Raw genomic sequence first — 101,242 nt, forward strand, 5'->3', positions numbered from 1 at the left:
AGGGCGGTCAGGGGGATGGACAATAAATAATCCGGGTGGGGCATATGCGCCGCCTGTTCGCGCGCGAAAACCCTGTCATCCCTTCGGGCTGACGGGCAGTAAGGCCAGCGCCTGCGGCGCTGCCCCCTCCCGCCCTGATGTTAGCCCGGGCCGATGCAGATGAAAGCCATTGTGAGGGCAAAGTGTCACGGATACGGTCCTGCGTGGCGTGGCGTGGCGTGGCGTGGCGTGGCGTGGCGTGGCGTGGCGTGGCGTGGCGTGGCGTTGTCGCCAGCTCTGAAACCCGATCAGCAAATCCTCTGAAAACACCTCAATCCCTCTTCTGGCCCCCTTCGGCTCCCGGCCAGCGCTGCTGTCCGGTCGTCGAGCCCCACTCCGCCAGGGCGGCCGCTGCGCACCCGCCGGGCTCCGCCGAACCCCTGCGGGTTTCGGGCTGACGCTAGGGTCTGATGGCGAAGGTCAAAGGCTGCGGCTTCTCCGGCCGTGCCGTCCGGAACGCCTTCACCGCGCCGGCTGATGCCGTCGCTTTAATGGCGCCACGCCGTTCCGACGTGTCGGGTGTGTGCATCCTGTTCCCCCGGTGAAGCCATCCCCCGTGCGTCCTCACGCGGAGGGCTGCTTGTAGCACCGTCGGGTCGTCATCCAAGGGGTGAAATGCACTCCGCCAAAACTTTTTGCGTGCCGCAAAAACTTTAGTCTCCGCCCCTTTCCTTCCTCCCTTCGCCGTTGCTCCTTTGCCCTTTGCCGCGAGAGAACTCACCAGGGAGATGGACACCATCACCACAGGAGAAAACCAGGATGCACACACGAAACGTCAACGTCAAAACCGCCGCTCAAGAATCTTCCAGGAAGATGGGGGAAGAACAAAACCCTGTTTCTGTCGCACGGGAGTGGGTGGCTCAGGCCACTGCGCTGAAAGCGGGTGTCACCGTCACCTTGTCCGATGTGTCCCGATACGGCGACGTGCAGGTGGAGATCCGCACCAACGGAACGCTTAACTGGCGCGCCTGGTCGTTTGAACCGGATTTTCTTTTTGAACTGAAGCGCAACCTGCAATACGTGCAGATGTAACCGGAGGCCGGACGTCCGGCCTTAACCCAGAGAAGGAGGAACCATGCAGAACCTTAACACCCGTCCGGCGACCCGTAAGGTCGGGCAGAGCACCGAAATCGTGAAGCTGCTGCGCATTCAGGCCAGCGACACCCACGTGGTCGAGTTTGACAACGTGGACACCCGATTTAATGACTGCAACAACTGGCAGGTGATGGCAGGAGGCAAACGTGTCCTGTTCAGCAACCGCATGTATGAGCGTTTTTCAGATGTGAAATCGGGGATCGTGGCAACGATCAACGTGTGTGAAAACAGCGGCAGCGTAACGGATAAAGCGATGCTGGAAGGGGCAAAAGTCATGATGCAGGTTCTTGATGGCTATCCGTCCTTTGCAGCACTGGCAGCACACCCCAAACGCATTACTGATTAACCGAGTGCCGTGACCGGAGGGCAATCCGGCCACGGCTAACCACAACTATCACTGAGAGGTAAAAATCATGGTCGCCACCAATACTACGGCAAAAAAACCAGCTAAGACCACCCGTCAGACAAAATCTGCGGAAAAAATCGCGCAGTCTACCGAGCAGAAGCTCGTCCAGCTGCTCGCTGATACGCCCGTGCAAATCTTCCCGTACTCACGCCTGTCACGCACTGACTTAAACACGCGCATCATTCCGCATACCGATCAGGAAGTGGAAGAGATGGCAGACAGCATTCAGGCAATGGGCATCCTGCAAAACCTGATCGGTGCAGAACTGCCGGACGGTACGATCGGCATTGTCGGCGGGGAAGGTCGCCGCAGAGGCACAGGAATTCTGGTGATGCGCGGTGTGCTCGATGCAGACACGCCGTTTGTTCCGGTGAAAGTCCTGCCCGTGGAGATGGCTGTGGCGGCCTCGATGATCGAGAACGGTCGACGTAAAAACATGCATCCCGCCGAGCAGATTATCGGTTTTCGTACCCTTCAGCAGGAAGGTAAAACGGCTTCTCAGATCGGCGCACTGATGGGCTATCACCCGCGCCACGTTCAGCGCTGCCTGAAACTGGCGAATCTTGCCCCCGCCCTGCTGGATGCGCTGGCGCGGGATGAAATCACCCTTGAGCATTGTGAAGTGATGACCCTTGCCGACACTCATGAACGGCAGCTACAGGTCTGGGAAGAAGCGAAGGCACAGTGGAACGGCAGTATGCCAATGCCCCATACACTTCGCAAAATGGTGACTGACGACAAGATGGCCATCAGCCACCCGATGTTTGAGTATGTGGGCGAGGACGCCTATACCGCCGCTGGCGGTACGCTGACCGCCGATCTGTTCAGCGACAGGGACAGTACCTTTGCTGATGCGGCGCTGGTGAGATCCCTGCTGGCTGGCAAGCTTACCGTGCTCGCCGCCCGCGTTAAGCAGGAGCAGGGCTGGGGCTGGGCTGAGTTCCGCATGACGGAACTGCGCGCCAGCGGTGAGGACGGTGAACTGTACCGTTTTACCATGCCGAAAGCTGTCCTGACGGAAGAAGAACAGAAGCGTGTCAGTGAGCTGGAAGAACAAATGGAAGCTACTGAAACCCATGATGACGAATACGAGCTTCAGCAGCAGATCGATGACATTTACTGCGAGGCGGAGTATCGCGAAGCCACGCCGGAATTTCGCGCCGCGCACGGTATCTGGGTGTCATGGGATGGTGACAATTTTCAGGTTCAGCCTGGTATCCGCAGGCTGACCGACGAAGACCGGGCAGAAGAAGAACAGGCGCGTCAGGAACGTGAAAACAACGTGATCAGACACACCACGCCTGAAATACCCGCTGACGCCTATCCGGCAACGCTGGTTAAGGCCATGTCTGCGGAGCGTACTCTTGCCGTTCAGGCGGAACTGGCGGGTCGCCCCGATGTATCGGTGGCGCTCCTGACGTGGACGCTGTGTCTTGCGCTCTTTGACCGCACCTACGGCAAGCGCAATGAACCGCTGAAAGCCTCCGTGTCCTCGAATCAGTATCACCTTGCATCACTGGCTCCATCCGGTGAAGAAGGGAAGGCGCTGACGGCGCTCAATGCACAGAAAAAAGCGCTTCAGGCAACGTTGCCCGAAAACTGGCATCTCGATTTCACCTGGCTGCTGTCATGGTCAGCAGAGCAGGTGAACACCCTGCTGGGATTCTGTGCCGCGCACGGTATCAACGGTATTCAGGAACGTATGTATAACCATACGCAGAAAAGCGAACTGGACGGGCTGGAAGCGGCGCTGGACTTTGACCTGCGCAAATGGTGGCAGCCGGATGCTGAGAGCTACTTCGGTAAGCTCACGATTTCCCAGATTGGCAAAGCCTATGAAGAAGCCGGACTCAGCGCCCGTGCGGGTGAAGTTGTGAAGCTCAAGCGCCGCGATGCGGCGAAGGCCGCCGAGCAGGATCTGAATGCTCAGGGCTGGCTGCCTGACTGGATGGTGCGCACAGCGCCAGCCGCTGAGGCTGAAGAAGCCACCGAAACCGACGCTGATACCACTGACCACGCTGCTTAATACCGGAGGCCGCCGCCTTCGGGCGGCGGGAAAAGACATGACCATGCAATATGACCTGAACCGAATCAACACCCTGACCGCCACAGACCTGGAGATTATCCGTCAGCAGGGCGAGGACGCGCGCCGCGCCCTCAGCGATGCCGTGACCGGTCTCCTGTCGACACCAGAAGGATGGCGCGTCTGCGCCGAGTTCCGCACCGAGTTCGGCGGCTTCTTCCCCGTCCAGTGCCGCTTCAGCGCGGACGGCAGTGATGACTGGCATCTGTGCGTGTGCAGCCCCGGCGAAGTCTCGCCGTACTGGCTTCTGGTGCTGCTCTCCTCCGGCGGTGAAGTGGTGCGTACCCTTTACCAGAGCGACACGCTCCAGCCTGACCGGATAAATCAGCTGATCGCGCAGCTGGCAGGTATGCGCCGCTTTAACTGCACTGCCCGCACCGTGGTGAAGCTGATGAATGTGGAGGTGACAGCATGATCCCGTCCTCACACGCGCTCGTTTCCCTGAAGCCCGCCCGTCAGGCAGCAATACAGGCTATCAGCCATGTTGAGTCTGCCCGCGAACGCGGCGCACGACTGCCCGCCATGCCGTATGTGCGTACCTTTCTGCGCCTTCTTACGGGCAGCGGTCGCATCAACGCCACAGTGGCCAATAAAATACCTGGCCTGCACTGGGTACCAAACAACCGCCATTCGAACCTGAAACAGGTCGAGGAGGCACTCAACACCATGATCGCCACCGGAGGGGAAGCCTGCCCGCTGCCGCTCACGATTGACGTTCAGGCCGAGCTATTCCCTGAAGTCATGCACACCCGCACGGGTCGACGGCTACACAGATCCAGCATTAAGACCACGCGTCAACTTCGCCGCCAGTCCCGTGAGTACGAACAGCGCTGGAAACTGCGCCTGAACCTGCTGGAACAGGCAAAAGTCGATCTGAATTTTCAGTCACCGGAAACCGTCTGCACCTGGTATACCCGGTGGAGCGACGAGTTTGACGCGGCAGAGCTGGCCACACCGTTCTGGAACTGGCAGACGCGGTTCGCGTCGTTGAAGGAACTTGACTGGCTTCGCATGAGCGGCGACCCGCTGTACTCAGTCATGTACCAAATCCCGTTTATTGTCCGGGAAACACCTGAGCACATCCGGGTCGCTGAACGCTGGCAGATACCGAACAAGCTGCGTTATCAGCAGGGGGCAGAATGAGAAATAACCCCTGTAAAACGGAGCTGAAGATCGCCCGCAGCCAGCGAAATAAGCTTCGTACCATGTCCGCAAAGCTGAAAGAAATGTGTTGCGAGTGGGACGGACTGAGTGGCTGGCTGGAAACCGAAAGCGAGCAGCTGGCTGAGAGTATAGACAAGCACCTTGAGGCGCTCGAAGACCAGATCCGTGAATGGTCAGTAGGTACGGATAACCGGGAGGGATATTGAACATCATCAGTCGCAGGTTCGACAAAAAAGAACCCGGAACCGTGTTCCGCCATGCTGAAAGCGGGAAGATCCTGTACCGTCTTGATGCCCGGCTGGAGCGGGATGACTGGGAGATAGTGCAGGCGATAATCAGCCTTGTCTATAACGCCGGCGTGGCCGCCGGAAGCAAACAGCGAGCCGCTGAAATTCGTGAGGCTCTGGGATATTCAGGAACTGGATGACGCGGGAAAATGATGAGGATTTATACAGTTTTCAGACTGTTATTCCTGGGCAGATGATCGACAACGGGATATAATGGCGATGGCGCTTGAGGCTTTTTGCCTCATGACGTGAAGGTGGTTTGTTGCCGTGTTGTGTGGCAGAAAGCAGAAAGCCCCGTAGTTAATTTTCATTAACCCACGAGGCCCACTGAATGTCTAGTCAACACCAGTATGGCCTCTTACCGTGCAATTTGCAAGGAGGAGTAAACCATGAAACTGCCGCGAAACGCCCTTATCTGGTGCGTATTAATCGTGTGTATAACGCTCTTAATATTCACATGCCTGACCCGGAACCGCTTATGCGAACTCCGGCTAAAGGACGGGGACAGGGAGGTCGCGGCAAGCCTGGCTTACGAATCCAACGGTAAGTAGCAACCTGGAGGCGGGGGAAACCCCGCCTTTTCAGGAGCTGAGTTGGCCTGATATGCCTGAAGCGCCTTTATGAAGGGGTTGCCGGTTCGCCGGTAGCCCCTTTTTCCTTCCCGACGCGACCGCACGCCTGAACCTCCGGGAAGGGCTGTTCCCCTTCGGGGAACGGGGGAAGGGGGACGCGCCTCCGGCGCAGCCCCTCTGCTCCCTCTGCCTGATCCTCCCTCCTGCCTGATTTTGTTGAATTCGTAACTCCGTGAGCTACCTGCTCATACCTGGCTTCAGCCTGGTGTGCCCGATTTTCTTTATCCCTGGCGTCATATCCTGCGTCCTGCCGGTTAACTTTCTCAGCTGCAACTGCATGACCATACCCCGAAAACAGGGCAGGGCGATGGCCCCCTTCGGCTCCCGGCCAGCGCTGCTGTCCGGTCGTCGAGCCCCACTCCGCCAGGGCGGCCGCTGCGCACCCGCCGGGCTCCGCCGAACCCCTTCGGGTTTCGGGCCATACGGCTAGGGTCTGATGGCGAAGGTCAAGGGCTGCGGCTTCTCCGGCCGTGCCGTCCGGAACGCCTTCACCGCGCCGGCTGATGCCGTCGCTTTAATGGCGCCACGCCGTTCCGACGTGTCGGGTGTATGCATCCTGTTCCCCCGGTGAAGCCATCCCCCGTGCGTCCTCACGCGGAGGGCTGCTTGTAGCACCGTCGGGTCGTCATCCAAGGGGTGAAATGCACTCCGCCAAAACTTTTTGCGTGCCGCAAAAACTTTAGTCTCCGCCCCTTTCCTTCCGCCCTTCGCCGTTGCTCCTTTGCCCTTTGCCGCGAGAGAACTCACCAGGGAGATGGCCAGCCATCACCACAGGAGAAAACCAGGATGCACACACGAAACGTCAACGTCAAAACCGCCGCTCAAGAATCTTCCAGGAAGATGGGGGGGAAAACCGTGTCGTACACGATCCTCGTCGCTGAGACGAAAAAAAACTCTGAGGAGGAATCGGACGTTCTGGAGTTCAGCAGCCTTGCTGAGCTGAAGAAATTGCGCAGAAGCTGCCCCGAAACGATGCGCTGCACCTATTTCTACGCCCTCAGCAGCGGCGTCGATAAACAGTTCCGCCATATCCATGTGGCTGAAGCTGACCACTTCAAACAGTTTGTGCGCCTGATCGAGCGCGCAGGTATCGACATTTAACCCTTTTCCGGCCGTGCGGCAGCCGTCGCACGGAAGAGAATCAGACAGGAGCCACGAAGATGAAAGTTAACACCCCGACCGCTGCACCAATGGCCTTTTTCGTTCCGTCTCTTAACGGCATTTATGACAGTGCAACACAGCTGGACGGGCAGTGGGTTACTAAACGTAAAGCGAAAACGCTGGAATCCCTGCGCCGTCTCTATCCGGATGCGGAGCTGATCCCCACGACTCAGATACAGGAAAAGCTGAATGACGGCTATCGCCGTCCCTGGTCAGAAATCAACGAAGCCCGTTATATCGAACAACTGGAGACACTGGCGCTGATGGACTGGTGCAGGGGGTTCGGTGGGGAGTCGTTCAAATCGATGGAGTTTACGGGCGGGGATGTGACAGCAATTTTTGTCCGGTACGGAGCGCGCTTCTTTGAGTGCCACGACCTGCACACCCGCATTCACCGGGAGTTGATTGGCGACGTGATCACCCGTTTCTGTCTCGATGCGCCGCTGAATTCAGCGCATTAAAAAAGCAGGGTTGCCCCTGCTTTCTCAACGCCGGGTAGCCGCAGCAACGGTGAACCGGCAATCACAACCAAAGTAAGGAGATTGATCGTGAAATTTGACCCGCAAACTGTCGCACAGGCTGAGGCATTTGTAAATGCCCTCCGCGCCGGAAAACGTGCTCACATGCCCGCGCTGCGCTTTGACCAGTGGCAGCAATTTATGACCACCGTTTACGCTGGTCTGGGACTGGCATAACAGGAGGCGGCCGCCTGTGGGCGGCCGGTAAGGAGAAACCATGTCACAACTGAGTTTTGAATCCCTGTTCCTGGCAGACCAGACCGATCCGCAGCCGCGGGTTTCCGCTCCTGTCCGGGTATTGTCGCCAGCTGAGGCGCGTAAGCAGTTCGCCAGTGTATTCCGCCAGACTGCGAAATATATGCGCCGTTCCGAAGTGTTCCGCGACTTTATCGCCCTGGCCGCCAGCGGGCTGGATATGGCCCGTATTCGCTCGCCGGAGAACATCGAAAACAGCCGACGAATCTGCGGGCGGTATCAGCCGGAGGATTTAGACGCCATGAGACAGCTGTTCTGCCTGTTGGTGGAGGGGCTGGCGGGTGAAATGCATGATTTTCTGGGCGCACTGTATATGGAGCATGAACTGGGCGCGGACGAAATGGGGCAGTATTTCTCTCCGTCCTCCATCTCCCGCCTTATGGCCGGACTACTCATGCCCGGCGCTCAGGAGACGATAAAGCGTGAGGGTTGGATGACGCTCGATGAGCCTGCCTGTGGTAGCGCCGGTATGGTCATTGCCTTTGCATACTGGATGACTGAAGCGGGATATAACCCGTCAGAACAGCTGTATGCCACCTGCACAGATATCGATCCGATGGTAGCTGATATGGCCTTTATCCAGCTGTCACTGCTGGGTATCCCTGCGAAAGTCGTGACCGGTAATACGCTGACCCTGAAAGCAAATCGCGTGCGTTATACCCCCGTTTATTACTTCAATGACTGGCAGGGACGTCTGGAGTTCCGCAGCCGTTTCGAAGCTATGAAAAACTTTCTGGCCACCGTGGCCGCCTGACTGACAGAGCGGCAGGGCAGACCTGCCGCAGGGAGAGATAAAATGACAAGCAACACACTAAACGCTGTTCCGGCGACCGTGCTGGAGACGCTGGCAGAACGCCTGAAAGACCAGCCTGAACCGCTAAAAATCCGCAGCAACGACGATCACGCTGCACTGGCTGCAGGTGTGCTCTGGCAGTTTGCCCGAAAAACCGGGCTGAACAGGGAAAGCGAGAGCGTGCAAACTGTCATCACTGATTTTTTGGCCAATCTTCTGCACCTGTGCGAACAGTGCGATCCGGACGGGGCGGGTATCGACGGATTTAATGCCCTGCTGAATATGGCCATGATGCATTATGAGCAGGAAAACGGAGGTGACAGCGAAGAACCAGTTTGATCGGGAGTCTGTGCCCTGGTGCATGCCATCAGGGCAACCGCACAAACCCTCTTTCCCCTTCGGGGAAACGGGGAGGGCGAAAGCGCCTCCGGCGCTCCTGCTTTTCCCCGTTGCAGTGCTTCTCTCCTCATCGGCGATCATAACCGGCGTCCTGCTGGTTAACTTTCTCAGCTGCAGCTCCGTGGCCATAACTCAAAAAACGGGCAGGGCGATGGCCCCCTTCGGCTCCCGGCCAGCGCTGCTGTCCGGTCGTCGAGCCCCACTCCGCCAGGGCGGCCGCTGCGCACCCGCCGGGCTCCGCCGAACCCCTTCGGGTTTCGGGCCATACGGCTAGGGTCTGATGGCGAAGGTCAAGGGCTGCGGCTTCTCCGGCCGTGCCGTCCGGAACGCCTTCACCGCGCCGGCTGATGCCGTCGCTTTAATGGCGCCACGCCGTTCCGACGTGTCGGGTGTGTGCATCCTGTTCCCCCGGTGAAGCCATCCCCCGTGCGTCCTCACGCGGAGGGCTGCTTGTAGCACCGTCGGGTCGTCATCCAAGGGGTGAAATGCACTCCGCCAAAACTTTTTGCGTGCCGCAAAAACTTTAGTCTCCGCCCCTTTCCTTCCGCCCTTCGCTGTTGCTCCTTTGCCCTTTGCCGCGAGAGAACTCACCAGGGAGATGGCCAGCCATCACCACAGGAGAAAACCAGGATGCACACACGAAACGTCAACGTCAAAACCGCCGCTCAAGAATCTTCCAGGAAGATAGGGGGAAAAACACAAACTGAGTCCAGTGGCTTCGTTGTGGAAACTATCGGGCAGAGTGAAACAGCCTCAGTGCTTACGTTTGAGCAATTCTGGGACCTGTATTCATGGGTCGTCAGCGAATCACGAGCTGATGTGAAGCCTGTAAATTTTGTCGCACCGGCTGACAGTGTCGAACTGATTTATATCGATCCGGAAGTCCCGGATTACTTCTCAGTATGGTTACTGGATGGTTACCCGGTTGCCGCAGCTGCAATGCTGGAAAATTTCTCACGCGTATTACCTTCTTACGTGAATCTCTTCGCTGGAGACAAATCATGATGCAAACGACGGTGACACATAAAACAACGCTCCTGCGCACTGATGGCTTTGTACGCAATATTCACTCACGTAATCCGTTCGACGTAATTCGTGCTGATGTGGTTCTGGCTCGTATGGAAAAGCGGGCTGGTAAAACATGCGGCGCGTACTACGAAATCTATGATGTCACTTTGCTGGGAATGGCGCTGGACTACCTGGCTAAATTACCTCTTAAAGACCGCCCGGTATTCATGGGCACAGCGTCGATGCGCGGCTTATTTCTGACGTGGGCTGAGGAAGAACGTGCGAAGGAGGCATACGACGATTTAATGACCGAAATGGCCATTGAGGCGGGTGAGATTTAGCCCCTGATACAGTATTCGGTCCAGCCCTGGTGGCATTCATCAGGGCAACCGCACAAACCCTCTTTCCCCTTCGGGGAAACGGGGAGGGCGAAAGCGCCTCCGGCGCTCCTGCCTTTCCCCGTTGCAGTGCTTCTCTCCTCATCGGCGATCATAACCGGCGTCCTGCTGGTTAACTTTCTCAGCTGAAGCTGCGTGGCCATACCCCGAAAACAGGGCAGGGCGATGGCCCCCTTCGGCTCCCGGCCAGCGCTGCTGTCCGGTCGTCGAGCCCCACTCCGCCAGGGCGGCCGCTGCGCACCCGCCGGGCTCCGCCGAACCCCTTCGGGTTTCGGGCCATACGGCTAGGGTCTGATGGCGAAGGTCAAGGGCTGCGGCTTCTCCGGCCGTGCCGTCCGGAACGCCTTCACCGCGCCGGCTGATGCCGTCGCTTTAATGGCGCCACGCCGTTCCGACGTGTCGGGTGTATGCATCCTGTTCCCCCGGTGAAGCCATCCCCCGTGCGTCCTCACGCGGAGGGCTGCTTGTAGCACCGTCGGGTCGTCATCCAAGGGGTGAAATGCACTCCGCCAAAACTTTTTGCGTGCCGCAAAAACTTTAGTCTCCGCCCCTTTCCTTCCGCCCTTCGCCGTTGCTCCTTTGCCCTTTGCCGCGAGAGAACTCACCAGGGAGATGGCCAGCCATCACCACAGGAGAAAACCAGGATGCACACACGAAACGTCAACGTCAAAACCGCCGCTCAAGAATCTACCGGAAGATGTGATTCAAACCTCACCACGTCCCAGTTCACGGATCTGTTTTGCTGGGTCCTGGCAGCATCGGAAGGGGAGCCACAACCGGCAATTTTTACGCCGCCAGAGAATGCCACTGAGCTGACGTTAATTAATGACGAATGCCCGGATTATATCTCTGTCTGGGTTGTAGATGGTCGCCCGGTGGCAGCTGCAATGCCGCTGGATAATTTTCACCGCGTTATTCCTTCATCACTTACTAAATAATCAGGAGTAAATAAAAATGGTCAGTTTCGCAAGCCGCTATCGTATGCCTACCTCGATCCGTAAAGACCGTCCGCTGACGAATGAGGAATTACAGCTCATCGTTCCGAGCGCGTTTTCATCGGATAAACACGATTCACGTTCTGAACGTTATACATATATCCCGACCATAAATATTCTTGATCGTTTACGTGATGAAGGTTTTCAGCCGTATTATGCAACTCAGTCACGTACACGTGACCAGGATAAACGCGACTTTACAAAGCATATGCTTCGGCTGCGTCGTCATGACCAGATTAACGGAAAAGAAGTACCGGAAATTATTCTGCTGAATAGCCATGATGGTTCAAGCAGCTATAAAATGATCCCCGGTATGTTCCGTCAGGTTTGCAGTAATGGTCTGGTTGCATGGAAGGATTTTGGTGAAATCCGCGTACCCCACAAAGGGGATATTGTCGGACAGGTTATTGAAGGCGCTTACACGGTGCTGAAAACATTTGACGCGGTTGATGAAAATATTGACCTCATGAAAAGCATTCAGCTCACTTTGCCTGAGCAGCGCCTTTTTGGTGCGACCGCCCTGGAACTTAAGTACGATGGAAAACCAGCGCCGATTACGCCGGAGCAAATTATTAACCCCCGCCGGGTACTCGACAGAGGCCAGGATTTATGGACCACGTTTAACGTGGTGCAGGAAAATGTTATCCGTGGGGGGATTCGTGGCAAAACGCAAAAAGGGAAGTTGACCAGAACGCGGGAAGTCACCGGAATTGATGGTGACATCAAATTAAATCAGGTTCTATGGAAAATGGCTGAGGAGTTTGCAAAACTGAAGGCCTGAAAATTAAGCCGCTCAACAGAGCGGCTTTTTACTGTCCGCTATGTAACGAGGCCGTATCCGCAATTTTAATCTCATGCTCCTTCCCCGCAGCTGGCGCCAGACGTTCAGAAAGTAACTTTTTTCTTGCCAGCAATACACGATATATATTTTTGATATCCTGAGCATAGGCCTTGCGCTTCGCAATGAGCTTTTTGCTCGGCCCCGTATTATACATCCCTACGCTGTCCCAGTTTTTTCCGTATGACCTGAAGTTGTGCGCCAGTACCCATGCCCCCGTATAAACGCAGATGCATGGATCATTCAACAGGCGCTCACGGGTAATATTGAAGTTTTTAAGTTTACCGTAATGGGAACTGTTCACCTGCATCCCGCAGACATCTTCTGTTCCATTCCTGTTTGATCCATTTATCGCACCCGGCTTAAGTCTGCTCTCTTTAATTGAAATTGACATAAGCAGCAGCGGATCAATTTGATAATCTTTCCCGGCCTGATCAAAGCACATCTGGGGAGCTGCGCCAGCAGACATGGAAAGAGTCAGCAATGCCGCAGGCAGTAACGATATTTTCATAGTTTGGCCTTTTAACGAAATACACGGGCTCTGGAGAGTCGCCTTAAAAAATACCCCGGCGGATCGTCGTAATCAAGTTAATTCACTACAAACGCGCGTGAGCGCTCTCCTGAAGGGATTTAACACCTGTCCGAAATAAACATGTCAGAGCAGTAGACGGTATTAACATGCCGCTCTTTACTAACCCTTTAAAACATCACACCCCACGCAAGACTTCGTCTTGCAGATTTTTTCTTTAAATTCAATGGCATGATGTGTGTTTTATTTCGTAAATTTTGAGTGTCTGCGATTAAGGTGTGTGGACTAACACACATTGCAGTGCTTAATCAGGCACTGCAATGTGTGCTAATACAGCACTCTGAAGTGTGGGGATTGTGTGTATTCAATTAATAGAGTAAGTTAAAAGCAGATAGTGCCTGAACCACACACATCATAGTGCCTAATGCACACACACCGTAGTGCCTGATTAGCACACATATTTAGGGATGAGTCATATATAAAATCAGTTGGTTACCAGAACCCTGCACCACGGATAGCTGTTAAAGTTCGCCATTGCAGTGCCGCATCAGGCACTGCATTAGAACATCGAGAAACTATTATGCCAAGAAAGAACATTTACTTTAAAGACAAAATTGACCGCGAAATACATGATATTCTTGAAATAGAGCTACAGAAAGGGGCCACCTCTTCTGAGATGAACTACTCTTCGATAGTCAACGAATTAGTACGCCTTGGGCTAATGGTTTACAAATCGAAAGAAGAAGGAAACTCATTTGACCTGGATGGTTTTAGGCGCGACCTTATAAAGAAAGTCTCCGGGTCACGAGAAGGTATTATGATTCTGACTGCCCTTGTCTCTGACATCTTCGTTACACTCAAAGGTCCCGACTCTGGCGTGAAACTGGAAGAGCTCATAAACACCAACATCAGTGCAATTAACGATGCGGAAGATAAAGCCGAAAAAGACCACTTCCTGGCAGGGTAAAATAACTTCTTTGGCCGGAACACTCCGGCCAGAATCGATCACTGAGACGGCTTTTCATCCCAGGGAAGGTCACTTTTCTCCACCTCCCTTATTTTTTCCTTCAGGAACACCTCGAACTCCATGCAAAGAACTTTAAGTGCCTGCGCATCCTCGTTCTGGTCAAGTAACCTTTCCGTGAAATAACCCAGCGTATTCATCAGGCGGGTGAGCATTTCGTCATTAAGACTACGGTTATGCACCTTCGCCATTGCCCTGATTTCATCCGCAAGGTTCTCAGGAATACGCATGCTATATCCGGTTGTTTTGCCCGGAAGCAAAATTCTTTCACCCTCACGCCACATCCACAATTGCTCTTGCTTGAGCGGGACATTAACTTCCTTCACAGCATCAACGGATTCACCATCAAGTAATTTTCCAAGCCATTCCTCAAATCTCACCGCCAGCGCAATGAGCCTCTCTCCCTCCGCTGTTTTAATCACAGGCTTACCCGGCTGATAATTCAGCGACAACAAAAGCCTGGCAATAATTTCCTCATTCACACTCCTGTTGCCAGCTCTGGCACATATTCTCAGCTCCATAAGCAGATTATCCGGAGCGCGCAATCGCCACTCCACAGCTTCACCCGGCTGGAACTTACGTGGACGGCCGCGACCATCCCACATTTTCTCTTTAACTTTCATAGCTATAGATCCCGGAGGCCATTTCCTTACTTTCTGGTCAACAAAGCCTACTCACTTACATATTCGGATAAATCTGAATGATTCCAAAAAGCGTGACATGCGTCACAGTTTTTTTTTTTAGGGTCATGGGACAATTGCGCCCGCGTAAACAAGCACTTACGCGACTCACTTTTGTTTACTTCGGAGAAAACAAACATGTTAACCAAAGGCAGTGCCCTTAACGTCGGTAAGGGATGGGCGGTAGCGTCTTTATTCCGCAAAGCACGCGAAAATCGCAAGACTAAATTTTACTTAAAGTCAGCAGGCGCTTTTTTAATTGCACTTATGGTCACTCACCCGGCATTCGCTGGCGGCACCGACCTTCTTTCCTCACAGAACACCACGGTTAATTCCACCTTCGGTTCTGGCTCTTCATTGATTAAATGGTTTTACATTGCCGAAATCATCATGGGCCTGTTTATTTACATCAAGGCCCGCTCACCGCTGGTATTCGTCGGTATCGTAATGGCAATCATCTTTACCCGTGTAGCCTTCGGCATCGCGAGTTAAACGATGAGCGGGGAGGAGGATAAATACAACTTCCCGGAAACAATGAACCAGCAGGACCGCTATTTAGGTTTGCCAATTGATGAGTTAATTGTTACCGCACCCCTTATTGTTCTGGGGGTGCTTAACAACCTGTCAGTTGAACTTGGCGTTATAGCGGGAATCCTCTGGTTCATCGTCAGATATCTGAAAAAAGGGCAGGGGTCATACTGGTTACTTAATTTCTGTTACTGGCACCTGCCATCACTTTTATTCAAAGTAACCTTTCGCCAGATACCTGATTCTAGTTTCCGGCACTGGAGGGCATAGTTTTCATGAAACTGAATATTAAAGGAGAGCGCGATAAACAACTCCGCTATGCGTTTATTGGTCTTTCAGCTTTAACTTTACTTATGGGGGCCGGTAACGTACTGACAGGTTCGCTTGCATGGTATTTTGCCACCACCCAGAAAACCATTACCACACCATTAACATTTAATCGCCCCTTCACATCAGATTCAAAAGGTGTCGATGCCCCAGGCCTGACACAATTCGCCGCCTCCTTTATTTACTGGCGACTGAACGTCACCCCGGAAAACATCGACAACAACCAGAAAATGATTCTTGGATTCGTCCCTTCCGACGAACGGGACGAACTCAAGAAAGCTCTGGACATTGAAGCTGAACGCATCAGGAAAGCGGGCATTTCCACCCAGTTCGACACGAAAGAAATTCGCGTCATGGATGATGACTCCGTGCAGTACAGCGGGGTTCTGAAGTCCTCCACCACTAACGGCGCAATCATCACGCCAATGAAAGACCAGGAAAAAACCTACCGCCTGAAACTGAGCTATGAGAACGGTGTGATTAACCTCCACAGCTTCGAAGAACTCCAGCCGGTATCCACCACCAACTGACAGGACTGCCCATGAAATTTCGTATTTCACCGGCAGCTGCTGCTGTGTTTCTGGCAGCGGGATTATTTACCAGCGGCCTCCGGGCCGCTTCCGCACCCGCAGCCATTCCGTTTGAGAACGACGCCGCCTTTAACGTCACTCTCAGCAACACCAACCCGAGCAAGGTTGTTGTCGACGGAGAACTCATTACCAGCATCAGCGGACCAACCGGTGCCTATGACCAGAGCCAGACCGACGACGGAGCACTTATTCTGTCTCCACTTGTCAGCCAGAACTTCACGCTGTTTATTCAGACCGACCGCGGCTCATCCCTGAGCCTTAACATCAGGCCGCAGCCGGGTAACGGCAAAACACTGCGCTTCACCCCAATGTCACCACCACTTCGCAAGAACGACGATGCGAAGGCATGGGAAGAAGGGCAGACCTACGAAAAAACACTGGTCGCACTGTCCCGCGCCGTAGTCAACGGTCAGGTGCCGGACGACTACCAGGAGTATCCGGTCAGCCGCATGCCTGCATACACACCCGCCAGTGATGTACGCCTGACACCGGAACGCCAGTTTGTTGGTAACCACCTGCGCGTTGTGCGCTTCCGGATGAGCAACCCGGGCAGCATCACCCGCAGCCTGCGCGAGCGCGATTTCTGGCGCAAGGGCGTCCGGGCCGTGATGCTGTCGCAGAACCAGCTTTATGCCGGTGGCGAAGGCTACGCCTGGATTGTGTTTTCAGATGACGGAGACACCCGCCCATGAGTCTGAATAAAAACCTGAAAACCCGGCGCAAACAGCTGGCCATTCTTGCCGCCGTTATCGTGGGAGGCGCCGCCGCCACGAGCGGCGTTATCTGGTACGGGCAACATCAGCAGGAACAGAAACACCCCGCGCCGGTCGCCACCCCAAACATGACCGGCGTGGTCACGGCAGCGTTTAACCAGCAGGTTAATGATGCCGCACTGGCACAGCAGCAGGCCAAGACCTCCGCACTTGAGGACAAGCTCGCCACGCTCACCCAGCAGTTTGCACAGAACAAGCTCACCACCGAGCAACAACTGGCCAAAAAGGACGAAGAAATTCAGCGCCTGAATGACCAGCTAACGAAAGCCCCCGGCAGCAACACGACCACTGGCCAGCAGACACCACCTGCCGGTCAGAACGGAACACCACTCCCCGGTCCTGTTGCTGCCGGTCAGGCCCGACCACCCGAATACACCGTGACCCCCACAGGCACACCGGCCGCCACTGGTGTGAATATGGGGCAGGGGACAGCGTTCTACCCGGGCGGCTCAGGCCAGAGGATGACAGGTGGCCTGTCGACAACAAAGTTCAAATACGACAGCCTGATGAAAAAGCCGACCAAACTACCCTGGATTCCGTCAGGCTCCTTCTCTGACGCCATCATGATTGAAGGGGCCGACGCCAACGCCAGCGTTACCGGTCAGCAGAACACCCAGCCCGTCACCATCCGCCTGTTGGGCAACATCCAGATGCCGAACAACAAAGAATACAGCGCCGACGGCTGCTTTGTGGTGGGGGAAATCTGGGGTGACATCTCCAGCGAGCGCGGGATTGTCCGGACGAAATCACTCAGCTGCGTACTGAAAAACGGCAAGCACGTCGATATGGAGTTCGATGGCCATGTCAGCTATCAGGGGAAAGGCGGCGTTCGTGGCAAGCCAGTCATGCGGAACGGCATGATTGTCGGCTACGCCGGTGCAGCTGGCCTCCTGTCAGGTTTTGGTGAAGGCATCAAATCTGCGGCAACACCATCTGTCGGCCTCGGTGCCACTGCGGATGTCGGTGCCGGCGACGTGTTTAAGCAGGGTATAGGCGGCGGAGCCAGTAAGGCGGCCGACACGCTGAGCCAGTACTGGATTAAGCGCGCCGAGCAGTATCACCCCGTGATTGATATCGGTGCTGGCAACCTGGTAACTGTCGTGTTCCAGAAGGGCTTCCGCCTTGAAACCCTGGAAGACGCTGAGGACGCTAAGGCGAAAGAGGAACTGCAGAAAGCCGGCAACGCTGCGCAGAACGCCGTGACTCCTCAACCGGCGAGCCAGACCACTGCATCCAGCACCACCTCAGTCGGCAACATCAACCCTGATGATGTTCTCCGCCAGGCCAGCCAGCTGCGTCTGGGTGACACCATCAACTAAGGAGGGCAAATGAATGATATAGGTTCCATGAGGCGCGAAAGCGAACTAAAGCGTATCGAAGAGGACCTTAACCGCTGGATGGCTGGAAAAAAAACAAAGCCCCACTGGATATTCTGGGTCGGGACATTAACCGCTACAGGGATGTTGATTTTCAGCTTCTGGTCAGGCAATCAAAGGCTTACTGTGGTTTCTTTTGCAATAGGAATGGCATTGATTCTGGCCGGGTTGCTACAGACTGGTGAAACATGGGAAGAGAAAATACAGAAGAAAATTCGGTCATATGAGCCGCTTGATATTGATGCCATGCGCACCCTGGCCCTCTCTGTTTTTCATAAGGATGAGCTGACGCAGAAAGAACTCAGAAAGTGGCTGGACGCGGAGTGCAGCGCCTTTTCTGATGCCGCTCTTCGTGGGGGAAGCCGGAATGCGTGACGAAGAGCGTAATAACAACCTGCTCAGGAGCATGCGGATGCATATTGCTGACTGGGAGGCTGGTCGGCCCACTCCGGCAGCAAGCAGGTACATGTTCTTGGGGGTTGCCATCTTTCTCGGTGTTGGGGGGCCGGTTCTTTCGTACTACCTCTCACTGTGGGCGCTGGTTTTCCTGGTTTTCTGGCTATTTCTGACTCAATGGATATGCAGGCGAATTGTCCCCCGCTACAACCAAAGCTGGGCGGGGGTGTTCGACAGGATGCTTTCTGAGTATGAACCCTTAAATCTTCCCGCCTGGGAACATCTTAAGCACCAGGCCGAAACGGAGGGGCTGACGGTCAGCATTGTCAGCAACTGGTATCAGGAAGAAGTGAGGACCGTCTGGCCAGAAAAGAAACCTGACCTGAAGTTCCTCCATAAAGTCACTGACGGTAACGAGAAAATCGGAGAGGAATGAAGCGTACGAGAGCCATTGCACTACTGGTAATAACAGCCGGAGCGACCGGTGTTTCTGTTTACAACCATACTGGAGGGCTCACAGTGTTACTCACCCTGATGACCATAGGCGCACTTGCTCATGTCATCAACGTCTTCCTGTAATTCATTTCACTGGAGTGTTTATGTCTGCCAACATGGCGCGCTATCCATTACTCAAAATCCTGCACAACTATCGCTATATCCTGATTCCAGCACTGGTATTCACTATCGAACTGACAGTGTGGGCAGTGCTCAATCTTAAAGGCGTGGGTGATATGGGCTGGGTCTCCTGGCGAGTGTGTCTGCTCTTAAGCTTGTTCCTCGTATGCTTTAGCGACTCAGCCTTTAACAAACTCGATGGTGGGTTTCTTATGTATGGTTCAGTCGTTCCGTGGGGCGGAATGCTGATAGTGGCGAGTATTTATGGCTTTATCCAGATGAACCTGAACTTTCTGACGCTGGATTTATTTTATGCCGGCGTGTTTGGCAGCCTTGCTGTGCAGTTGGTTTTCACTGTGATTCAGTGCAACTGCAAATAATTGAAATTGAGTATTACCCCTCCCTGAATACCCCTTAAATTAAAACCGGAGTTACCCCATGAAAAAACTACTGGGTGCTGCACTGCTGTGCAGCGCACTGACCGGCTGCGCCGGTCTCAATTCTGATTTCGACTGCAACAAGACCGCGACCGACCAGTGCCTGACCACCGGTGAGGCCAATAAGCTGGCCGCTCAGGGTAAAAGTCTGGATGACCTGACGGCAGAGAAAACCGCAAAAAAGCCTGCGGGTGAAACCCTGCCGGCACTGCGCAATTCGGCACCGGTCGTGAATCCGTTCCGTCCTGTCTCCGTCGCAGCAACCGGAACCACCGCCGCCAGGCCTCTGACCACTGCGCCCGCGAAAACATCCGGCTCACTGGTCACGCCGCTGGCCACGCCGAGTCATGCGACCCCCGTGCCGGTTAACACGGCGGGCCGCGTTCCGGTTCAGCGTATTCCTGACGCCACGCAGCGCCTGTGGATTGCCCCCTGGGTGGACACGGACGACAACTTTCATCAGCCGGCTGTGGTTGAGTTCGTGAAAAACAAATCCCACTGGGATGAGAGCTACCGCGTTATCGGGGAGGGCGGGGAATGAGCAGCCATTACGTTACCGGCAAGAACGGCATCGATCATCTGGCGAAATCGTTAGTCCATTCACGGAAAGGAACGACGCAAATCACCGCCACACAGTCAGTCGATACCGACGATGAAACGCTGGCCGTTCTGAGCGTGAGCTGTGACTGGCAGATTAAAACAGCCGGTGATGCACCGCTATCCGGGCAAATGAACGAAGAGAAGCTGCGTCGCCTGGAGTTAATCCGGGCCGCTGCGGAGGGTCGAAAATGAGTTTTGTCGACAACCTGATGGATATGCTGAAAAACGGGAAAGAGGAAGACGGTGCCGCCACGGCCCGCGAGAATCTTTCCCAGACGTGGGGCTACCCGTCCCTGGTTGCGGCACTGCCGTACCGGTATTACGACGACATCAATGAGATTTTCGTCAACGCCGGCTCTGCAGGCTTCATCATGGAAGCCGCCCCGCTGCCTGGCGCGAACGAACAGGTGATGGCCGCGCTCGATGACATGCTGCGCAAAAAACTGCCCCGCCAGACTCCCGTCACCGTCATCATGCTCGCCAGCAAGTGTGTCGGGGAACGTATCGATCGCGGTGTGAGTAACGACATGTGGAAAGGAGGGATGGCCGATCACCTCAATAAAATCACCCGCGCGTTCTGGCAGCGCTCTGCGCTGCACGGTCTGGCCAACGAACGCGATTACCCGCTTTACCTGCGTAACTACCGTATCTTTCTTGTCTATGGTCAGCCGCTGAAGCGCGCTTCCCAGACACAACGGGTGATTGATGACCTGATTCAGATCCGCAACACCATCCGCGTCTCCCTGGGCGCTGCGCGCATCGACAGCGTGAACGTCGATGTGAACGGCTTCCTGTCTGCGGTACGCGAGCAGATGAACTACCGCCAGGAACAGGTGCTGACGTCCTCAGGCGACTACAACGAGGATGAAAAGCTGAACCGCCAGGTGGTTGATCAGGGTATAGGGCTTGATGTCTATCCGTCGCATCTCCGGATGACGTTGCCCGAGACCATCGACGCGCGCGGGACACGGTTGCCGGCATCGGCATGCCGCATCATCAACATGCAGCTTGCTAAAACGCCTAAACGCTTCGCCCTGTGGCAGGGGGCTGACAATCTGCAGAACCTGCGCTTTCCTGACCTCGGAATACCCTGTCCCTTTATGCTGACCTGGACGACGGAGCTGGAGGAGCAGACGAAAAGCCAGAGTGAGGCATTTCGTAAAGATACCGATTTGTCCAAAAAGGCCAACTCAGCCTACGCCGCACTTTTTCCCAGCACCAAAAGGGCCGCAGAAGAATGGCGACGTACCCGTGAGCAACTGAACAATAACGAAATTGCACTCTGCAACACGTACTTTAACCTGACCCTGTTCGCGCCGGACAACACTACTGATGCACAGGCCTGTGAGCTGGCCGCCGTGAACGTGTTCCGCAAGAACGAGCTGGAGATGGTAACGATACAGTACCAGCAGATGCGTAACTGGCTGGCCGGCTTCCCGTTCGTCATGCAGGAAGGGATGTGGGAAGACCTGAAAACAACAGGCGCGACGCTGCGCGCCAAGTCATGGAACGCGGTGAGCCTGATGCCGGTCGTGGCCGAACGCCAGTTGTCGAATGTAGGTATGCCGCTGCCGACCTACCGCAACCAGGTCGCGTTCTACGACATGTTTGGCGAGGAGAATGGCAGTACCAACTTCAACATCGCGGTTACCGGGACGTCCGGGGCAGGTAAATCGTTTCTGATACAGGGGGTGCTGCGCGATGTACTGAATGCCGGCGGTTACGGCTGGGTTATTGACATGGGGGACAGCTACAAAAACTACTGTCATCAGGCCGGTGGGGTTTATCTCGATGGCTCTAAACTGCGCTTTAACCCGTTCGCCAACGTCAAAGACATCAAGCACTCTGCTGAAGGGATTGTGCGTCTGCTGACGGTACTTGCCAGCCCGACGCAGCCGCTTGATGGCGTCTGCGAGGCGATCCTACAGAAAGCGGTAATGGATGCGTGGGAGAAAAAGGCAAACAAAGCCCGTATCGACGACGTCCATAATTACCTGACTAACGAGGATGTGAATCAGGCGTTTGCAGACAAGCCGACCATCATCTCGCGCCTTGCTGAGCTGGCCATGCTGCTCGATACCTACTGCACCTGGGGGCCGGACGGAGAATACTTTAACGCCGACACCCCTACGCTCGATGGTGAAACCCGCTTCGCGGTACTGGAGCTGCTGAGTCTGGAAGACAAGCCGAAGCTGCTCTCCTCGATCCTGTTCTCGCTCATTCTGGCGATTCAGGAAAAGATGTACCACAGCCCGCGCGACCTCAAAAAAGTCTGCATCATCGACGAGGCCTGGCGTCTGCTGGGTGGCTCCAACCCGCACGCGGCACGGTTTATCGAAACCGGCTACCGAACCGTGCGTCGTCACCGTGGCGCGTTTATCACTATCACCCAGGGCATCAAGGACTTCAGCGCCAGTAAGGAAGCGGAAGCCGCCTGGAACAACAGCTCCACCAAAATCACCCTGCTGCAGGATGCTAAGGCGTTTAAACAGTACCTTGCCGATAACCCGGATCAGTTCTCGGACATGGAAAAAGAAGTTATCCGTGGCTTCCAGCCAGCCCTGCAGACCGGCTACAGCTCCCTGCTGATAAACGCCGGGGAATACAGCTCCTTCCACCGTCTGTTCGTCGACCCCGTCACACGCGCCATGTTCAGCTCGCGTGGTGAGGACTTTGCCTTCATGCAGAAATTGCAGAGAGAAGCCGGGGCCACTGCGGAAGAAGCGGCATATCTGCTGGCGGAGAAGAAATTCGGCAATGAACTTCGTGAACTTGAAGAATGGGTGAAAGCAGCATGAGTGAACAACAGGACAAGCCGTATGACGTCGATACCGTCAACGATGGTGCAACTATCGCCAGCAAAACATCCCGCTGGGTTAAAGCCAGCATGCTGGGGCTGGCAGGATTGCTGGCCATGACAGGTGTGGCATATGTGACGGCGAAAGCCGTCACACCGGAGGTGGTGGTCTTCGATATGAAGGGGACAGTCGACCTGTTCATGCAGCAGTCCGCGCAACTGCAGCTCGATGAAGACAAGGCCAGGGTGCTGACAACGCGTTTCAATTCAGCGCTGTCAGAGAGTCTCGGTGAATGGCAGGCCTCACATAACGCCATCATTCTGGTTAAACCGGCGGTGATGAGCGACCAGCGGGATATCACGAATGAGATCCGTGCCGACATTGCGCGCCGCACTCAGGGGGGCCAGTGAAAAGACGACTAAAGCTGATGGGTATGATGCTGCTGATGCTCTCCGCCGGCAGCGGGGCGAAAGATCTCGGAACCTGGGGCAACGTCTTCGAGCCTGCAGAGCAGGACATGCTGGCGTTTATCCAGAATCGCCTGAAGGGAATGGAGCAGACTGGCGAACTTGACCGTCTGCGCAAAGAGGCAACGGAAAGAGTAAAGGAGCATGCAGTACGTCCGACACCGGTGGAAGGGCTCACGAAAGCGAAGGAATACCGCAGCTTTGCCTGGGACCCGACATTTACCGTGAAGGAGACCATCACTGACATGCAGGGCAACGTGATCGCCCGAAAGGGCGATACGGTCAATCCTCTGGATAAGGTGCCCTTCAACCAGGTGCTCTTTTTTATCGACGGCGATGATAAGGAGCAGGTGAACTGGACCCGACAGCAGCTCGCCGATCAGACCAGCGTAAAGGTCATCCTGGTGAACGGCAACATCAAAGAAACCAGTGATGCGCTTAATGAACGTATCTACTTCGACCAGTCTGGCGTACTGACCCGTAAATTCGGTTTTGAACACATCCCCGTGCGGATATCGCGCGATGGCCGCGTGATGAAAGTGGAAGAAATTCCGGTATCAGGAGCGAAAAAATGAGTGCAACAACGTTAGGTGACCTGTTTCCCGAAATGCGTCAGGCGGTCACATCCCATCGCCGTTACGCCAGAAAACCGCGTAAACCCGCTGAGATAACTCCTCGCATGGGAACAGCAGAACGGCTGAAGACGCTGTACCCCGAAATTGACTCCTGGCATCCGGTACTGGTGACCAAAGCCTGGCTCCACTGGTGTGAGCAGAACCAGCAGGACAGCCGGGAGCCGTCGAAACGTGATGAACGTTTCCCGGACTACATCATTCACCTCTTACTGGAGAACATGCGGGCCGAGGACTGCGCGAAACGTAAAAAGGGCCAGACGCTGTCACTTTCCGAGCGTCTCGACAGGTTGTTTGCAGGTGAAGGGCAGGAGAACGCCGAATGTCACTGATACACAATACCGCTGCGCCGTCTGTGTCTCAGCACATGACAGGACTCAATGCTGATACCAAAGGCAGTGAAGAGGAAGTGGATCGCCTCTGTCAGCTGTACCCTGAAATCGCTTCATGGCAACCGGCGCTGATCGCCGGTGCCTGGCATCAGTGGTGCGTGGAGAACCAGATTCAGCCGATGGCGCCGGAAAAACGTGATGAAGCGTTTCCCCTGTACCTCGTCAGGCTTATCCGCAACAGAATGGAGGAGATGAACGCATGGCGTTAATCAGCTGCTTCACCGACCCTCAGGGGCTGCAGGGGATGCTCACCTGTTTGCGCGATACCGAGGGCATGACCGGTATTCTGGTAGTGGTTGCGCTACTCGCTGGCTGGATTGTGGTTCAGTACGTGGCATGTGCCCGGCGTGAGCGCCGGGCGCGGGAGAGCAGGCCGAGAATACCCGTCCCCCTCGCACAATTTGGCGGTGCCCGACATGCCGATGCGGTTCACGCCTTTGCTAACCGGGAATACTACCAGGTATTGCTCGCAGAGCTGGAAAAAGGCCTGACTGAGGCGGGCTATGCACTGACACGAGATGAATCACTGCGCGTGACGATTCCAGAGGCTGATCGGCAACAAATCAGCCGCCGGATTTTCCGGGCGCGCCAGAACTATACGTCGCCGAGAGTATCTGAGCAGGCGATGCAGGACAACGAAGATGCGGCAGTGAACGATGGATACGCCGGCTCGTGGCTCAGCATACTCATACGTGGCAGTGAGCGCATTGGCTGGTACATCACCAGACCGGAAAACAGCCAATGATCAACCGTGCTGCCATTCAGGATGTTCGGTGCTCACTGCGTTGCGCTCCGCCTCAGCCTGAATGCCATCCCGGTTTCCGATTAACCCCCGACCAGGTAACGCCATGAAAAAAGACCCTGATACTGAAAAGGGCCGGAATGTCACCATCTCGTCAGTACGTCACGATGAGGGTTCGGCCCGACAGCTGGATGAAATCCTCAACGATAACCCGTTGTACAAACCCTCTCACGTGCTGCGCGGAGCCATTCTTGCCCTGTACGAAATGAGCCAGGAACAACGCCTGGCCATCATTATGAAAGCGGCTGATAAAGCCAAAAACCACTGACCATTTCTTAAGCCCTCCCGCCGTCCGGTGGCTGCGGCACTCCCGGAGATACCCCATGACTCACCCTGAATCTGTCAGGCCGGTGACGGTTACCCGTGACCGCAATGGCTTCTGGACGCACCCTCATTATTTTGCACCGGCCAGTGATGAGGTCACACAGACTGAATTTGGCGACTGGATGCGCCAGCACAATCTGACCTGTGCCACCCGCTGGATGGAAAACGACGCGCCTCCCCAGGTGATCGCCGACTGGGAAAAGGGGAAACAAAACATCAGTGACTGGCTCCCTTCCGCGCCAGAGGGCGAGGGCTGGTTCATTGGCTCCATTCATGACACTGAGGACGGCCCGGTCTGTGTATGGCTGCGGGAGGTGAAATGAAGCACTTTTCATGGCTGGCCGGTGTGTTACTGGTTCTTATTTCCTGTATGCCATCCCAGGCAACGGCCGCAGCCAGTAACGCCGGTGACGGCCGCTGGGTTAACCCGATAAGCGATGTCTGCTGGAAGTGCCTGTTTCCGATGACGCTCGGCAATATTCAGCTGGCCGCTGGCCCCCAAAAGGATACCAACAACCCGGCTTCGCCGATCCAGATTTGCCCATATGGTGTGTTTTACCGCATCGGTCTGGCCATCGGGTTCTGGGAGCCAATGGCGATGGTGGATGTAACCCGTGAGCCGGGCGTCATGGTCAACATGGGGGGCTTTAAAATCGATCTCGGGCGAACGGGAACGGGAACCGCAGGGCAGAGTGACCGTCCCGCTGCCGGTACCTTCTACCATGTCCACTGGTACAAATACCCGCTGATTTTCTGGCTGAACATCATCACCAGTCTGGGGTGTCTGCAAACCGGCGACATGGATATCGCCTATCTCTCCGAAGTCGATCCTCTCTGGAATGACAGTACGCTCTCGATGCTGATAAACCCCGAGGCAGCGCTATTCGGCAACCTGATAGCTCAGGGGGCCTGCGCTGCTGACGCAGCTGCTTCATCAGCGGGTCTTCCTCTGTCTCCGCTGTTCTGGTGCGCGGGAAGTCAGGGGTCTATCTACCCGCTAACCGGCTATACCAGCGGTGAGTTTTCTCCGCTCGAGGCCTCTCTTCTGGTTGGAGAGCGAATGGCATTCAAGATGCATCGTGAGGGGCTGGTCTGGAACTCTGTGGGCGCGGACGTCGCAGTATGTAACCAGTATCCATCCCCGATCATCCCGAAAGAGCGATGGCGATACCAGATGGTGAACATGTACCCCGAACCGGGTAACTGTCATCCTTTCGGGGCCAGCACGCAGCTCTGGGGCACAACGCATAACTCTCCATCCTCCAAAAAGAACTTCGGCTATCTCTTCTGGCGCAAACGTAACTGCGTATTCCTTTAAGGACATGACAATGAAAAACGCTTATCTCCGGGCGCTGACGATCAGCGTCATGGTTGCTTTCGCGCCGCTGGCCCTGGCGAGCGCTCAGACCGATATTTCCGTCTCCGACCATAACTGGATCAAAGGTCAGCAGGACGCGCTGGCAGCGATGAAGGAAGACCTGCAGGGCCATCCGGCGGCCGCGCCCGTATTGCCGCAGCGGCAACAGGATCTGATAAACCGCCTGCAGGGCGATATCGCAGCCCAGAACAACACGATGGGGGAAAAAGACACGTTCCCGGCTATTTACTTTGTGAGCCTCGGTATTCCGCGTGAAGGTCTGCTACCCATGCTGAAGGATGCCCGCCGTTTCAACATTCCGCCAACGCTGCGCGGCCTGGTCAATAACGACATGCGACAGACCGCGGCGGCCATGTTTGAGCTGAGTAAGGAGGACAAGGACGCCGGCGTGCAAATCGATCCAACGTTGTTTACTCAGTACAACATCACCACGGTACCCGCCCTGGTGGTGACCTGTCCTGGCCACCATGACGTAATTCGGGGAAGTCTGCCCCTGCAGCAGGCTCTCGAAAAAGTGGCAGAAAGTGGTGATTGTGCGGCAACGGCACGCCATCTTCTGGAGGCCGCGAAATGAAAAAAATACTTTCAACGGTGCTGATGCTTTTTCCGCTCCTGGCTGGCGCAGCTGATCCTGCCTTTGAAGCGGGAGCGAGCTTTGGCAAAGGCAATGCTTCCGCCGGGACGGGAGCCCTGAAAAAACCGGATACCGTCACAGGAGCAATACCAGGCTATACCGCTAACCCACCGGAGAAAGGGTATTACGGCGGTGTGGATGGCGGAGACGGCGGGCTGGCCAACAAAGGGCAGGCCGCGCTGCAGGGTAATGACGCAGCACAGTCGGTTATCAACTCCGGAAAAACGAACCCGACTCCCGCCATCGACCCACAGGCCCCTTTCATCACTATCGGTAAAAATGCCGAAGCCGGCGCAGACGGTGTGCTTAACGGAACCGCGAACCAGTGTAAGGAGGTGACAGTATCGAAAACCACCTTTGAAAATTACACCTGCGACAAGGATGTGGCCTCAGTGGAAGCCTGCTCACGAACTGCAACACCTGGCGGACATACATCCACCACGACAGTGCAGAAAACGTTCACACTGACGGCGGCCAATGGCGATGTTGTTTTCACGAACAACGGTACTTCCTTCAGTTTTAGTTTTAAAGCGCCGGCATCAGGACCGGTGATCAGCGCGCATTTTTACTGGGCGGATCGCGATGTCAATGCCGGGAACATTTCCTGGTGGGGCGTCAGTCAGAAAATGGTTGGTAAGGCGTTTGACTGGGAAATGCCAGGCGCTCCGGGGACACCGTTGTCGCAGGGTGGCTCCTTACCTGCCGGCTCGTATACCAGTACCGGGTGTACCAGCGGGAACAAAGATCGCTGTGAGAAGCATATCCGGGAGCAGATAGCTGACTTTCAGTCCGGCGCGTCAGGTTTCACACTTGTGCTCGTTATGAATGCGGTTGAGACAACCTTTACCCCCGAAGTGAACTGGTCTTCATCCTGCGGCCTGGATATGTCTAAGGCGCAGAAAACTACGTCAACCTGCACCTCTCCGGGCGGAAATAAAACCATTGTTAACAATGGCCAGAGCTATGAAGTTTATAGCGACTGCTGGGAGTACACCGATAACTATGTCGTACCGTCAGACTCCACGGGAACCTGCGGAACGCTGATGGCGAACCCGTCCTGTACAGCGGCAGGTACGACCTGCACCGAATCGACCGACGGGCAGTGTACCCATATGAGCTACACCTACCAGTGTCAGACCACGCATCAGTCGGGTGGCCTGGTCTGCGGCGGCGACTACATCTGTAAGTCAGGCGAGTGTGATGACACGAATGGTGCCGGGAGCAGCGGGTTCGATACGGCGGTGGCAAAACTGGCAGGTCTTGCCTCGGCAGCGGAAGACGCAAAAGACGCAAGCAGCTCCATTGAGGTAAAAGCCTTCACGGGTAAAGCCATGCGGTGCCGTAAGGCCTTTGCAGGTTTCTCAAACTGCTGCAAAGACTCAGGCTGGGGACAGAGCGCCGGACTGGCCGCATGTGATGATGAAGAGAAGGCTATAGGGAAGGCGAAGGCTAAGAAAATCACTGTCAGCGTCGGCGAGCGGTGCGATCGCAAGGTGCTGGGTGCCTGCATCCAGAAAAGTCAGGTCTACTGCGTCTTTGACGGCAAGCTTGCCCGCATCATTCAGGAGCAGGGGCGTCGCGACCAGCTGGGCGTTAAGTTTGGCAGCGGCGACAGTCCGGACTGCCGGGGGATCACGGTCCCGGAGCTGCAAAGTATCGACTTCGACAAAATCAACTTCTCTGACTTCTACGAGGATTTGATGAAGAACCAGAAAATCCCCGATACCAGCGCGCAGGTCCAGCAGATTAAGGAACGCATTGCCGCGCAGGTGAACCAGCAGGGAGGTGGTAAATGAAGCGTGTCCTCTGTGGCCTGCTCATGGCGCTGGCGAGCCATGCGGTGATGGCCGAGGAGATTGTGACGCCGGCAGAGCCGTTCACCGGCTGGTCCTGGTACAACGAACCGAAAAAGCCCCCTGAGCAGCCCCGGAAACCGCAGCAGCCAGCACCGCAGGCCATTCCGGATCTCAGTAAGATGTCCCCAATGGAGCAGGCCCGGGTACTTAAAGGGTACACACAGGAGGCGCTTAACCGCGCCATCCTGTTCCCCTCACGGGAAAATACGGCGACGTTCCTGCGCTGGCAGAAGTTCTGGACAGACCGGGCATCGATGTTCAGCCAGTCCTTTGCGGCGGCGCAACTGAGCCATCCTGATCTCGACTACAACCTGGAGTATCCGCACTACAACAGCATGGCGCCGTTTATGCAGACCCGCGACCAGCAGACGCGGCAGAGCGCCGTGGAGCAGCTGGCGCAGCAGTATGGTCTGTTCTACTTCTACCGGGGCAGTGACCCGATTGATGTGCAGATGGCGGGTGTAGTGGCGGACTTTGCGAAAACCAACGGTATTTCGCTTATTCCGGTATCGGTTGATGGTCAGGTGGCTGCTTCCCTGCCGCAGAGCCGCCCGGATACGGGGCAGTCCCGGTCAATGAACATTACGCACTTTCCGGCGCTCTTCCTGGTTGACCCGCGCAGCAAGAATTACCGCGCCCTGTCCTATGGCTTCATGACCCAGGATGACCTGTCAAAACGATTCCTGAACGTGGCTACCGGCTTTAAACCCAATTCCTGAGAGCCTTTTATGACAAAAACACTGTTTACCCTCATCCGCGATGCAGGGCGGGCTGCCCTGTATTCCTTTGTCCTCGGTCCGGCACTGATGCTGTATGTGTTTGTGATGCTTGCAGCATCAGACGGCTCACTTTCCCGGCAATTCCTGACGACTTTTCATCAACTGACTGAGGGTGCGCCTGCCGGCAAAGTGATGGGGTGCGTTAATGAACATGAGATGGCAGGACGCTTCTCGCCACCTGAACCCGGAGAGTCATTAAAGCCTGTGCCTTCTGCCTTAGCGAAAGCTCCGCCTGAAGTGTTATGTCAGCGCGGACCCGTTGACAGCGATTCATGGGTGCGTTCGGTCGATGCAACGTTGCACTACGTCTGGATGATGGCCGCTATGTTGGGCTTTGGATTGTGGTTTGTTTTATATGGCCTGTCCCGGGCCGCTCAGCGTCGAATTTCACCAGACACACATTCGGTTCTGGTACAGCAGAACAAGGAGACACAGGAATGAAACCAACTCTTCTCGCAGGACTGATTTTCTGGGGCACGATGGCGCGCGTACTGAGCGAGCTGATGACCTGGTCCGTGGAGCATACGCAGCAGGGGCTGCTGTGGCTGTGTAATGGTATGTGGGCCGGTGCGGCTGGCATGGTGATTTATGCCGGTTATCGCTGGTTCCGTTACGAAAGGGGACAGACGCATAAGGAAGCCGATCATGAACATTAAAACCGGACTCACAGCGCTCCTGTTATCCCTGCCCCTGCTGGCGAACGCCGGTGCGCGTGAGGAGTTAATGGCGCTTGAAGCGTCAAAAACGAACTCATCTGCAGACGCTACAGCCATCACCGCCTCCACCATTCCGGTACCTGCGCCGGCCAGCCTGATGGCGCTGCCGGACGGACGTCGGGCTAACATGAAAGATTATGCCGTGGTGCTCTTTATGCAGGCACACTGCCAGTACAGCGCGAAGTTTGACCCGCTGCTGAAGGGCTGGGCCGATGAGCATGCAATTAAGGTCTATCCGTACACCCTGGACGGCGGCGGCGATATCTCCTTTCCGACGCCGATGATCCCGCGCAAGAGCGATCTTAAATCGCCCATTGCAGACGAGATTGTGACCTTCTTCGGAAACGGGCTGCCGATTGCGACACCGACGGCCTTTATGGTCAACGTCAACACCCTGAAAGCCTACCCGCTGACCCAGGGTGTGATGGACATCCCCGCTCTTGAGAGCCGTATGGCCAGTCTGATTCAGGCTGACATGGACAACGTCGACCCGAAAACGCTGCCGCCCATGCCGGCAAGCGCGCAGGTTACCCCTCAGTAATACAAACGGACTACAAAATGACGACAAACACGTATGCGTTATCGCGTACCGAGCGCGTGTGGCTGTTATTCAGCGTGACGCTGCTTGTGTCCGCAGCTTTCTATGGGGTGCTGGCCCACCGGGTGGTCAGCGTCATGGATCGCCCTGAACTGACAACCTGCCTGCAGGACTTTCCGGTGCTCCTGCTTATCTCGCTGAGCATCGGTTTTTTATTCACCGTCACCGGGCTGTACGTCTGCCGGCAGACCCTGGCCAGGAAACCCCGGGAGGAGATTGCATGATTAAGGCTTTGATAACAGCCGGTGCCGTGTTCGTTGGAGGACTGACTGCGTTGACGGCTCAGGCGGACGTCAACGGCGACCTGAACGGCTTCTTCAATAATCTTGGCTACAGCGGCAACGTCACTCAGGCGCAGGCCTGGCAGGGGCAGGCGGCCGGGTACTTCTCCGGCGGCTCTGTCTACCTCCGGAACCCCGTCAAAAATGTCCAGTTGGTCTCGATGCAACTGCCATCCCTGAACGCCGGTTGCGGCGGTATCGACGCCTATCTCGGGGCGTTCAGTATGATCAGCGGCGAGGAAATTCAGCGATTCGTGAAACAAATCATGAGTAACGCCGCCGGCTATGCATTCGACCTGGCACTGCAGACGATGGTACCGGAGCTGAAGCAGGCTAAAGACTTCCTTCAGAAGCTGGCCAGTGATGTTAACTCCATGAACATGAGTTCGTGCCAGGCCGCTCAGGGCATTATCGGCGGGCTGTGGCCAGTGACGCAGGTTTCCCAGCAGAAAATCTGCCAGGACATTGCCGGCGAAACCAACATGTTCTCCGACTGGGCGGCTTCCCGGCAGGGCTGCACTGTCGGAGGACAGGGCGACAAAGTCACGGCTAAGGCAGGCGACGCTGAGAAAGATCAGGTGCTGAAAAACAAAAACCTTATCTGGGATACTCTCAGTAAGAATGGTCTTCTCGGCAACGACCGCGCGCTGAAGGAGCTGGTCATGAGTACCGTCGGCTCCATTATTTTCAACAAGAATGGCGATGTGACAATTCTGACGCCGCTGGTTGATAATCGCGACCTGATTAAAGTCCTGATGCGCGGGGGTACGGCGAAGGTCTACGGATGTGACGAATCCACACTGTGTCTGGGACCTGTTGTCACCAATCTGACTATTTCCGAGTCCAACGCTCTGGTCACACTGGTCAAAAACCTGATGCTCTCAATGCAGAACAAGCTGGTTGACGATACTGCGCTGACCGATCAGGAAAAAGGCTTTGTGAACACCACCTCTGTGCCGGTGCTGAAGTACCTGACTAACGCTCAGAGTATGGGGATGAGCGCCACCTACCTGCTGCAGGTTTCTGACTTCATTGCCCAGGACCTGATGATCCAGTACCTCCAGGAGCTGGTAAAACAGGCAAGCCTGTCGCTGGCTGGCAAGAACTTCCCTGAAGAGGCTGCCGCCAAACTACGTGACAACATCATTCATGCGCAGGGACTTCTCGCTGACATGAAGCTGCAGTCAGCTGCTGATCAGAACGCGCTGGACGGTATCGACCGCAACATGCAGTACCTGCAGCAGCAGGTGTCCACCATTGTTTCAGGCTCCTTCCAAAGCAACTATCACTGGGGTGATCGCTGATGCTTGAGATATACACCATTTATGGCGGGGGAATGTGGAAAACGGCGCTGGACGCCGTTGTCACCCTTGTCGGTCAGAATACCTTCCACACCTTAATGCGTATTGCCGGTACCTTCGGGGTGCTGGCCGTATTGCTCACTTTCATCAAACAACGTAACCCGATGGTCTTCGTCCAGTGGCTGGCGGTCTTCATGATCCTGACCTCCATCCTTCTGGTACCGAAACGATCAGTGCAGGTCATTGACCTGTCCGATCCCGGTGCGGTCTGGGTAACCGATAACGTACCGGTTGGCCTGGCGGCTATCGCGTCGCTGACGACCAGTATCGGGTACAAGATGGCGTCAGTTTACGACATGCTGATGGCCAGACCCGACTCGGTGACCTACAGCAAAACCGGGATGCTGTTTGGCTCGCAGATTGTGGCGGAAACCAGTGACTTCACCACGCAAAACCCGGAGCTGGCTCAGATGCTGCCTGATTACGTGGAAAACTGTGTGATCGGCGACATTCTTCTGAATGGTAAATACACCATCAATCAGTTGCTCAATTCTACTGACCCGCTGACGCTGATAACCAGTAACCCAAGCCCGCTGCGGGGCATCTTTAAGATGACCTCCACCTCACGCCAGTTCCTGACCTGTCAGCAGGCCGCAACGGAGATCCAGAAGCTGACCAATACCGACGTCAACCCGGGCAGTGCGACGTTCACCTGGCTGACGAGAAAGGTATTCGGCAACAAACTGAATGGCGCGGCGCTTCTGGCCAATGCTATGGGAGAAAGTTACGGGTACTTCTATGCCGGTGGTATGACTGCTGCGCAGATCATGAAGAATAACATCACGAACAGTGCAGTACGGCAGGGGATCAAGGGTTTTGCCGCTCGCTCTTCCGACACGGCTAACCTGCTTAATCTGGCCACCGAGAACGCTGCCACCAAACAGCGTCTCGCCTGGGCCGCAGGCAACGAGCTGGCGACCCGAACGCTGCCGTTTGCACAGTCTCTGCTGATGCTTATCCTGGTATGCCTGTTCCCGCTGATGATTGCGCTGGCCGCATCAAATCACACTTTGTTTGGTCTGAACACACTGAAAATATACGTTTCCGGGTTTATCTACTTCCAGATGTGGCCGGTTATGTTCGCCATTCTTAACTATGCCGCCAACTACTGGCTGCAGAGTCAGTCCGGGGGCACGCCCCTGGTTCTGGCCAACAAGGATGTGGTGGCACTGCAGCATTCGGACGTGGCGAATCTGGCAGGTTATCTGTCCCTTTCCATTCCGGTGCTGTCGTTTTATCTGACCAAAGGTGCTGCGGCGATGGGCTCTCAGGTGGCGGGGAGTGTACTCAGCTCGGGCGCCTTCACGTCAGCAGGTGTGGCAGCGACCACAGCAGACGGAAACTGGTCGTTTAACAATATGTCGATGGACAATGTCAGCCAGAACAAGATGGATACCAACCTGATGCAGCGTCAGGGTCAGCAGACGTGGCAGGCAGATAACGGCTCCACGCAGACGCAGACGGCCGGTGGCCATACGGTTATCGACGGCTCGGGGGCAATGTCGAATCTGCCGGTGAACATGAAGCTCAGCCAGCTGGCCAGCAGTGGTTTCCAGGAGTCAGCCCGCCAGTCGCAGGTCCAGGCGCAGACGGCGCTCGATGGCTACAACCACAGCGTCACCAGTGGCTGGTCGCAGCTCTCACAGCTGTCTCACCAGACCGGTACCAGCGACAGCCTGACCAGCGGCAGTGAAAACAGCCAGGCCACTAACGCAACGCGCGGCGCGAGCATGATGATGTCGGCCGCTGAAAGCTATGCGAAAGCGAACAACATCTCCACACAGGAAGCCTATAACCAACTGATGTCAAAATCTGTTGAAGGCAGTGTTAATGCTGGAGCAAGTGGTAAATTTAACACCGGCGATCAGGCATTTGGTAAAGTAGGTAAATGGGCTACCGGGGTGAGTTTTGAAGCGCATGCTGGCGCAGAAGTTAAAGGTTCAAGTGGAAGTTCTCATGGAACCCAGGAAACACACTCCAACAACCAGGATATGCGACATGACCAGAACAGCCAGGCGGTTAATGACTTCCGTCAGGGTATGGATATGGTTAAAAGTAGCCGCGTTACCGATGGTGCGAACCATACGGAGAATGCAGCAAGCAGCAATGTTCAGCAGTTTGCCGCAACACTCAATGATGCTGAAAGCCAGTACCATCAGTACACCACCAGTTCAACGCAGAGTAACGAGTTCAGCCGTATGGCCACACTGGCCCAGAACCAGAGTGCCAGCCTTGACACGAACTATACGCAGGAGTTTGTGGACTGGGCTGCCAATAAATACGGTGACAAGGCACAATCCATGCTGACAAGCGCCCCTTCAGCGCGCGAGGCGGCAATGGAGTTCGTGAATGAACGTCTCAAGCCTGAAATTATGGGGGATTATCAGCAGGGTCGTTCAGATCTGGCCAACGGCAATGAACATGCAGCCTTCAGTGGTGAGCACGTGGTTCAGCCAGCCAACAGCATTCAGCAAGGATCAGGCCCGGCAGGTAATGATGGAGGTGTACGTTACAGCCCTGTCGAGAGTGGCTCTTATAATTCGAACGGCACGGGGAACCACCATACAGACGGAGCGTCTCAGGTGACGGAATATGCGGGCACTTACGGTGGACAGGTTTCATCTGGGGGGGGAAGCGTGTCTGTGAGAACAGGGGGTTCTGCTTCGGGTAGCCATGAGTCATCATTGTTAGCGCAAAATCAAACGGACAGTGAGAACTTAGCCGGTCAACGGGAAATCAGCCATAACGAAGTACATTCTGGCTACGGCAGACAGGAACAAAGCTCTCAAATCCAGTCAGGTACTCACAGAAGCGAACAGGATAGCCTCTCCATTAAATCCAGTGATCATGATACCGGAAGACATTCGGCTGAAAGGCAACGCTCTGACTCCAGCGCTGGGATGCAGCAGGAATTACGCCAATCCGGGACCTTACGGGAACAAGGGGGAGCAACAGGCCACAGGAACGAAATGAGCCATAGCCCTGCAACCATGAATGTTGAGGAGCAGCGGGTTCAGGGTAATGCTATGCAGGCGTCTTTCAAAGAAAACCAGGCAAAACTGCATGAACAGTCAGGTCAGGGTTTTGGTCCGCAAAATGATATCCAGCGACGTGTAGCGGAACAAAGATCTGAAAACGAGCATAAAATCAACGAATCTTCTGAGGAAATAGAGAAAAAAGAATCCACTGTTCAGGCATCCAGTGATATTCTTAAGGGACAACATGACAATTTCAAAGCTCAATTTAGCGAAGGCAAACAGGCAGAAGATTTAAGGCAAAAAACATTACCTATCCTACACAACGATGAAATTGAGATGCACAAGAAAAATCTTGAAGATTTGAGAAAAAGAGCGGGGTGAACATGCTAACTTTCAACGATGTAAATCGTGATTTTAAAGCAATCTTAGATGGAGTGTCGGATACAAACCGACCTGTACCATCAATAGCTAAAGCTCTGAGGGTTTCGTTAACTCTACCTCTAATAGGTATTATTCTTTCGACAATTACCTTCGGAGCCGTATGTGCGATCTCGAATCATCGCGATTTTAGTATTGGTCTATTAATTGGCTATATCCTCTCTGGTGAAGCCATACCTGTTTATATGGCTATGGTCGTAGGAGCCTTTCAAGGTATTATATTGTTGCCATACGTGAGTCTCTTCCACTCTATCCCTCAAAATTTAAGGGAAAACACGCCTCTAATAGCTCATATGAAGAGAGCTATATTTAAAGGAATAGGGTTGTATGTAAGCGTATTATTCATTACGTGCTTCATGTCCTTCTACAATGCGATGTATTTATTTGCCACACCAGTTGTAATGGTCATCGCAATTTTTGTCACATCGTTCACTGTCAACCTTCAGGTAAGTAAATTTGGCGTTGGTGCATTAATCAATAAGCTGAAGAAAAACCTTAAGTAGCTAGCTTTTTAGCCATCATAAAGACCCGCATTGTTGCTACAAGTATGCGGGTTTTTCATATCTAAACCTAAATTTCTTTTCAAATCAGCCGATAACGTCTCTGTTAGCTATATCTCGCTAACGGGGACGTTTTTCTATGCACAGGAAGAATTCATGAAATTAAAACAATTAGCCGTTGTAGGTCTGATCGCTTCTACTCTTGCACTGTCAGGTTGTGGTGCCATGTCCACTGCGGTGAAGAAGCGTAATCTCGATGTCAAAACTCAGATGAGTGAAACCATCTGGCTGGAGCCATCATCAGAGAAAACGGTTTATCTTCAGATCCGCAATACATCTGACAAGGACATGTCTGGTCTGCAGGCACAAATTACAAATGAACTGGCCGCCAAAGGCTACCGCGTCACCAGTTCTCCGGACGCCGCCTACTACTGGATTCAGGCGAACGTACTGAAAGCCGAAAAAATGGATCTGCGTGATGCGCAGGGCTTCCTCAAGACCGGGTACGAAGGTGCGGCAATGGGAGCGGCACTGGGCGCGGGTATTACGGCGTATAACTCGTCTTCAGCTGGCGCAACGCTGGGTGTAGGGCTGGCCAGTGGCCTGATTGGTATGGCTGCAGATGCAATGGTTGAAGACGTCAACTACACGATGGTGACCGATCTGCAAATCTCCGAGCGCAGCAAAGCGACCGTCACGACTGACAATATCGCTGCACTGAAGCAGGGGACCTCAGGCGTCAAGCTACAGACCAGCTCAGAACAGGGCAACCGCGCTAAATACCAGACCCGTGTGGTATCCAATGCCAACAAGGTAAACCTCAAGTTCGAAGAGGCGAAACCTGTCCTGGAAGCTCAGCTGGCCAAATCCATCGCCGGCATCATGTAATACCCTGCGGCTGTGGCGACCGTCACAGCCTGTTCCCCCTCAGACTGATATTCACCGTGTTCTTTCCGGAGCCGGGTGCGTCAGTGCTTTCTGTCAGTTACCAGTAATTACGCTTCCTCGCATGGCTGCGCCAGGCGCAGCCCTGTCTGCGGCGAGCGTTGCGTCCTTAATTTCAAAGGAGCTCGTCCATCATGATGCATCAGATAAATGAACGTGCAGATTACTCAGCTGAATTCTGGTCGCTTATCCATCTGGAAAGCGAGCTGATGGCAGCAAGGGCCTGGATGAATGTATTTGGTTCACTTCCTGAGGGGCAGGGTATGACCATTGTTGCTTTCTGGGCTGGCTATGAATTTACCCTTTATGATCTGGAGCCCCGGGAGTGGCATTCACCGGTTTATAGGGATGTGGCCTCGTCAGTCCGTTCTGTGGCTGCATACATTAATAAACAGGACTGGGAGGACGGATGTCAGCAGGCCAGGTATGAACTGAGTCAGATGGAATAACCTGACGATTGCCCCCCCACGCGGTACCACATTTTTTCATCACCCTTTTCAACGTTTCTTCTCTGATAACGAACATCACCACGCAGGTGATGCGATAACGGCTGGACAATACTCTATGAGCTTCGCAGGAAAAAACCTCACCCAGGGCGGGCAGATGACCGCCTACCGCTGGCGCATGTTCATTCAGGTGAACAACTGGATAGGATTCTGGATCTTCATCCTGTTCGCCGTACTGACTACCGCCATCTTTCTCTGGCGAATCCCTCAGGAAGCCCTGGATAACGGTTCCCTGTGGTGGTTCGCCAGTATCAACAGCAGCTTTATCGACCTGATGCCGGCATCGGGAACGCCAAAAATCTACGACGTTCACTACTGGTATGCGCCTACCGCGACGGCAATGGTGCTGAAGATGACCCTGCCGCAGATTTATACCGACCCGTACATGCAGGCGATGGGCGACCAGTGCCTGCGTGAGCTGCAGTGGGCAGCCGGTGCCAGCGGGCTGTTCAGTATGGTGGTGTTTATCGCCGTGACCTGGTTTATCGCGAATATCGGCAGAAAGGAAAGTGAAGACGAATACATTTCCGGGATGCAGCTGACTGACAAGCCTGCCGAAGTGAATAAGCTGCTGCGTAAAAACGGTGAGTTCTCTGACCTGCGCGTGGGTGATCTGCATATGGTCAGGATGGCGGAGGTACTCAATTTCCTGATGCATGGCACTATCGGGGTGGGGAAGTCGACGCTGATACGCTGGTTACTCGACTACATTCGCAAACGTGGTGACCGGGCCATCATTTACGACTCCGGCTGTACCTTCACCGAAACCCACTATAACCCGTCTACCGATATCATTCTTAACGCACACGACGAGCGATGTGCCAACTGGCAGATGTGGGGTGAGTGCGTTGACGCGGTCGATTACGACAACCTGGCCGCCAGCCTCATTCCGGTGGAAGGGGAATCCGATCCGTTCTGGGTATCCAGCTCGCGAACCATTTATGCCGATCTCGCAATTCGTATGTCGACGGACCCGGAACGGAGCATTGAGAAGTTTCTCAAAACCCTGTTGTCCCTCAGCATGAAAAATCTGCGTGACTATCTGGCCAACACACCCTCAGCCAACCTGGTTGAGGAGAAAATCGAGAAAACGGCCATTTCCATTCGCTCGGTGGTAACCAACTATGCCAAAGCCCTTCGCTATCTGCAGGGGCTGGATGACGGCACCAGGCCGCCGTTCACCATCCGGGAGTGGATGACGCAGGAGCGCTATGACAGCAGCTGGCTGTTTATTTCAACCCAGGCCCGTCACCGCAAGAGTGTACGCCCGCTGATCTCGCTGTGGGTGTCGCTGGCCACACTGATGCTGCAGAGCATGGGGGAGAACAGCGACCGCCGCGTATGGTTCATTATCGATGAAGCACCCAGCCTGCAGCGCATACCCGAGCTGGCCGAGACACTTGCCGAGGCGCGTAAATTTGGTGGCTGTTTCGTGCTGGGCATGCAGAACATGGCGCAGCTGGTTCACGTCTACGGCCGCGAGCTGGCCAAAAGCATCTTTGACCTGATGAACACCCGTATGTACGGACGTTCGCCGAGCGCCGAGATGGCCAAAGTGGTGGAAGAGGAGCTGGGCAACCAGCGTAAGCGCAAAATCCGTGAGCAGAACAGCTACGGTCTGGACCAGGTGCGTGACGGTGTGTCCCTCGGTAAGGACGAGGTCAATAACCCGATTGTCGACTACGAGCAGATCATGCGTCTGCCAAACCTCAACTTTTATGTTCGCCTCCCGGGTGAGTATCCGGTTGTCCGTCTGAAGCTGAAATATCGCGCGCTGAAGAAACGGCAGGCAGGCCTCATTGAGCGCAATATCCGCGATGCGCTCAGTCCGGAGCTTGAGAGGGTTATTCAGGAGAACGAGCGCGCAGCGGCAGCTGCCGGTCTGACGTTCCCGACCGGTGAAGAAGTGCTGGAGAAGGGAAGCGAAATGTCAGCCGCAGCTGACGGTACGGCTCATGTTGCTTCTGCCGGTACGCCGGCATCATCGCCCGTCGAAAAAAAGACAGCAACACCAGAGACAGCGCCGAAGCCTCCTCAGGGCACAGTGCCTGAACGGAAACAGGTTGCTGTCATGGAGCCTGTTATCTCCGGTTCTGCGACAGTCGTACCGGAAGAGGGGGGCGGAAAACACAACACGGTGACACCTCCTGTCATTGCAGAGAAAAAAGATAACGTTGTTTCTCTCCGTTCTGTTGGCGCAATGAAAAAACCGACTGAAGCACCGGGCAAATTACCGGTCTCCCCCGGAGTGACCGGTCACCCGGGTACCGCTGACTCTGTACAAACAATGCCCGATGCCCTCAAGGCCCTGCGAAACCGACATCATGTACCGGAACCACCTGTCGCCTCACCTCTGAGCATGCTGCACAGGGCACGCCAGCGGCCGGCCTCTTCGGAAAGCGATCCGCAGACAGAGGAAAACGGCGGTGAGTCCATGAACCTCGACATGAAAGTGACGGCACTGCCTGACGGCGGCCTGAGTGTGACGACGGCAGGGAAGTCAGTGACACCGAAAACCCCGGATGAAGCCCACGGTACTCACCGGCAGCTGGCGCAGGAAGAAGAGAACATTTTACTTCACCGTCACGCGGACGACCCGGGTTACGACGAAAACGACCATTACTATTACGACAGAGAGCCTGAATTATGATGTCAGTCGCCCCAGTAGCGTCAGCCGGCGAGGCTGCAGGCTACTACAGCAATTCCGATAACTACTATTTTCTGGGCAGCCTTCAGAGCCTCTGGATGGGGGAAGGTGCAAAAGCGCTGGGCCTTGAGGGCAATGTCCGTGGCGATGATCTCACGGCCGTCCTCGAGGGCCGCCTGCCGGACGGCTCACGGCTTGGCAAGGAGGTTAACGGACAGCACGTCCACCGTCCCGGCCATGACCTGACCTTTTCCGCCCCCAAAAGCGTGTCCATTCTGGCGCTCATCGGCAACGATAAAGAAATGGTGGAAGCACATAACCACGCGGTCCGTGTGGCGGCCGGCTATGTGGAGAAGCTCATCTCGGCCCGCGACACGAAAGACGGCGTCACGTCCATCGTACATACCGGCAAGATGGTGGCAGCTGCTTACACGCATGACACGTCACGTAATCTTGACCCGCAGCTGCACACCCATCTCCTGATTGCCAACATGACGGAGTATGCGGGCAAATGGAAAGCCCTGGCCACGGACTATATCCATAACGCGGGCTTTATCGAAACCGTCATGAAGCATCAGGTCACGCTCGGGAAAATTTATCGCAGCGCGCTGCGTGAGCGGGTTGAAGCGCTCGGCCATGAAGTGGAAGAAGTAGGCAAGCATGGCATGTGGGAGATTAAGGGCGTTCCGGAAGACGTCAGGGACGAATATTCCTCCCGGGGCAGGGAAATTCAGGGTGCCGTGGGGGCTGAAGCCACGCTGCGCAGCCGGGATGTGGCCGCCAAAGACACCCGCAGGGCGAAAGTCGACCCTTCGAGGATGCGCCTGATGGAACGCTGGCTGGGCCAGATGAAGGAGAAGGGATTTGACCTGAAGGCGTATCAGGAGAGCGTGGTGCCGCGTGATGCAGGTCTTCGTGAGACCGCGCCTCAGCCGGAGCGAGATCACCAGGCTAAGCCGGTTCCTGCCGGGCCTGAGCTGGCTTCTCTGCAGACGTCGTCCACGGCAGAAAAGAGCGTCGATACACCTGCTCAACCCGCAGAACGGGAGAGCCAGTCCCGTCAGGCTGTAACACAGCCGGCTGACACACTGCGTCAGACGGTACAGACCGGCCCCGAAAAGACGCCGGCGACCAGGAGCGTTCCTGCAGCGCAGCTGGACACTGAAATACCCCGCCCGGAACTGACTGAGGCTGTCCGGCTGGCCATCTCGCAGCTCAGCGACAGTAAAACGCGCTTCACCTTTGGCGAGCTGATGATGACCACCGCTGAGCTGAGCGAGCAGCTGCCGGAGATTCAGGAAATTCGTGTGGCCATCGATGCGGCGCTGAAGGACGGCATGATTGTACCGCTGGACAGTGAGAAAGGGGTCTTCACCTCCCGTATTCACCTGCTGGATGAACTCTCGATCCAGGCGCTGAGTCAGGAACATCTCAAATCCACAAAAGTCGTCAGTTTCACCCGCCCGGCGCAGTACGCGCCGGCGGCGCTGGAAGTGGTGGAGAAAGACGCCCTGGTTCTGATGAATGCCCCGTCAGGCGTGGCGGGTATCCGTGACCTGACCGCGCAGCTGGCCGGTATTGCCGGCGCGAACGGTCGTGACGTGCAGGTGCTGGCCAGCTCTGCCGAGCGCGCCATTTCGCTGGCGAAATCCGACGATTTGCGGGAACGGATCATCAGCCGGCAGCATGTTCTGAGCGGTGATTTCCACCTGAAACCCCAGAGCACGCTGATTATCGAAGGGGCAGAGCGTCTGGGGCTAAAGGAGACGCTGGTTCTGCTGGGCGAAGCGCGCGCGCAGGACGCACAACTGGTCTTTCTCGACAGTGCCGGGCGTCAGGCGAACGGTAATGCCATGTCCGTACTGGAGTCCGCGGGGGTTGCCCGCTCCCGCCGCACTGAGCCGGCACCCGGGCTGGAGGCCGAAGTGGTCAGTATTCCGAACAAACGCGACCGTTACGAGGCGCTGGCCAACCGATTTGCAGAGCTGAGCGGAGGAACTGAAAACGTCACCGCCGTTGTGGTCGGCAGGCGTGAACAGGCACAGCTGACGGGCCTGGTACGTGAGGCGCTGCAGAACGCAGGACAGCTGGGGCGCGACGGCGTGGAGATAGAGGCCCGGCAGCCGGTCTGGCTCGACAGCAAAACGCGCCGCATGCCCGGTTCATACCGTCCCGGGATGGTACTTGAAGATCGCACGGACGCAAAAGCGCGTAAGTCGTATGTGATTGACCGGGTGCATGAGGACACGCGAGTCCTCTCGCTCATCGACGGGGACGGCGTGCTGACCCGGATGAAAATCGGCGATATCAGCGCTGACTGGCGTCTCTTCAGCCGCGAAACCCTCAGCGTGGCCACCGGCGAAAAACTGCTGGCCGTGGCGGGGGATCGTGAGCACAGCCTGAAGGCAAAAGACCGTCTTGAGGTGACCGGGATAAGTGAAAAGGGGATTGAGGTGAAACGGGGGGAAGAGACCCTGACGCTGCCAAAAGACCAGCCGCTTTACCTGTCGCATGCCTACGTGACCGCGCCGGGCGGCCGGGATAACGACACCGGTGTGGTGCTGGCCGCACTGAACAGCCGCGACATATCGACCCAGACCATGAATTCGCTGGCACAGAGTGGCCACCGGGCGGAAGTGTTCACAGCCGAAGTACAGGACCGGGCTGAAGCCCGGCTGCAGCGCATGAAGACCAGTGCCTCTCCCGTGCAGCTGGTCAGAAACCTGAGCGGTCACCAGGACATCAGTCAGGCGGTGGATTCACTGCATGACAGCGTCCGGACGGACGCCGGGCTGGCCGTCTGGCGTGCCATCAATGACCAGCGCACTGTGGTATTCAGCGAACTTAAGCTGGCGACGGAGGCGCAGAAATATCATCCCGACCTTGAAGCTATCGGGAATGAAATTGGCGCGATGATTAAAAATGGCGAGCTGTTGTCCGTATCCGCAGGGGGAGAGCCGGTACTGGTTTCCCGGTCCACCTGGGAGATGGAGAAAGCCATTCTGCGTGTGGTGGAGGAAGGGAAAGGCACACAGCAGCCGTTGCTGGAACAGGTACCGGAAGCCGTGCTGAACGGACTCACCGATGGCCAGAAAAAGGCGACCACCCTGGTGCTGGGAACCACGGATCAGTTTATCGGGATTCAGGGCTATGCCGGCGTGGGGAAAACCACGCAGCTGAAGGCGGTGATATCTGCACTGGAGACCATACCGGCGGACGTTCGTCCGGTGATGACGGGGCTTGCCCCGACGCACCAGGCGGTGAAAGAGATGAGCGACGTCGGTGTCCGGGCGCAGACCATCAAATCTTTTATCGTTGAACATGACCAGGCGACGGCCGCAGGCGGTAAGCCCGACTATAAAGGACAGGTGTTTCTTATCGATGAGTCCTCAATGGCAGGCAACCAGGATACGGCGGCACTGTTCCAGGCCATTGCCAGTGGCGGCGGTCGCGCGGTCTCGATGGGGGATATCGACCAGTTTGAATCGGTCGACGTGGGCGCACCGTTTAAGCTGATGCAGGAGCGCAGCCCGATGGATGTGGCCATCATGAAGCAAATCGTCCGCCAGAAAGACCTGCAGCTGCGCGGTGCCGTTCACGACATCATTGATAACCGGATCGATGCGGCCCTGCAGCGCATTGAAACCCAGCCGGCTGACCGTGTGGCGCGTAGCGCTTCAGCCTCGCTCCCGGGGAGTGCCATTCAGGAAACGGAGACGCCTGTTAACGACATCGTGGCTGACTGGACGGACCGGACGCCGGAGGCGCGGTCCCGTACCCTCATTATCACCCAGCTGAACGCCGACCGTCGTGCGGTAAATGCCGGCATTCATGCTGTGCTGGCTGCCTGGGGAGAACTGGGGGAGAAGGCCATTACGGTGCCGGTGCTCGATAAAATCACCCACACCCGTCATGAGTTCAATAAAACCGATGCCTGGGAAGCCGGGATGGTGGTTAAACGCGGCGATCGTTACCAGGACGTGCTGGCCGTTGACCGCAACGGCAGTACGGTCACGGTACGCGATGAGGAGGGGAAGATTGGACTGTATTCCCCGAAGGAACTCATCACCGGCGACGTGCAGCTGTTTCGCCGCAGCGAGAGGGAAGTCCGTGCCGGCGATCTGCTGAAGTTCACGGCGACAGACAAGGAGCAGGGACAGATGGCCAGCCAGCGCTATACGGTGGAGTCGGTCAGCGAAACGGGCAATATTCGTCTTAAGGGGGAAAACGGCCGCATTACCATCAATCCTCAGGCGGTCAGGGCGCAGCAGCATATCGACTACGGCTGGGCCGTCACCGGGTACGGTGCTCAGGGGGCCAGTAGCGACTATGTCATTGCGCTTGAGGGCACGGAAGGCGGGCGTAAGGCACTTGCCTCCCGTCGCGCCTTCTACATCTCGGCCTCGCGCGTGAAAGAGCACGTCCAGATTTATACCGACGGGAAGGCGGACTGGGTTAAGGCGGTAAAAACGCCGGAGCGGGATATCAAAACGGCGCACGATGCGCTGGCGCCAGAAACGCAGCGTAAACAGGCGAAAGCCATCTGGGCAATGGGACAGCCGGTGAATAAAACGGCCATGGGCCGCGCCTGGGTGCGCCATCAGGGCATGCAGGACGCGTCACTGACGGCAAAAATCATCCCGGCCACCCGGCGCTTTCCCGAACCGGCGCTGGCGCTGCCGGTGTATGACAACAACGGCCGGAGTGCGGGCCTGGCTCTGGTTTCCCTGGTTGCCAGCCCGGAAGGGCGGATGACACAGGGGGAGACCCGGATGGTCATGACAGAACGTGCCCGTGGTGCGGTACTGCAGCGAAGCCAGTCAGGCAACACGATTGTGGCCAGTGACCTGGCGGCCGCGCTTGATGCAGTACGACATCACCCGAAGGACGGTGTGGTCTGGCAGACCGGCGATGAGCCACCATCAGCACATCTGCTGAAAGTCAGCGGAGGTATCGTTACGGAGGCCGCATCAGAACACAAACTGATCCGTGACCAGGAGGAAACCACACGACAGACGGAAAAAGACATGCTTAACAAAGCCGTTAAAGCGGAAAAAGAAAAGAGTGAGACTCAGGAGCGTATTGTTGTGCCGGTGGAGGACGCGGTGCGTATTACGCCCGGGATGCTCGAGGTTGACGACCGGAATGAGCCGACGATGCCTGACGAAAAAGTGCTCATTCAGGTTGCCAGCTCGGACAGCGTTAGCCACGATGAGATTGGCCGTCATATCAGGGCAGAAAAGGAACCATTGGCCAGCAAAGTCGCTTCGGAACGTGCGGGAGTCAGCCGCATTGTGAATGAGCTGGCCAATACCGAGCGGGATATTATCCGGCAACCCGAAAATAGCGAGCGCGGCCGCATGCCGGAGCGTGAAGAACAGACCCTCACCCGTACCATTCAGAAAGAACGTTAATCCCCTTTTAAACCATGAGAATCAGGCAATGAAAGCAAACAAATTAGCCGCATTAATAGTTACAACATACATTGGCTTTATTTCAACGGCACACGCTTCGGCCCCTCAGCCGGTATTCAGCCCGGAGCAGGAGGCACGTATCGGCGAAATCGCTGCTGACTACCTGGTGTCCCACCCGGAGATACTGGTGACGGTCAGTCATAAGCTGCAGGAACAGCAGGAGGCACGTAAGCAGAAGATGTTTGCACTCAGCGTGATGGAGAATCAGGCGAACCTTCTGCATGATCCGGACACGCCGGCTTACGGTCCTGATAATGCAAAGGTCGCGGTGATTGAATTCTTTGATTACCAGTGCGTGTTCTGCAGTCGCTTTGCGCCGGAACTGGAGAAAGTTATGAAAGCGCAGCCGGACGTCCGCTACCTCTTTAAGGAGTTGCCAATTTTTGGTGGTCGCTGGGAAGCCTCACTTCAGGCAGCGCAGCAGGGGCTGACGGTCTGGCAAAAGAAAGGAGCGCAGGCCTATGTAACCTATCACAATGCCATCTACGCCACCGGCCATAATGAAGGCAAACTGACGGTGGAGGATATTCACGGGGCAGTGTCAAAGGCGGGACTGGCCGCCCCAGCTCCTGGCGACCATACCGCGTCCCTTGAGAAAAACAGTAACCTGGCAGAGGCGCTGGGACTCACCGGAACGCCGGGGATCATCGTCATGCCCGTTAGCGGGGCGACTCCCGACACCATCACGGTTTTCCCGGAAGCCGTTACCGCTGAAAGACTCCAGGCTGCAATCCGGAAAGCCTCACGCACACAGTGACCCCGGTCCTGTAGATCGTCTCCCGCCAGAGGCTGATCTTCAGATTCCGCGCGTAAATGCCATCTTCCCGTTCCGTTCTCCTGCGCTTCCTCGATCAGGCCTGCCGGCCTGATACTGCGGCGAGCGCTGCCGGTTATAGTCCCTTAAGGGCAATTAGCATGCAAACTATGGACGGTTATCTGGTCTAACATCTGGAAAAATTACTGACGAGAAGGTAGTATTCGGATCGTCAGCGATCGTCTTGTGGTGGGACAGATTGTTGATTCAGATTACTTTTGTGACCTAACTCAAACTGACGGTTTGACTGCTTTGTGGTGAGGCAGACGGGTGGCAGAAGATGGTTTTACGGAAGAAATGCGGACTTCCGGAAACAAACAGGGACAGGACGTGTCCGTTAAAACGTTCAGGAGCAGGTAACGGGATTTCCCGGTGCCTGAATGCACAAACCCCCCGATAACTGTCATCATCTTGGCGGAAGACACAGATATCAGGGGGTCCAAAAGCAGGCGCGTTGCCTGTGAAGGATTATAACGCATGCACCATAGAAAACAACTCCCGGCCGCCATAAGAACAGGCCGCCGTGAATGACAATCAGATTTCTGTTCACTGGTCAGATCTACCGAAAGATGAGTTAACCCGTTTCTGGCAGGATGTCGATGCCGGCACTCAGGGTAATTTCCTCATTGCACCGGTCAAAAAACTGACCCGCCGCAAACGCGGTGAGCATTCCACAAAAGCCAAATGTGAGAACCCGGCCTGGTATCGCCCGGAGCATTATAAAAAGCTCTCCGGACAGCTCGGTCATGCCTACAATCGCCTGGTGAAAAAAGACAAAGAAACCGGGCAGGTCAGCCTGCGCATGCATGTTTCTCGTCACCCTCTCTATGTCGCCGGCCGCCGTAAGGCGGGACGTAAATATGGCTTCCGTCCGGAGCGTCAGCGCCTGCTCGATGCGCTCTGGCCAGTGCTCATCAGTTTCTGTGATGCCGGAAAGCATACTGTCGGCATGTGTATCTCCCGTCTTGCAAAAGAGCTCAGTGCAAAGGACTCAAAAGGCAATGTCATTCCTGAAACGGAGGTGACGGTGTCACGCCTTTCACGGCTTATTGAGGAACAGGTACGGTTTGGCGTTCTGGGCCTTGCGGAAGAACGCACCTGGGATCGTGAATCCCGCTCCTGGCTGCCAACATATGTTTATATCACCCCCGTTGGATTCCAGATGCTGGGAGTCGATATGGACAAGCTGTTTAAAGAGCAGGAGAAGAAGCTCCGCCAGAGCGCCGAGCGTGAGCAGCTGATCCGGGAAGGGGTGATGAGCGAACATGATGATGTTCAGCCCCACTCTGCGCGGAAATGCTGGTCCGGCCGTAAGCGCCGGGAGGCACTCGTTTACCGCCGCAAAAAAGGCGCGGAGCGTAAACGTGCCAACAACCTGATTAAGCTGCCGGCAGATGAACGACTCCATGTAATGTCTGAATGGATTTACCGCACCCTGCCGCCTGACGAAGCGTACTGGTGCACATCAGAGCGCCTGAAGGCGCTGGCCATCCAGCATCTTTACCAGCTGGATCTGGCGCTTTCTCCACCTGACTAGTCACAGACGAAACATCAGTCTTGCTGTTTACAGGCCCCTCACCGGGGCTTTTCGTGCTGGTTTTTTTCGGCCATTCTGCTCATTTTTCACCCTTTACTCCTTTCTCTTTACGTTCACCATGACGTTCTGCGTGTCGTGATGGCCCGCAGTGGCCACTGTCTCTTTTTTTTACACAGAAATCCGCAAACGAATAAGTGAAGAAATCCGGAAATGAATAAAAGACATTCCGCAAAACAGTCTTACTTCACCTTTTTTATCTCTCTGTTCATTTCATTCCAGAGTAGATCTTTGTCTGCGGCCACTCTGTGGATAACGAAAAATGCCTTCGCATGCAGCGGCCTCACGGCCGCGCGCTCAGAATAAAATCAAAAGTACCTCCCGTCGCAAGCGCCGGGCCCCTTTCTGGCCAGAACCCGGCACCGCATACATATCTCACCCCTGCTAAACCGACGCCGCCCCGGCCCGAAGGGCCGGAACACCCTCGCTTTAAGAGGGATGTTGTAACTAGTATTAAGAGTAGCTGTAGTTAAGTCGCGGTAATCCCTTCATACACGCTCGTAAGCGCCTGACGGCGCTAACGCGGAGATACAGCCCGTCTGCGGCCAGAGGCCTTGACGGACTCACTCCGACCGCGCACATTAGTAATCGGAAAGCTTTAAGCGGGTATGGCTTTACAGCTACCGTGTTAAGTTCCCAGGTGTCGCTGAAATTTTTTATGAACATCCCCCTAAGCGTCAGCAGCAAGCTGCCGCCGCTAAGGCCCCGGAAATCACGCCCTTTACGTCGTAAACGCCGTAAAGCCCGCTCACCGGGGTTAAAAGGGATTACCTTAATTTCTTCATTGCTGATAGCGGGTTAAGGCTAACCAGGGCAGGGGGCTGACAGGCAGAATTTGTGAACCAGGAGCCGGCTACGCCGGGCTTTCGGCGCCATTTGACTCCACAGGTACATGCCGCTTCATCTGGCGCCTCCATGCCGCTAACGCGGCATCCAGAAGCTTCCCAATGCTGTAGGCTTTAACGTCTGCTTTGTGCCAGAAGCGGATGTTGCTAACGCCTCAGAGTGTAAATCTAGGGGTCAGTTCCGATATCGAAAACTATTGTACGTTAAGACTACTTTTTGAACAGAAACGGAGATGGGTTTTCGCTTTGAGCTGGCGTGTTCAGCCAGCCAACAAAAACAGGACTTCCATCAGGAAAGCCCTATGTCATTTTACTGTTCTGTGAGTTCAATCTCGGCAATAACCGGTAGATGATCACTGGCTGCCGACCAGTTAAACTCTGGGGAATTATGCGGAATTTCGAGCTTTTCCGTGTTCCATTTTTGCCCTTTGAAGGTAAAAATATGGTCGATATCAATCGCGGGATTGACTGCCGGCCAGCTGCGGGTGTCGGTTCCTGGCTTCGAGATTACATTAAAGAAATAACCTATCTCTTTTACCGGTTGCTCTTCGCGCGTGGAATTGAAATCACCGGCCAGGATCTTAATGGCAGAGGCAATATCCTTAAAATCAGAAGGCGCATCACCGATACTCAGATCCAACAGGTAACGAGCCTGTTCGGTACGAATTGTGGGATCTTTTTGCCAGTCGAGATGCGTTACCATGATTATCGGTGCAGAATCAAACCCCGGAACCTCGACTTGCACCAGCAGGGCAACGCGCTGTTCGGCATTGCCAGATGGCAACTTAACCACCTGTGAATGCAGAATTTTATATTTTGACAGCAACCCCAGACCATATTCCCCGTCGTCAAAATCCAGCGCCTTACCAAACACATAATGCATTTTATTAGCATCGGCAATAGTCTTTAACTGATTTATCTTCTGACTACGCTGGGTTTTGTTATCCACTTCCGGTATTGCAATAATGTCTGCGTTAATTTTTTTAATCGCTGAATTAAGTGCCGTAAAATCAGTTATATTATCGGAGGCTTCGTTCTTACCGATATTATAGGTGGCTATTCGCAGCGTTGGCTTATGCTGGGTGTAGACTTTATCGGGCACACCACCTTTTTGTACGGCAAGTATCTCATTACCTGCAAGTTTATCAGAAGCTTGTACGTGGGCCACCAGACATGCCAGTGCCGCTATAGTCAGTGCAAAGCGTCTTTTCATCAAGTTCTTAGTCCCTGTTTTAAAAACATAGTAGTGATGATATCAAGTTCAACCATTCAGTTTTGAGAGGAGTTGCACGAACTTATAACGCAACGAAAATTAAGTAGGCGATGATTTTAAGGAACTATCCTTGTGTTGCTTAGGAGGCAGTTTAGATATAGAGAATTATTGTACGATAAGCCTGTTTTTTGAACAGTCTTACCTATCGCAATGGGGTCTACTCCCACGCTATACGGTGAACTGCTCCCCGTTGATTAATACACCGCGATGTTAGTAATGTCTTCATAAGCCACATGAGGACATCCCCATGAAGAAGCGTTTTTCCGACGAACAGATCATCAGTATTCTCCGCGAGGCTGAAGCCGGAGTTTCTGCCCGTGAGCTCTGCCGTAAGCACGCCATTTCCGACGCCACGTTTAATACCTGGCGTAAGAAGTATGGCGGCATGGAGGTGCCTGAGGTTAAGCGCCTGAAGTCGCTTGAGGAAGAGAACGCAAGACTCAAGAAGCTGCTCGCCGAGGCCATGCTGGATAAGGAGGCGCCTCAGGTGGCTCTTGGGCGAAAGTACTGACGACAGACCAGAAGCGCGAAGCCGTGGTGTTGATGTGTGATGCGACCGGTCTGTCGTAACGTCGTGCCTGCTGACTCACAGGTTTGTCCCTGTCGACCTGCCGCTACAAGGCCCAGCGTCCGGCAGCTGATGCACATTTATCAGGGCGCATCTGGAGCGCTGGCGTTTTGGCTACCACCGCATATGGCAGTTACTGCGCCGTGAAGGGCTTCAGGTTAATCACAAGCGCGTGTACCGCCTTTATCATCTGAACGGGCTGGGCGTTAAACGCAGACGTCGTCGTAAATGGCTGGCAACAGAACGTCTGCCTCTGCTCCGTCCGGCGGCGCCCAACATGGCCTGGTCGATGGATTTCGTCATGGATGCGCTGGCTACTGGTCGCACGATAAAGTGCCTTACCTGCGTCAATGACTTCACAAAGGAATGCCTGACGGTCACTGTTGCCTTGGGGATTTCAGGCGTGCAGGTCACGCGTATTCTGGAGAGCATTGCACTGTTTTGCGGCTATCCGGCTACGATAAGAACCGATCAGGGCCCGGAGTTTACCTGCCGCGCACTCGATCAGTGGGCCTTTGAGCATGGTGTGGAGCTGCGACTTATCCAGCCCGGCAAGCCGACACAGAACGGATTTATTGAGAGTTTTAACGGACGCTTTCGCGATGAATGCCTGAATGAACACTGGTTCAGCGACGTCAATCATGCTAGGAAAACCATCAGTGAATGGCGTCAGGATTATAACGAATGTCGCCCGCACTCCACGCTGAATTATCAGACGCCGTCTGAATTTACAGCGCTCTGGAGAAAAGATAATTCTGAGAGTGAAGTATCCGACATTACTAACTGAGCCTTGTATCTAATCCTGGGGGCAGGTCACCGTTATTCCGGATAATAAAGAACAGAGGCTGAAATCCCTGTACATTACCGGTCTTCTTGATAACCGTGATGATGAGCGCTTTGAGCGCCTGGCCCTCAGACCCCACGTACTGCATTCTCCTACAGGGCGACCACCGGCAGAAATTTTATGCGGGTATGTACAGAGTTTAATATTTTGGCTCACAATAAAATACAGGAACATCTGCAAAGAACATGACAAAATTTCCGGAGCGATCCTGACGGATGGTCATCGACAGCTGTTTTTCTTCCTGCGAAAAAAATGCCGGAAAATGATGACTAAAATCACTGTTAGCTATTGTGGCGTCACCGTTGTTCATCAGTTGTACCTGTTGGCTTTTGAGCACAAAATCACTCTGGTAATGGGTATAGGTAAAAAATATCTGGCGGCTCACGATGCTTACTTTTCCGGAAAGAACTGTGCTGCCGTTGACCCTGACTCTTCCTTTCTTGTTACTGAATAGAAAATCGAACTCACCGTGAAATGAAAAACCGCCATGAGTCGTGGATTGGACGGCAAGGCAGGAGATATCACTATTTGTTTTGTTACCATTTTGGACTGCCATAGCTGTTATAGTGAGGATAAGTAAAGAGATCGTAAACAAAACGACTGGAAATAATTTACTCATGAGATACTCGCTGAACATATAATGAGAGAGAGCAAGCTTTTGTATTTAAGGTGCCGGCAGGGCATGAGATAACAGATAGCCGGGAGTGATTGTTGCTTTGCGTTAATATAATGCGTTTTGGGAGGGAACAGTCGGTTGAGGATTTTGATAATAACTTCTCCACAATTGTCTTATCAATAGCGCCATTGAAGTTAACCGTGCACATCTTGTACTGAATTTCGTCATAATCATCAATGAAATTCAAGTCTGGAATTGATGTGTACAATATACCCGATATTGACAGTGAAATGAATGTAAGCACGATCAGGAAGAATTTGCATCCTTTTTTTAAGGGGGCAGCGTAAGTAAAAAAAAAGGTATTTTTTCTGTATTTTCCTTTTCTTCTGGAGGTTTTTCTCTCCGGGTATCGACTGTTTTAACTGTAGTTTCAGGCTTTATTTTGAGCCCCCGACGTGGAACGGTTACGATAATTTCCTCTCCGCCGACCTTTTCAAGACCCTGACGAAGATTAAAGACCATCTGGTAAAAGGTATTCGGGGAAACCTTATCACTGGTTTCAGGCCATCCTGCCAGGATGAGCTCTTCCTGACTGACGATGTTCGAGCGTTCGTCAATAAGTTTAGCCAAACAATGGGAAGAAGGGGCGTGAAGCGTTACTACACATCCATTCATGCGGGAGGTTAATGTCCCTTCTGCTGGGTGAAATTCCACAACAGAATTCAACAAGTACATAACATTTTCATTGCTATCACGCATGTGGCTTTAATGTTCCTCTTTTAATATTAAGAAAACACTTTAACTATAGTCTGATCGGAATTTAATCGCCAGTGACCTTTGCATAACTCAGTTAAGGTATGAACTTAAGATCAATAGGGTCGCATAACAAATTGTTTTTTATAGACAAAATTCCTAGAAAACTCATCACTGCAGCCAGGTTCTTAAGTAAGGCGATAATTGTTTACTTCATGTATTCTCAGGAAGTATTCTTATGGCAACAGAAAAACTGAGTCATTTTTAGTTCGATTTGAGCATGGTCTGTTGATTTGAACAGGTATGCTAATCACCTGCTGTCAGTGGGTTGATTGCGAAGTTCCAGATTAAAGTTCTTGGCTATAGCATATTTGAAGATAATCACACCAAATAAAAACATTTCATTTACAAATATATCAGATGACGTCCGAGTTGCGACATGCTGACATATCTTTAGAATAGTAGACAAATAAGTTAACGCGTCGGAGGTGAAGCGTCATGCTTACTGATGAAAGGCCATATGCCTATATAGTTCTGAATGAATTTTATGTACTGATAGAAATGAAACAGATTATCAGGTTTCACTTTGATAAAAAAAGAAGCGTTGTGGGATATATTGCTGTTGCCCTGTCTGATGCGGGCATGAATATACTTTCTTATCTTCTATCCAAAAGTAAATCTCGTAGATCATTTTCTAAGGATGAAATCCTTGCAGAAGTCATGGACAGTATATATGCATATTCGACGAATCAAAAATTGTGGTACATCCTGAATGAACTAAAATCCCGGTTAACCAGTGTTGGTCTTCCTGAAGATTTTATCACACAACAGCGTGCAAAAGGTGTAATTGTTGGCCCTTATCAGATTACGGAATTGTACTCAAGGTACTAATTATATTCCATTAAGCTTCCGTTTAGCCAGTTAACTTCTTTATTTATCCTGGCATGGATAATATCTAAACCTACGCTGCTAGTACGGAAAGCAGCACAGCTGGCACCTAAACTACAACTCTGGAGGGGACCACGACACACAAATATACCAGTAAGCCCATGACCGTGCAATAACATCATTGTATGCGATAGCTTACTTACTCTCAATATATTTCACATCATCACGGTGTGTAACGCCCCTCAGTTGCAGAGTTTATGGAGCAGTATATGTATTTATCAGATTTTCCTGCAGTGGGACGGCTGTATACTTATTTTTATAATAAATTTGAACATAATATACAGTTTCCTTACTCATTCACGCTGATGTCATCACTTCAGGAGTCTCAACCAAAAAAGAGCACGATGCATGAACAGTGAACTATTGATTGTTATCCTGACAGATAACAACTGGCTGTATGTGGGACTTGCGGCTTTGATGCAGGAGATGGTTTGCCTGCCGCTATGTTTCAGTACTGCCAGTTTACCACAAATTATTAATGATGCCGGTCGTGTTCTTGTAATTGTTGACAGTCGTATAATTCTACGGGGTAAGTGGTCAACCCTAAACGAACTCAGGGCGCAAAGACCGGATGCCACCCTGGTCTGGCTGACCCTGAATATAACCGGGCGGATATTCCCGAAAGTAAGTCTGGGAGACAGGGTTCTGGCCCAGAAACAGGACTTAACCGCGCTTCATCATGCCCTCTCAGGGATATTCCTGCGTCCGGAATTTCCGGGAGAACGTATCGAAGACATCGGCCTGACGCAGACCGAGTATCGTTTACTGCCATATTTTGTTTCTGGCCTGCGCATGCATATGGTTTCCCGGTTGACGGGGAAACCTGTCAAGACCCTGTACACACATCGCCAGAATATCCTGACCAAGACGGGACTCAGACAACCGGCATTCTTACAATTTATGCACGAGCGTAACCTGGATCTACTGGGTTTTCCTGGGCTTGAGCACAATGATAACGAACAGCAATACGAGGGCATGAACGAATGTACCGTATAACAGCTGTCATCAACAAATCAGGAGGAGCGCCTGTATCGTGGACATATTATTCCTCCCGCAGGTTAACGCAGGCTCAATGTGAAAATATGTTGTCGAGGGATAAAGAAGCTGGAAGACATAACGGATTTAGGATAACGCTGACGGAGTTTTCTTGTGAAAGAGTTGATGATGGTGTGAGGGTTATTCAGCAGACATTATTAAAATGGCGAGTGGATGAGACAGAGAACAAAGCATCAAGCCAAGGCACGAAGGTGACCTAGACATGCAAGATATCGTAACGCAACGAGGTGATGCGTGCTCTGTAAGGGGCTAAGTCCCTTTACTGCGTGAAATAGTAGGGCCTTATCTGTTCTATAAAATCGTTCTTAAATGGCCTAAAACATCTATGGAAATAAGATAATTATCTATCGTGAGTTCTGTTATGCGTATCATTAGTGAGAATTTATACTTAAAACTTGGATTGTCATATATCATTAACCATTCTTTTGAGAATAGCTTTACCAGCAGACTAATTTTTATAGATACAACCTATAGCGACGCGCTAAAGGCGGCTGACTTTGATGGATTTATTATTTACATTACGCCAAGACCATTCAATCGTGGGTGGAGAGAGTTTTTCTCAACTGAAGTAAAGTATGGTGAAAATATTTGTATGGGGATGCCGGTAGAACAGATTATTGCCCGTGTGGGATCACTATCCCGCAGCAGGAAGAATTTCCTTCAGGATACCGGCCATATGTTTAAGTTAACGGATATGGAGGTTAATGTCATTCGTATTCTTGCCTGCGGTGTGACACCTGATGAGTGTAGCCTGATGATGGGCCAGAGTATTAAAACAATCAGTAATCATAAAAGGAGCGCAATGGTAAAACTGGGAATTGGATCTCAACTGGAGCTTTACAGGACTCTATCCTTACTACGGAAATACAAAGAAGCACTACTTACAGTTAAGTAGTGTGGCTATTAATACTGCATTAATCGTATCTGACTTTATTTAACTTTCAAATGAATGCTTAGAAAGGATATTTAGTATGGAATGTGGGGGTTTATGGTGATTCGCCTGTATGCTGGAGAATAAACCGGGGAGTGCCCCCGGTTCAGCTATACATCAGAAATTGTACTTAACCCCGATCGTTGCACTAGTGTTGTTATACCCCTTATCACCCATCTGCGCGCCGATATTACCCCACAAATTTGTGTGCGGAGTGATTTGACCCTCAACCCCGACCTTAACCTCACCAATATTCCGGGCCCCGGCTTGTGTGATACGAGCACCATCCATCGTGGTGCTGAAATTACGGGTGTTATGTAACCAGCTCGCCTCAATAAAGGGTTCAAATTCACGTTCTTTCCCTTCATCCATTGCATGATGGCTTTTCAGGAATGTCCTCAGGCCCAGACGGGTTTGTACATTTCCGTCCCCGTCACTGCTGACCCGTGTGCCGTTACCTTCTCGGTGATCATCAGCTTTGACGCCCATCCAGGTCGCCTGTGCCTGGGGCTGGATATACCACTGATTCAGTGTACCGTGGCTACCGTTAAAATCCCCCATCCTGAAAGTATAACCCGTTTCAAGCGATGCAGTCACCCCTCGGGAGCGGTAAGACTCACAGCTTTGTTTGCATATTGGTTCATTATTTCATCTAAAAGTATTAAGTTGCATTACAAACGTATATAATATTTTCTAATACGTAATGTGTACTATATGTAATAAATTACCAGTTTTGAGGCTCGGCAAGCAGTAACTCATTGTTATTAAAGGTGCATATAATCACATTAGGTTACTGTTGGCTTTCTCTTTATATGGTAAAGCTTAAAATGCAACGTAACCTTTTGAAACATTTTTGCGTATGTATCTACATTTAATTATATTTTTGTAAATATTAAACTTGAACAAGTTTAAGTCGATTCCACTATCAGAAGAGAGTTTATGATGAAAGCTTACAAGCCGTTTAATCGATGCACTTTAAGTCTGGTAATTGCCGCAGCAATACCATTTTTAGGACAGGCGACTTACGCTGCGGATTACACATCTCCAGTAAATACAGCAAATAATAATATTCTGGCGGGTGATACGGTTACTGTTGCTGATTCCGATAACGTTCGGAGTGATGTTGTTGCTGGTTCAGTCGCAGCATTAAATATGGCACCTTCACATAGTGGGAATACATACTTATGGGGAAATGGTGCACATATCTGAAAATTTATTTGTCAATAATAATATTAAATGCGGGTGGGCTTTGTATCATAAGTAGATTCGTTAAATTAAAAGCTATGATATTTAATGAGTTGGAATGTATTTGAGTGGAGAGAACAGAACATGAAGAAAAGATTAAGATTTAAAAGTGAATATAATAATATCTGTCGCGCAGTATGGAAGGGGCGCTTATCGGAGTTAGGGCGAGGAAGAGCCAGAAGCTCAATGTCAGAGGGCTGCCGCAATCTCGTAACTCCGATATTACTTATCGTAGCAGGAAACACTGCCTCTGTCAGAGGTGAGGATATTTCGAGTCCTCTTATCTTTACCGGCAGTGATGGCGTTCATTCAATTCAGGGCGAAGATTACACATTTAATCTCACAAATAGTGAGGGGTTTATTCAAATTAGCGATAAGTCCCCATTTGATATAACAGATTCAAAAATCACTGCAACAAATTCAAACGCTGTTGTTTATTCAGGAAAAGAAAACCTAAACATTTCCGGTTCAACTATTGCCGCAAACAGCGGCAATGGGGTCGCCCTGGATTACTCAGGAGATGAACTAAATATCAGTGAGTCCACTTTCACTGGCGAGATGAAAATGAATTCTGCGAACGGTTTAGTGAATGACTCGACTGTCTCGTCTGAAACTACAGCCGTAAGCATGGCTGAGGCCCGTGTCGGTATTGATGGCGTTGTTTATCCAACCGTCACATTTAATAATTCAGTTATCGATGGAAAAAAGGTTGCCGCAGCCGTAACCCTGGGTAAACTCTCTATATATGACACCAGCCTAAAAAGTAGTGAGGGCGATGGCGTTGTTATCGGTAATTTATACGGTAATTACGAGATGGGTGATAATCCCATTGCTTTTTACTCTTATAACTCCAGTATTGACATCAGTGGCAATGCTTTTGCAACTTCAGGCAGCAAGACGCTTTATTATCCTTTAATTAGTTATGTGGAGTTACATAACTCAACAGTAAAATCTAAAAACCTTGCTTATATTGGCGTGGGTAGTGACGACCCGGATAGTGACGACCCGGATAATCAGGTTTATAACAGCGAGTTAGATGTTTCCCTCAATGATAACACGAATGCCACCGGGGATGCTGTTAACGATGTTGCAGATTCTGGTGCTATTCTTACTATCGCTGTCAATTCATCCAGCTCATGGTATGGGGCGGCTCAGCATGTCACGGATATCAGTATTGATAGCACAAGTAGCTGGTATGTTACGGCTGACTCTGATACTTATACGTTGAAAAATTCTGGCACAGTAGCATTGTCACAAGCTGATAATGTAGGAAACGTGCTGACTGTGCATGATAATTATAATGGCAATGGCGGAATACTTCGTTTTAATACCGTTTTAGGTGGGGATGATTCCAAAACAGATAAACTTATCGTAGAGGGCGATACGTCCGGTGATACTGGGGTCGTTGTTAATAACGTGGGGGGGATAGGTGACCTGACTATCAATGGTATTGAATTAATCCATGTTGATGGTGCATCAGATGGAACCTTCACTCAGCAAGGCCGTATTGTCGCAGGTGCATATGAGTATCAACTGGCCAGAGGGGCTGGAAGTAATGAAGGTAACTGGTACCTGTCTAGTTGGAAAAATGACCCGACTCCAACTCCGGACCCTGATCCGACTCCAACTCCGGACCCTGATCCGACTCCAACTCCGGACCCTGATCCGACTCCAACTCCGGACCCTGATCCGACTCCAACTCCGGACCCTGATCCAACTCCAACTCCAACTCCGGACCCTGATCCAACTCCAACTCCAACTCCGGACCCCGATCCGACTCCGGTTCCAACTCCGACGCCTGCTCCCGCTCCGACTGTTCGTCCAGAAGGTGGAAGTTATGTGCAAAACATTTCTGCTGCAAACAATCTATTTAACACAACTCTACATGATCGTCTTGGTGAGACCCAATATATCGATGCACTTACGGGTGAGAAAAAAGTTACCAGTTTATGGTTACGGCAAGTTGGAAGACATAGCCAGTGGCGTGACAGCAGTGGCCAGTTAGATACTCAGAGCAATAGTTATGTTGCACAGCTTGGTGGGGATCTAGTCCAGTGGTCATCTGACGGACTAAATCGTGGACATATGGGGCTCATGGCTGGCTATGGTAACAACCATAGTAATACACGTTCTTCAGTGACCGGATACAGTTCTAAAGGCTCCGTCGATGGTTATAGTGTTGGTGCTTATGGAACCTGGTTTGCTAATGATGAGAGTAAACAGGGGTTATATGTGGATAGCTGGGTTCAGTATAGTTGGTTTAACAACCACGTGGATGGACAGGGCCTTTCAAGCGAGTCGTATAAGTCTAAAGGTTTAACTGCATCACTGGAAACAGGTTATACGCTAAAAATGGGTGAGTTTGCAGGTAGTAAAGGCACTCTAAACGAATGGTTTATCCAGCCACAAGCACAGGCAATTTGGATGGGAGTTAAAGCTGATGAACATCATGAGGATAATGGAACTCGTGTTATAAGTGAAGGAGACGGCAATGTACAAACTCGCCTGGGTATGCGGGCTTATCTTAAAAGTCACCATGCTATGGACGAGGGAAAACAGCGTACTTTCGAACCGTTCATCGAGGCGAACTGGCTTCACAATACCCGTAGTTTTAACGTAAAAATGGACGATGTCAAAATTAGTCAGGCTGGAGCCCGGAACATTGGTGAGCTTAAGGTCGGTGTTGAAGGTAAAATCACTTCTCGTCTCAATATGTGGGGGAATGTTGGTACGCAAATAGGAGATAAGGGGTATAACGATAGTTCTGCAACGATCGGTATTAAATACAATTTCTGATACTGAGTAATGAGGTAACAGGCGCGTTGTTTAACGACTAGAAGTAAGGACGACTTCCAAAACGGAGCAGCGCGCCTGATATATCGAACTGACACTGACTGATCTTGACCCGCTATATCCAGACAGCTTTTGTCTCTACGTTAGCGTTATCCGTTGGCTCCGGTATTCCCTCGGCGAGAGGTATCCCAGGGCGCTGTGCGGATGGTTTTCATTGTAATGCTCGAACGCCGCCGCCAGGTTTATCAACGCCGTTCGCACATTCGGTTTGGGCATGAAGGTGATGTAGTCACTTTTCATCGTTTTTACGAACCGTTCAGCCATACCATTGCTCTGCGGACTCCTCACTGCTGTTGTGCACGGCTCCAGATTCAGTTCCCTCGCGAACCAGCGAGGTTTCATGCGCTACATAAGCTGAACCGTTGTCCGTCAGCCACTGGATTGATTTTTCCGGTAACTAAAAATATATTTAATTTCATAAATATTTAAACTTTCAGTTGTGAGATCTGAAAAATAATAGATAGAACGATTGAGTGCACAAGGCACAGGATGTCCCTGGCCTGGTCAAGGTAAATATGATGAACAATGACACGACTTTGAATGAATTCGTCACCGCAACTGAACAAGCCAGAGCTAACTACCGGCTGCGTGCCACGTTGTTATCCAGAATGCTCTATAAATTCTGGTACGTTCCTTTGGGGGGCAGTTTGGAGATCGGAAATTATTGTACGTTTAGCGCATTATTTAACCAATCTAACCCGTAAGGGATTGATTTAGTGCCAGTTGCTATCGCTTTTAAATTATCGCGTATTCCGTCTCGCATTTAGGTTATCCGATTAGACAAAATCCACGCGAAACGCCGTATCGCGTGGGAGTACACCCTATCGCTATAGGTAAGCCTGTTCAAAAAAAGGCTTACCGTACAATAATTCTCTATATCCAAACTGACCCCATCTATGGGGGCAGCTCTTACAACAAAACACACCGGTACTGGAAAATTGTTAATGCCGTAGCAGGAGCCGGCTTAAAAACCCTTCATCCTGCCGTGGATCGCATACAACTAAATTTTACATCGTTGACTGGCTGAGGGGACCACTGCGTCCGGAAGGGGAGTGCCCTAAATCTGCTGTGCAGTATCTGTGAGGATTCAAATACCATATTCGCTGTCATGCCTGGTCATTTTGTCGGTCAACCAGATCAGGCCCCCGGAATGCGCGGCGCCATTCGCTGGGACTCACACTGAATTTTGACTTAAAACTCTGACGGAATGAAACGGGTGACTGAAATCCGGCCATTTCGGCGACCTTTTCAATACTGTGGCTGGTCGTCTCCAGCAGCTCCTGGCTTCGCTGAAGCCGTTCCGCGTTGATCCAGTCTGCCAGTGTTGTACCGGTGGCCTTCAGAAAATGACGGGTCAGCGTTCTCCGGCTCATGCTGACAAATCCGGCCAGTGAATCCAGGTCATGAGGTTTGTCCAGATTGCGACGCAGATAATCCATTAATTCATTCATTTTGTTGTCCCGTGTTGTTTCCGGGACAGGACGTTCTATAAACTGAGCCTGGCCACCTTCCCGGTAAGGCGGAACGACCATCCTCCGGGCCACCCGGTTGGCAACGGCCGAACCGTAATGGTCCCGGATAATACTCAGACAACAGTCGATACCCGCAGCAGTGCCGGCAGAGGTAATCAGCCGTTCGTCGCGGGTATACAGCGAATTGCTGTCCAGGTGAACGTCAGGAAAGCGGGCTGTGAAATCCTGTTCATACTCCCAGTGTGTGGCAGCACGGTGTCCGTCGAGCAGCCCAGTATAAGCCAGCACGTAGGTACCCAGGCATAGCCCCACCACCTGTGCGCCACGCTGCCACGCGCTGATCAGCTTATCGAGCAGTGCCTGGTCTGGTTTCTCATCAGGATTATGCCAGTAAGGGACGATGATAATATCGGCAGCATCAAGACGTTCCAGCCCATGCTCAACGTTGATGGACAGTCCGATATCAGACTGCACCATACCCGGCTCCCGGGCACAGATTTCGACACGGAACAGCTCCGGTTCCGGCATTGAGGCGCCGAAAATGATGCAGGGTACAGAAAAGTGAAACGGGCTGAAACCGTCAGTGACAATGACGGCAACTGTCAAAGCAGACATCGTATTTACCTTTTCGTCAGTTGCAGCGACCGGAATTCCGGTCGCTGACACGTTCATACGGACCGGCTATATGGCAGCCGTGGCCGGTTCCGGAGTATCTCCAGGGACGGAAGTATGCTGACCATCAGAACGTGAGGATCTCTCCGTCAGCCGGGATCCGTACCTGTTTTTCAATGCCGTGCTCAAGGGTGAATTCACGCAGCTCGGCGCGGGTGAGCAGACAGTGGTTAATCGCCTCCATGTGCGAAGCAACGATGGTTGTCTCAGGCAGCATCGCCAGGGTGCGCAGCGTGTCCTCCTTACCCATGATGATTGGTCCGTAAAGATCGTTAACCGCATAGCCGGTATTCAGCACCACAACGTCCGGGCGGAAACGCTGCAGGCTTTTTACATACGGTTTCACCCAGACGGTATCCCCTGCGATATAAAGCGTTTTTTCATCGTGGTGCGTGAATACCAGTCCGCAGGCATCGCCGAGTAATTCCCCCCAGACGGTATCTGCGTAGAGTTCATTGCTGCCATGCTGGCCGTCAGTTTTGTAAATTGTCAGGCCATCTACGAAATGGTTTTCATCTTTCAGTACACGGATATTAACAAATCCCTGAGAGCGGATCAGTGCAGCATCATTTTCGTCCTGGGTATAGATAAGCATGTCTTTCGGCACCGCCTTCTGTGCCGCTTCGTCCCAGTGGTCAGTATGCGTGTGCGTCAGGATCACCGCATCAACGTTCAGCAGCGTTTCAACCGCCACAGGCAGCGGTACCATAGGGTTGCGGAGGTGCGGACGCGCATTTCCGGCAAAACCATCCCAGGCGTCTTTTTCTGCCAGCATCGGGTCGATAAGGAATTTCTTTCCGGCGTATTCCAGCATGAGGGTGGCATTACGGACTTGCGTTAACTTCATTTCTCTCTCCAGTGATTCATCAGATTTTAAGCCACATCCCGCCCGTGGTGATCGGATCATGGGGTGGCAGGTGGATTACTATAAACGGTGATCCCGGTGGGCGTGACACGCTCACAGGTCATTAGGCGATGAAATCAGGTCAACCTGTGCCCGTCAGCAGCGCCAGCAGGATATCAGCTGTCGCGCAGTAATTTCATTTACGCGGAATGACTCGTCAGGTAACAGCGGGACAGCGTCCTTATTTCAGAGCCGGTCTGACCGCACGCCTCTTATGCCAGATCAGCCACAGCACCGGTGCAATCAGGCTGATGATCCAGGGAACCAGGATGAGGTGCATGGTTTTCCAGCCAAATGCGTTGAACAGTGGGCCGGCACCCAGGGAACAAATCAGACTGAAGATAAAGACACTCATGTCATTTGCCGCCTGAGCCACGCCTTTTTCTGCTGCCGAGTAGGTCGTTGCCAGCAGGCTGGTCCCTCCGACGTAAAGAAAATTCCAGCCTATCCCCATCAGGATCAACGCACTGGCAAAAAATCCCCACGTGACGCCGGACAGCACCAGCGCAATATACGCAAGCAGGAGCAGGATCCCCGCCAGCATAATGGTAGTGACACCGAACCGGTCGATGAGTCTTCCGGTGAAAAAGGAGGGAACGAAACGCCCCAGAATGTGAAGCTGGATAACCACAGCGATCTGTGGGAGTTCAAACCCATAGTGTTTCATGGCAATGGGGGGGGCGGTCAGTCCCAGCACCATAATGCCAAACCCTGAAGCACCGGAAAAAAGCGCCACAAGATAAGACGGCTGGGATATGATCCTGAACCACGGACGGGGACCGGTCTGTGCTGACGGGTCAGCGGTCTGTGTAGGCATGTGTAAACGCGACAGCAGAAGTAACCCCAGCGAAGCCAGCACGGCCATAAAGAGGAATGACCCCATATAGGTCACGCTGAACAGTGTGCTTCCGTAGCTGGCCAGGAACGGGCCTAACAGGGCAGCAACAACACCGCCAGCCAGAACCAGCGAAATGGCCCGGGTGCGGAATGCCGGCAGCGCAACTTCACCCGCAGCAAAACGGAAAAACTGCGCAAAGGCCTGGTATATTCCCAGAAAAAACATCCCCAGGCACAGCAGGATGAATGAATCCTGGATCATGGCCACCATGGAAATGACGGCGGCCATAATCCCGCTCAGGGTACCGGTAATGAATCCTGTTTTTCTGCCTGCCCGATCCATCCATAAAGAGGCGGGAAACATCACCAGTACGGTGCCCAGGCTTGCCATTGAAATGGGGACCGTCACCAGTGAAGGATTTGGCGTCAGGAGGGCCCCCGCCAGTCCGCCTATTGTCATTATCAGTACCGATATCGACTGAAAGATAGCCTGTGATCCCGCAAGTATCAGGACCTGCTGACGCATATTTCTCATGTTAGTGAAGCTCCGGAATGAAATTAAGCAGACGGGGAGCCTCAGCCCGGCATTTACCCGCCTGAAGGAAACCAGATGACACAACATCCGACCGGGTCCCGGGCAGAGGGAAATAACGGCAAGGTTAAGCTGCCGCTCATCCGCCCACTCATGGTGAAAGGAGTATACGGAGCACGACAGGACACACGTGAGAGGGCTCACAGCCAATTAGCAATGAAAACGGGTCAATTCAGCAGCGAGGCCCGGAGGTACACCTGCGAACGCCTGTCGTGCCAGTGCAGAAAATTCCCTGCGAAGCAGGACAGAAATTGTGAAGCCAGGGGGAGATAAGCCCTACAGGCCGGTGGTCCGGTCAGAGCCAGGTTCTTCATACTCTTCGCCTGCGAAATAAACAATGACCCGATACCATCGAAAGTTGTCCCTGTGGGCACAGGCATATCAGAAGGGTATCCCCTATGATTGACGAGAAATTAAAGCCAGCCGGGAACTAATCAGGTATCAGATACAGGCATAATTATTTCCCTTAATATTTTTAAATGTCTGCTGATGGCGGACTGTATCGTAGTATCAATATCTTATCTGGAGTCTGAATGAACATGAATAAATTATTCGCTGCCGTAGTACTGAGTGCAACATTAATGTCCTCTGCTTTTGCCGCCGATCATTATCAGCAAATCCGCAATGCAACCGGCAGAATAGAAATTGCGGGTAAAACATTTCTTATCGATCCAATGCTGGGTAAAAAAGATGCTTATCCCGGTTTTGAGAATACACACAACAGCCAGCTGCGATTCCCTCTCGTTGAACTGCCGGTAAGCATTGAGGATACCTATAAGGGTGTGGAAGGGATCATTGTCACCCATACGCACCTTGACCACTGGGATCCGGAAGCCCAGAAAAAGTTGCCTAAAGATATTCTTATTATCGCCCAGCATGAAGATGATGCAAAATTAATCCGGAGTCAGGGTTTTAAAAACGTCAAAGTCCTGAATGGTACAATGCAGTTCGGCGATGTTACGGTGGTTAAAACGCACGGTGCTCACGGTACTGACGAAATGTTTGCCTCGTCACTCAGCGAGATCCTCGGCGAAGCCATGGGCGTCGTTTTCACGGCAAAAGGTCATAAAACCGTCTATGTTGCCGGCGATACCCTTTGGAATGCCGACGTGAACAAGGCAATCGTGAAATACAAACCGGATGTGTTAGTGCTGAATACCGGTGATGCCCGCAACCTGAATTTCCCTGACGCAGGCATTATTATGGGCACAAAAGATGTCCGTCACGCCTATGAGATGTTGCCGCAGGCAAAAATCATTACGGTGCATATGGATGCTGTAAACCACACAACTGTCAGCCGCGCAGATATGCGTGCCTATATCAAAGAAAACAAGATTGATGACCGTGTAGTTGTTCCGAATGATGGCGAGACCGTAAACCTTTAATTATTAATAACAGCATGAACTTTATAGAGCCAGCCTGCTCAAGCTGGCTCTATATACTGTTGTTTTTAAATTCTGGGATTGTGGCTTATATTCGTCATATTAGTGAAAAAAAACAACACAATGAAGAACAATATAATTGCACGCCTTTTTTTGTGACAATGAAAACCTATCAGAACTTCCCTAAGAGCGGTAGCTAAGGTTTAGCACATTCCTGAATGATACATAGCGTCCGCTTATCGCTCATAGCGGACTGCGCTCACTTACTGCTGTGAGCGTTACCTTGAGTTTAATGCCAGCCTGGTACAGTCAGGTTGACAGTACTTGTTTCAGGCTTTCGTCATTAAAAACGGTTCCGGTCTTCAGGACGCCATAACACCAGTGTACCAGTTTCCGCATCAGCGCACCAATGGCCACCATTTTAGGTTTACCCCGCAGACACATCTCATCGTAAATATTACGCATTCGCTTATTGTAGATTTTTCCGCACAGGGCGGACATGTAAAGCTTCGCTCTCAACTGAGGAGGGCCGATTTTCGACATCCGCGGTCGGCTCCGGACCGATGTGCCTGAGCGTTTCTCGATCGGCACCACGCCCAGAAAGGCTGCAGCCTGCTCAGCCGATACAAAGTTATGGCTGCGAAGCACGACCAGCATATGCATCCCCAGTTGGGGACCAACCGATTTAATTGAGGTCAGCAGTGTATAATCACGCCTGAGTGCAGGGCTGGCTTTGATATGAGCTTTAATCTGCCGCTCGATATTACTTACCTCCTCGCGCAGAAGCTGCGCCATACGCCTGCAGGAACTGATAATATCTGCAGGTGTGTCTGTCGACAGGTATTTTTCCAGCCTGTTCTCCTCACGCAGAGCATCACCCAGCAGAACATCCCGCCGTCGCAGGAGTGCGCCGAGATATCTGATTTCGGGTGCCGGCGGCTCCCAGCGGTGTGGCTTCTTAAGGAATGCGTAACAGGCCAGCATATACGCATCCACCTTATCCGTTTTTGTCATGATTCCCATGCCACGTGCAAACTCCCGACTGCGGTGAGGGTTGGCCAGAGAAACCCGGAAACCGGCATCATGTAACTCAGTGGCCAGCCGTTCGTGATAAACACCGGTCGCTTCCATTACCACATGAACATCTTCCGGACCGCAGTGTTGAAGCCTGAGCCAGCGAAGAATATTTTCAACTGAATGCCTGTTATTTTGGATGTTACGGGTTTTTATGCGTCCTTTGATACCGTCATAAAGCATGCAAAGATCCAGGGTGTTTTTACTTACGTCAATGCCGACTGGAAACATGGTCAAACTCCTCTCACATAAACCGTCACGCCTGTTCGCCTTGTACATACGGAGTCGAGCTCCCGGTAACCGTTCAACCTGATGTGCTGACGTGAAAGGTGAAGCGGAGGGCCATATGCTGCAAATCAAGGTTCAGCGGTGCCGACTTTTCTGACCTTAAGGGAAGGGAGCGGCTCACTCTGCTTCAGTGGTGGTAGCTAATCACCACAAACTGTTAGATACAAGGGAAAGGGATGGGATTGGCAGAACCTATCAATCCGTAACGGCTGATGCCGGTTACGACGCCCCTCACCAGAATCACCCGGTTCAGCTCCGGCTGGCGTCTCCATGCCGCTTCGCGGCATACATTTACCCTTTAAAGCAGGGTTGCCTAAATCCGGGAGCGCGATAAGCTTAAACGGGTGATTTTCAATCAGGATGAGTAAAATGGATATAATTCTTCCGGGAAACAAGAGCCAGGCACGAGTCTGGGCAGAAACCATGATTAATCTGGAGGCCCGCAAACTCGTCAATACCGCTAATATTGTTGGCGCCCGACATCTGGGGGATGGATTGACGCGTCTCAAATTCATCGATGAAATTAAATCTGTCATTAATGGCGAATTTGAGCGTGCCCGGCGGGCAAAGTCTGACGAAGAGTGCATGACCTGCCTGCGTAACCTGCAGGCCGAAAACAGCAGTCTGCTTGAGCAGAGCCGTCAGCTCCAGACCGGTTATGCGAAACTATATGCCCAGATCAAATACGTCAGGGATGAAGACCGGATGGTCGGTTATGTCATCTCAGGAATTAAAGTGGTGCTGGCAGGTATGCAGGGCGCATTTGGCTTCGTGCTGACTTCCTCAATGACCCCCGTTGGCGTTCTTGCCGGGGCTATTCTGATTGTCGACTCGGCCAACACGATAACCCGTGAAGTTGGTCGTCAGTTCCTGAATGAACCTGACACGCAGGGTATGTTTGGTGATGGTGCCATGAACATCGCTAAATTCATGGGATTTGAACGATCAACAGGGTTGGGGATATACAACGGGATCGCGCTTGCAGGCAATATCTACAGTGTCTATGGATTAATGGCCAGACCTGGAACATGGCGTCTGTTTAACTATATCAGCACCGATTTTTACCGGAAAATCGACACCATGTCCCGGGGTAAACTGACAATGAAAATTGTGGGATGGGGGGTAAAGGCTAAGGTTGTTTTCGATCTGATCACTTCTGATGACGCCGGGAAATGAGATTCCGGCGGTAATGCCATGATTTATAGGCCAGCTTCAAAGGCATGGTAATCGTAAACAGAGTGCCAAGAACAAGAATAGCCACGCCAAAGGAAATGGCATGCATCCTCGAGCCAGCCAAAAGTGTGGCCACAAAAATCAGGAACATGACTGACAGCACCCATATCAGGGCCTTAAAACGGTTTGCCAGATCGTTCAGCAGGGTATCCATCTCCGTACCCGTTTTAGCTGAACTGGCCCGCAGCCGGACAATGTCCTCTTCACTGAAGCCGTGGTTCGTCAGATCACTTTCATGGTTCATGCTTCTCTCCTTTTCCCTGCGGGAAGTTTAACATGCCCTGCGCTAATAACCAGTTAAGCCCGACCGATAACCTGTCAGGTGGTTACGGGCTATCAGCTCTTTCTCACTGATAGCCATCACGTCATCCTAGGTCAGCCAAAAGCAGACTGTACCAGACCAATAATCCCCAGGTGGCCGGCGTAAGCATAATAAAAGAAATTACGCGGCATGAAACGCTGGCGGCCTTCCGGACAGATTTCCCTGCAGAAAGAAACCACCACCAGGGGGAATACCAGAGTAGGCAGCGTAGCCAGTAATAATGTTTCTGCGGGCAGGTTCAGGATATGCGACAACCCGTTTAAACAAATCAGTGACAGCACGACGCCAGCGACCGCCAGTCGCTTCACTCCGGGTATGCTGCTTCCTGATAAGGTTGCCATACTGATGGCCAGCGTAATTCCTGCCAGCCCGTAGCTTGCTGGCTCCAGTGGCCAAATCATTAGGGCCAGGATCAGATATCCGGCAAGCATTCCTTTCCGGCCGTGCCGGTACTGCAGGGCAAGCAGCTGCGTGACGCCGGCAAACACGAACAGAATGTTCAGGGCCCACCAGGGCTGGTGATGAAGGAAGGCCAGGCTGAACACCGGCTGCGTAATGATTGCCCAGATCCACAACCGATTGGCTCTCTTCTGCAGTCGTTCCGGGGTGCGCTGTACGTTCATCGCCCATATAAGCGTGAACAGGGGGAAGGCCATCCGGCCAAGCGCATACATCATCGGCCAGGCTGGCGACAGAAACACCGTATTGGTGTGGTCGATAATCATGGCCAGAAGTGCGAGGAGCTTGACCATATCGAGTGCAGCGGGACTGAACTGGCACGCGTTCCGGATACTGGGAAGAACGTTGGGTACTGAATGATTCATGCTGTATATTCCCCTGGCGACACGCGGTTAACAGCCAGCCCTGAACATAATGCCAGAATGCCCTGCCGGTTTGCGTTGTGACCCTGACCTTAAGTTTCTCCAGAATCTTGCGCACCGCAAATTCTGATTTATCACGCAGCACACGCATTGCGCCCGCCACATCCTTATTCTGAATACAAATACTTAAAATATGAAAATCGTTCACACCGCCCCCTTTCTTACTCTCTTATTATCGGCCGTGTGAATATTATATTTAGTGCAGTAGGAAAATTCCCAATAAAATTTTTATATTAGCACCATAAATCATGTCACATTATTGACAATTGTAAATGAATGACGATAATTTATTAATTATTTGCATTACTTGCTGATGCCTTTGCCTTGACCAGAGCAAAATCTTCACGAATAGATTTTGCGGCTGGCTTCCACCCTTTAGCCCATTCCTCGTTCATACGGCCTTCACTGACAATCTTCAGGGTGATGGCGTAAGGGGTCCGCTGAAGTTTCTTCGACAGCCAGAGTATATGATCATCGATTCTGTCATCCGGAATATCAGAAATAATCGAATGAATAAGGTCCAAGTCCTCCGGTGCCCACGGTTTTCCGGAACGCGGAAAAACTTCATCCGGAAGGCGTGGTTTTTTTTCCTTTTCTTCTTTTACCTGCTTTCTGGCTTCTTTTTCAGCTGTGATGAGGCGCTGCCGTTCTGTTAACCCACCCAGGGTTGCAACCGTCCTGACCATATTTTCGCGCTGCTCACGCGTAATATTGACTTCACCGCATATAATGGCATTTAACGTATCGATAAGAATTTCCAGTTTGCTTTCGGTTAATTTGAAAGTCATACAATAATCACCTTAATTTTTATTCGTTTTTTGCTCATCCTGATGCAGACTACGCCAGCGCCACGGCTCTGTCTGACCCGGTTCTGACCAGAGTCCGACTGACTGACGGCGGGCTTCGGCCTCCAGAACAGCGTAGCCTGGCCGGACGGGGTTTCCGTGGTACCGGTATGCCCAGGCCAGGCCTTTGCGTACCTGTTCGGCATTTACATCCGTCATACCAAGCCATATGGTACCCAGCAGGCGTCCATAGCGATCCGTTTCACTTCCCGTGACGGTTACGGGCCGCTGAGCCACCATCGATGAGAGTTCCTGACGTGAACGCTGGCCAAAGGGCTGACTCTTTTCCGGCGCATCGATGCCAGCCAGGCGAACGCGCGTTAGTCGGTTTCCTGGCTCAAGTATCTCAACGGTATCCCCGTCCAGCACGCGCACAATCCGGCCGCTGATATCTGCACTGGCCGAAAACGCCACAACGAACAGGACCAGTGAGCAGAACTTCCGTTTCATTATTCGTTATCCCAGGTTGTATACATTGCGGTTATTAAGCATGTAAATTTCAACTCGGCTTATCCTCCAACGAGGCTTTTTAAAGGAATGCCAAACATTGAATGTAATTTCCGGATCATGGGCAGCGTCAGATTACGTTTGCGGTTAAGCACTTCATAGACCCGGTTCGATTTTCCAATTGCCGGCTCAAGATCTTTTACCGTCAGCCCCTGCTGTTCCATCCTGAACTTAATAGCTTCAATCGGGTCCGGGGCTTCGATAGGAAAGTGTTTATTTTCGTATTCATTAATCAACACACACATGATTTCAAAAAAGTCTCCCTCCGGGGTATCGGCAGGAGGTTCATTATCAAACATAGGCTCCACGGCGCGTAAAGCTGCTTCATAGTCCTGTTCAGTTTTAATAGGTTTAATCTGCATAGGGTTTACTCCAGGCTGACAGTTTCAGCATCTATTTTGTCATATTCTTTATGCGTACCAATGAATTTGATAAACATCCATCCTCGCTGGTATGCAATCGCAACAATTAACCGGTAGTCATTTCCCTTAATATTAAAAACCACACGCCTGTTTTTAAGGATACTGGCACTGCGGTATTGTTCTTTGATTTCTGCCGGGGTTTTCCATTCAGCTTTACTGGCTTCATCTACCCAGGCTTTTAGCGGCTGCTCTGCATCGGGATTCGCCGTCCAGAAATCCCTCAGTGTCTTGATAGCGATTATCTTCATGTCATGATGATAGTCCCATTTTAGGACTATCTCAAGTTTTTTGTCCCATTACGGGACTTTAATTTATCTGAAGAGACATGCCAGAGTGTCAGGGCGGGTGTATGCCAGTACTGATTTTTTGTTGCCTGACTGGCGTCGTGACACAAGCATCGGGTATGCAAGACTCAGGATGCTCCTGGGCCACAAGAGGTACTATCATATGACGCTGAACGAACTCGTTACCGCTACAGAACAGGCCAGAGCGAACTACCGCCGGCATGGTACTCGGACATCCAGAATGCTCTATGAATTCTGGTATGTACTGCTGGGAAAAAAGGCTTTTGACCAGCAAAAGCTGGCGCTCAGGTGTCCGGCTGCGATACACGAAATGTACCGTCTGGCGATTAACGCGCCGTAGAACTCTTCAGTTACAGGCAGAGCCGCGAAAGCGGCTTTTGAAGAAACTTCCCTGATCTGCTTTTCTGGTGTGCAGATCCACTCAGCCAATGAGCTGCAGGGCATAACTGACATTCAGTCCGGTCATGTTGGTATTCAGCTCTTTCATCATGTCTGCGCTCGTATACCGGACACTGTCCTTCAGGCCGCCCTGGTAGCCTTTGGAGGTGACAACCTGCAGCTGTTCAGGCGCACGTAACGCGTTCCTCCCCGCGAGCAGGTCTGCTTCAACGGCACGCAGGTACACCGGAGAGGCGGCCACCACAAACCGATCGTCAGGCCTCGCCTGCATCAGCATCCTCAGGGAAGCATACCGTCGTTCAGCAGTCGGGCAAGCTGTCAGGCTTTCCCACAGTCTGCTGTGACTGAACGGCATCGAGGAGAACGTTGCTTCATAAGGGACCACCGGGTCTGATACGTGCAGCAGCCCCAGACCCGCTGAAATCACCCACATTTCGGCACCGTTCCGCGCCGCAGCTGCTGCTGCCCTGCTCCAGTGCTGGCCCGTATACAGCTCGCCAGCGGTCATGGAGGGCGATCCGCGACGGGCCTGCTCCAGCCTTTCCAGCCAGAGCCCGTAAGCTCTATCCACGTCACGTTCATCCGGAAAGACCGCATCACCTGCAGGCACGGTTTTACGGCGCGTGCAGGTGACGATGAGATTGACGTTGCCTGTGCTCATGACGGCATCCCCGCGCTGTCGTCGTTCCAGACGATAACCGTGGCCAGATGGTCCGCCACCTCCTGCCCCGTGTAACCGGCCAGGATCGCCAGCGCCCTGGAGCCTGCGTCACGGGAGAGCGGACTCCGGAACCCGAATCCGTCCGTCATCAGGAGCCACTGCAGACGTTCCGTCCAGCGCTCGCCGGGTTTGCGGACCGGCGAAAACACAATCGCCGTCAGCTGTTCGCGGTTGCAGTACAGCTGGCGCTGCTCCAGTTCGTCCAGCAGGCTGTTCAGTTCGCGCCGGTCAGCTTCTTCCTGGCACATCAGCGGCCAGCGGATGCGGTTCCACTGCAGCCCCTGCGCCTGGTCGCCCGTGAACCCCGCGCGGGCCAGCACGTCAGCCAGCGCAGCCTGCGTGTCTTCCTGATACCCGGCAGCCGTGAGCGGGAACGCCTCCGGGCTTTCGCGCAGAACGTGCAGCAGGCGCGCCGGTGCCGGCAGCATCCGCAGGGACGCTTCCGGACTGACCACGGCCAGGCGAATTTCCTCAGTCAGCCCGGTGATCCCCAGCGCCTGCAGCGCGGTGTCCAGCTGGCGGTACCAGGTGCCGGTCAGGTCCGCCGGCGCGGTACCGTCCGGTGAACCCTCCTCCGGCGCGGCGCTCTCATTGATCTGCACCCGGACCGCAATCCCCGCATCGTGGCAGGCCTGCAGCCAGGCGGCGACCTGGAGGGGATCACCTTCCAGGCGCGTGACCTGCCCGTCCGCGCTCCACAGCTGCAGGCAGGTGGTACCGTCAAGACGGATAACGTAGTCGCCCCGGCACGCCAGGTGCCAGCAACCGTCGAGCTCCACCGGGCGGTCGTCAGCTTCCTCTGTCTGGCTGTGCGGGACCAGGGGCAGAACCCGGACCGCCGTTGCGCGCTGTTCCGCCAGGACGCGCGCCTGTTCGTCAGCGAGAAGCGGGGCGGCCAGCTCACGGCCGGCGTCCGTCAGCTCAACGGCCAGTTGCATGTTCGGGGCGCGCAGGGTGCGCAGCCAGCCCGCGGCTTCCATGCGCCGGCAGGAGGCGCGGAGGTTCGGCCCGTACACCGGGGCCTCCCCGCCCTGCTCCAGCACCCGCTCAATATCCCGTGTCGCCACCGGTCCCGGACGTTTCGCACCGAGGGCGGCCAGCACAATCAGCACCCGCCGCTGCAGCGGTGAAGGGCGACGTGCGTTTTGCTTCTTCACGCGCCACCGTCCTTACGCTGATGAACGAGGCCACTGAGACGCTGCCAGTCGGCTTCCACACGCTCACTTCCCCGTGCGTCTGGCTGACCACACAGCGCCAGGCCATACCAGAAACTCAGAATGGCAGAAGCCTTACCCAGTTCCAGGGGATAACCCATCCCGTCCTGGTTCAGATTGCATTTTTTAATCGCATCTTCTGCTTCCCGGGTCAGCTGCTCATAGCTGAGTGAAAACGTCACTTCGTTATCCATCCTGCACGCTCCGTCTGATAATGTCCGGTTAAGCATCAAATCATACTCAGTATGATTAATTTATTAATTTGTAAATATCATATCAGATATGATTTCATGATTAACGACAAATATCACACTCTATATGATTTTATTCTTGTCTCTTGATAATCATATCACTCGGCTGTTTCCCGCCGCGCAGATCCGAAAACCCCCGAAGTCGGATCTCCATACCACGGCCGGGGTATTTTGGCGAACATACCGGAGATGGAAGCAGGGGAGTAAGGTGATATAATGATGTAAGAACAAATCTTACATTATGAAACGGAGGGGTTATGGCCCGAACGATGACCGTGGACGTGGGTTATGAGCTGCGTGAATTTATCGATTCCCTGGTTAAGGCCGGTGATTACCGTACCCAGAGCGAAGTCATGCGTGACGCGCTGCGGCTGCTGCGTGAGAAGCAGGCTGAATCCCGTCTTCAGCAACTGCGCGACCTCCTGGCCGAAGGACTCAGCAGCGGCGAGGCGAAGCCATGGAACAAGGATGCATTCCTGAATAATGTCAGGGCCAGGGTGGCAAATGAAAGAGATTGAGCTGACACCCAAAGCAGAAGAAGATCTGGAAGCAATCTGGGACTACAGCTTCCGACAGTTCGGGATTGTTCAGGCGGATGCGTATATCGGCCGTATAGCAGCGGTCTTTGACGTGCTGGCCATGCATGACATAGGCACGCATCGCGCGGAGCTGGGAGACAATATCTGCTCGCTGCCGGTGGAACAGCACATGATCTATTTTGTGTCCTCACATTCGGTGGTTACGGTCATACGTATTCTCAGCCAGTCTCAGGATACGGCGCGGCATGAACCCTGGAGATAAGCGGGCAAGAAATTAAATTCTGTTCGTCGTTCTATTTGATTTTTCCGCCTTTCTTTATATGTGAAAAATGTCGCATTTTGCACCTTTGCTCCCATTGGGCCGATCTGGATCTGGTTAGGGGCGCTGATGGCCAGATGGGCAGCCTAATGCTGGGAGTTGCAAACAAATAATAAACTAATTCCCCCATAGATAAGTATGGGGGGAGAGGGATGTGAGAACAGCATATTTATCTATCCCACACATATCTATGGTTTATAGCATAGAATAGATAAGGGCTGACACAGTCAATATCCCGCCAAAAATAACCGTAATAGCTGCCACTCCCTTTAAATCTTGCAATTCATCTCGTGTATAGACCAGGTATCCAGGGATCAAAAAAAGAAAAATTGCGATAAGTGGGCCGCAAACAGTTTCAATCAGATTAATGACGTCTGGATTAGTGTAAACGACCGCGAATGATACAGCGAACATCAGCAAAAAGGACAAAAACTTACTTTTTTTCTTGCCCGCTCTGGTTAACCCTGAAGTGAGATCAGTGAACGTTTCAGCTACCGGCAGGCTGATTCCCAGAAATGATTTAGTCATACCAAGTACAGCAATTAACGGCGCGGCAAAGAATATGACACCTGAACCGCTGTTGCCTCCCATTACTGATAAAACATTCAGATTCTGAGCTTTTGCCGATATGAAAGTTTCCTGTGGGGTGCTTAATATACAGCTCAGAACAAAGAAGATAATACTGAAAAATATCAGACCATAGGCCAGACGAACCACCCTTACTGAATTTTTCTCACCGCCATTACCGTTTTCACGGTAGTGAGCAGCAAGTGGGGAAATCATTGGTGTCGAGCAAAAAGCAAACGTAATCAGTGGTAAAGTAAGCCACAGATTTTTAATGGTTTCACCGGCCGAAACGTTGCCGGTACTTTTATACGCATCCGTGACGTTTGAGAGATGCCATCCGGGGATCTGAATGGCAGCAACAGCAACAATTGTCAAAGCGAAAGGTAGTGCTAACGCACCAAGTATATTGACCACTTTTTCACGGCCTTTACTGAGAACCAGAAAAAGACAGGTAAGGACGATTAAAGTCAGCAAGGCTCGGTTCACCTTTGCAAAGTGAAAATGAGCGGTAAACAGATTATCCAGCGCATTAACTAACGAAATCGCATAAACCAGGGTTACGGGAAAATGCGCAAGACAGAAATAGGCCCGAATTGCCTGCTGTCCTCTTGCACCAAAAAACGTACCAAACATTGGTAATGTCTTGTCTGCCGTCGTATGGTCACGCATAAAAACGCGACAGATGAGTACGTGTGGAACCATGGACAGCGGAAACGCTAATACCAGAAGCATGATGAAGACAAGAGGGCCCCGCGTACCTATTTCCACAGGCAAGAACAAAGTGCCTGCTCCCACAGTTGCGCCGTATATTCCCAGCATCCAGATTGTATCTTTAAGAGTCCATCTTCTTCGGGGTAATGCTGAATCCTGTACTACATGAATAGTCATACTCACACCTTAAAATTAAATTATCCAGAAATGGGACGAGAGACGGTGGCTAATTTATGCCAGATTCGAAGAAAAACAGCGATGAGCACTGTGGGAGGCACCCATGCCAGTGACAAACCATTCAGGGGCAGGCTGTCGAGAAACGCCACTGTAAAACCATATGGCTTTACAATTGCTTCATAAGAGCTGAATCCAATGCTTATCCAGACAGGGAGTGCAATGGAGGAAGGTGGCCATCTGAAAAGAGTTAGTAAAATCAGCGTTGTACATGCAGGACAAATGACAGACAGTGCCGGAACCGAAAACCCAATAAGACGGGTCAACCCAACATTTGCTATCAGAAAGGAAATGAAGACCACCACTGGAAGTAATGTGCTATATCGAATACCAGACATCTTACTGAACAGCGTTGCGGTTGAGGACGTTAAACCCACAGCTGTTACAGTGCAGGCAAGATATATCAGCACCGCCATAAACACCGTACCCGGTGTTCCCATATTATCCACAATAAAGTGGCTCAGGAGTTGAGCACCATTTGAAAAATTCCCGGTCTGTCCGTAACCAGCTCCAATCTTAACCAGACAAAAATAAATAGCAGCAAGCCCGGCGCCTGCCTGAAGAACGGCTATTTTTGTGTAATGCCTGATACTTTCTTTATCGGTGATCCCTCTATTTTTCATGCTATTGATTATAATAACACCAAAGGTAAGAGCTGAGAGGGTGTCCATAGTCAGGTAGCCGTTTGTTAATCCATAAGAGAAAGCCTTAATGGATTCTGCTCCGGAAAAATTAGTCACTGGCGCTACGTGCGAGCGAACTGAATATACAGCAAGACAGCTGAGACACAGTAACTTGAGCGGGGCGAGTATATAGCCAATCGTTTTTAACAGACGGTTTGGATACCGTGCCAGAAACCAGACTATGCCGAAGAAGAAGATCGTATACCCACAGAGCCAGAGATTATTATCAGGTGTAAAATTCTTTAATCCCATTTCATAAGAAACAGTAGCGGTTCGGGGACTTGCAAAAAAAACGCCCAAAAAAAGATAAAAACTCGACGCCAGCGCTGTACCCCAGAACTTACCCATAGGGGCGCAGACCGCAAGCGGGTCTCCTTTTTTATCTGCAAGAACAATCATTGCCAGCATGGGAAGTAAAACGCCTGAAATCTTGAAACCAATAGCCGAAACCAGATAGTAGGAACCCGTAATTCGGCCAACAAACGGAGGGTATATAATATTCCCGGCACCAATAAATAATGCGAGGGTCATTAATCCCAACGCCATTGAATCATAAATTGACAGCTTTTGCATTTTACCCCTTAATTATTGCTGGTTATGCTATATGGATAATAATCAGCAAGCTTTTGACCATGTCCATAACTATATCCAACCGATTCCTCGGTGTTATTCTGTCCCTTCGTTTTTTGTTGTTCACTCCCTGAATTATTGAGTTAAGTATCATGATCAGGTCTGAAATGAAAGAGCATGTGATGATTTATATCTTTAATAATAATCATTCTTACTAATAAGGTGCGGCTTTTATAAGAATAATCAGGTTTATTTAACAATAAGTTGCATTTTGTATGCATCTTTGTTTCATCTGTTTGGCTAAAATGTGATCTCATATTTTTTTTGGTCCCTTTTTTGACAAATTTGATTTGCGTCACTATTATTGAAATGCAATTTTGTTTTAGAAAATTTTCTATCTTTCATAAGAAGTGCAATAGTCAGGGAATGCGAAAAACAGCCCTGCGGTAAGAAAGGTCTTTATAGAATGAGTACCTTACCCGGCATACCCCACTAAATTCAGATGTCTGTGCAATTTTAGCTCAATACCGGAAACCACCATATGAAGCCATCTATCATTACCCGAAGTTATCTCTCTCGCTCTATCGCCTCTGCCCTGGCGCTTATGGCAATGTCTTCAACAAGTTATGCATTAACGCCTTTAGAAATAAACGGAAATAGTTGAAAATCTCCTGCCACAAACGCGACCAATTGAAAATTCCGGTGTTGTCAGTATTAACGGTTATAACTCGGCTTCCATCACAGACTCAGTAATTCACACTGCCGGCGACCTTAATGCACTCGATCTGACTGATACCAATCTGTCAGCAACCGGCTCAGATATCACGGCAGATACAGCTTCTGCTGTAGTGATGGAAGGGACCTCCACCCTTACGGCTGAAAATACTCGTATTACCGGCAACCGGGCCGCCATTGAAGTTCTTTCAGATTCAGCCAGTACGATTGAGCTGCGTAACGGAACTACTCTCTCCAGTACCGGTAACGCACTTATCGATGTGGGGGATAGCGCTCGAACTAACGTCAGCCTCAATAATGTCACCCTGTCAGGCGATCTTCTAGCGTCTCAGAGTGCAACAATGAATGTCGCTTTACAGGAAAATACAACTCTGTCCGGTAATTTGATCAATGCCAATAATGTTTCTATAAGATCAGGTAGCCAATGGCGTCTGGCCGGCGACAATAAAGTCTCCAGGCTGATTATGAATGGCGGTACTGTTGACTTTAATGATAATGGGGGATTCCGTACTCTCACTACCGGGACGCTGTCCGGTAATGGTAATTTTATTATGAATACGGAACTTGCTTCACATGCAGGAGACCTGCTGAATGTTACCGGAGAGGCTACCGGTACACATATGCTGTTTATAAAAAATACAGGTGCGGAGCCAGTAAAAGGGCAAGACGAGCTTCAGGTCGTGCATACTGGTTCTGGTGATTCTCGATTCCTGGTTTCTGGCGGAAAAGTCGATGCAGGGACATGGCAGTACTCTCTTGCCAAACAGGGAAGCGACTGGTTCCTGGTTCAGGATGCCGCCGTGGACCCAGATCCAGTAGACCCGGACCCAGTAGACCCGGACCCAGTAGACCCGGACCCAGTAAACCCGGACCCAGTAAACCCGGACCCAGTAAACCCGGACCCAGTAAACCCAAATATACCATCGGATCGTACGACATCAGCATCCACTGATGCTGTGTTAAGTATGGCCATAGCTCCTCAGCTTATCTTCAATAGTGAACTGGATAATTTACGATATCGTAAAGGGGATGTTCGAAACGGTAAGGACAGTTCTGGTGGTGTTTGGGGACGTTACTTTACTAATAATAGTCATATTAATGGTACCGCTAATTCTGCCTTCCGAATGGAACAGAATGGAATGGAAGTGGGTGGCGATAAAGTCTTGCCAACGGAAAGAGGTAACTTATTTGTAGGAGCATTCGTCTCATTCTCTGATAATAAAATTAAACATGCACGGGGTGGTAGTAGCAGTATTGACAGTAGCAGCATTGGTATTTATGGCACATATGTTGATATGTCCGGTTTCTATCTGGATGCTGTGATTAAAGGAAACCACTTCAGTAACAACTTGAATGCCAGAATGACAGATGGTACAGCAGTTACTGACTCTTACAGTCAGAACGGTATAGGCGGCTCCCTGGAAACTGGATGGACTATATCGCTGCAGCAAAGTTTTTGGATCGAACCATACGCCAGAATGACAGCATTTCGGGCTGAAGATAAAGACATTTCTCTTAGCAATGAAATGACTGCTAAACTGGGTAATGATAAGTCTGTACAGGGTGAAGTTGGTGTAAATGCAGGCAAAGATTTCACATTAGGTAGTGCTAAGGTTAGACCTTATATTAAGGCTGCTGTCGCGCGAGAGTTTGTGAAAAATAACGATGTCCGCATTAACGATCAATACACCTTCAATAATGATTTCTCGGGCAACACCGGACGTTACGGTGCAGGTATTGATGTTCAGATTTCTGAAACCGCCAATATTTATGCCGAGGCAAATTACCAGAATGGACATAATATTGAAACGCCAGTGATGGCCAATGCTGGTTTCAGGCTTAGCTTCTGATAATCAAGAACAGCAGGCTAGTTGTGGAACTGGCCTGCTGTTATGGAATTTATTTTTCCGCCGAATATTTCATCTTTATTCCGCACACAGATTCTATTATTTTATAAAAGTAGATCAAATCTCTTACCCCTGTGAAGCCTAGTTTGCTCAGAGCTTTTACTTTATGAGCGCTGACATATTTTTCAGTAATCGATAGTTCTTTTGCGCATATTTTAACAGACTGGGTGCGCAATAGCCCCTCAATAACCTTTAACTCCATTTTTGTTAGTGTTACATAGGCTTGCTTCCTGATCCTTTCATCAATAATCTTTGTTTGTAAAAATTGTTTATTAATCTTTGATACAGGATCACGCATACTTATAAACTTGCCAGGGGGGAGGTAATGTAACACCAATTGCTTTAAGGCCAGTGGGTATTTTGTGTGGGTCAGGTAGATTATTTTTTCATTCCTGCGAGGAGGAGAGGTATTTGTGACAGGAAAGCACAAATCGAATACCCTGGTTCTGTCCAATTCATTATTGAAAAGATCTGTCAGGAGACATTTTAAACCACAGTTAAGATAGGAATTGTTTGATATTAACTCCATTGCAACCTCATTTCTACTAAAATTGTTTCATGTGTGCGGAGATGTTAACGGAGGCGTTGCATTTATTTGATGTACAGGCCAATAACAGATTTGTTGGTGATACGCACACCTTTTGCCCTATAAGAAACGACAAAGTCCTCAGGCAAACCGATAATGCTTAATTTTTCCTTGATCTCATGTAATATGTAGTGAAATTTCTGGTTCGTTGAATACACATAAATATTATCAAGTACATTCTTAATGATTTCTTCACGAGTGATAATGCCAGCCCCATCGTCTCTAAGTGATTTTTCAAGGATATAACTTAGTAATTTCATTGCGGTTTTACTAAATGAAACAGAAGTGCTCCCCGAAAATTTCAGTTTTTTGTTTGAGATGATCCTTATAATACATCTCATTTCGTTCAAAACGAGATATTCACTGTTGATAACAAAGCCATAATTTCCATTACATTCCATTATCATATCCTCAGGTTATACTTATACCATTTTATAAGGTAATTTTCCTTTCTTTACAATTAAATAATCCGTGGATTTAAAGTGACAGTAAAGAATGCGGTTCGCAACAATATTTTTCTCTAGACAGAAATGCAGGCTAATCCTCTAAAACATTCATGATAACTAACTTTTTTCAGTCATATATCTAATTTTGTTTATTTGGAGAATTCGGCTCTGAAGGATTTTTTTGTAATTATTTTTTTATTAATCAATATTTTTATCAACTTGTTAAGTTTATGAATTCCTGTTAGACATGGAATGAATGATTGCTATTCTTGTTTTTGTGAACTGGCGGTCATCGTATATGGAGAAGAAACATGGAATGGATAACAAGAGAAGGTATCTTTAACCCTGATACTGGTACTAGGTTTATCGTTATAGAATCGTTAAAAAAATTTAGGCTTATTATCTGGTATGAGGGAGATTTTTCTATACCAACAGATGCAGTTTTAGTTCCTACTGATTTTGGTGTTGTAGTTAATGGGGTAATAAGAAATATTAAGATAATTCATACATTTACCTATAACAGTGAATTGTTGTCTCTTTTAAGATCTCGAAGCAACTGTCCTGGCGATACTTTTTCACGCTCAAGAAGCTGTTGTAGCCAAAATTATTGCCGTTTCAGTAATTGTCCGTGTCAGCTTGAAACCAGATAATGCTCGTAGACACAATGATTAGTGCGGTAAATTATTAACGTGCAGATAAAAGCAGACATGTTGGCGGTCTGCTTTTAAGCATCTTGACGTATTTCTCCTTCGGTTCATGACGTACATCAGATGGCATAAAATCCATAACATACCGAATTTTTGTTCGCGGACCGAGAACGCACGACGCCCCAGTTCATGGAATAGCAGCCGTAACGGTGATGTTCACCGGCGCCTGCAACCTGACCTGTGATGCACTTTCCCTCTAACGGTAATAAAAAATTAATAATATCGCTTGTATGGCAATAATTCTCGTATTACAACAATTCACCGTTTTTTGTGCTTTCCTGCAACAATTCCTTTCTTCCTTTCCCGAGATCCGAACAAAGCTATAATCGGAAACAGAAAAAGCCGCATCTGCGGCTTTTTCTTCATGCTCAATGAACATAGTGGCATCAGGTTTTACTGAGCCATGAACCGTAAACCTCCCTGCGCCGCTCAAAGGCTTCCCGCCCTCCCTCCATCACTGAAATGATATGCTGTTGTACAGAGGAGGCATCCACGCCCCCACCGGCCGCCTGGATCTTCCCGTCTGAATATTCACAGGCACAGACATTTTCTGCATCTCCCAGCACCGGAATGTTTGCATTGTGAGTGGCAAAGATAAATTGCGTGCGGGGTTTCATTGCCCGGATGATTTTAATCACGTCGTCATAAATCGTCTGATTGTCCAGGTCGTCTTCGGGCTGATCGATGATCACCACATCATTATCCTGCTGATTCAGAACAAACAGCATTAAAGCGGAGGCGCGCTGACCCAGCGAATGCTGTTCCAGGGGTTTGCCACGGAATTCAATGGAGTAGGTATTGGGTATTTGCCAGGAAATCAGCGATTCAATCTGCTGTTCCAGATACTCGCTGAACGTCTCCGCAGACCCGCTGATAATCCCCGGGATTTTGTCCCTGTTCAGCCAGAGTTCACCAAAGTCTCTGAAGGCGTCAGCAACGGTCTGGTAGGTACTTTCCCGCAGCCGGCTGCCGGTAAAGGCCTCTTTCAGAATGGCCTGCATGGCTTTTTTGTCGTTTGCAAAGGATGGCACGATCTTCAGGGGCGAGCCGGCCTGGCTGATGCCGGCCAGCACGGCTTCAATTTCCTGATATTCTTCCACCCAGAGTTCATACAATTGGCTCAGCGCCTCTGTCAGACTTTTCTCCAGTAACGCCTGACTGCTTTCAGCCCGGGTCAGTTCGGCAATTTTCTGTTCCGCACGTTCCAGCCCGGCCTTCAGCTTCAGAAAGTCAGCCGGATCGGCGTTTTCCACGCCTGCCAGCCGCAGTTCTTCAGCCAGTCCACGCTCTATTTCGGCAAATTCCTCCGTCAGCGCCAGCTTTTTCTCCAGGAAGGCCTGCTGCTTCGTATCGAGTTCTGTGAGGAGCCGGCGGGCGCCGTCCACGATGGTGTTCAGGGAGTCGAGATGGGCCGTGAAGCGTTCATATCCCGCACTGTAATCATCAATGTCTGCCTGGTTATGCGCTGACTCATGTTTCTGCTCCTGCTTCAGCTCATCGAGTGTTTCTCTGATCCCGTCCTGCAGACTGTCCAGCGCCAGGGTTGCCCGTGCAGTGGTACTGCTGAGGTAGCGCTCATCCCGTCCGAAGGTGGTCTGATGCGCCAGTTTTTCTTCCATACCATGCTGGGCATAAAAGCGCAGGCGGAACTGCGCATCCCTTTCTTTCGCCTGCCATTCGGAAAGTGTTTCTCCTGTTGTTTTCAGACGACGATACTCGCGTAACCTGTCGAGGACGACTTCATTCTGCTGCCGGATTTTGTTCCGCACGGCGGCCAGGCGCTCCCCGACCAGTTTTTCAATCAGGTCGTGTTCAAATCCCGCGCCGGTATTGGACAGATCTTTCTGGCCAAAATACACCGGCTTGTGCAGAACCGTTTCCCGAAGCGCCACCCCGTGCCGGGCCTGACCGTCAAAAATAACCTGCGGCTCCTGACCGAAGATGCGGGTTATCTGATAGGCCCGTCCGTGACGGCACACGGCGTCAACGGTAATCTTCCCCCCGCTTTTGAGCATATTACTGACCAGATTTTCTTTGTAGTCGCGGTCAGAGGCCTTCTCGCCAAACGGAATGTCCAGGGCATACCGGATCCCTTCAAGAATGGAGGATTTGCCGCTGCCGCGGATCCCAATCAGGGTGTTCAGCTCCGGAGATAATTTGACCACGGTTCCGCCGAGCGAACCGGCTCCCTCGAAGGCTATCTGGCGGATGTGGCTGTGGATCAGGGCCGGTTTCTCCGGGCCGACGCGATGCGGGAAATCCTGCAGCGCAAAGCGGACAGCGTCAAAACTGTAATCACCCAGTTTCAGGTAACTTGCGACTTTTCTGGCACCGATGTGATCCAGCGTTTTGGCATCGCATCCCTGGACTTCGGCAGGATAGCGCGCACCGAGCACGCCCTGAATTTTGACCCGCAGGTCATGGGTCATTACTTTCTGAAATCCCGTCACGCGCCGGCGGACAAGGTCATTATCAAAAAGCTCCCCGATCCGGCCAGGGCTCAGCCCTCCCCATAACCCGTTATCCGCCTCAACGTGGGCAAACACGATAAAGTAATCCCGTTCGTACCGGTCAAGGCGCTGGATGGTCTGTGTGATATTTTCTGTTGAACGGGCATTTTCGTTCTCAAAATTATCAACGCCCGCAAACGTGGCCGTCAGGAAACTTTCAATATGGTTCGTCTGCTGCGGATTGATAAACCACTCATCGGCAAACACCACGAGCGTGTGCACGCCGGCCTGACCGTCATTAACGGACAACTCAACGCCGGGAAGCAGCCCTATGCCTTCACGGCGTGCGGCTCTGCGCAGGGCCTTAAACTCGCCGGGATCGAATTTATTATGATTGGTGATCACGCCCATTCCCACATGAGCCGCTTTCAGGGCACTGACGTAGTCGCGAATATATTCGTCGGGTTCCCCGGCATAACGAAATTCTTTGTCTGCACGGGTATGCAGGTGAAAATCCACCTTGACCCAGCAGGATCCATTCTCAAATACGGGATACATTCCCTGATACCTTTATTCAGTCGCTTATGAATGCCCGGAGGCCAAATAATGTCATTCATAGTAAGGCGATCCCGTTCCGGCTTCATTTTATTTCCATCGCCGGTTAACCAATCTTTGATCTGAACCCCGGCCGCATTTAAACAGTGACAAAGGAGAATGTCCGATTGACTTCCAGTCATGAGTTTTCGGGCAAAAGAGTAAGGTAATTATTGCACTCAGAACAATAGTGTTCTAACAGCAATAATAGTCAGTATTTATTGCCAATGTAGCAGCAGAGTGTTTCTCTTCTCATGTAGATCCGATTTCTGGTGGTTCCGGATCTCCGTCAGCCCCACCGGCGCGTGGCAGCGCAGAAACACAACATGTGCCACACTGTCAGCTGCGTTTTTATCTATATGTTGTGTTTACCCCCTGCCCCGTGACCGGCCGCACAGCACCGGAAAAGGGCGGTGTGGTTATTCCCTGACCGTGGTACACTTCCGGAAACTGCATTATAGCCTAAAAATCGGATCTCACCGGAACGGTCTTCCGGTAATTTAACAGTGTGGCTATACGTCTGCTTATTATCAGCCTGAAAATGATGACGGCATGGGAAAATCATCCGGGTGACAGACGCAGGGTTGTGCGAAGCTGATTATGCTGCGCGTCATAATTACTCTTAACAATTATAAGCCTGGTAAGGAAATGTATGGGTTATGAGGATGTGATCGACGGGCTCATTGCTGAGGGCTATAAAAAAGTGACCCTTTGCTCGCATATGCTGATTACGGAGGATGACAGCAGTATTCAGCAATTATTCCTTCTCAGCGAATATGATCATGTGGTTGCCAGGAAGCTCAGCCTTCCAGGCTGTGACGGATGGACCATACTGCACTGGCCGGTCGCGCCGTCACGCAGTTCTGATTTGAAGGAAATATGGGGCATCGACCTGACGCAAAGGGATGAGGCCGTGACGAGACTGTGTCTCTTCAGTTAACCGGTGGCGGGATTTGTTAAATGCGGGGGGATAACTTATGGGAAGCACCAAAGAATGGCTATGTGAAGTTCAGGAGGAGCGGGCCCATGAATGGGTAATCACTAATTATCCTGAAGCAGAAGAAGGAACTCCTGAATGGGAACACGCTTTGCAGGAATATGGCTGGTTTCAGGACTGGATGGAAGAAGCCGCCGAACAGCAAGATTTTGAGGCATCCCTTGAGCGGATTCCCGATCGTCTTCATGAAGCTCTGGACGAACTTCGAGAACTGGAAAGCCTGATCATTAACGACCAGCCCAACATCGCTTTAAGGATGGCCTTTGCTCACACTGTAACCGTGCTGGACAGCTTCCTTATGTACAGCGCACGCGCGCTTCTTAATCATCTGCCTCACCTTCAACTTTTCCTTCAGAATGCAGATTCCTTGGTCCGTAATAAGGAAGACAGAAAAGTCCTACGTGACCCTTTGTGGAGCGAGCAGGAACCTAATGTTAAAACACCTGATAAGGCTTACATCTGGCGAGCTCAGGCTCTAGTGTCGAAGATGACATTTCAGAACCCTAAAATCATAACAAGATACTTTTCAACCATGCTAGTTTCGCCTCATTACTGGAAGACTGAGCAACTGCAAGTCGTGATCAATACACGAAACGATCTGGTTCACCGTAATGGAATTACTCTGAGCCATGAACCTGTCGATATCTGGCCTGACCGGGTTAAGGACGCTATCCGGCTGGTTTCTGATTTTATTGAAACAGCCGCAGTCACCCTGCTCCAAGAAGATGCCCTGTATCGTACCGATGACGAAATATTTTAAACAATGGATACAGAAATGAACCATGACAAGGTGGCTGCCCAGGCGGCAGAAGAGATCATTGAACTGCTGATGCTGTGCCAGCAGCTGCAGTCGGAAAAGGACGGCCGGGAACGGCCGGCGCCCGGAACATATTCCCGCGATGAGGATGAATTTGCCGATCGTAATCGTTCCGCATGCGGGCACGCCCTGCAGCTGCGCCGGCTGCTTCCGGTAACGACGACCCTGAGCGCCATCGGCACAGAGATGGAACGCCGGGGAGAAATCAATGTGCTCACGGGCGAGGATTACGCGCAGAAAGCACTGGCACGACTTACAGTGCAATACCTGTCCACCTGGGACAATAAACAATGATACCGGCAATCCCAGGCCAGGGCGTTTCTTTCTCTGCCGCGCAGCTGCCGGTGGCCATCGACTACCCTGCCGCGCTGGCCCTGCGCCAGATGGCGCTCGTTCAGGACGAACTGCCGAAATATCTACTGGCGCCGGAAGTGAGTGCCCTGCTCCACTATGTACCCGATCTCCACCGCAAGATGCTGCTGGCAACCCTCTGGAACACAGGCGCGCGCATTAACGAGGCGCTAGCGCTGACCCGGAGTGATTTTTCTCTGGCGCCGCCCTACCCGTTCGTACAGCTTGCCACACTCAAGCAGCGGGCGGAGAAAGCGGCCCGAACGGCCGGCCGCTCGCCTGCCGGCAGTCAGGCGCATCGCCTGGTTCCGCTTTCCGATTCGAACTATGTCGGTCAGCTGGAGATGATGGTGGCCACGCTGAAAATACCTCTTGAACGACGTAACAAGCGAAGCGGTAGAACCGAAAAGGCGCGCATCTGGGAGATCACCGACCGGACGGTCCGCACCTGGCTCAGCGAAGCGGTTGAAGCGGCAGCGGCCGACGGGGTGACGTTCTCCGTGCCGGTGACGCCGCACACGTTCCGCCATTCCTACGCGATGCACATGCTGTACGCAGGCATACCGCTGAAGGTGCTGCAGAGTTTAATGGGGCACAAGAGCATCAGCTCGACGGAGGTGTATACGAAGGTGTTTGCGCTCGATGTGGCAGCACGGCACCGGGTGCAGTTCCAGATGCCGGGCGATGAGGCGGTGGCGTTGCTTAAAAAAATAGGTGGCTAAGATAGCAATCTAACAAGATAGTAAGTTACCATCTTACCATCTTACCATCTTACCATCTTGTTAATTTATCAATGCCGCCACTTCTAATTACCAACTTAATAAGTTAGTAACTTATTAAGTTAATATTATTTTAATCTAGATTTTTCAATTAGTTGAGAGATTTCCTCTCGTGATAAATTTTCTAATGCCATCACTGCAGCTCTAACAACATCGGATCTATTTACTCTCCTGTTCCCTGATAACATCTCTTCCTTTATGACATTATCAATTGAGTTAAGATTCTCTTCAGCAAGAGAGATACTGACTGGTTTTGCTTTACTAGTCGCAGATTTATTACTTGGTTCATCTGGATTTTTTGCGGTGAGACCAGCTGTGCCTCCGTTTATAAACGAAGCTTCGTCCCTTGGCGGTGTTTGTGCTCTATTCCTCACAGAATGATCTCCTTAACCAGAGCTTCAATTTCTTCTTGGGCTTTGATGTTCTGTGTTTCAAAAATAGTCATTGATTCGGCCCAGGCATCCCTGTGAGCTTTTCTGTCACATACGCGAGCATTAGACAGATTCATTTCCGGAAAGTCTTTGAGAACATCCGCTGCCTGATTAGCTTCATTAACGAACATGTTAGTTGGTGTCATATTCAACACTAAATACCCACGTACCGACTCGTTGAAATCTTTAGCTGCAGTAAAGACAGAGCATGTGTGAGGAACGACATCCAAATCCATTTGGGACGGTCGTAAAGGGGAAATAAACACATCTGCAGCCATTAATCCGCTTCGCATCTCTGCACTGTCACGGCCAGCACAATCGGCGATAACAAAGTCATAAGATTTTTCATGCTCTTTTAGCATGGCTTTGATGTTGCCGGACGCTCCAGTAACAGGCATATGAGGCAAGTTCTCTGGTCGATTATTATACCAAGTCAGCACTGATTTTTGATCGTCGGCATCTACAATGAGAACTCGCTTTCCTAGTGCCATAAGATATGCAGCGATGGAAACTGCGAGCGTACTTTTACCTACTCCACCTTTTTGACTACCAAGAACAATGATCATATTCCGCACACCCTGTTTGTTATCTTGTTAAGATAATAGGATAATAAAAATTAATTATCAATATGCCTCGGCATTGATATCTTGTTATCATATTAACTTACTTTGTTAATAATTGAATTAAATTCAATACTCTATGAACAATGACAATATACTTATCATCTTAATAAGATATTATGATATCAAGATACGATCTTGTTATCGCAATCACACTTTTGAGTGAAGGAGTAAATCAATGGACCTGGTTTGGAAAAAAAATCCAAGGGGAAGGCTTGAAAGGAAACTGAATCTGGCAGAGAGAGAGGCATTGCTGCATGTTTTCAGCAATGGTCGAAAACCCGCTCAGGCTGATTTACGTATAGCAAATTCTGTGCTTGAAGAAATGGACCGCCGTAAGTTGTGGTTAAAATGTGATTGCGTCGAACATGACCCGAACATTGAAGGTCCTTTTAACTGTGAGGTTAACGTTGCCAGGTTACGCCACGTCAAGACGACAAGACAGCATGATGAACAGTGCCCTTTGTTCAGGCTAAAGAAAAATAAGGATGCTGATAACACTATCCCTGAAGGAAAAACCAGCCCATTAAATCCGGTTGGCGGGAATGACTGGTTACCCGACAAGAAGAAAGACACCAAAATCAACGCTGTGGAAGGGCCGGTGGTGCCCCGTAAGCGTCGACGCAAAACTCTTAAACCCATTCCAGCTCTGGGCCGAAAATTGCTGACTCTCATTCAGGCAGCTGGCCTGAACCAACTTGAACTAGTACCTGAATATAAAAGTCCGGGGTTAGTCGGTTCGGTCAATAGAATAAAAGAAGTTCTGGATGAACATACAATGGGCAATGGAACACAGCTTAATAGGCTGTTCAGTTGCGCGCCCTGGTTGTCACTCGAACGGATTAACGACATGCTGACTCAGCTAGAAGTTTCACTGCAGACTGATAGCAGTGATAAGGAGGCATGCGTGTATATCATTGGTATTGCGACCGATGCCAATCGGGAAGAAGTAACCTTTAGCGTTCGGAGTAATACTTTTATCCATAGGCCTGAAGCTCGAGTCAGTATCAATGGAGAAAGCACCTACAACACTGGCAGTCGGGCCCCATACTGGGCAATTCTGGAATACCGCAGAGGTAGGGATGGCAAGGTTTACTGCCATGAGGGCTATGCGCATGCCGCGTATACGCTTGATAATCCGGTACCTGTGGATAGCAACAAAGAGCGCGATACACTGAAGGTAATTATAAACGCCAGCAGCTATGCTGGCCGTCAGGAAAATCATCCGGATGCGATCAGCCTCAGCAAGCCACTTTTCACGTCTAAAAGCACTAAGAATGGGGTTGAGGAGGTCATTCATCCTGACTTCATACTGAATGTGGTTCCGAGCAAAGAAAACACAGTTACCACTTTCATCATTGAAACAATGGGCTCTGAATCCGAGGAGTATGTCGAGCGTAAACTACAAACACATAGCTGGATGGAGCAGGAAGGTGTGCTCTTAACTGATCCTCCGGGCTGGCCAGAACCTCCGGACAGGACATTTAACAGCTTCCTGCTCAAACACATTTTTAGTGCAGGTAAAATGCACCAATAGTTACAGGCAGCGGTTTTGAATTCAAATAGTGACAATGCACCCTCAGCCAGAAGTGGAAAGGACGCTCTTAAGTGTGACAAACGACACTCAGGGCTGAGGGGAGATGTGACAAGCTGCTCTGAACTAAATGTGACAAATTGCCCTCATTAGGTGTTTTTAAAGCACAAAATTGGCACCATTTAGTTCCTGAAAACCAGTCAGGGCAATGGAAGGCAAACTGTTCTGTGACAAATCACCCTGAGAGCTTTAACTCTAGTGTGACAAACCACCCTGCTAATTGTGACAAATCACCCTCAAAGCTCACTCAGGTGTGATCGACATTATGTCGCTGAAAGAAAAGACTATATGAGTCGTCTGGCGGCCTTTCTTTTTCTCTATATAAGACAGGCGCATTGGCGTTCTGCTGTTAATCTCATCTACACTCGCCTGCAGGAACCGACGGCGAAAGTCCGGCATACGCTGATAACTTTGCGGAAGCTGATAGCGCTCCATGATCCAGTCTATTTTCAGGGATACTACGCCAGAGCCATCCGGCTTACGGTACTGGCATAGTGACTCGTACAGGCGCATGGCATAGGGATTGGTGATCTCTTTCGTTTCACTTAGTCGGAACTGTGTGAAACGGTTCTGAAGGCCAATAAAGAAAGGAATGAGGTACGGGTTAATATGAACGCTGTAGAGCCCTCTGGAGGGACTATGGGCACGTTTGATGAACCAGGGAAAGGACTCATAACCTTTTTCTTCCCCGGCATCCTCTTCAGGCCGATAAAAGACCACTTCTTTACCCGCGAATCCCTTGAGAGCCTGACGGATATCTTTGCTGGCCTCGGCGGAGGTCAATCCGAAGGTTTCCGCATACTTGGCGACCTGAATTTCACATATCCCGTCATGCTCCTGCAGCGTACCGTCAGATTTTCTGATCTGGTCCACAAAGAGATAAAGCATACGCTTTTGATCGCGAGAAAGACTGTATGCCGCCTCAGTCAGTTCGTTTGACTGGACAATTCGCGGGCTATTCTTACGTTTTTTATGGTTGATAACCGCAACTTCCGTCATGACAGGTCCGTGTAAAGTGTGACAGGAATTTAGATTGTCACACTAATTGAAAAAGAGTCAACAGGTTGGGATAACTTTGTGGAATACAGCAAATCATGAGGGCAATTTGTCACAGGGTTAAGGGCAATCTGTCACACTTTAAGAGGGAGGTTGAGGGTGATTTGTCACACTGAAAGGGCAGATTGTCACACTGATCCTTCTCAAACCCGCATGAATAAAGGGCTGAGAGGTATTCTAAAAAGGTAAACCTAACAACCCTTTAAAAAGATCTTATAAAAATATGCCCGTGGATAAGTGGATGAAGCAGAGCGGGGTATCTATTAAACTCCGAGCGTAAGCAGAATTTGTCCGTGCAGTTCCCTGGTGCTTCCTCGCTCACTCGCGGGCTTCGCCCTGTCGTTCGGCTGCGGCGAGCACTACTGGCTCTCTCTGAAAGGCGAAATTTAACTGATACTCGCTATGGGGATATCTTTCCAGCGGGTGGTGTAGGCAGGGGAGAGCATATCGCGTTTCATTTGCCATGCAGGGGCAATCCCTCGCCCGGCAAACCAGACCTGTCCCAGACCGGAATGATTAATGCCATCGAGAACCTTCATCAGCTCAGCGCTGTGAGGACGTGGCGGACGTTCGTCGAACAGCTGCAGCTGCGAAACACCTGAGTCGGTAAAGTCATTCAGCATCACCCCGGCTTTGGCATACCGATGCCCATCCTTCCAGATGTGCTCCAGAGCCGCTGTGGCGGCCGCAATGATATCCCGGGTGTCCTGAGTGGGGGTAAGTAGTTTCTCTGTGGCCACGTTGCCGTAATAAGGCTCTTTAACGGCGAACGGGGACGTTTTAATGAAAACGGAAATATGCCGGCAATACTGGCGCTCTTTACGCAGCTTTTCTGAGGCCCGCTCTGCGTACTGACAGACAGCCTGCCGCAGCGAATCGTATTCAGTGACCTTCTCGCCGAAGCTACGGCTGCAGACGATCTGCTGCTTTGTTGGCGGGGCTTCTTCAAGCGACATGCAGCTTTCCCCGTTCAGTTCGCGTACTGTTCGCTCGAGAACGACGGAGAAATTTTTGCGGATAAAGGCCGGGTTCGTCAGGGCCAGATCGAGCGCGGTTTTGATGCCCAGAACATTGAGCTTGCGTGCAATACGGTTTCCCACGCCCCAGATCTCTTCGACCGGCTGCAGTGAAAGCAGTTTCCGCGTTCGCTGTGGATTCCCCCGAGTCAGTGCGAGCACACCATGAAACTGTTTCCACTCTTTTGAGGCCCACTGGGCTGATTTTGCCAAGGTTTTCGTCGGCCCGGCACCCACGCCGATTGTCAGACGGGTACAGTCATACACATGCTGGCGCAGTTGCCGGCCGAAGTCCTCCAGGTCCATGCAGTGCTCAACGCCGGTCAGGTCGAGGAACATCTCGTCAATCGAATACTGTTCCACCCTGGGGGCCAGCTCCTCCAGGCAGCTCATCACGCGTGCCGACATCGAGGCATAAAGTTCATAGTTGCTGGAGAATGCGTATATTTTTTCCGGGTACCTTTCGTTTTTCATCTGAAACCACGGCGTGCCCATTTTGATCCAGGGCTTTGCCTCGGCACTTCTTGCGATTACGCAGCCATCGTTATTACTGAGCACCACAACCGGCTTTCCTTTCAAATCCGGGCGGAAAACGCGTTCGCAGCTGGCATAAAAGCTGTTCACATCGGCCAGGGCAAACATCAGTACATCTCCCTCGGGCGGTGGATGATGTGCGTGACGACGCCAAAGATATCCAGATCGTCCGGGTCGGGATAGATCGGCGACCAGGCGGCGTTCATGGGCTGCAGCGTCAGTCGTGGCGTCAGCAGCAGTCGTTTGACCGTAAACTCCCCCTGCACGCTGGCCACAACAATATCGCCATGCCGGGGCTTCTCGGCACAGTCCACAACCAGCAGATCGCCATTGTAAAGGCTGCCGTCGGCCATGCTGTCACCGCTGGCGCGAAGGTAGTAAGTCGCGCTCGGATGCCGTATGCAGTAATCATGGAGATCCAGATCAGATTCGACATAGTCAGCAGCAGGGCTGGGAAAACCGCAGCTGGCCAGGTCTGCAAACAACGGATGGGCCTGTGGCGGGAGTTCTTTCCCGGTGCTGAAAAGCTGCAGTTTCATCTTTCCTCCTGACGTCTAAATATACTGGTTATTTATACAGTATATTTAACAGCGTGAGGATAATCCAGATCGCCTGCGCCATGAACAGAGTGAGTAACCTAAGCTACTCAAAATGTTCGTAAATATCATTTTGATTCTTTATTGTTACTCATAATGAGAAATAAGGCTTTTATTTTTCCATTTTGCTCTTATAATATGTATCAAATTGAGTTTAATTGACGGAGCATAATGATGAATATTTACTGCGATGATGGTTCAACTAATGTTAAGCTGGCATGGTTTGAAGGAAGCGAGCTGCAGACCCGGGTTTCTGCTAACTCCTTCCGGCATGGCTGGAAAGTGGCGGAGTTCAGTGCTGCAACGTTCAACTATCAGGTGGGCACGCTGAAATACACCTGGGACAGCGTCAGCCGGGATGCCATCCCGACAACAAACGTGGAGTATCAGTACGGTGATCTCAACCTGCTGGCCGTGCATCATGCGCTGCTGAACAGCGGGCTTGAGCCGCAGCCGGTGAGCCTGACCGTGACGCTGCCCCTGAGCGAGTATTATGACGGGGACTGCCAGCGGAACGAGGAGAACATCCGACGCAAACGGGAAAACCTGATGCGTGAGCTGGTTCTGAATAAGGGCAGGGCATTTACCGTAACGGACGTGAAGGTGATGCCGGAATCACTGCCGGCGGCGTTCTCCCGTCTCGCGGAGCTGAAGCCCGGACCCGCAGAGTCCACCCTGATTATCGATCTCGGCGGAACCACGCTCGATGCCGGCGTGATTGTCGGACAGTTTGACGATATCAGTGCGGTACACGGCAATCCGTCTGTCGGCGTGTCGCAGGTCACCCGCGCAGCAGCAGGCGCGCTGCGGGCTGCAGACAGCGAAACCAGCGCGCTTATTGCTGACACGGTCATCCGCAACCGCAATGATCGTCAGTATCTGCAGCGTGTGATCAACGATGCCGGAAAAATCGACGATGTGCTGAACAAAATTACAGAGGCAATCACTTCCCTGGGCGCGCGTGTCACCAGTGAGCTGACGGCCTTCAGGAACGTTAACCGGGTATTCCTGGTCGGGGGAGGGGCATCCCTCATTGAAGAGGCTATCCGTCAGGCCTGGCCTCTGGCTCCTGACCGTATCGAGGTTATAGGCGATCCGCAGCTGGCTCTGGCCAGAGAGATTGCCCTTTACAATAAAGAGGACTAAACGTGCCGGACGGCCAGTATTCTTTCTATCTGCACAACGACGATCGCACCGACATCGCGGCGATGGCGACCATCAGCACCATCTCACAGCCCCTGCGCGGTGACTTCATCCGGACCGCCGCCACCGCCGGGGCGGTGATGTACCAGACGGATGCCCGTTTACCGGCGCTGATCCCGGTGTTCTTTGACGGGCATCTGAGCGCCATCCGGCTTTGCGCCGTGATGGCCCTGGTCTCCGGCACCTGGTCTTCACTCTCAGGACTTCCTGATGAGCCTGATGGTGGCGTGGCGGCTCTGGCCATGTCACCGGAGACGGAATACCAGCGCCGGCGTTACACCCTGACGCTTCAGGATGACCGGAGCAGTGAACGGGTTGAGCGTGTGCTGACGGGCGTGTCATCCCGCCTGCGTGGAGAGCTGCTGAGAAACCTGATTATCACCGGTCTGGCCCTGCATACGACCGCACCGGAGCTGCCGCGTCTGCTGGCCAGTATGCCGGTACCGCCCGGCACGCTCAGCGAGCTGCAGGTTCTGGTTCAGCAGATGGCCGGTACGGCTGAAGTGAGTATGGCTGCAGTGCCGGAGAAGCCAGCACAGCCTGCCGCGCCGGTATCCGCTGAAGCGACCAGGATAAAGAAAAATATGCGACGGGCATTTGGAGACTAAAACATGTCAGTGATTAAACAGAAGGCGGAGCAGTGCATTCATAACTTTCTGCGCGCCCGGAACGTGCCTGAATCTCAGTGGCCGGATCTGGTTAAGAAGACCGGCAGGGGAATGATACTGGCAGGCGTGGCCGTTGTGGTTCCCGGCGTTCTGGCTGATAACATCTCCCTGCCGGTGACCATTGCGATGCAGGTCTGTTACGCCTCACTGATCGGCCTCGGGGTTCTCCTGGCGTTTGACGAGAAAAAACCAAAGGGGCGGGGATGAATATGAACATTAACCTGAAGGAAACCGTATGAAGCTTGAAGAACTGTCAGGAGACGAACGTACACTGGTTATTTTGGCACTGCAGGCGCTGCACCGTGAGAGACTGAGCGCAGCAAATGCCGTCTTTACGGTCTGTAGTCTGGCCGGAAAAGAGCAGCCGCCGGAAGATATTTTTGGGCTGCGTGAAGTACAGGATGCGCTGAGACGCATCGGTGCTGCACCTGCGCGTTGAATCCGGCCCCTACACTTCAGAACTAAAAAACGGCAGGCTGATATCCCTGCCGCCAGACATTACCTCATTTTTATCCTCTGCCTCACCCTCCTGAATAAAAAGGAAGTCGTTTCTCTCCGCCTGATTGCCGCCAGCCGGCGGCGTGTTCAACGCCGTGCCTTCACGCTAACCCGGCCGCTGCGGTCGCAAGGGTTTACGTTGTCTCCGTCCTCACCCGTTCGCATCTTTCACGGTGCATTCAGCCCGTGAAAGGCTTGCGCTGCGGCTTGCGGCGTCGCCCCTGCGCCCTCCACTTTCCGCCGGGTTTTTGTGGCGGCACGGCGCAACAGGGTGCTGGATGCTGAGGACACAACCATGTTCAGACTGACCTGTATTGAACTCGATAACGGCGAGTTTGCCGTCTATATCAATCACCATTACCTGTGGAGTGAGGATGCCTGCTCAGAGCGGCTTTCCCTGGGGGAGGTTCTGGAACAGCTCTCCATGCTTCCAGGCGTGGAATTACAGACCTTGCATGAACCCGTGCCGGAGGACGATGACTGGTGCTGGAACGACATCGCCGATCGCGTACTGCCGTCGCGTCCAGCATGTCGTGATAATGTGACGGTGGCAGGGCTCATCGCCAGGCTGAAGCAGTACCCACCGGATGCACTGTGTCTGGGAACGTTCTGGCTGGAAGATGATTTCCTGTCGCTCGATGGCAGTCTGTCAGAGGAGGAAATTGCAGAAGCCATGCGTATCTGCGACCACAGCCACGATGCAGGCATCGGTTTTAACTGGGACACGCTGCAGTTCTCTATCGACCACGTGAAGGGGCGCTGAAAAAAAGGACACCATCCGGGGAGGTGGTGTCCTGAAGCCATGCAATTCGTTAAGGATGTCGGTTCCCTCCGCCTTATTGCCGCCAGCTGGCGGCGTGTTCAACGCCGTGCCTTCACGCTAACCCGGCCGCTACGGTCGCAAGGGTTTACGTTGTCGCCGTCCTCACCCGTTCGCACCTTTCACGGTGCATTCAGCCCGTGAAAGGCTTGCGCTGCGGCTTGCGGTGTCGCCCCTGCGCCCTCCGCTTTCCGCCGGGTTTTTGTGGCGGCACGGCGCAAGAGGGTGCCGCATATCAGAGAGGAGTGTGTCTATGTCCCGTTTTATTCTGGGTGACTGCGTGCAGGTGATGTCCCGTTTTCCGGCGCGTGCCGTCGATTTTATTCTTACCGATCCGCCTTATCTGGTTGGCTATAAGGACCGTACCGGCCGCACCCTGGCCGGGGACAACTCTGCCGAATGGCTCCAGCCCGCCTGCCATGAAATGTACCGCGTGCTGAAAAACGACAGCCTTATGGTGAGCTTCTATGCCTGGAACCGCGCGGATCTGTTTCTGAATGCGTGGAAAGCGGCCGGCTTCCGGGTGGTTGGCCATATCGTTTTTGCCAAGAGCTACGCCTCAAAATCGACGTTCGTGGGTTACACCCATGAGAGCGCCTACCTGCTGGCGAAGGGGAGGCCGCAAACCCCGGACCGTCCCATCCCGGACGTGATCCCCTGGAAATACACGGGCAACCGACACCATCCGACGGAGAAGCCGGTGCAGAGCCTGCGGCCACTGATTGAATCGTTCACGCGTCCGGGGGCCATTGTCCTTGACCCGTTCGCCGGCAGCGGCTCCACCTGCGTGGCCGCCGCCGAAGCCAGCCGCCGCTATATCGGGATCGAGATGCTTGAGCAGTACCACGCCGCCGGCGTCCGCCGTCTGGCACAGGTTGAACGGGCGAGAAGGATGCCGGCGGCCAATGACGGCGCGTTTTACCCTGACTGGCCGGAGGCAGCATGAATTACCCGGGCCTTGAACACCTGCGCGCGGACGTGGCCGCGCTCAGCAATGCCATGTGTGATGTGCGGATGCTGCTGAACCGCCTCGAATCGCAACACCGGCACGACGCGGCAACGCTTACTGAACGTATGGCAGCGCAGACCCTGCGCCGGATCAACACCCTGCTACTGGAAGCCTACCGCGAAGCCCTGGTGCTGGACGAGACTTTTCAGGACTGACTGACCCTGCCGGGCTGAGGCCCGGCCTGTAATCCCTTACAAGAGAGAAAAAAACAATGTACGGAACCCGCGAAGAACTTTGTGAAGATCTTGAAAACATGTTCACGCCTGACGAACTCCTGGTCCTGCTGGTCTGGACGGAGGAGGGGATTAGCGTGGCCTGCCGTGAAGCCCAGCCAGAACCGGACGGGGCTGAAATCCGGGAAGTGATGAAGGCGCTCGGCGAAATGAAAATGACGCAATACCGCCAGCAGGGGGTAAATAATCTGACTGTCAGCGATCTTCTGACCCGTCAGCGCGAAGCGGCAAACCGTGAGGTGAGTGTACCGGCGGTACTTCTGTCCCGCATCCTGCGTAACTATGAATGCGAGCTGGAAAACCGGATCGGTATGGCCTGGGAAGCCGGGCGGCAGGAGCCGGAATCCGTCAGGGATGAGCTGAATAACGTTCGCGCCTTACAGGAGGCGCTGGCCGCCTGAGTTAACGCCGGGGTAACGCCCCGGCAACCGGTGGCCATCCACTGCGAAAAGGATGTCAGTGCCTTCCGCTTTTATCCGCCGCCGCCCTCCGGGCCACGTCGGGACAATGAAACTCCCCTGAAGCTCCGTGCGATGACGGCATGCGCCGTGACTTCACTGTAGCCCGGCCGCATCGGCCACAAGGGTTCGCTGACGCCTCCGTCCTCACCCGTTCGCACCCTTCACGGTGCATTCAGCCCGTGAAGGCTTTGCGCTGCGGCTTGCGGCGTCGCCCCTGTGTCCTCCGCTTTTCGCCGGTCTGTCGTGTCGTCACGGCGATGCCGGAACCGAGAATATGTTAACCGTGGAGGATCTATGAACCAGACCGTGACCTGTGATGCTGTTCGTCTTGAGGGTGCGCAGCGCCTGACTTTCCTGCCTGATTTGTTTGGCGGCGATTTTATGACGTCCGAGGCATCCGTGTACGCCTACGCCCAGCGCTACTGCCCCGAGTATCAGGGAGGATTCTGGCAATTTTACCGGCTGCCGGACGGGGGCGGATTTATGGCTCCGGATGTGGAGAGCCTGACCCTGTGCAATCCGGAAAACTGGTTTGAGCAGACTGTCAGCGGGGAAGTGGCGGGGATCATCCTCACGGCACTGGTACTGAATCACCGTAGCTGGCACCACAGCAACCATGACCATGAAGAACTGTGCCGCCACTTCTGCCGCCGTTATGAGCAGCTTATGGCATTTGCTGACACCCATCCGGAAAGCTCCACCATCTGGCGTGCCCTTGACTGACTGACCACGGGCGGCGATGCCGCCCGATAAAAGGAGAAAAACATGATTGGTACAGCAAGAGAAATTGCCCTTGAAATGTTCAGACATTCCGACCTCGATGGCGAGAAATACGTTTTCGCCTGCTGGAATCGAAATGACATTCGTTGCGTCTGTCTTGACTGGGATTTAACCGATGAGGAACTGGATGAAGTCCTGCGTCGGCTAAGTTCCTGCCTTGAAAGCGGCGCGGATATCGGCCAGATACGGGCGATAGTCGAAACCATGCTCGATGAGCGACGCGAGAAGCGAACCGTGACTATTCCCGCGAAATCGCTGGCCTTAGTCATGCAGCTTGCAGGACGGGAGATGCAACGTATCGCCGTATGCGCGGAGGATGGCGGTGGATCAGCTGAAGAAACCCTGAAAGAAGAAAATGACGTCATGATGAGCCTGCGCGCGGCGCTCGATGCCTGACAGAAAAGCCGGAGGCATTGCCTCCGGAAACAGAACAAAAGGAAAACACCATGCAACTGTCACCGGAAACCCGCAGTATCCTGCGCCAGTATAAAACGCTCATCAACGAGCGACGTCGTGAATCCGGACTCAGCCCTGTAACCACCGCGAAAGTACTTGATGAGATCTGCGAATCTGCTACCCGCCAGTGCGCCGTCTATCTTTGCGGCCACTTCATTCTCC

111 protein-coding genes and 5 pseudogenes are annotated in these 101,242 nt (G+C 52.4%); 86 read left to right on the forward strand and 30 right to left on the reverse strand.

Annotated elements, in window-relative coordinates:
* Positions 1-159: 159 nt before the first annotated feature.
* The 19 genes and pseudogenes from AC4OVS_RS00005 (at position 160) to AC4OVS_RS00095 (ending at position 12,014) form a co-directional block, all read left to right on the forward strand.
* A complete protein-coding gene (locus AC4OVS_RS00005) occupies positions 160-303 on the forward strand; it encodes a hypothetical protein (RefSeq protein ID WP_269521556.1) in 144 nt (47 codons plus the stop codon).
* 495 nt (positions 304-798) lie between these two features.
* Positions 799-1,071 (forward strand): DUF905 family protein, encoded by a 273-nt coding sequence (locus AC4OVS_RS00010; RefSeq protein WP_206865129.1) that lies wholly within the window; start codon positions 799-801, stop codon positions 1,069-1,071.
* 43 nt (positions 1,072-1,114) lie between these two features.
* Entirely contained in the window at positions 1,115-1,480 is a 366-nt protein-coding gene (locus AC4OVS_RS00015; RefSeq protein WP_032663708.1) for a hypothetical protein, read from the forward strand.
* 67 nt (positions 1,481-1,547) lie between these two features.
* Complete coding sequence (locus AC4OVS_RS00020) at positions 1,548-3,566, forward strand: ParB/RepB/Spo0J family partition protein (protein WP_491922068.1); 2,019 nt, start codon at positions 1,548-1,550, stop codon at positions 3,564-3,566.
* A gap of 37 nt (positions 3,567-3,603) precedes the next feature.
* Positions 3,604-4,038, forward strand: a complete 435-nt coding sequence (gene psiB, locus AC4OVS_RS00025; protein ID WP_422707543.1) for a conjugation system SOS inhibitor PsiB — start codon at positions 3,604-3,606, stop codon at positions 4,036-4,038.
* Positions 4,035-4,766, forward strand: coding sequence for a plasmid SOS inhibition protein A (locus tag AC4OVS_RS00030; protein ID WP_069733708.1), 732 nt, complete (start codon positions 4,035-4,037; stop codon positions 4,764-4,766). The genes psiB and AC4OVS_RS00030 overlap by 4 nt, the downstream gene beginning before the upstream one ends.
* Positions 4,763-4,993 carry a hypothetical protein gene (locus AC4OVS_RS00035; RefSeq protein WP_491922069.1) on the forward strand — a complete coding sequence of 77 codons (231 nt, stop codon included), beginning with the start codon at positions 4,763-4,765 and terminating at the stop codon, positions 4,991-4,993. The genes AC4OVS_RS00030 and AC4OVS_RS00035 overlap by 4 nt, the downstream gene beginning before the upstream one ends.
* Positions 4,990-5,214: a hypothetical protein gene (locus AC4OVS_RS00040; RefSeq protein WP_491922070.1), complete on the forward strand. Its 225-nt coding sequence runs from the start codon at positions 4,990-4,992 to the stop codon at positions 5,212-5,214. The genes AC4OVS_RS00035 and AC4OVS_RS00040 overlap by 4 nt, the downstream gene beginning before the upstream one ends.
* Before the next feature lie 191 nt (positions 5,215-5,405).
* Positions 5,406-5,558: pseudogene (locus AC4OVS_RS00045) on the forward strand (DUF5431 family protein); the annotation flags it as partial.
* Positions 5,503-5,625, forward strand: coding sequence for a type I toxin-antitoxin system Hok family toxin (locus AC4OVS_RS00050; RefSeq protein ID WP_223256846.1), 123 nt, complete (start codon positions 5,503-5,505; stop codon positions 5,623-5,625). The pseudogene AC4OVS_RS00045 and the gene AC4OVS_RS00050, both read left to right, overlap by 56 nt.
* Before the next feature lie 867 nt (positions 5,626-6,492).
* A complete protein-coding gene (locus AC4OVS_RS00055) occupies positions 6,493-6,807 on the forward strand; it encodes a hypothetical protein (RefSeq protein ID WP_032656143.1) in 315 nt (104 codons plus the stop codon).
* 59 nt (positions 6,808-6,866) lie between these two features.
* Positions 6,867-7,328, forward strand: coding sequence for a hypothetical protein (locus AC4OVS_RS00060; RefSeq protein ID WP_083264108.1), 462 nt, complete (start codon positions 6,867-6,869; stop codon positions 7,326-7,328).
* 87 nt (positions 7,329-7,415) lie between these two features.
* The gene (locus AC4OVS_RS00065; protein WP_032656140.1) at positions 7,416-7,562 is read left to right on the forward strand and encodes a hypothetical protein; all 147 of its coding nucleotides are present in this window, start codon (positions 7,416-7,418) and stop codon (positions 7,560-7,562) included.
* Positions 7,563-7,602: 40 nt separating this feature from the next.
* Positions 7,603-8,394: an N-6 DNA methylase gene (locus AC4OVS_RS00070; RefSeq protein WP_069733709.1), complete on the forward strand. Its 792-nt coding sequence runs from the start codon at positions 7,603-7,605 to the stop codon at positions 8,392-8,394.
* A 42-nt stretch (positions 8,395-8,436) separates the two neighbouring features.
* Positions 8,437-8,772 carry a hypothetical protein gene (locus AC4OVS_RS00075; RefSeq protein ID WP_069733710.1) on the forward strand — a complete coding sequence of 112 codons (336 nt, stop codon included), beginning with the start codon at positions 8,437-8,439 and terminating at the stop codon, positions 8,770-8,772.
* 690 nt (positions 8,773-9,462) lie between these two features.
* Positions 9,463-9,837 (forward strand): hypothetical protein, encoded by a 375-nt coding sequence (locus AC4OVS_RS00080; RefSeq protein WP_447622009.1) that lies wholly within the window; start codon positions 9,463-9,465, stop codon positions 9,835-9,837.
* A complete protein-coding gene (locus tag AC4OVS_RS00085) occupies positions 9,837-10,181 on the forward strand; it encodes a hypothetical protein (protein ID WP_491922119.1) in 345 nt (114 codons plus the stop codon). The genes AC4OVS_RS00080 and AC4OVS_RS00085 overlap by 1 nt, the downstream gene beginning before the upstream one ends.
* A 701-nt stretch (positions 10,182-10,882) precedes the next feature.
* Positions 10,883-11,176, forward strand: a complete 294-nt coding sequence (locus tag AC4OVS_RS00090; RefSeq protein WP_045332709.1) for a hypothetical protein — start codon at positions 10,883-10,885, stop codon at positions 11,174-11,176.
* A 16-nt stretch (positions 11,177-11,192) separates the two neighbouring features.
* Positions 11,193-12,014, forward strand: coding sequence for a DUF932 domain-containing protein (locus tag AC4OVS_RS00095; protein WP_491922071.1), 822 nt, complete (start codon positions 11,193-11,195; stop codon positions 12,012-12,014).
* A 28-nt stretch (positions 12,015-12,042) separates the two neighbouring features.
* Here the strand turns inward: AC4OVS_RS00095 and AC4OVS_RS00100 are convergent, their stop codons facing one another.
* Positions 12,043-12,582 carry a lytic transglycosylase domain-containing protein gene (locus AC4OVS_RS00100; RefSeq protein WP_491922072.1) on the reverse strand — a complete coding sequence of 180 codons (540 nt, stop codon included), beginning with the start codon at positions 12,580-12,582 and terminating at the stop codon, positions 12,043-12,045.
* Positions 12,583-13,180: 598 nt separating this feature from the next.
* Here AC4OVS_RS00100 and AC4OVS_RS00105 point away from each other — a divergent pair.
* Positions 13,181-13,567, forward strand: coding sequence for a relaxosome protein TraM (locus AC4OVS_RS00105; protein WP_262784595.1), 387 nt, complete (start codon positions 13,181-13,183; stop codon positions 13,565-13,567).
* A 38-nt stretch (positions 13,568-13,605) separates the two neighbouring features.
* On the opposite strand, the gene AC4OVS_RS00110 is transcribed toward AC4OVS_RS00105, so the two are convergent.
* On the reverse strand, positions 13,606-14,247 hold the full coding sequence (locus AC4OVS_RS00110) for an Arc family DNA-binding protein (RefSeq protein ID WP_015572084.1): 642 nt from the start codon (positions 14,245-14,247) through the stop codon (positions 13,606-13,608).
* Positions 14,248-14,442: 195 nt separating this feature from the next.
* Between AC4OVS_RS00110 and AC4OVS_RS00115 the strand changes: the two genes are divergently transcribed.
* The 35 genes from AC4OVS_RS00115 (at position 14,443) to repA (ending at position 48,803) form a co-directional block, all read left to right on the forward strand.
* On the forward strand, positions 14,443-14,796 hold the full coding sequence (locus tag AC4OVS_RS00115) for a type IV conjugative transfer system pilin TraA (protein WP_057060438.1): 354 nt from the start codon (positions 14,443-14,445) through the stop codon (positions 14,794-14,796).
* Between the two features lie 3 nt (positions 14,797-14,799).
* The gene (gene traL / locus AC4OVS_RS00120) at positions 14,800-15,102 is read left to right on the forward strand and encodes a type IV conjugative transfer system protein TraL (RefSeq protein WP_015572087.1); all 303 of its coding nucleotides are present in this window, start codon (positions 14,800-14,802) and stop codon (positions 15,100-15,102) included.
* Positions 15,103-15,107: 5 nt separating this feature from the next.
* Positions 15,108-15,689 carry a TraE/TraK family type IV conjugative transfer system protein gene (locus AC4OVS_RS00125; protein ID WP_491922073.1) on the forward strand — a complete coding sequence of 194 codons (582 nt, stop codon included), beginning with the start codon at positions 15,108-15,110 and terminating at the stop codon, positions 15,687-15,689.
* A gap of 11 nt (positions 15,690-15,700) precedes the next feature.
* On the forward strand, positions 15,701-16,441 hold the full coding sequence (traK, locus tag AC4OVS_RS00130; protein WP_015572089.1) for a type-F conjugative transfer system secretin TraK: 741 nt from the start codon (positions 15,701-15,703) through the stop codon (positions 16,439-16,441).
* Positions 16,438-17,841 carry an F-type conjugal transfer pilus assembly protein TraB gene (gene traB, locus AC4OVS_RS00135; protein WP_262806811.1) on the forward strand — a complete coding sequence of 468 codons (1,404 nt, stop codon included), beginning with the start codon at positions 16,438-16,440 and terminating at the stop codon, positions 17,839-17,841. Before traK ends, traB begins: the two co-directional genes overlap by 4 nt.
* Before the next feature lie 9 nt (positions 17,842-17,850).
* Positions 17,851-18,273, forward strand: coding sequence for a hypothetical protein (locus tag AC4OVS_RS00140; RefSeq protein ID WP_491922074.1), 423 nt, complete (start codon positions 17,851-17,853; stop codon positions 18,271-18,273).
* Positions 18,266-18,730 (forward strand): hypothetical protein, encoded by a 465-nt coding sequence (locus tag AC4OVS_RS00145; protein WP_015572092.1) that lies wholly within the window; start codon positions 18,266-18,268, stop codon positions 18,728-18,730. Before AC4OVS_RS00140 ends, AC4OVS_RS00145 begins: the two co-directional genes overlap by 8 nt.
* Before the next feature lie 163 nt (positions 18,731-18,893).
* Positions 18,894-19,289, forward strand: coding sequence for a hypothetical protein (locus AC4OVS_RS00150; protein ID WP_015572094.1), 396 nt, complete (start codon positions 18,894-18,896; stop codon positions 19,287-19,289).
* Positions 19,290-19,347: 58 nt separating this feature from the next.
* Positions 19,348-19,887, forward strand: a complete 540-nt coding sequence (gene traV, locus AC4OVS_RS00155) for a type IV conjugative transfer system lipoprotein TraV (protein WP_015572095.1) — start codon at positions 19,348-19,350, stop codon at positions 19,885-19,887.
* On the forward strand, positions 19,884-20,138 hold the full coding sequence (locus AC4OVS_RS00160) for a hypothetical protein (RefSeq protein ID WP_015572096.1): 255 nt from the start codon (positions 19,884-19,886) through the stop codon (positions 20,136-20,138). Before traV ends, AC4OVS_RS00160 begins: the two co-directional genes overlap by 4 nt.
* On the forward strand, positions 20,135-22,744 hold the full coding sequence (traC, locus tag AC4OVS_RS00165; RefSeq protein WP_491922075.1) for a type IV secretion system protein TraC: 2,610 nt from the start codon (positions 20,135-20,137) through the stop codon (positions 22,742-22,744). The genes AC4OVS_RS00160 and traC overlap by 4 nt, the downstream gene beginning before the upstream one ends.
* Positions 22,741-23,154, forward strand: a complete 414-nt coding sequence (gene trbI / locus AC4OVS_RS00170) for a type-F conjugative transfer system protein TrbI (protein WP_015572098.1) — start codon at positions 22,741-22,743, stop codon at positions 23,152-23,154. The genes traC and trbI overlap by 4 nt, the downstream gene beginning before the upstream one ends.
* The gene (gene traW / locus AC4OVS_RS00175) at positions 23,151-23,786 is read left to right on the forward strand and encodes a type-F conjugative transfer system protein TraW (RefSeq protein WP_180266955.1); all 636 of its coding nucleotides are present in this window, start codon (positions 23,151-23,153) and stop codon (positions 23,784-23,786) included. Before trbI ends, traW begins: the two co-directional genes overlap by 4 nt.
* The gene (locus AC4OVS_RS00180; protein WP_183274255.1) at positions 23,783-24,175 is read left to right on the forward strand and encodes a hypothetical protein; all 393 of its coding nucleotides are present in this window, start codon (positions 23,783-23,785) and stop codon (positions 24,173-24,175) included. The genes traW and AC4OVS_RS00180 overlap by 4 nt, the downstream gene beginning before the upstream one ends.
* Positions 24,166-24,444 (forward strand): hypothetical protein, encoded by a 279-nt coding sequence (locus tag AC4OVS_RS00185; protein ID WP_491922076.1) that lies wholly within the window; start codon positions 24,166-24,168, stop codon positions 24,442-24,444. Before AC4OVS_RS00180 ends, AC4OVS_RS00185 begins: the two co-directional genes overlap by 10 nt.
* Entirely contained in the window at positions 24,435-24,980 is a 546-nt protein-coding gene (locus tag AC4OVS_RS00190) for a hypothetical protein (protein WP_491922077.1), read from the forward strand. The genes AC4OVS_RS00185 and AC4OVS_RS00190 overlap by 10 nt, the downstream gene beginning before the upstream one ends.
* A 103-nt stretch (positions 24,981-25,083) precedes the next feature.
* Positions 25,084-25,305: a hypothetical protein gene (locus AC4OVS_RS00195; protein WP_015572104.1), complete on the forward strand. Its 222-nt coding sequence runs from the start codon at positions 25,084-25,086 to the stop codon at positions 25,303-25,305.
* Positions 25,306-25,360: 55 nt separating this feature from the next.
* A complete protein-coding gene (locus tag AC4OVS_RS00200) occupies positions 25,361-25,684 on the forward strand; it encodes a hypothetical protein (RefSeq protein WP_045341727.1) in 324 nt (107 codons plus the stop codon).
* Entirely contained in the window at positions 25,681-26,679 is a 999-nt protein-coding gene (traU, locus tag AC4OVS_RS00205; RefSeq protein WP_015572105.1) for a conjugal transfer pilus assembly protein TraU, read from the forward strand. Before AC4OVS_RS00200 ends, traU begins: the two co-directional genes overlap by 4 nt.
* Before the next feature lie 10 nt (positions 26,680-26,689).
* The gene (trbC, locus tag AC4OVS_RS00210) at positions 26,690-27,313 is read left to right on the forward strand and encodes a type-F conjugative transfer system pilin assembly protein TrbC (protein ID WP_069733718.1); all 624 of its coding nucleotides are present in this window, start codon (positions 26,690-26,692) and stop codon (positions 27,311-27,313) included.
* On the forward strand, positions 27,310-29,169 hold the full coding sequence (gene traN, locus AC4OVS_RS00215; RefSeq protein WP_491922078.1) for a type-F conjugative transfer system mating-pair stabilization protein TraN: 1,860 nt from the start codon (positions 27,310-27,312) through the stop codon (positions 29,167-29,169). Before trbC ends, traN begins: the two co-directional genes overlap by 4 nt.
* Entirely contained in the window at positions 29,166-29,948 is a 783-nt protein-coding gene (gene traF, locus AC4OVS_RS00220; protein WP_491922079.1) for a type-F conjugative transfer system pilin assembly protein TraF, read from the forward strand. Before traN ends, traF begins: the two co-directional genes overlap by 4 nt.
* Positions 29,949-29,957: 9 nt before the next feature.
* Complete coding sequence (locus tag AC4OVS_RS00225; RefSeq protein WP_491922080.1) at positions 29,958-30,449, forward strand: hypothetical protein; 492 nt, start codon at positions 29,958-29,960, stop codon at positions 30,447-30,449.
* On the forward strand, positions 30,446-30,664 hold the full coding sequence (locus tag AC4OVS_RS00230; RefSeq protein WP_047959889.1) for a hypothetical protein: 219 nt from the start codon (positions 30,446-30,448) through the stop codon (positions 30,662-30,664). Before AC4OVS_RS00225 ends, AC4OVS_RS00230 begins: the two co-directional genes overlap by 4 nt.
* Entirely contained in the window at positions 30,654-31,265 is a 612-nt protein-coding gene (gene trbB / locus AC4OVS_RS00235; protein ID WP_047959890.1) for an F-type conjugal transfer protein TrbB, read from the forward strand. Before AC4OVS_RS00230 ends, trbB begins: the two co-directional genes overlap by 11 nt.
* 17 nt (positions 31,266-31,282) lie before the next feature.
* Positions 31,283-31,546, forward strand: a complete 264-nt coding sequence (locus tag AC4OVS_RS00240; protein WP_063617322.1) for a hypothetical protein — start codon at positions 31,283-31,285, stop codon at positions 31,544-31,546.
* Complete coding sequence (gene traH / locus AC4OVS_RS00245; protein WP_069733721.1) at positions 31,543-32,907, forward strand: conjugal transfer pilus assembly protein TraH; 1,365 nt, start codon at positions 31,543-31,545, stop codon at positions 32,905-32,907. Before AC4OVS_RS00240 ends, traH begins: the two co-directional genes overlap by 4 nt.
* Positions 32,907-36,323, forward strand: a complete 3,417-nt coding sequence (gene traG / locus AC4OVS_RS00250) for a conjugal transfer mating-pair stabilization protein TraG (RefSeq protein ID WP_491922081.1) — start codon at positions 32,907-32,909, stop codon at positions 36,321-36,323. Before traH ends, traG begins: the two co-directional genes overlap by 1 nt.
* Before the next feature lie 2 nt (positions 36,324-36,325).
* Positions 36,326-36,883: a hypothetical protein gene (locus AC4OVS_RS00255; RefSeq protein WP_047959894.1), complete on the forward strand. Its 558-nt coding sequence runs from the start codon at positions 36,326-36,328 to the stop codon at positions 36,881-36,883.
* Between the two features lie 153 nt (positions 36,884-37,036).
* Positions 37,037-37,768, forward strand: coding sequence for a conjugal transfer complement resistance protein TraT (traT, locus tag AC4OVS_RS00260; RefSeq protein ID WP_048210006.1), 732 nt, complete (start codon positions 37,037-37,039; stop codon positions 37,766-37,768).
* Between the two features lie 191 nt (positions 37,769-37,959).
* Entirely contained in the window at positions 37,960-38,274 is a 315-nt protein-coding gene (locus AC4OVS_RS00265; protein ID WP_023338009.1) for a hypothetical protein, read from the forward strand.
* A gap of 115 nt (positions 38,275-38,389) precedes the next feature.
* Positions 38,390-40,981, forward strand: coding sequence for a type IV conjugative transfer system coupling protein TraD (gene traD, locus AC4OVS_RS00270; RefSeq protein WP_045890847.1), 2,592 nt, complete (start codon positions 38,390-38,392; stop codon positions 40,979-40,981).
* Positions 40,978-46,392, forward strand: a complete 5,415-nt coding sequence (gene traI, locus AC4OVS_RS00275) for a conjugative transfer relaxase/helicase TraI (protein WP_491922082.1) — start codon at positions 40,978-40,980, stop codon at positions 46,390-46,392. Before traD ends, traI begins: the two co-directional genes overlap by 4 nt.
* 28 nt (positions 46,393-46,420) lie before the next feature.
* The gene (locus tag AC4OVS_RS00280; RefSeq protein WP_491922083.1) at positions 46,421-47,209 is read left to right on the forward strand and encodes a DsbA family protein; all 789 of its coding nucleotides are present in this window, start codon (positions 46,421-46,423) and stop codon (positions 47,207-47,209) included.
* A gap of 580 nt (positions 47,210-47,789) precedes the next feature.
* The gene (repA, locus tag AC4OVS_RS00285; protein ID WP_491922084.1) at positions 47,790-48,803 is read left to right on the forward strand and encodes a plasmid replication initiator RepA; all 1,014 of its coding nucleotides are present in this window, start codon (positions 47,790-47,792) and stop codon (positions 48,801-48,803) included.
* Positions 48,804-50,015: 1,212 nt separating this feature from the next.
* Here repA and AC4OVS_RS00290 read toward each other — a convergent pair.
* Positions 50,016-50,918 (reverse strand): endonuclease/exonuclease/phosphatase family protein, encoded by a 903-nt coding sequence (locus AC4OVS_RS00290; RefSeq protein WP_491922085.1) that lies wholly within the window; start codon positions 50,916-50,918, stop codon positions 50,016-50,018.
* 307 nt (positions 50,919-51,225) lie between these two features.
* Here AC4OVS_RS00290 and AC4OVS_RS00295 point away from each other — a divergent pair.
* Together AC4OVS_RS00295 and AC4OVS_RS00300 are read left to right on the forward strand one after the other, a co-directional pair.
* Positions 51,226-52,333: pseudogene (locus tag AC4OVS_RS00295) on the forward strand (IS3 family transposase).
* A 34-nt stretch (positions 52,334-52,367) separates the two neighbouring features.
* Positions 52,368-52,454, forward strand: a pseudogene (locus AC4OVS_RS00300) (GAF domain-containing protein); the annotation flags it as partial.
* 75 nt (positions 52,455-52,529) lie between these two features.
* Here AC4OVS_RS00300 and AC4OVS_RS00305 read toward each other — a convergent pair.
* Both AC4OVS_RS00305 and AC4OVS_RS00310 read right to left on the reverse strand, forming a co-directional pair.
* Complete coding sequence (locus AC4OVS_RS00305; protein ID WP_491922086.1) at positions 52,530-53,009, reverse strand: YqeJ family protein; 480 nt, start codon at positions 53,007-53,009, stop codon at positions 52,530-52,532.
* 327 nt (positions 53,010-53,336) lie between these two features.
* The gene (locus AC4OVS_RS00310; RefSeq protein WP_491922087.1) at positions 53,337-53,765 is read right to left on the reverse strand and encodes a winged helix-turn-helix domain-containing protein; all 429 of its coding nucleotides are present in this window, start codon (positions 53,763-53,765) and stop codon (positions 53,337-53,339) included.
* 492 nt (positions 53,766-54,257) lie between these two features.
* On the opposite strand from AC4OVS_RS00310, the gene AC4OVS_RS00315 reads away from it, so the two are divergent.
* The 4 genes from AC4OVS_RS00315 to AC4OVS_RS00330 all read left to right on the forward strand — a co-directional run bounded on the left by AC4OVS_RS00315 (position 54,258) and on the right by AC4OVS_RS00330 (position 56,658).
* Complete coding sequence (locus tag AC4OVS_RS00315; RefSeq protein ID WP_491922088.1) at positions 54,258-54,650, forward strand: hypothetical protein; 393 nt, start codon at positions 54,258-54,260, stop codon at positions 54,648-54,650.
* 405 nt (positions 54,651-55,055) lie between these two features.
* Positions 55,056-55,703 (forward strand): helix-turn-helix transcriptional regulator, encoded by a 648-nt coding sequence (locus tag AC4OVS_RS00320; protein WP_491922089.1) that lies wholly within the window; start codon positions 55,056-55,058, stop codon positions 55,701-55,703.
* On the forward strand, positions 55,691-55,963 hold the full coding sequence (locus AC4OVS_RS00325; RefSeq protein WP_491922090.1) for a DUF1187 family protein: 273 nt from the start codon (positions 55,691-55,693) through the stop codon (positions 55,961-55,963). Before AC4OVS_RS00320 ends, AC4OVS_RS00325 begins: the two co-directional genes overlap by 13 nt.
* A 161-nt stretch (positions 55,964-56,124) precedes the next feature.
* Entirely contained in the window at positions 56,125-56,658 is a 534-nt protein-coding gene (locus AC4OVS_RS00330; RefSeq protein ID WP_491922091.1) for a helix-turn-helix transcriptional regulator, read from the forward strand.
* 153 nt (positions 56,659-56,811) lie between these two features.
* Here AC4OVS_RS00330 and AC4OVS_RS00335 read toward each other — a convergent pair.
* Positions 56,812-57,312, reverse strand: a pseudogene (locus AC4OVS_RS00335) (autotransporter outer membrane beta-barrel domain-containing protein); the annotation flags it as partial.
* 321 nt (positions 57,313-57,633) lie between these two features.
* Between AC4OVS_RS00335 and AC4OVS_RS00340 the strand changes: the two are divergent.
* Positions 57,634-57,903 (forward strand): hypothetical protein, encoded by a 270-nt coding sequence (locus tag AC4OVS_RS00340; RefSeq protein WP_491922092.1) that lies wholly within the window; start codon positions 57,634-57,636, stop codon positions 57,901-57,903.
* A 120-nt stretch (positions 57,904-58,023) separates the two neighbouring features.
* Positions 58,024-60,735 (forward strand): autotransporter outer membrane beta-barrel domain-containing protein, encoded by a 2,712-nt coding sequence (locus tag AC4OVS_RS00345; protein WP_491922093.1) that lies wholly within the window; start codon positions 58,024-58,026, stop codon positions 60,733-60,735.
* Positions 60,736-60,870: 135 nt separating this feature from the next.
* Here AC4OVS_RS00345 and AC4OVS_RS00350 read toward each other — a convergent pair.
* From AC4OVS_RS00350 to AC4OVS_RS00365, 4 genes and pseudogenes are all read right to left on the reverse strand, one after another.
* Positions 60,871-61,174, reverse strand: a pseudogene (locus AC4OVS_RS00350) (integrase core domain-containing protein); the annotation flags it as partial.
* 724 nt (positions 61,175-61,898) lie between these two features.
* Complete coding sequence (locus AC4OVS_RS00355; RefSeq protein ID WP_021571263.1) at positions 61,899-62,879, reverse strand: GlxA family transcriptional regulator; 981 nt, start codon at positions 62,877-62,879, stop codon at positions 61,899-61,901.
* Positions 62,880-63,003: 124 nt separating this feature from the next.
* The gene (locus tag AC4OVS_RS00360; RefSeq protein WP_021571264.1) at positions 63,004-63,783 is read right to left on the reverse strand and encodes an MBL fold metallo-hydrolase; all 780 of its coding nucleotides are present in this window, start codon (positions 63,781-63,783) and stop codon (positions 63,004-63,006) included.
* A 238-nt stretch (positions 63,784-64,021) separates the two neighbouring features.
* Positions 64,022-65,137, reverse strand: coding sequence for an MFS transporter (locus tag AC4OVS_RS00365; protein ID WP_491922094.1), 1,116 nt, complete (start codon positions 65,135-65,137; stop codon positions 64,022-64,024).
* A gap of 665 nt (positions 65,138-65,802) precedes the next feature.
* On the opposite strand from AC4OVS_RS00365, the gene AC4OVS_RS00370 reads away from it, so the two are divergent.
* The gene (locus tag AC4OVS_RS00370; protein WP_045295616.1) at positions 65,803-66,654 is read left to right on the forward strand and encodes an MBL fold metallo-hydrolase; all 852 of its coding nucleotides are present in this window, start codon (positions 65,803-65,805) and stop codon (positions 66,652-66,654) included.
* A 306-nt stretch (positions 66,655-66,960) separates the two neighbouring features.
* On the opposite strand, the gene AC4OVS_RS00375 is transcribed toward AC4OVS_RS00370, so the two are convergent.
* Positions 66,961-67,956, reverse strand: coding sequence for an IS110 family RNA-guided transposase (locus AC4OVS_RS00375; RefSeq protein WP_327751416.1), 996 nt, complete (start codon positions 67,954-67,956; stop codon positions 66,961-66,963).
* Between the two features lie 426 nt (positions 67,957-68,382).
* On the opposite strand from AC4OVS_RS00375, the gene AC4OVS_RS00380 reads away from it, so the two are divergent.
* Complete coding sequence (locus AC4OVS_RS00380; protein WP_063617333.1) at positions 68,383-69,189, forward strand: DUF4225 domain-containing protein; 807 nt, start codon at positions 68,383-68,385, stop codon at positions 69,187-69,189.
* Here AC4OVS_RS00380 and AC4OVS_RS00385 read toward each other — a convergent pair.
* The 6 genes from AC4OVS_RS00385 to AC4OVS_RS00410 form a co-directional block, all read right to left on the reverse strand.
* Entirely contained in the window at positions 69,164-69,490 is a 327-nt protein-coding gene (locus AC4OVS_RS00385; protein ID WP_491922095.1) for a hypothetical protein, read from the reverse strand. The two genes, AC4OVS_RS00380 and AC4OVS_RS00385, sit on opposite strands and share 26 nt — an antisense overlap.
* A gap of 131 nt (positions 69,491-69,621) precedes the next feature.
* Positions 69,622-70,392 carry a TraX family protein gene (locus tag AC4OVS_RS00390; protein ID WP_491922096.1) on the reverse strand — a complete coding sequence of 257 codons (771 nt, stop codon included), beginning with the start codon at positions 70,390-70,392 and terminating at the stop codon, positions 69,622-69,624.
* A 347-nt stretch (positions 70,393-70,739) separates the two neighbouring features.
* Positions 70,740-71,237, reverse strand: a complete 498-nt coding sequence (locus AC4OVS_RS00395) for a hypothetical protein (RefSeq protein WP_167215260.1) — start codon at positions 71,235-71,237, stop codon at positions 70,740-70,742.
* A 12-nt stretch (positions 71,238-71,249) separates the two neighbouring features.
* Complete coding sequence (locus AC4OVS_RS00400; RefSeq protein WP_431638364.1) at positions 71,250-71,744, reverse strand: thermonuclease family protein; 495 nt, start codon at positions 71,742-71,744, stop codon at positions 71,250-71,252.
* A 59-nt stretch (positions 71,745-71,803) separates the two neighbouring features.
* A complete protein-coding gene (locus tag AC4OVS_RS00405) occupies positions 71,804-72,163 on the reverse strand; it encodes a helix-turn-helix domain-containing protein (protein WP_029403836.1) in 360 nt (119 codons plus the stop codon).
* Positions 72,164-72,168: 5 nt separating this feature from the next.
* Positions 72,169-72,471 (reverse strand): type II toxin-antitoxin system HigB family toxin, encoded by a 303-nt coding sequence (locus AC4OVS_RS00410; protein WP_029403837.1) that lies wholly within the window; start codon positions 72,469-72,471, stop codon positions 72,169-72,171.
* Between the two features lie 199 nt (positions 72,472-72,670).
* Here AC4OVS_RS00410 and AC4OVS_RS00415 point away from each other — a divergent pair, with 199 nt between their 5' ends.
* Positions 72,671-72,868 carry a hypothetical protein gene (locus AC4OVS_RS00415; protein WP_491922097.1) on the forward strand — a complete coding sequence of 66 codons (198 nt, stop codon included), beginning with the start codon at positions 72,671-72,673 and terminating at the stop codon, positions 72,866-72,868.
* 81 nt (positions 72,869-72,949) lie between these two features.
* Here AC4OVS_RS00415 and AC4OVS_RS00420 read toward each other — a convergent pair whose 3' ends face one another.
* The 3 genes from AC4OVS_RS00420 to AC4OVS_RS00430 are packed head-to-tail and all read right to left on the reverse strand — an operon-like array spanning position 72,950 to position 75,056.
* Positions 72,950-73,588, reverse strand: a complete 639-nt coding sequence (locus tag AC4OVS_RS00420; RefSeq protein WP_491922098.1) for a DUF6884 domain-containing protein — start codon at positions 73,586-73,588, stop codon at positions 72,950-72,952.
* The gene (locus AC4OVS_RS00425) at positions 73,585-74,805 is read right to left on the reverse strand and encodes a hypothetical protein (protein ID WP_491922099.1); all 1,221 of its coding nucleotides are present in this window, start codon (positions 74,803-74,805) and stop codon (positions 73,585-73,587) included. The genes AC4OVS_RS00420 and AC4OVS_RS00425 overlap by 4 nt, the downstream gene beginning before the upstream one ends.
* Positions 74,802-75,056 carry a hypothetical protein gene (locus AC4OVS_RS00430; protein ID WP_491922100.1) on the reverse strand — a complete coding sequence of 85 codons (255 nt, stop codon included), beginning with the start codon at positions 75,054-75,056 and terminating at the stop codon, positions 74,802-74,804. The genes AC4OVS_RS00425 and AC4OVS_RS00430 overlap by 4 nt, the downstream gene beginning before the upstream one ends.
* A 314-nt stretch (positions 75,057-75,370) precedes the next feature.
* On the opposite strand from AC4OVS_RS00430, the gene AC4OVS_RS00435 reads away from it, so the two are divergent.
* Together AC4OVS_RS00435 and AC4OVS_RS00440 are read left to right on the forward strand one after the other, a co-directional pair.
* Positions 75,371-75,631: a type II toxin-antitoxin system ParD family antitoxin gene (locus AC4OVS_RS00435; protein WP_491922101.1), complete on the forward strand. Its 261-nt coding sequence runs from the start codon at positions 75,371-75,373 to the stop codon at positions 75,629-75,631.
* Positions 75,618-75,914, forward strand: coding sequence for a type II toxin-antitoxin system RelE/ParE family toxin (locus tag AC4OVS_RS00440; protein ID WP_047345379.1), 297 nt, complete (start codon positions 75,618-75,620; stop codon positions 75,912-75,914). Before AC4OVS_RS00435 ends, AC4OVS_RS00440 begins: the two co-directional genes overlap by 14 nt.
* Positions 75,915-76,166: 252 nt before the next feature.
* Here AC4OVS_RS00440 and AC4OVS_RS00445 read toward each other — a convergent pair whose 3' ends face one another.
* Together AC4OVS_RS00445 and brnQ are read right to left on the reverse strand one after the other, a co-directional pair.
* A complete protein-coding gene (locus AC4OVS_RS00445; protein ID WP_491922102.1) occupies positions 76,167-77,426 on the reverse strand; it encodes an amino acid permease in 1,260 nt (419 codons plus the stop codon).
* Positions 77,427-77,446: 20 nt separating this feature from the next.
* Positions 77,447-78,739 (reverse strand): branched-chain amino acid transport system II carrier protein, encoded by a 1,293-nt coding sequence (brnQ, locus tag AC4OVS_RS00450; protein WP_491922103.1) that lies wholly within the window; start codon positions 78,737-78,739, stop codon positions 77,447-77,449.
* 848 nt (positions 78,740-79,587) lie between these two features.
* Between brnQ and AC4OVS_RS00455 the strand changes: the two genes are divergently transcribed.
* Complete coding sequence (locus tag AC4OVS_RS00455) at positions 79,588-81,321, forward strand: autotransporter outer membrane beta-barrel domain-containing protein (RefSeq protein WP_491922120.1); 1,734 nt, start codon at positions 79,588-79,590, stop codon at positions 81,319-81,321.
* Positions 81,322-81,370: 49 nt separating this feature from the next.
* On the opposite strand, the gene AC4OVS_RS00460 is transcribed toward AC4OVS_RS00455, so the two are convergent.
* Together AC4OVS_RS00460 and AC4OVS_RS00465 are read right to left on the reverse strand one after the other, a co-directional pair.
* Complete coding sequence (locus tag AC4OVS_RS00460) at positions 81,371-81,907, reverse strand: LuxR C-terminal-related transcriptional regulator (protein ID WP_491922104.1); 537 nt, start codon at positions 81,905-81,907, stop codon at positions 81,371-81,373.
* Positions 81,908-81,969: 62 nt separating this feature from the next.
* Positions 81,970-82,365, reverse strand: a complete 396-nt coding sequence (locus tag AC4OVS_RS00465) for a hypothetical protein (protein ID WP_491922105.1) — start codon at positions 82,363-82,365, stop codon at positions 81,970-81,972.
* A 356-nt stretch (positions 82,366-82,721) separates the two neighbouring features.
* Here AC4OVS_RS00465 and AC4OVS_RS00470 point away from each other — a divergent pair, with 356 nt between their 5' ends.
* The gene (locus AC4OVS_RS00470) at positions 82,722-83,060 is read left to right on the forward strand and encodes a hypothetical protein (protein ID WP_491922106.1); all 339 of its coding nucleotides are present in this window, start codon (positions 82,722-82,724) and stop codon (positions 83,058-83,060) included.
* Between the two features lie 443 nt (positions 83,061-83,503).
* On the opposite strand, the gene AC4OVS_RS00475 is transcribed toward AC4OVS_RS00470, so the two are convergent.
* On the reverse strand, positions 83,504-86,125 hold the full coding sequence (locus tag AC4OVS_RS00475) for a TrlF family AAA-like ATPase (protein WP_491922107.1): 2,622 nt from the start codon (positions 86,123-86,125) through the stop codon (positions 83,504-83,506).
* A 688-nt stretch (positions 86,126-86,813) separates the two neighbouring features.
* Here AC4OVS_RS00475 and AC4OVS_RS00480 point away from each other — a divergent pair.
* From AC4OVS_RS00480 to AC4OVS_RS00495, 4 genes are read left to right on the forward strand one after another with little or no spacing between them, the layout of a single operon-like run.
* On the forward strand, positions 86,814-87,101 hold the full coding sequence (locus AC4OVS_RS00480; protein ID WP_491922108.1) for a hypothetical protein: 288 nt from the start codon (positions 86,814-86,816) through the stop codon (positions 87,099-87,101).
* Positions 87,102-87,138: 37 nt separating this feature from the next.
* Positions 87,139-87,918, forward strand: coding sequence for a hypothetical protein (locus AC4OVS_RS00485; protein WP_491922109.1), 780 nt, complete (start codon positions 87,139-87,141; stop codon positions 87,916-87,918).
* A 15-nt stretch (positions 87,919-87,933) separates the two neighbouring features.
* Complete coding sequence (locus AC4OVS_RS00490) at positions 87,934-88,269, forward strand: hypothetical protein (protein ID WP_491922110.1); 336 nt, start codon at positions 87,934-87,936, stop codon at positions 88,267-88,269.
* Positions 88,266-89,048 (forward strand): site-specific integrase, encoded by a 783-nt coding sequence (locus AC4OVS_RS00495; RefSeq protein WP_491922111.1) that lies wholly within the window; start codon positions 88,266-88,268, stop codon positions 89,046-89,048. The genes AC4OVS_RS00490 and AC4OVS_RS00495 overlap by 4 nt, the downstream gene beginning before the upstream one ends.
* A 125-nt stretch (positions 89,049-89,173) precedes the next feature.
* Here the strand turns inward: AC4OVS_RS00495 and AC4OVS_RS00500 are convergent, their stop codons facing one another.
* Both AC4OVS_RS00500 and AC4OVS_RS00505 read right to left on the reverse strand, forming a co-directional pair.
* Positions 89,174-89,479 (reverse strand): ribbon-helix-helix domain-containing protein, encoded by a 306-nt coding sequence (locus tag AC4OVS_RS00500; RefSeq protein WP_071995340.1) that lies wholly within the window; start codon positions 89,477-89,479, stop codon positions 89,174-89,176.
* The gene (locus tag AC4OVS_RS00505; RefSeq protein ID WP_008502208.1) at positions 89,476-90,102 is read right to left on the reverse strand and encodes a ParA family plasmid-partitioning AAA ATPase; all 627 of its coding nucleotides are present in this window, start codon (positions 90,100-90,102) and stop codon (positions 89,476-89,478) included. Before AC4OVS_RS00505 ends, AC4OVS_RS00500 begins: the two co-directional genes overlap by 4 nt.
* Before the next feature lie 232 nt (positions 90,103-90,334).
* Here AC4OVS_RS00505 and AC4OVS_RS00510 point away from each other — a divergent pair, with 232 nt between their 5' ends.
* Positions 90,335-91,693 (forward strand): DUF8534 domain-containing protein, encoded by a 1,359-nt coding sequence (locus AC4OVS_RS00510; RefSeq protein ID WP_491922112.1) that lies wholly within the window; start codon positions 90,335-90,337, stop codon positions 91,691-91,693.
* Between the two features lie 300 nt (positions 91,694-91,993).
* On the opposite strand, the gene repE is transcribed toward AC4OVS_RS00510, so the two are convergent.
* From repE to umuD, 3 genes are all read right to left on the reverse strand, one after another.
* The gene (gene repE, locus AC4OVS_RS00515) at positions 91,994-92,749 is read right to left on the reverse strand and encodes a replication initiation protein RepE (protein WP_008502210.1); all 756 of its coding nucleotides are present in this window, start codon (positions 92,747-92,749) and stop codon (positions 91,994-91,996) included.
* A 443-nt stretch (positions 92,750-93,192) separates the two neighbouring features.
* Entirely contained in the window at positions 93,193-94,464 is a 1,272-nt protein-coding gene (locus tag AC4OVS_RS00520) for a Y-family DNA polymerase (RefSeq protein ID WP_491922113.1), read from the reverse strand.
* Complete coding sequence (umuD, locus tag AC4OVS_RS00525) at positions 94,464-94,895, reverse strand: translesion error-prone DNA polymerase V autoproteolytic subunit (RefSeq protein ID WP_032663686.1); 432 nt, start codon at positions 94,893-94,895, stop codon at positions 94,464-94,466. Before umuD ends, AC4OVS_RS00520 begins: the two co-directional genes overlap by 1 nt.
* Before the next feature lie 231 nt (positions 94,896-95,126).
* Between umuD and parM the strand changes: the two genes are divergently transcribed.
* The 11 genes from parM to AC4OVS_RS00580 form a co-directional block, all read left to right on the forward strand.
* Positions 95,127-96,098, forward strand: a complete 972-nt coding sequence (parM, locus tag AC4OVS_RS00530; RefSeq protein WP_491922121.1) for a plasmid segregation protein ParM domain-containing protein — start codon at positions 95,127-95,129, stop codon at positions 96,096-96,098.
* Positions 96,099-96,100: 2 nt separating this feature from the next.
* The gene (locus AC4OVS_RS00535) at positions 96,101-96,763 is read left to right on the forward strand and encodes a plasmid partitioning/stability family protein (RefSeq protein ID WP_491922114.1); all 663 of its coding nucleotides are present in this window, start codon (positions 96,101-96,103) and stop codon (positions 96,761-96,763) included.
* A gap of 3 nt (positions 96,764-96,766) precedes the next feature.
* Complete coding sequence (locus tag AC4OVS_RS00540; RefSeq protein ID WP_032663691.1) at positions 96,767-97,030, forward strand: hypothetical protein; 264 nt, start codon at positions 96,767-96,769, stop codon at positions 97,028-97,030.
* Between the two features lie 28 nt (positions 97,031-97,058).
* A complete protein-coding gene (locus AC4OVS_RS00545) occupies positions 97,059-97,262 on the forward strand; it encodes a hypothetical protein (protein WP_491922115.1) in 204 nt (67 codons plus the stop codon).
* A 354-nt stretch (positions 97,263-97,616) separates the two neighbouring features.
* Positions 97,617-98,084 (forward strand): hypothetical protein, encoded by a 468-nt coding sequence (locus AC4OVS_RS00550; protein WP_491922116.1) that lies wholly within the window; start codon positions 97,617-97,619, stop codon positions 98,082-98,084.
* Positions 98,085-98,394: 310 nt separating this feature from the next.
* A complete protein-coding gene (locus tag AC4OVS_RS00555) occupies positions 98,395-99,087 on the forward strand; it encodes a DNA methylase (RefSeq protein WP_045325837.1) in 693 nt (230 codons plus the stop codon).
* Positions 99,084-99,305, forward strand: a complete 222-nt coding sequence (locus tag AC4OVS_RS00560; RefSeq protein WP_013087144.1) for a YubE family protein — start codon at positions 99,084-99,086, stop codon at positions 99,303-99,305. The genes AC4OVS_RS00555 and AC4OVS_RS00560 overlap by 4 nt, the downstream gene beginning before the upstream one ends.
* 56 nt (positions 99,306-99,361) lie before the next feature.
* Positions 99,362-99,784: a DUF1380 family protein gene (locus AC4OVS_RS00565; RefSeq protein WP_491922117.1), complete on the forward strand. Its 423-nt coding sequence runs from the start codon at positions 99,362-99,364 to the stop codon at positions 99,782-99,784.
* 354 nt (positions 99,785-100,138) lie between these two features.
* Positions 100,139-100,567, forward strand: coding sequence for an antirestriction protein (locus AC4OVS_RS00570; RefSeq protein ID WP_491922118.1), 429 nt, complete (start codon positions 100,139-100,141; stop codon positions 100,565-100,567).
* Positions 100,568-100,609: 42 nt separating this feature from the next.
* Positions 100,610-101,020, forward strand: coding sequence for a hypothetical protein (locus tag AC4OVS_RS00575; RefSeq protein ID WP_422707546.1), 411 nt, complete (start codon positions 100,610-100,612; stop codon positions 101,018-101,020).
* Positions 101,021-101,070: 50 nt separating this feature from the next.
* The coding region (locus AC4OVS_RS00580; RefSeq protein ID WP_491922122.1) for a hypothetical protein at positions 101,071-101,242 on the forward strand (172 nt) is incomplete at its 3' end.

This window comes from Enterobacter sp. 4974935 (assembly GCF_058661735.1).

Bases quoted from the DNA above. Each gene is read 5' to 3' on its own strand.
- AC4OVS_RS00005 (WP_269521556.1), top strand. From the start codon at position 160: ATGAAAGCCATTGTGAGGGCAAAGTGTCACGGATACGGTCCTGCGTGG.
- AC4OVS_RS00010 (WP_206865129.1), top strand. From the start codon at position 799: ATGCACACACGAAACGTCAACGTCAAAACCGCCGCTCAAGAATCTTCC.
- AC4OVS_RS00015 (WP_032663708.1), top strand. From the start codon at position 1,115: ATGCAGAACCTTAACACCCGTCCGGCGACCCGTAAGGTCGGGCAGAGC.
- AC4OVS_RS00020 (WP_491922068.1), top strand. From the start codon at position 1,548: ATGGTCGCCACCAATACTACGGCAAAAAAACCAGCTAAGACCACCCGT.
- psiB (WP_422707543.1), top strand. From the start codon at position 3,604: ATGACCATGCAATATGACCTGAACCGAATCAACACCCTGACCGCCACA.
- AC4OVS_RS00030 (WP_069733708.1), top strand. From the start codon at position 4,035: ATGATCCCGTCCTCACACGCGCTCGTTTCCCTGAAGCCCGCCCGTCAG.
- AC4OVS_RS00035 (WP_491922069.1), top strand. From the start codon at position 4,763: ATGAGAAATAACCCCTGTAAAACGGAGCTGAAGATCGCCCGCAGCCAG.
- AC4OVS_RS00055 (WP_032656143.1), top strand. From the start codon at position 6,493: ATGCACACACGAAACGTCAACGTCAAAACCGCCGCTCAAGAATCTTCC.
- AC4OVS_RS00060 (WP_083264108.1), top strand. From the start codon at position 6,867: ATGAAAGTTAACACCCCGACCGCTGCACCAATGGCCTTTTTCGTTCCG.
- AC4OVS_RS00070 (WP_069733709.1), top strand. From the start codon at position 7,603: ATGTCACAACTGAGTTTTGAATCCCTGTTCCTGGCAGACCAGACCGAT.
- AC4OVS_RS00075 (WP_069733710.1), top strand. From the start codon at position 8,437: ATGACAAGCAACACACTAAACGCTGTTCCGGCGACCGTGCTGGAGACG.
- AC4OVS_RS00080 (WP_447622009.1), top strand. From the start codon at position 9,463: ATGCACACACGAAACGTCAACGTCAAAACCGCCGCTCAAGAATCTTCC.
- AC4OVS_RS00085 (WP_491922119.1), top strand. From the start codon at position 9,837: ATGCAAACGACGGTGACACATAAAACAACGCTCCTGCGCACTGATGGC.
- AC4OVS_RS00090 (WP_045332709.1), top strand. From the start codon at position 10,883: ATGCACACACGAAACGTCAACGTCAAAACCGCCGCTCAAGAATCTACC.
- AC4OVS_RS00095 (WP_491922071.1), top strand. From the start codon at position 11,193: ATGGTCAGTTTCGCAAGCCGCTATCGTATGCCTACCTCGATCCGTAAA.
- AC4OVS_RS00100 (WP_491922072.1), bottom strand. From the start codon at position 12,582: ATGAAAATATCGTTACTGCCTGCGGCATTGCTGACTCTTTCCATGTCT.
- AC4OVS_RS00105 (WP_262784595.1), top strand. From the start codon at position 13,181: ATGCCAAGAAAGAACATTTACTTTAAAGACAAAATTGACCGCGAAATA.
- AC4OVS_RS00110 (WP_015572084.1), bottom strand. From the start codon at position 14,247: ATGAAAGTTAAAGAGAAAATGTGGGATGGTCGCGGCCGTCCACGTAAG.
- AC4OVS_RS00115 (WP_057060438.1), top strand. From the start codon at position 14,443: ATGTTAACCAAAGGCAGTGCCCTTAACGTCGGTAAGGGATGGGCGGTA.
- traL (WP_015572087.1), top strand. From the start codon at position 14,800: ATGAGCGGGGAGGAGGATAAATACAACTTCCCGGAAACAATGAACCAG.
- AC4OVS_RS00125 (WP_491922073.1), top strand. From the start codon at position 15,108: ATGAAACTGAATATTAAAGGAGAGCGCGATAAACAACTCCGCTATGCG.
- traK (WP_015572089.1), top strand. From the start codon at position 15,701: ATGAAATTTCGTATTTCACCGGCAGCTGCTGCTGTGTTTCTGGCAGCG.
- traB (WP_262806811.1), top strand. From the start codon at position 16,438: ATGAGTCTGAATAAAAACCTGAAAACCCGGCGCAAACAGCTGGCCATT.
- AC4OVS_RS00140 (WP_491922074.1), top strand. From the start codon at position 17,851: ATGAATGATATAGGTTCCATGAGGCGCGAAAGCGAACTAAAGCGTATC.
- AC4OVS_RS00145 (WP_015572092.1), top strand. From the start codon at position 18,266: ATGCGTGACGAAGAGCGTAATAACAACCTGCTCAGGAGCATGCGGATG.
- AC4OVS_RS00150 (WP_015572094.1), top strand. From the start codon at position 18,894: ATGTCTGCCAACATGGCGCGCTATCCATTACTCAAAATCCTGCACAAC.
- traV (WP_015572095.1), top strand. From the start codon at position 19,348: ATGAAAAAACTACTGGGTGCTGCACTGCTGTGCAGCGCACTGACCGGC.
- AC4OVS_RS00160 (WP_015572096.1), top strand. From the start codon at position 19,884: ATGAGCAGCCATTACGTTACCGGCAAGAACGGCATCGATCATCTGGCG.
- traC (WP_491922075.1), top strand. From the start codon at position 20,135: ATGAGTTTTGTCGACAACCTGATGGATATGCTGAAAAACGGGAAAGAG.
- trbI (WP_015572098.1), top strand. From the start codon at position 22,741: ATGAGTGAACAACAGGACAAGCCGTATGACGTCGATACCGTCAACGAT.
- AC4OVS_RS00180 (WP_183274255.1), top strand. From the start codon at position 23,783: ATGAGTGCAACAACGTTAGGTGACCTGTTTCCCGAAATGCGTCAGGCG.
- AC4OVS_RS00185 (WP_491922076.1), top strand. From the start codon at position 24,166: ATGTCACTGATACACAATACCGCTGCGCCGTCTGTGTCTCAGCACATG.
- AC4OVS_RS00190 (WP_491922077.1), top strand. From the start codon at position 24,435: ATGGCGTTAATCAGCTGCTTCACCGACCCTCAGGGGCTGCAGGGGATG.
- AC4OVS_RS00195 (WP_015572104.1), top strand. From the start codon at position 25,084: ATGAAAAAAGACCCTGATACTGAAAAGGGCCGGAATGTCACCATCTCG.
- AC4OVS_RS00200 (WP_045341727.1), top strand. From the start codon at position 25,361: ATGACTCACCCTGAATCTGTCAGGCCGGTGACGGTTACCCGTGACCGC.
- traU (WP_015572105.1), top strand. From the start codon at position 25,681: ATGAAGCACTTTTCATGGCTGGCCGGTGTGTTACTGGTTCTTATTTCC.
- trbC (WP_069733718.1), top strand. From the start codon at position 26,690: ATGAAAAACGCTTATCTCCGGGCGCTGACGATCAGCGTCATGGTTGCT.
- traN (WP_491922078.1), top strand. From the start codon at position 27,310: ATGAAAAAAATACTTTCAACGGTGCTGATGCTTTTTCCGCTCCTGGCT.
- traF (WP_491922079.1), top strand. From the start codon at position 29,166: ATGAAGCGTGTCCTCTGTGGCCTGCTCATGGCGCTGGCGAGCCATGCG.
- AC4OVS_RS00225 (WP_491922080.1), top strand. From the start codon at position 29,958: ATGACAAAAACACTGTTTACCCTCATCCGCGATGCAGGGCGGGCTGCC.
- AC4OVS_RS00230 (WP_047959889.1), top strand. From the start codon at position 30,446: ATGAAACCAACTCTTCTCGCAGGACTGATTTTCTGGGGCACGATGGCG.
- trbB (WP_047959890.1), top strand. From the start codon at position 30,654: ATGAACATTAAAACCGGACTCACAGCGCTCCTGTTATCCCTGCCCCTG.
- AC4OVS_RS00240 (WP_063617322.1), top strand. From the start codon at position 31,283: ATGACGACAAACACGTATGCGTTATCGCGTACCGAGCGCGTGTGGCTG.
- traH (WP_069733721.1), top strand. From the start codon at position 31,543: ATGATTAAGGCTTTGATAACAGCCGGTGCCGTGTTCGTTGGAGGACTG.
- traG (WP_491922081.1), top strand. From the start codon at position 32,907: ATGCTTGAGATATACACCATTTATGGCGGGGGAATGTGGAAAACGGCG.
- AC4OVS_RS00255 (WP_047959894.1), top strand. From the start codon at position 36,326: ATGCTAACTTTCAACGATGTAAATCGTGATTTTAAAGCAATCTTAGAT.
- traT (WP_048210006.1), top strand. From the start codon at position 37,037: ATGAAATTAAAACAATTAGCCGTTGTAGGTCTGATCGCTTCTACTCTT.
- AC4OVS_RS00265 (WP_023338009.1), top strand. From the start codon at position 37,960: ATGATGCATCAGATAAATGAACGTGCAGATTACTCAGCTGAATTCTGG.
- traD (WP_045890847.1), top strand. From the start codon at position 38,390: ATGAGCTTCGCAGGAAAAAACCTCACCCAGGGCGGGCAGATGACCGCC.
- traI (WP_491922082.1), top strand. From the start codon at position 40,978: ATGATGTCAGTCGCCCCAGTAGCGTCAGCCGGCGAGGCTGCAGGCTAC.
- AC4OVS_RS00280 (WP_491922083.1), top strand. From the start codon at position 46,421: ATGAAAGCAAACAAATTAGCCGCATTAATAGTTACAACATACATTGGC.
- AC4OVS_RS00290 (WP_491922085.1), bottom strand. From the start codon at position 50,918: ATGAAAAGACGCTTTGCACTGACTATAGCGGCACTGGCATGTCTGGTG.
- AC4OVS_RS00305 (WP_491922086.1), bottom strand. From the start codon at position 53,009: ATGAGTAAATTATTTCCAGTCGTTTTGTTTACGATCTCTTTACTTATC.
- AC4OVS_RS00310 (WP_491922087.1), bottom strand. From the start codon at position 53,765: ATGCGTGATAGCAATGAAAATGTTATGTACTTGTTGAATTCTGTTGTG.
- AC4OVS_RS00315 (WP_491922088.1), top strand. From the start codon at position 54,258: ATGCTTACTGATGAAAGGCCATATGCCTATATAGTTCTGAATGAATTT.
- AC4OVS_RS00320 (WP_491922089.1), top strand. From the start codon at position 55,056: ATGAACAGTGAACTATTGATTGTTATCCTGACAGATAACAACTGGCTG.
- AC4OVS_RS00325 (WP_491922090.1), top strand. From the start codon at position 55,691: ATGTACCGTATAACAGCTGTCATCAACAAATCAGGAGGAGCGCCTGTA.
- AC4OVS_RS00330 (WP_491922091.1), top strand. From the start codon at position 56,125: ATGCGTATCATTAGTGAGAATTTATACTTAAAACTTGGATTGTCATAT.
- AC4OVS_RS00340 (WP_491922092.1), top strand. From the start codon at position 57,634: ATGATGAAAGCTTACAAGCCGTTTAATCGATGCACTTTAAGTCTGGTA.
- AC4OVS_RS00345 (WP_491922093.1), top strand. From the start codon at position 58,024: ATGAAGAAAAGATTAAGATTTAAAAGTGAATATAATAATATCTGTCGC.
- AC4OVS_RS00355 (WP_021571263.1), bottom strand. From the start codon at position 62,879: ATGTCTGCTTTGACAGTTGCCGTCATTGTCACTGACGGTTTCAGCCCG.
- AC4OVS_RS00360 (WP_021571264.1), bottom strand. From the start codon at position 63,783: ATGAAGTTAACGCAAGTCCGTAATGCCACCCTCATGCTGGAATACGCC.
- AC4OVS_RS00365 (WP_491922094.1), bottom strand. From the start codon at position 65,137: ATGACAATAGGCGGACTGGCGGGGGCCCTCCTGACGCCAAATCCTTCA.
- AC4OVS_RS00370 (WP_045295616.1), top strand. From the start codon at position 65,803: ATGAACATGAATAAATTATTCGCTGCCGTAGTACTGAGTGCAACATTA.
- AC4OVS_RS00375 (WP_327751416.1), bottom strand. From the start codon at position 67,956: ATGTTTCCAGTCGGCATTGACGTAAGTAAAAACACCCTGGATCTTTGC.
- AC4OVS_RS00380 (WP_063617333.1), top strand. From the start codon at position 68,383: ATGGATATAATTCTTCCGGGAAACAAGAGCCAGGCACGAGTCTGGGCA.
- AC4OVS_RS00385 (WP_491922095.1), bottom strand. From the start codon at position 69,490: ATGAACCATGAAAGTGATCTGACGAACCACGGCTTCAGTGAAGAGGAC.
- AC4OVS_RS00390 (WP_491922096.1), bottom strand. From the start codon at position 70,392: ATGAATCATTCAGTACCCAACGTTCTTCCCAGTATCCGGAACGCGTGC.
- AC4OVS_RS00395 (WP_167215260.1), bottom strand. From the start codon at position 71,237: ATGACTTTCAAATTAACCGAAAGCAAACTGGAAATTCTTATCGATACG.
- AC4OVS_RS00400 (WP_431638364.1), bottom strand. From the start codon at position 71,744: ATGAAACGGAAGTTCTGCTCACTGGTCCTGTTCGTTGTGGCGTTTTCG.
- AC4OVS_RS00405 (WP_029403836.1), bottom strand. From the start codon at position 72,163: ATGCAGATTAAACCTATTAAAACTGAACAGGACTATGAAGCAGCTTTA.
- AC4OVS_RS00410 (WP_029403837.1), bottom strand. From the start codon at position 72,471: ATGAAGATAATCGCTATCAAGACACTGAGGGATTTCTGGACGGCGAAT.
- AC4OVS_RS00415 (WP_491922097.1), top strand. From the start codon at position 72,671: ATGACGCTGAACGAACTCGTTACCGCTACAGAACAGGCCAGAGCGAAC.
- AC4OVS_RS00420 (WP_491922098.1), bottom strand. From the start codon at position 73,588: ATGAGCACAGGCAACGTCAATCTCATCGTCACCTGCACGCGCCGTAAA.
- AC4OVS_RS00430 (WP_491922100.1), bottom strand. From the start codon at position 75,056: ATGGATAACGAAGTGACGTTTTCACTCAGCTATGAGCAGCTGACCCGG.
- AC4OVS_RS00435 (WP_491922101.1), top strand. From the start codon at position 75,371: ATGGCCCGAACGATGACCGTGGACGTGGGTTATGAGCTGCGTGAATTT.
- AC4OVS_RS00440 (WP_047345379.1), top strand. From the start codon at position 75,618: ATGAAAGAGATTGAGCTGACACCCAAAGCAGAAGAAGATCTGGAAGCA.
- AC4OVS_RS00445 (WP_491922102.1), bottom strand. From the start codon at position 77,426: ATGACTATTCATGTAGTACAGGATTCAGCATTACCCCGAAGAAGATGG.
- brnQ (WP_491922103.1), bottom strand. From the start codon at position 78,739: ATGCAAAAGCTGTCAATTTATGATTCAATGGCGTTGGGATTAATGACC.
- AC4OVS_RS00455 (WP_491922120.1), top strand. From the start codon at position 79,588: ATGGAAGGGACCTCCACCCTTACGGCTGAAAATACTCGTATTACCGGC.
- AC4OVS_RS00460 (WP_491922104.1), bottom strand. From the start codon at position 81,907: ATGGAGTTAATATCAAACAATTCCTATCTTAACTGTGGTTTAAAATGT.
- AC4OVS_RS00465 (WP_491922105.1), bottom strand. From the start codon at position 82,365: ATGGAATGTAATGGAAATTATGGCTTTGTTATCAACAGTGAATATCTC.
- AC4OVS_RS00470 (WP_491922106.1), top strand. From the start codon at position 82,722: ATGGAATGGATAACAAGAGAAGGTATCTTTAACCCTGATACTGGTACT.
- AC4OVS_RS00475 (WP_491922107.1), bottom strand. From the start codon at position 86,125: ATGTATCCCGTATTTGAGAATGGATCCTGCTGGGTCAAGGTGGATTTT.
- AC4OVS_RS00480 (WP_491922108.1), top strand. From the start codon at position 86,814: ATGGGTTATGAGGATGTGATCGACGGGCTCATTGCTGAGGGCTATAAA.
- AC4OVS_RS00485 (WP_491922109.1), top strand. From the start codon at position 87,139: ATGGGAAGCACCAAAGAATGGCTATGTGAAGTTCAGGAGGAGCGGGCC.
- AC4OVS_RS00490 (WP_491922110.1), top strand. From the start codon at position 87,934: ATGAACCATGACAAGGTGGCTGCCCAGGCGGCAGAAGAGATCATTGAA.
- AC4OVS_RS00495 (WP_491922111.1), top strand. From the start codon at position 88,266: ATGATACCGGCAATCCCAGGCCAGGGCGTTTCTTTCTCTGCCGCGCAG.
- AC4OVS_RS00505 (WP_008502208.1), bottom strand. From the start codon at position 90,102: ATGATCATTGTTCTTGGTAGTCAAAAAGGTGGAGTAGGTAAAAGTACG.
- AC4OVS_RS00510 (WP_491922112.1), top strand. From the start codon at position 90,335: ATGGACCTGGTTTGGAAAAAAAATCCAAGGGGAAGGCTTGAAAGGAAA.
- repE (WP_008502210.1), bottom strand. From the start codon at position 92,749: ATGACGGAAGTTGCGGTTATCAACCATAAAAAACGTAAGAATAGCCCG.
- AC4OVS_RS00520 (WP_491922113.1), bottom strand. From the start codon at position 94,464: ATGTTTGCCCTGGCCGATGTGAACAGCTTTTATGCCAGCTGCGAACGC.
- umuD (WP_032663686.1), bottom strand. From the start codon at position 94,895: ATGAAACTGCAGCTTTTCAGCACCGGGAAAGAACTCCCGCCACAGGCC.
- parM (WP_491922121.1), top strand. From the start codon at position 95,127: ATGAATATTTACTGCGATGATGGTTCAACTAATGTTAAGCTGGCATGG.
- AC4OVS_RS00540 (WP_032663691.1), top strand. From the start codon at position 96,767: ATGTCAGTGATTAAACAGAAGGCGGAGCAGTGCATTCATAACTTTCTG.
- AC4OVS_RS00545 (WP_491922115.1), top strand. From the start codon at position 97,059: ATGAAGCTTGAAGAACTGTCAGGAGACGAACGTACACTGGTTATTTTG.
- AC4OVS_RS00550 (WP_491922116.1), top strand. From the start codon at position 97,617: ATGTTCAGACTGACCTGTATTGAACTCGATAACGGCGAGTTTGCCGTC.
- AC4OVS_RS00555 (WP_045325837.1), top strand. From the start codon at position 98,395: ATGTCCCGTTTTATTCTGGGTGACTGCGTGCAGGTGATGTCCCGTTTT.
- AC4OVS_RS00560 (WP_013087144.1), top strand. From the start codon at position 99,084: ATGAATTACCCGGGCCTTGAACACCTGCGCGCGGACGTGGCCGCGCTC.
- AC4OVS_RS00565 (WP_491922117.1), top strand. From the start codon at position 99,362: ATGTACGGAACCCGCGAAGAACTTTGTGAAGATCTTGAAAACATGTTC.
- AC4OVS_RS00570 (WP_491922118.1), top strand. From the start codon at position 100,139: ATGAACCAGACCGTGACCTGTGATGCTGTTCGTCTTGAGGGTGCGCAG.
- AC4OVS_RS00575 (WP_422707546.1), top strand. From the start codon at position 100,610: ATGATTGGTACAGCAAGAGAAATTGCCCTTGAAATGTTCAGACATTCC.